Raw genomic sequence first — 115,343 nt, forward strand, 5'->3', positions numbered from 1 at the left:
AACGGAAACGTCGTGAAGATCGCGAATGCAATGGCAAAAATCGGCACCAGCGCCAGCACCGTGGTAAAGGTAAGGCTGCCTGCGACTTGCGGCAGGCGCTCCTCGTTAAGACGGCGACGCGCGAACTGGAATAATCCCCGCACATCATCCAGCGGAAAATTCCGGAAGATCTGCAGATTGAAGGGAAACACGCGACGGACTTGGGGAGGCTGTGGCATTCGTGTCTGGGCGTTTATAAACCATCCTATAATACCAAGCATGAATTCGCCCGACCTCTCTATCCTCGTTTTATATTATTCCCGGCATGGTTCGACCCGCAAACTGGCGGAGTTGATCGCCCGCGGCGTTGAAAGCGTGCGCGGCTGCGAAGCGCGATTGCGCACCGTGCCGGCGGTATCCACCGTGGCCGAGGCCACGGAACCCGACATCCCAGACCGGGGTTCGCCCTATGCCGAACTGCGCGACCTGGAAGAATGCGCGGGACTGGCATTGGGATCGCCCACCCGCTTCGGCAACATGGCAGCGCCCATGAAGTATTTTCTCGATGGTACGTCCACGCAATGGCTTGCCGGCTCACTCGCCGGCAAGCCTGCCTGCGTATTCACTTCGACCGGCAGCCTGCATGGCGGCCAGGAATCAACGCTGCTATCGATGATGATTCCCTTGCTGCACCATGGCATGCTGGTCATGGGCATCCCCTATACCCATCCGCAATTGATGACCACCAGCAGCGGCGGCACGCCTTACGGCGCCAGCCACTGGTCGGGTGCCGGAGGAGCTCACGAGATATCGGAAGATACGCGGGTGCTGTCCATTGCGTTGGGCAAGCGCCTCGCCGACACCGCCGTGCGTTTGAGGAGTGCATGATGCAAAGCCGCCTTCAACAAAGCTGCTATATCGGCGCAGCAGTCAGCTTGATTGCCCTGATTCTATTGTGTGTTGCGTGGGAGCTCGCGCTTGCACCCTTGCGGCCCGGCGGCTCCTGGCTGGTCTTGAAGGTGCTGCCGCTGCTGCTCCCCTTGCGCGGCATTCTCAAGCGCGACATCTACACGATGCAATGGTCGTCAATGCTGATCCTGCTGTATTTCACAGAGGGCATCGTGCGCGCCACCAGCGACCAGGGCATGTCGGCCACGCTGGGCTGGGTCGAAGTCGCGCTGGTGTGTATCTTTTTCTTTTGCGTGATCCTTTTCTTGCGCCCGTATAAGCAGGCGGCAAAAAAGCTCGCGCAGCAAGCCATTCAAAAAGCATCCAAATGAGCGAATTCCTGAACGGTTGCCGTGCTATCGTCGGCGCGGCCAACGTGCTTACCGACGCTGCCGACCTTGAGCGCTATCTGACCGACTGGCGCCGTCGATACACCGGCAAGGCGCTTGCCGTGGTCCGCCCAGCCGATACGAACGAAGTAGCCACTATCGTCCGGCTTTGCAACCAGCACCGCGTTCCGCTGGTTCCACAGGGTGGCAATACCGGTCTGGTGCTGGGCAGCGTGCCGGATGAAAGCGGCAATGCGATCGTGCTCTCGCTATCCCGCATGAACCGCATCCGTGACACCGACACCATCAACAATACGATGACGGTCGAGGCCGGATGCATACTGGAACAAGTGCAAAACGCGGCAGCCGAGGCCGGCCGTTTGTTTCCGTTATCGCTTGCGGCCGAAGGCAGTTGCACGATAGGCGGCAACCTCGCGACCAATGCCGGCGGCACGGCCGTCCTCCGATACGGAAACGCGCGCGATCTCTGCCTGGGACTGGAAGTCGTCACTGCCCAGGGCGAAGTCTGGAGCGGATTGCGCGGTCTGCGCAAGGACAATACCGGCTATGACCTGCGCAACCTGTTCATCGGCGCGGAAGGAACGCTTGGCGTCATTACTGCCGCAGTGCTGAAACTGTATCCCCAGCCAAAAGCGCAGCTTACCGCGCTGGCTGCAATGCAATCGCCGCAGGACGCATTGCGCCTGCTGTCCATCGCGCAGGAGCGCTGCGGTGCGACGCTGACCGGGTTTGAATTGATGTCCGACTTTTGCCTGCGCCTGGTCACCAAGCATTTTTCGCAAATGCGCCTGCCCTTCCCGCAAAGTTATCCGCAATACGTACTGATGGAATTGTCGGACAGCGAGTCGGAAAACCATGCGAACGACATGCTGGAAGGTTTGGTCACCGAAGCGCTGGAACAAGGCATCATCGAAGACGCCGCGATTGCTTCTTCCATCGCCCAGTCCAAGGCATTATGGAATCTGCGCGAGCACATCCCGCTTGCACAGGCCGAAGAAGGCAAAAACATCAAGCACGACGTGTCGGTGCCGATCTCGCGCATCGGCGAATTCATCGCCGTGACGGACGTACAGCTTGCGCAAGCGTTCCCTGGCTGCCGCATGGTAACGTTCGGCCATCTCGGCGATGGCAATCTGCACTACAACGTCTCGCCGCCGGAAAATGCTTCGCCTGATGCCTTCATCGCGTCGCAACGCGACATCAATCGCGTGGTGCATGACAGCGTGCATAGCTTCGGTGGCTCGATTTCGGCCGAGCATGGACTGGGCGCACTGAAACGCGAAGAAGTACGCGCCTACAAGTCCGAGGTCGAACTAGGCCTGATGCGCACACTCAAGCAGGCGCTCGATCCGCTCAATATCATGAACCCCGGAAAGGTCCTTTGAGATGAGCCCTTTCGTTTTACGCAGCACCTTCATCGGCGCTCTCTTCCTTTGCCTGTCGAACCCGGCATTAGCGGTCTACCGCTGCGAAGCCGACGGCAAAGTCAGCTATAGCGATATTGCCTGCCCTAGCGCAAGACAGCTCGATATCAAGGCATCGTCTGCGGGGCCGACGCCTACCGATAAAAAGCGGCTGGCCGAAGAAAAGAAATTTGTGGAACGCGCAGAAAAAGCCCGGCACAAGGAAGAAGCTGCCGAAGAGAAAGCAAGACAACGCGCGGCCCGGCAACGTCTCGCTCAAGACAAGAAGTGCGACGCGCTCGCGCGCCGCCAACGCTGGGCCAGTGAAGACGTCAGTGCCGCGACGCAGAAATCAGCAGAGAAGGCAAGGCGCAAGGCAAGCCGCGTCAACGAGCAATACGAAGCAGAATGCGGAGCACGGCGGACGGAACTATTGCATGGATGAGCGCAAAGCGCATTCATGACGAATGGCTTGATGGGCGGAATGGATTATGCGGGTGGCCTGCCCAGCAGGAGTCGAACCTGCGACCTACGGCTTAGAAGGCCGTTGCTCTATCCAACTGAGCTATGGGCAGTGTGCATATAGAAATCCGGCGGATGAAATGACCGGTTCCATGAGCTGGCGTCGCCGGCCGCGAACATGGCGATAAGCATCACCATGTATTGTTGCCGGGCCTGCGGATATTACCTCTAATGGAGAAGGCTTTCAATCACCGGAAGCAGGCTTGATCGATTTTTGGCTGGTCGCGTTCAAAAGTTTTTCCAGTTCCGGCGCCGGAACCGGGCGACTCAAGTAATACCCCTGCATCTGATCGCATTGCTGCTCGCGCAGGAACGACAGTTGCTCGGCGCTTTCAACACCTTCTGCGATGACTGTCATCTTCAGGCTGTGGGCAAGCGCAATGACCGCCCTGGCAATTGCTGCATCGTCCACATCGGTAGTGATGTCGCGCACGAAGGAACGGTCGATTTTCAGCGAGTTGATCGGAAAGCGCTTCAGGTAATTGAGACTTGAATAGCCGGTGCCGAAATCATCGATCGACAGGTGTACGCCCATATCGCTGAGCTTTTGCAAGGTCCGGGCCGCAGCCTCCGGATTATCCATGACAACGCTTTCGGTAATCTCCAGTTCCAGCCATTCCGGCCGGCAGCCGGTCTGTTCGAGCACACGCGATACGACCTTGACGATGTCCTGATGCTTGAATTGCCGCGCCGAGAGATTGACGGCGATCTTCATCGGTGCGCGCATGCCGGCGTCGTGCCAGGCTTTTTTCTGGGTACAGGCGGTTCGCAATACCCACTCTCCCATCGGAACAATGAGCCCGGCCTCTTCGGCAATGGAAATGAAATCGCCCGGAAATATCATGCCCTGCCCCGGCGCCTGCCAGCGCAACAGTGCTTCCGCGCCGATGATTTCACCCGATGCAATCTCCATCTGCGGCTGATAATGCACGACGAATTCATCGCGCTCCAACGCGCGGCGCAAGCCACTTTCAAGCTTTAGACGATCGAGCGCACGGGAATTCATATCGTGCGCATAAAACTGGAAGTTGTTGCGTCCCGCATCCTTGGCACGGTACATCGCCGTATCGGCATTCTTGAGCAGAGTCTGGCTATCTTCGCCATCCTTGGGATACATGCTGATACCGATACTGCCGCTCGGGAAGAATTCATGTCCCTGGATGGTCAATGGACGTCCCAGCGCTTCCTGTATCTGTTGCGCCAGGATCACGACGGCGTCGCCCTGCGCCACGTCGGGGCGGATTAGCACGAATTCGTCGCCGCCGAGCCGTGCAACGGTATCGCCGGCGCGTACGCTGGCCGCAAGCCTGCGCCCGATCTCCATGATGAACTTGTCGCCGGCCTCATGCCCGAAGCTGTCATTGATATTCTTGAAGCGGTCGAGATCGATCAGCATGACTGCAACCTGGCTCGCGGAACGGCCCGCAAACACCAGTGCCTGCGACAGGCGGTCCAGGAGCAATGAGCGATTGGGCAGGCTGGTGAGCGCATCGTGGTTTGCCAGATGCAGCAACTCTTCCTCGATCTGCTTGCGGCGCGAAATATCCTCGACGACCGTGCTGTAGTACTTGGGGGTACCGTCCTCGCTTCGCACCATCGAGCTTGTCAGATTGACCCAGATGTAATACCCGTTCTTGTGACGATAACGCTTTTCACGGGTTTTCTCGTCGATCTCGCATGCCGTCATGCGCCGCGCAATTGCCCAGTCGGTTACAACGTCGTCAGGATGAGTAATGTCCTGAAAAGCCATGTTCAGCAATTCGTTGCGTGAATAGCCAACGATCTCGCAGAGCTTGTTGTTCACCATCAGCCAGCGACCATCCGGAGCGACATGCGCGAGTCCGACCGCTGCCTGATTGAACGCGACACGAAAGCGCTCCTCGCTTTCGCGCAGCACTGTCTCGGCTTTTACGCGTTCGGTGATATCGCGAACAACAGCAACGAGAAATTGGCGCCGTTCCGACCGAATGGCGCGCAGATAAACCTCTACCGGCAGACGTGCGCCATCCTTGCGCTGATGCACGGTTTCAAACATGCCGGTTTTGTGCTTGCTTCGAATGACCTCGGCAAAGCGGTGCTGAATCTTTTCCAGTTCGCCCGGATCCGGTTTCAAGTCCTGCGGCCCAAGCTGCAGTAATTCCCGATAACTGTATCCGAGAGTGGCGATCGCAGTCTCGTTGACGTCAACGAAGCGCAGCTGCTCGGCATCGATCAGGTACACCGCGTCGATCGAACTGTCCAGCGCAAGGCGGAAGCGCTTTAATTCTTCCTGTGAACGAATATGATCGGTGATGTCATGCGCCATCACCAGCAGCACGGTTTCTGCAGGAGCAGCAGGCACGGTGCAAATCTTGAATTCAAGATGCCGATAATTGCCTGACACACGCTGCGTAACCGTAAAGTCATCCGGCGACTGCATGGACTGCAGGGTCTGCTTCAATCGCAAGCCAAGCACATCGCTATCGAGCAGAGAGTGCAGCGGCATGCCGACGACCGCGGCGGCATCGCCGATGGAGAGCAACTCGCACATGGCGAGATTGATGGAAAGTACGCGCAAGCCGGAATCAACGAGCATCAGCCCGGACGGCATCGACGCAATAATTTGCTCGGCATGTCGCTGCAAATGCAAATCGCCTGCTTGAGCGATTTCAGCCGCGATGGCATCGACACGTTTCATGCAGACGCTCCGCTGACAAACCGGCATATGGCGGCTGCGCCTTGAACAAACACCAACATCTCCCAATCGATAATTCTCGTTATTGCCTGATTATCTCAGCGGCATCGCGGCAAAGCAATCCGGAGAAGCATTTCACCGAATGAGGTGTGGTTGATCTGTACCAATCGATCGCGACACGTTTTGTGTGGCGAGGAAGTTTTGCAAAACCGGTCTCGGCAACCGCACAATTGCATTGGCAAGCGTGGCATGACAGAAATGAAAAAGGGTTAGCTAAAAAGCTAACCCTTTCAAATTGGTCGGAGTACAAGGATTCGAACCTTGGACCCCCTGGTCCCAAACCAGGTGCGCTACCGGGCTGCGCCACACTCCGAAGAAAGCAATCATACCCCAGCAACATGTTCTGGTCAATTCGGAGCGGTGTTTTTTATCTGGCTTACTGGAGTAACCGCTCTTTTATTTTAGGTTAGCCCTCAGTCAGTACAAGTTTTTTTCCACTTTCAAAATAACGTGTTTGTCCATTCAAGGGGTCCCGGAACGAAATCGATCGAGCCAGCAGTTGCAGCGGGAGAGACATATCATCCCCTTTACAGGCTTGTGCAACCGGATAAAACGGGTCATTGATAATGGGAATGCCGAGAGCCGCAAGATGCACCCTTAACTGATGCTTTTTCCCGGTCAGCGGACGCAAGCGATAAAGCGTTGCATCCGAGCCTTGTTCCAATATATCAATGCAGGTTTCCGAGTTGGACTCACCATCCGTTTCCTGCATCCGAAAAAATGGTGTGCCCTCGACCATTCGGCTTCGATACACAAAGGGAAATTTCACGCCCGTAAGGTATTTTGCATACGCTTCATAGACTTTTTCGATTTCGCGTTTTTGAAAGAGCGACTGATAGTCATTGCGTGTGCGCATGTTGTGGGAAAAGACGACGATGCCAGCCGTTTCCCTATCGATGCGGTGTATCGGTGTCAGGTGCTTGAGCCCGGTTTTTTTCTTCAACCTGACGAGCAGGGTTTCGTGAAGAAACCTGCCGGACGGTATGACTGGTAGAAAATGCGGTTTGTCGGCAACAAGGAGGTGTTCGTCCTGATACAGGATGCTTTCCGTAAACGGGATCGATGTCTCAAGTTCCAGTTCGCGGTAATAAAAGATGCAATCGCCGGGGTGATAGAGACTGCCGGCCACCATTCGCACCCCTTGGGCATTGACCACTTCCCCCCTGTCCATTCTCGAACGCCAGGTCGTATCCTCCACATTCGGAAAGCGTTCATTCAGAAACGACAACAGCGTGCCCCAGGGGCCGTGAGGAAGCCAGATATAGCTCGGGCTTACGCCATCGCGCACGGGAAGCGGCGGCTTGAAATTGAACTTGTCGAAATTGCGCGATTTCCCTGGCTTGCCAGGGAAATCATCATGCTTGGAGAGGATAGTCATTGCGGTGGAACTTGCCGGCGTCGGCACTGCGCCTTGGCCATCATTAAGTCAACGGCCTGATCAGGCAATGACTTTATCTGCGATGCGTCGCGCCATTTTTTCGGCAAGCTCCGCATCCTTTGCTTCCACCATCACGCGTATCAACGGCTCGGTCCCGGACGATCGGATCAATACGCGGCCGCTATCGCCGAGTGCCGATTCAACGATTTCTTTTTCAGTCATCAATGCCTGATTCTTTTGCCATTCAAAACCGGGACTGACTCTGACGTTGATGAGACTCTGTGGATACAGCGTAAGGTCAGCCGCGCATTGCGCAAGTGTCTTGCCGCTGCGCTTGAGAGCGGATAGAACCTGCAGGGCGGATACGATACCATCGCCTGTGGTGTGCTTGTCCAGAAACAGCAAATGCCCGGAGCCCTCGCCGCCTATACACCAACCACGCTCCTGAAGCACTTCCAGCACATAGCGATCGCCGACCTTGGCACGCGCGAAACCAATGCCCATTTCGCGGAACGCGACTTCGAGCGCCATATTGGTCATCAAGGTTCCCACCACCCCCTCGACAGGCACCGTGGCCATACGATCCTTGACCATGATATACAACAGCTCGTCGCCGTTGTACGCCCTGCCGCTTGCATCCACCATCAGCAGCCGATCCGCATCGCCATCGAGGGCGATGCCAAGATCGGCCTGATGTTCCTTGACCGCCGCACACAAGGCTGCCGGCGCCGTGGCGCCGACCTGGTCATTGATATTCATACCATTGGGCTTGTTCCCGATGGCGACGACTTCCGCGCCGAGCTCATGAAAGACATCCGGTGCAATATGGTAGGCAGCGCCATGCGCGCAATCGACGACGATCTTCAAGCCGCGCAAATCGAGTTCATTGGGGAAAGTGCTTTTGCAGAATTCGATATACCGGCCTTGCGCATCGAACAGACGCTTGGCCTTGCCAAGCTTTTCCGACGCCACGCATTCCATCGGCTCTTCAAGCGCAGCTTCGATGGCGGATTCCACTTCGTCCGGCAGTTTGTTTCCCGATGCCGAAAAAAACTTGATGCCATTGTCGTCGTAAGGATTATGCGACGCCGATATGACGACACCGGCCGACAGCCGCAGTGCGCGGGTCAGATAAGCGATGGCTGGGGTCGGCATCGGCCCTGCAAGAGTCACATCCACGCCGGCCGCCGCAAATCCTGCTTCTAGCGCCGCTTCCAGCATGTAGCCCGATATTCGGGTGTCCTTGCCGATCAGGACCACCGGCTTGCCGCTACTGCTTTCTCCCTGTGCCAGTACCTTACCTGCTGCATAGCCCAGTCGCATTACGAAATCCGGCGTGATCGGCGATGTCCCGACCCGCCCGCGTACGCCATCGGTGCCGAAATATTTGCGTGTCATGTCTAGTCCTTCTTGATAGATTCAACCGCCTGCCATACCTTCAGGGCATCGACCGTCTCTGCAACGTCGTGCACCCTTACTATGCTGGCGCCATGTGCCACGGCACTGAGCGCCGCCGCAATACTTCCTGCCAGACGCTGCTCAACCGGCTTGCCGGTGATTGCGCCGATGGCGGACTTCCTTGACAAACCTGCTAGCACGGGGAGCCCGAGTTCATCACAAATACGCCCTATGCTCTTCAGCAGCGTCAGATTGTGCTCGAGGGTTTTGCCAAATCCGAAGCCGGGGTCGATACATAGCCGCGTCGACTCGATCCCGGCAGCCTCACATGCGGATACTCTCTCCGCAAGAAAGCGCGACACATCGGCCACCACATCATGGTACTCAGGGTCGACCTGCATGGTGGAGGGGTCGCGTTGCATGTGCATGATACACAACGCGCATTCGCTTTCATTGACTACACGCAACGCCCCCTCGAACCTGAAGCCATTGATATCGTTGATCATGTCGGCGCCTGCTGCAATCGCTTCGCGCATGACTTCGGGTTTGTAGGTATCGATGGATAGCGGTTTTCCGCAATCGCGCAGCGCATAGATCAAGGGCATGACCCGGCGCAATTCCTCGTCCAGTGGCAAGGATTGGGCGCCGGGACGGCTGGATTCGCCACCGATATCGATGATGTCTACGCCGTCGGCAATCATTTGCTCCGCATGCGACATGGCCAGATCAAGGGAATGAAATTGCCCGCCGTCGGAAAAGGAATCCGGTGTGACATTAAGAATGCCCATGACCAGTGGACGGCTGGAGATTTCATGCAGGTCAAATCGATAGCGGCCGCACTGCAGGTAACTGGTGTTCATCATGATGTGATTTAAGTCAATGCGTTCACGTCAGGCCATGCCAATCGATGCGATCAGCTGCACAGACGGACGTTATTCTAGAGCGCTTTCGTCCTGACTGTACCGTCAATCCCGGGCGATTTGCATGGTCCACTCAGGACGAAAGCGCTCTAGTGCAGGGAAGGCAAGCGGCGAGATTGAAAGATCAGAGTATCGCGGAAAAGATTCAGCGCCAAGCAGACAAAACAAAAGGGTGAGGATTTCCCCTCACCCTTTTTCGCTTTGGTGGTCGACAGTCAGTGACTTATGCCGGCGCAGTCGCATTGGGCGACATGCCACCTGATGCATTGTCGGAGGGAGAGCGTTTTACCGGGATGCCGGCCTTGGGCGGACGTGGCTCCAGACCTTCCATGATGTCGTTGATCTGGTCGGCATCAAGGGTTTCCCAGTCGAGCAAGGCCTTTGCCATTATCTCAACCTTGTCCCTGTTGTCTTCAAGCAGACGACGTGACAGTGCATACTGTGCATCGAGGATCAAACGAATTTCAGTATCAACCTTTTGCTGGGTTGCCTCGGATACAGTCTTCGCACTCATACGGCCGAAGTAGGCATCCTGCTCGCTATCTTCATACACCATGGTACCCAGGGATTCGGACATGCCGTAACGGGTCACCATTGCACGAGCCAGTTTGGTTGCCCGTTCGAAATCGTTGGATGCGCCGGTCGACATCTGATGCATGAAGATTTCCTCGGAAATGCGGCCACCGAACAAAATCGCGATTTCTTCCAGCATCTTGTCCTTGTACATGTTGACCCGGTCATGCTCGGGCAACTGCCAAGTCAAGCCAAGTGCATAGCCACGCGGCATGATGGTGACCTTGTGTACCGGGTCGGCCTTCGGCAACAACTTGGCAACGACCGCATGACCAGATTCATGGTACGCAGTATTGCGGCGCTCTTCTTCGCGCATGACTGCGGACTTGCGCTCCGGACCCATCACGATCTTGTCCTTGGCATCTTCGAAGTCCTGCATTTCTACCAGGCGCTTATTGCGACGCGCAGCAAAAAGCGCGGCTTCATTGACGAGATTGGCCAAGTCGGCGCCGGAAAAGCCCGGTGTGCCGCGCGCAAGAATATCAGCCTTGACGTCTGGTGCAATAGGTACCTTGCGCATATGCACGTAAAGAATTTGCTCACGCCCCCTAATGTCGGGCAGGCCGACCATGACTTGACGGTCAAAACGGCCGGGACGCAACAGCGCCTTGTCGAGCACGTCGGCACGGTTGGTCGCGGCGATAACGATCACGCCGGAATTTGGTTCGAAGCCGTCCATCTCAACGAGCAACTGATTGAGCGTCTGTTCGCGCTCATCATTGCCGCCGCCCATGCCAGCACCACGATGACGGCCAACCGCATCGATTTCATCGATAAAGATAATGCAGGGAGAATGTTTCTTGGCGTTTTCAAACATGTCGCGGACGCGTGAAGCGCCGACACCGACAAACATTTCGACAAAGTCTGAACCGGATATCGTAAAGAACGGCACCTTGGCTTCGCCTGCAATTGCACGTGCCAGCAGGGTCTTACCAGTACCTGGAGGGCCTACCATCAGGACACCACGCGGAATACGACCGCCGAGCTTCTGGAACTTCGTCGGGTCGCGCAAGAAATCCACCAATTCCTGGACTTCTTCCTTCGCTTCGTCGCAGCCGGCGACGTCCGCAAAAGTCACGGTATTGCTTGCCTCATCCAGCATGCGCGCCTTGGAACGACCGAAAGAAAATGCGCCGCCCTTGCCGCCGCCCTGCATTTGACGCATGAAGAATACCCATACGCCGATCAGCAACAGCATTGGGAACCAGGAAATGAAAACTTGAGAAAGGAAGGATTGTTCTTCAGGCTGCTTGACGTCGAATTTGACGCCATTATTGATCAGATCGCCAATCAAGCCGCGGTCAAGATAAGTTACTGAAGTCTTGATGCGCTTACCGTCATTGGTTATAGCGACGATGGTCCTGTCTTCGATAGTTGCTTCACGGATTTGCTTCGCCTTGACTTCATCGATGAAGTCCGAATACGGAATCGGCGTCGCGCCGCCAGCCATTGTGCGACCGTCGAACTGCTTGAAGACGGTAAACAGCACCAGGGCAATCACCACCCAGATGGCGGCTTTGGAAAACATGTTGTTCACTAGAACTCCTTAGACGCAGGCGCGCCCATATTTACATTGCTTGTAAAATTGATTCTACTCGCATTGACCAGCGCTTGCTAGGCTGCATGTGCGGGCCTGGTAAGGGAAATCAAGAGTTGTCGAAAAAATAATCAATGGCGGGATTATTATCGATGTGTCATTGAGAAGGATGTTTCAACACTTTACCGAGCAAAAAGATTTCAGATGATTTATCCCTGCTGGCCTTGGGCTTCTTTTGGATCACAGTTTTAAACTCGAGCCTGAACTTTTCGACTAATTGTGTGTACCCAGTCCCGTTGAAGCATTTGACGAGCAAGGCACCGGAAGGTTTCATATGAGCTCGCGCAAAGTCGATGGCCAGATCAATGATATCCTCGATTCGCGCAGCGTCCGTCACTGCGATCCCGGACAGATTGGGCGCCATATCTGACAATACGAGATCGACCTGTCGACCCGCGAGCACTGCTTCGAGTTGGCGCAAGGCTTCTTCTTCACGGAAGTCACCCAGAATGAAATGCACGTCGGCAATCGGATCCATGGGCAACATATCAAGGCCGATAATGGTGCCATTGATGCCGCCGCCTTCCTTACCGGACAGTTTGTTGCGTATGTATTGCGCCCAGCTGCCAGGCGTGCAGCCAAGGTCAACAACGACCTGGCCGGGTTTTATCAGTCTTTCCTCTTCATCGATTTCCTTGAGCTTGTACGCTGCGCGCGCGCGGTATCCCTCCTTTTGCGCCAGCTTCACGTAAGGGTCGTTGATATGGTCGTGCAACCAGTTTTTGTTGAATTTGTTCTTGGCCATTCGCGTAGAATACCGTTTTTAAGGAATAAATAGATTATGTTGAAACTGACACCCGCCGAACGCAGTGCCTTGCGTTCGGAAGCCCATGCACTTAACCCGGTGGTCATTATCGGCGAAGCCGGATTGACACCGTCGGTGCTGAAAGAAATCGATACCAGCCTCAATGCTCACGGCCTCATCAAGGTCCGCGTGTTCGGCGACGAGCGCGAAGCTCGCGTCGAGATGTACGAAACCATTTGCGAAAAGCTCGATGCCGCGCCGATCCAGCATATCGGCAAGCTGCTGGTCTTGTACCGCCCCAAGAAGGAAGCCACCAAGGAACGCAGCGACAAACGCGGAAAAGGCCTGCGTGAAGTCACGATCGTCAAGCCCAGCCCGAGCGGCACCAAGCGCCCAAGCGTGACGAAAGTCATTTTGAAGGGCAATGAACGGGTTACCGCAGGCGGCAATATCAAACGTGCCAAGCCACGGCAAAGCAGTTCCAAAAAATCGGCATTGGGACGCGGCTGATTTGCTCGCTTGAGAAAATTCGGTCCCGCATATTTGGCGCGGGACACGATCCGCACGATTACCTCGCCTTTACTACCAGCGCGACGCCCAGCAAGCTTTGCACCAGATAAATCGCGCTCGAAGCGCCGTGCAACAAGCCAAACTGTAGTTTTGCATCGGAATCCATGACGCCGGCAGGACCGGCTGCCTCGCGCAGCGCCGCCATGAAAGGCTGCAGGCCGAAGTATCCAATCAATGTGCAAGCAAGCATGCCTGCGATCAGCCAGGCAATGCTACGGATCTGTTTGCGCTCAAGATCAGGTGAAAAATAGCGTACCAGGATACCAAGCACAATGGCACAAGCTACACAAAGCCAGGCTTCCACACGAAACAATCGGCCGGCGATCGTGCCCGCCAGTACGCGGTCATCGAGCGTAATGAATAGCGTCGGAGCAACCAGATAACCGACAGTCCAAAGGCTTCCGGCCCAGATTGTCGCGACCAGCAAGCGTAGGCGCGCCGGCATGGCGGTCAGCATGGTAATCAGATGTAGCGAACTTCGAGCACTTCGTATTCACGAATGCCGGATGGCGCATTCACTTCGACGACATCGCCAGCGTATTTGCCGATCAATGCGCGCGCGATGGGCGAGGTAATCGAGACCTTGAGTTTCTTCAGGTCCGCTTCGTCTTCACCAACGATCTGATAGGTCACCTTTTGTCCGGACTCCAGATCTTCCAGGTTAACCGTCGATGCAAAAACGATACGACCTTCCGCATCGAGCAGAGTCGGGTCAATGATTTGCGCCGCACTCAATTTGCCTTCGAGTTCTGCGATACGGCCTTCGATGAAACTCTGACGCTCCTTGGCTGCATCGTACTCGGCATTTTCGGAAAGATCGCCTTGGGCGCGCGCTTCGGAAATGGCATTGATGACAGCGGGGCGATCCTTGGTTTTCAGGCGCTGCAGTTCTTCCTTCAGAAGTTCTGCACCAAGTTTGGTAATGGGAACTGTGCTCATAATTTATTTTGGACAAAATGAAAACCACAGAGGTCACAAATAGTGCCGGAAATCATCCGGTACCGTTGTGACCTCTGTGGCTGAAGTAAGACTGTAGAGGCCTAGTTTAAAGACTTATGCAAGCCTTGTAAATCGTAGACGTGCAGCTCGTCTAGATGACGCAAGCCTTCGACGGCGGCTTCGGCGCCGGCGATGGTGGTATAGGTAGTGGCACGCGCGAGCAAGGCGGAAGTGCGGATGGCGCGCGAATCGGCAATCGCGGTACGCTTTTCTTCCACCGTATTGATCACCAGCACAATCTCGTTGTTCTTGATCATGTCGACCACGTGCGGCCGCCCTTCGACCACCTTGTTGACGGCCGCCACCGGAATCCCGGCCGCACTGATGGCCGCGGCCGTGCCCTTGGTCGCCACCAGCGTAAAGCCCAGCTCCACCAAGTCTTTGGCCACCTGCACCGCGCGCGGCTTGTCGCTGTTCTTGACGCTCAGGAACACCTTGCCCGAGGTCGGCAATTTGACGCCCGCCCCCAGCTGCGACTTCACGAACGCTTCGCCAAAGGTCTTGCCCACCCCCATGACTTCGCCGGTGGATTTCATTTCCGGACCCAGAATGGTGTCGACTCCGGGGAACTTGTTGAACGGGAACACCGCTTCCTTGACGCTGTAGTACGGCGGCACCACTTCCTTCGTGATGCCCTGGCTGTCGAGTGACTGCCCCACCATGCAGCGCGCGGCAATCTTGGCCAGCTGCAAGCCGGTCGCCTTCGATACATACGGCACCGTGCGCGAGGCGCGCGGGTTGACTTCCAGCACGTACACCACATCCTGCAGCTGGCCATCGACTTCATGCTGCTGAATGGCAAACTGCACATTCATCAAACCCACCACCTTCAAGCCCTTGGCCATCAGCGCGGTCTGGCGCTTCAATTCGTCGATGGTGTCCTGGGACAGCGAATACGGCGGCAGCGAGCAAGCCGAGTCGCCCGAATGCACGCCGGCCTGTTCGATGTGTTCCATCACGCCGCCGATGAAGGTGCGCTGGCCATCGGACAGGCAATCCACATCGACTTCGATCGCATCGTTGAGGAAGCGGTCGAGCAGCACCGGCGAATCGTTCGAAACCTTGACCGCTTCGCGCATGTAGCGTTCCAGATCGCGCTGTTCATGCACGATTTCCATCGCGCGCCCGCCCAGCACATAGGACGGACGCACCACCAGCGGATAGCCGATTTCCTGCGCCAGGCGCAACGCGTCTTCTTCGGTGCGCGCGGTGCGGTTGGGCGGCTGGCGCAAGCCCAGGTCTTGCAACAGTTTCTGGAAGCGTTCGCGGTCTTCGGCCGCATCGATCATGTCGGGCGAGGTGCCGACGATGGGCACGCCATTGGCTTCCAGGTCGAGCGCCAGTTTCAGCGGGGTCTGGCCGCCGTACTGCACGATCACGCCATACGGCTTTTCCTTGTCGACGATTTCCAGCACGTCTTCCAGCGTCAGCGGTTCGAAATACAGCCGGTCCGAGGTATCGTAATCGGTCGACACGGTTTCCGGATTGCAGTTGACCATGATGGTTTCATAGCCGTCTTCGCGCATCGCCAGCGCCGCATGCACGCAGCAATAATCGAATTCGATGCCTTGCCCGATGCGGTTGGGACCGCCGCCCAAGACCATGATCTTTTTCTTGTCGGTCGGCTGCGATTCGCACTCTTCCTCGTAGGTCGAGTACATGTACGCGGTGCGCGTGGCGAATTCGGCCGCGCAGGTGTCGACCCGCTTGTAGACCGGACGCACATTGAGCGCGCGCCGCTGCTCGCGCACCGCCTTGTCGCTGGTCTTGAGCAGCTTGGCCAGACGCCGGTCGGCAAAGCCCTTTTGCTTGAGCTTGAACAGGGTGTCCTTGTCCAGCGCCTCCAGCGTCTGGGTTTCCAGCCACAGTTCGATATCGACGATTTCCTTGATCTGCACCAGGAACCAGGGATCGATATGGGTCAGCTGATGCACTTCTTCCAGCGAGAAGCCTTGCGCAAAGGCGTCGCCGACATACCAGATGCGTTCCGGACCGGGTTCGCCCAGCTGCTCTTCGATGGTTTCGCGGTCGGTGGTCTTTTCATTCATGCCGTCGACCCCGACTTCCAGACCGCGCAAGGCTTTCTGGAACGATTCCTGGAAGGTGCGCCCGATCGCCATCACTTCGCCCACCGATTTCATTTGCGTGGTCAGATGGCTGTCGGCGGTCGGAAACTTCTCGAACGCGAAACGCGGCACCTTGGTCACCACATAATCGATGCTGGGCTCGAACGAGGCGGGCGTGGCGCCGCCGGTGATTTCGTTGCGCAACTCGTCCAGCGTGAAACCGACCGCCAGCTTGGCGGCGATCTTCGCAATCGGAAAGCCGGTCGCCTTGGACGCCAGCGCGGAGGAACGCGAGACGCGCGGATTCATTTCAATGACGATCATGCGACCATCGGCCGGATTGACCGCGAACTGCACATTGGAGCCGCCGGTGTCGACCCCGATCTCGCGCAGCACCGCCAGCGAGGCGTTGCGCATGATCTGGTATTCCTTGTCGGTCAGCGTCTGCGCCGGCGCCACCGTGATCGAGTCGCCGGTATGCACGCCCATCGGGTCGAGGTTTTCGATCGAGCAGACGATGATGCAATTGTCCTTCTTGTCGCGCACGACTTCCATCTCGTACTCTTTCCAGCCGATCAGCGATTCTTCGATCAGCAGTTCGGAGGTGGGCGAGGCTTCCAGGCCACGCTTGCAGATGGTCTCGAATTCTTCCGGATTGTAGGCAATGCCGCCGCCGGTGCCGCCCATCGTGAACGAGGGCCGGATGATGACCGGGAAACCGATTTCCTTTTGCACCGCCCACGATTCTTCCAGCGTGTGCGCCACGCCCGAACGCGCCGACCCCAGTCCGATCCTGGTCATCGCCTGCTTGAACTTGGAACGGTCTTCGGCCTTGTCGATGGCTTCCGGTGTGGCGCCGATCAATTCGCAGCCGTATTTGGTCAGCACGCCGTGATGGTGCAGGTCGAGCGCGCAATTGAGCGCGGTCTGGCCGCCCATGGTCGGCAGGATCGCATCCGGACGCTCCTTGGCGATGATGCGCTCGACCGCCTGCCAGGTGATCGGTTCGATATAGGTGACATCGGCCATGTCCGGATCGGTCATGATGGTGGCCGGATTGCTGTTGACCAGCACCACGCGGTAACCTTCTTCGCGCAAGGCCTTGCAGGCCTGGGCGCCGGAATAGTCGAATTCGCACGCCTGGCCGATGATGATCGGGCCGGCGCCAATAATCAGGATGCTGTGTAACTCTGTGCGCTTAGGCATTTTTGTGTTTCTCCATCATCGCCACGAAGCGATCAAACAAGGGGGCGACGTCGGTCGGGCCGGGCGAGGCTTCCGGATGGCCCTGGAAGCAGAATGCCGGTTTGTCGGTGCGGGCAAAGCCTTGCAGCGAGCCATCGAACAGCGACACGTGGGTGACGCGGCAATTGTCCGGCAAGGTGGCCTGGTCCACCGCGAAACCATGGTTTTGCGAAGTGATCATCACTTGCCTGGTGTCGAGGTCTTGCACCGGGTGGTTCGCACCGTGGTGACCGAATTTCATTTTGAGGGTCTTGGCGCCGGAGGCCAGCGCCATGATCTGGTGCCCCAGGCAAATGCCGAAGGTGGGAATGCCGCGCTCGATCAATTCCCGGGTCGCGGCAATCGCGTAGTCGCACGGCTCGGGGTCGCCCGGGCCATTGGCCAGGAAGATGCCGTCCGGCTTGAGCGCCAGCGCCTCGGCGGCACTGGCCTGCGCCGGCAACACCGTGATCTTGCAACCGCGCTCGGCCAGCATGCGCAAGATGTTGCGCTTGACGCCGTAATCGAAGGCCACCACGTGATACGCCGGCGCCGTCTGTGCGCCGTAGCCCTGGCCCAGCTTCCATTCGGTTTCATTCCAGACATAGGACTGGGTGGTCGAGACCACCTTGGCCAGATCCATGCCGGCCAGGCCGGGGAAGGATTTGGCCAGCGCCAGCGCTTTGTCGACATCGGCTTCACCGGCCAGGATGGCGCCGTTCTGGGCCCCTTTTTCGCGCAGGATGCGGGTCAGCTTGCGGGTGTCGAGGCCGGCAATGCCGACCACGTTTTGCGCTTTCAAATACTCCGACAAACTCAGCGTGGAACGGAAATTCGACGCCAGCAAGGGCAAGTCCTTGATGATCAAGCCAGCAGCATGGATCTGGGTGGCTTCGATGTCTTCGGCATTGATGCCGACATTGCCGATATGCGGATAAGTCAGCGTGACGAGCTGGCGGCTGTAACTGGGGTCGGTCAGGATTTCCTGGTAGCCTGTCATGGCCGTGTTGAACACGACCTCGCCGATCGTGTGACCGGGCGCTCCTATCGAAAATCCCTGAAAGATCGACCCATCTGCAAGCGCTAGGATGGCCGGGACTGAGTGGCCAGAAAAAAATGGCAGCAAGGGTAACTCCTGAGATGATTACCGCCGCTGCGCCGCGCCAGAACGACCGTCAACCAAACGGCTTGCGCTGGATGTCGTGGGTCTTTTTGGGACGTGATGGAAGGGGTATGCGCTACGGCGGGCTGAATTAGTTAAACCCCAAGAGTATAGCCGAGAACGCACCGCACTGCAAACCGGAAGCTGGTCAAACCAAGGGTTGGACTAGCCAACATGGGTCGCGAGAATTGACAGGAAGGCAAGCATGCGCCTTCCCGCTTCGACCCTTCGAATCAGCCGCAAACGGCGGCGATGCCAGCCTTTGCAATCTGAGCATCCTCCGACGATTTCACGCCGGACACGCCGACCGCACCGATGCACTGGCCATCGACCAGAACCGGTACGCCACCCTCGAGCATGCCTTCCAAAACCGGTGCTGTCATGAAGGAATAGCGGCCGTTGTTGATCATGTCTTCGTAGACCTTGGTTTCACGGCGGCCAAGCGCCGCTGTTTTTGCCTTTGCCGGCGCAATGCTGGCCGAGATCGGTGCTGCACCATCCAAACGCTGCAGCCACAGCAGATGACCGCCGTCATCAACGATCGAGATGCTGACTGCCCAGTTGTTTGCCTTGGCTTCAGCTTCTGCAGCAGCGGCGATTTTCTTGACGTCGTCGAGGGTAAGAACAGGTTTGGATTGCATTACGGCTCCTTCAAAAGAAGGCAGGATTGTACGACATGTCCCGCCCGCATATCCACCGCCCAAGTGATCAGAGTGCGGTTCGGCTTCGCTTCAATACCAGATCCACCAAGGGCTGCAACTCTGCCGACAATCTGCCAAGATGCGGCAGCACTTCATCCTGCCGGCCTTCCCTGATCCATTGCAAGAGCGTTGCAAGGTCGGGCGAGTCCTGCTCCATTGTGTGATCCTTCGCTGTTGCCAGCGAAGGGATCTGTTCACCGCACAGCACGGCCGCCTCTTCTTCCGGCCCCACGACACCGGTAACGCTGCCACCGATACCAAGTAGGGCGCGGTGGCGCGCCCGTTCCAGCAACTCATCAAACGTTATTTCGTCCGCCTTGATTCCGGGGTCCGACAGCGAAGCAACGCCGCAGCTGGCAATGAAAGACATGCGTTCGTCGCTCGCCAGATGTGCACTGGCAATCGCACGGCAAACCCGCTGAGCAAAAAGACGTGCGGAATCGAAATTGATGCTGCCGGTTGCCACGACGAATTCCGCATCGCCAAACTGGCCCAGATGATCAGTATCTCTTATCGTGCGCCGGAGTAACCGCCCGATCGCCTTCGCCACGCTGGACGGCGGAGCGACGGCCGCGCCTTCGAGGCCGGCATGTTTTAATCCGATGGAGACATCCAGAAGAACGAAGTTCTTGCGATTGCGCGCGGCGTTGTCGAGAAGCTGGGCGGCATCGGCCCGAAACGCCTCAACCGTAGGTAATTGCAGAGGTGCATCCGGCTCGATTTCCTGTATCAGGGCTTCCAGGCTGCGCTCGAATTCACGTTGCGTCGCCACCAGCTTGGAGAGGATATCCAGACGCGACAGCAACTGCGGCGTACCGATTCCCTTGGTGATCAGGTCGGTGGCACCGGCCGCCTTGGCCCGTTCACGCTCTGCCCGCTCGTCGCTGCCGGATACCACCACAACAGGAATTTCGCGGATACGGGTAATCTTTGAATTGCGAATTCGTTGCAGCAAGCCGTAACCGTCCAGCTTCGGCATGGACAGATCCGTAATGACAACGCGGATATTGGGATCAATGAGCAGGGTTTCCCAAGCTTCTTCGCCATTGAGCGCTTCACGAAAATCAAACATACCTTCGATATGCTTGATCAAGGTGGCACGCACGATCCGGGAGTCGTCTGCAATCAGGACGCGCGGTTTGAGCGAAATGTCGACTGCAGGAGGCGTTGGCATTCGGTATATGATTGATCGTTATTTCACTAGCATACCTGCAGGCAAGAATTTTTGACAGCAGCAGGCTGCTTCCTTTACATTCAAGCCGTTGCTCAAATCAAACTTTGCCTAAATGACAATTACCGGCTTTTCCCTGATGCGGATGTTGTGCAAGGCGCTCATCGTCGCTACGCTGTCGGCCGCGACTTGCGGAACCGCGCTTGCGATCGAACCTGCTCCGGGCGAAGCCCAAGGTCCAATGGCAAAATTGCAGGGCTTGACCAGTCGCGCATCGGAGCTGGCCTTGCAAGCCATGTCCATGATTGGAATCCGTTATAAGTATGGTGGGACTGCGCCGGAAAACGGTCTTGATTGCAGTGGCCTGGTTCGTTATGTGTTCCGCCAGGCATTGGGCACCGAATTGCCACGCACTTCGGAAGAGATCAGCCGGGTTGGCCAGACCATCGATACCGCCGATTTGCAGCCAGGCGACCTGGTGTTTTATAACACTTTGCGTCGCGGCTTCTCGCATGTCGGCATCTACCTTGGCGACAACAAGTTTATCCATGCCCCTTCAGCTGGCGGGCAGGTTCGGATTGAAAGCATGAATATCAACTACTGGAAAAGCCGTTTCAATGGCGCACGCCGGATTACTCAGCCACAATCCGAGTAATTCAGCGCCCTGCCCTTTCACTGCTCTTTTCGGGCGGCGAGCTTGCGGCGCAGTTCCGGCATGATGGCTGCTGCCGCCTGCTCACCGGCAAGAATAGCTGTATTCCGCCCCGGAAAATCACTTCCCTTCATCGTACCCAGCCTTGGCTGGATCACGACATCGGCTTCCTTGAGTTCGTATTGATTGATGCTTTGCCCCATGATGGCAAAGGTCTGGAGCACGACGTCGACCGAACTGGTCGAAGGCTGGGCGTCCGGTTGCGCCGAGATATTGACCGCGATAACAAAATCCGCCCCCATTTCGCGTACGAACCGTACCGGGACTGGAGAGACCAGTCCGCCATCCACATAGGAATGATCGCCGATGCGAACCGGCTGGAAGACGCCCGGCACCGCCGATGACGCGCGTACCGCCGCGCCCGTGTTGCCGCGCCTGAACAGGATGGGTGTACCGGTGTTGAGATCGGTTGCAACTGCGCCGAACGGGATCTTCAGCTTTTCGATCGGGGCGTTGCCCAGCGTACGATTGACATACTGTTGCAAGGCCTCCCCTTTCAGCACGCCAGTCGATTTGGCAAACAAGGGTACCGACCAATCCGAAATTGCAGCCTCATCCATCTCCAATGCCAGCTTGTGCAAGGCAAAGCCATTGTTGCCGGCCGCATACATGGCACCGACCAGGCTGCCAGCGCTGGTGCCGGCAACATAGTCCGGCACGATCCCCTGCGCTTCCAACGCCTTGATCACACCGATATGGGCAAAACCACGTGCTGCACCACCTCCCAGCGCCAAGCCGATCCGTACCGGCTTCACTGCCTTCGGTTGCACAGTCTGCGGGGCCGTCGGTTGCGTAACGACTGGCGCACGCGGTGCAGTCGAACAGGCGCTCAGCAAAGATCCGAGCGACAACACTAAAGCGATCTGAAAACGATTCATGAAAGACGGTATGGAGAGTGGGGAAGTACGAGATTACGAGATGGTCGACGTACGCGAATGTAAGAAAGGAAAGGCATAACGGTAGGTTGCGTCGCATTGTAGCCGATAGGCGATACAAAACACCGAGGCAAGAAATGAGAATGATTCCCATTAAAATAAAGAGACGCTATACTTGACTCATTGAAAAATATTTTTAACAAGGAGTATCAATGAAAGGCGTTTTCAACAAGAAAATCATCGTCGCGGCAGTTGCCATGGCCGCCGCTTTCTCCGTCAATGCTCAGGAAAAAGTACTGAATCTGTACTCTTCCCGCCACTACCAAACCGATGAACAGCTGTATTCAAATTTCACCAAGCAAACCGGCATCAAGATCAACCGCATCGAAGCAGAAGACAATCCGCTGCTCGAAAGGCTCAGAAACGAAGGCAAGAACAGCCCGGCCGACGTGATCCTGATGGTCGACGCGGCCCGCCTGTGGCGCGCCCAGATCGAAGGATTGTTCCAGCCGGTCAAGTCCAAGGTACTGGAATCGCGCATTCCAGCAAATCTGCGCGGCAAGGATGATGGCCAGGGCGCGGAGTGGTTCGGCTTTTCCACCCGCGGGCGCATCATCGTCTACAACAAGGCGAACGTGAAACCGGAAGACGTCGCCACCTACGAATCGCTGGCCGACCCGAAAAACAAGGGCAAGGTATGCACCCGTTCGGGTTCGCATCCTTACATGCTTTCCATGACCGGCTCGATGATCGAGCGTAACGGTGACGCCGCAACCGAAAAGTGGGCGCAAGGTATGGTCTCAAATTTCGCGCGCCCCCCGCGCGGCGGCGACACCGACCAGATCAAGGGCGTGGGCAGCGGAGAATGCGGCGTGGCGGTTGCCAATACCTATTACTACGCTCGCCTGCTGCGTTCGACCAAGCCGGAAGACAAGGAATTGATGAGCAAGGTTGCTTTCGTCTGGCCTAACCAGGCTACTTCGGGAACGCATCTGAACATTTCCGGCGCCGGCGTCGCCAAGAACGCGCCGAACCGTGAAGCGGCTGTCAAATTCCTCGAGTATCTGGCAAGCGATGAGGCGCAGGGCTATTTCGCGAATGGCAACAACGAATGGCCGGTGGTGAAAAGTGCTGTCGCAGCCAATCCTACCCTCGAGGCGATGGGCAAATTCAAGCCGGAAAACGTGTCGATCGCGACCATCGGCAAGAATCAGATCGCCGCGCAAAAGATCCTGGACCGCGTAGGCTACAAGTAAGCGTTGCAAGCAAGCGTTGCTAGCCGCAACAGCGCATCGCCAACAGCGACGATGCGTAGACGGGACCTCACCGCAAACAAGCGGTCAGGTCCCGGTTCCCTTTTCCAGCGTATCCTCGCACACCGCCTTGCGCGGAAACTTCACGCGGAAGGTACTTCCCTGCTCCGGTACCGACTCGATGGCAAGCGTAGCATCGTGCCGCAGCAACACATGCTTGACGATAGCAAGCCCAAGCCCGGTTCCCTGGGTTTCGCGCGACCTGCTCTTGTCGACCCGGTAGAAGCGTTCGGTAAGGCGGGAGATATGTTCAGGGCGGATACCGATACCGCTATCCTCGACAGTGAATTCGGGACCGCTTTCCTTTAATTTCCAGCGCAGGCGTATCGTCCCGTGCTCTGGCGTATAGCGCACGGCATTGGTTGCGAGGTTGCCGAAAGCGCTACGCAACTCTTCGGTACCACCCTTGATGTCGGGTCCATCGACTTCCAATGAAATATCGTGCCGGCCGCCCGACAGCGCCTGTGTGTCCTGCAAAATCTGATCGAGCAATATATGGATATTGACGCGCTCGGGGCGTAGCGGGTAATCGACCGACTCCAGTCGTGTCAGCGTGAGCATGTCTTCGACCAGGTTTTGCATGCGTTGGCCCTGCTCAGCCATGAGCTTTAAATGGGACAGCCGGGTTTTCACATCCAGATTCGGTTGCGCGCAGGCGATCTCGAGGAAACCATTGATGACCGTGAGCGGCGTGCGCAACTCATGCGACGCGTTCGCCACGAAGTCGCGGCGCATCATCTCGATACGGTCCGACTCGGTCGCATCGTGCGTGACCAGGATCTGGCGCCGGTTTTCAAACGGAATGATCAGCACGATCAGCTTGCGGTCGCGCACGTTGAGCGTCAACGGCTGTTCATAGCGTCCGAGGATGATGTAATCGATGAATTCCGGACTGCGCACCAGGTTGGTTACCCGCATTCCCTTGTCGCGTCCCAATTGCAGGCCGAGATGTTTTTCGGCAGCGGGGTTGCACCATTCAAGAAAGAGCACGTCATCCATGATGGCAACGCCATCCGGCAACAGGCTCATCGCCTGGCGAAAGCGGGCCAGCCATTCGGCCAGTTCGGCCTGATTGCGTTCATCGTCGCGACGCAGTTTGTACAGCCGGGAAAAGATATCGGTCCAGGCACCCCACCCGTCAGGTAGTCTGGCACTGCTGGGATGATCCAGCCATTCCGCAAGTTGATACAGGTAATGCAATTGCACCACCAACAATACGCATAATCCCGCCATGCCCGCCACGAGGCCGGCTATGAGTCCGAAGAAATACCAGACGCAACCGGCGCCGGCGAGGATGAGCACCAGCCGCATTACCGCCGGGATCCAGAAAATCAAGCGAGGATTCATGTCAGGCCGGGTTTATTTTTCGGAGAGCATATAGCCTACACTACGCACCGTCTTGATCAGCGACTCCGCTTCTTTCAAGGCCTTGCGCAGGCGCAGTACATGCACGTCGACCGTTCTTTCCTCGATGGCGACATGATCGCCCCATACCTTGTCGAGCAGCTGGCTGCGCGAAAATACCCGTTCCGGGTGCGCGAGGAAAAATTTCAGCAACCGGAATTCTGCATGTCCGATATCGATCTTTTGTTCGTTCAGCATGACCGAGCAGCTGACCGGGTCCAGTATCACCGCGCCGGCGCTCATCAGGCTTTGAGCATGTTCCGGGCTCTTGCGGCGCAGCAGCGCCTTCACACGCGAGGTAAGCTCACGCGGTGAGAACGGCTTGGTGATGTAATCGTCCGCGCCGTTGTCGAGGCCGGCAATCTTGTCTTCTTCCATACTCTTGGCAGTGAGCATGATCACGGGCAACCCTTGCAACTGCCGGTCCGAGCGTATGCGCGACAGTAACCTCAGGCCGGATTGATCAGGCAGCATCCAGTCGAGCAATACAAGCTGCGGCGTCCGCTGCTGCATGAAATTCCAGGCCTCCGCCGAGGTATGCACGGCCTCCGTGTTCCAGCCCGCTTCCTTGAGCGTGAACGTTACCAGTTCGATGATCGGCGGTTCGTCTTCGACAATCAGTATGGTGGTCTTGTCAACGGCCATGTTCAGACTGCGCTATTGATTTTGGTATAGACATAATCGGTATGTCGGATGTCCTTTCCTTCCACCACATAAATGACATACTCGGCGATGTTCTTTGCATGATCCCCGATGCGTTCGATTGCCTTTGCCACCCACAGGGTATCGAGCGCGACGGAAATCGTACGGGGATCTTCCATCATGAACGTAATCATTGTACGCATGATCGCGCGGAATTCATGATCGATCGCCTCGTCGCTGGAAATGATGCGTGTCGCCTGCTTGTCGTCCAGCCGTGCGAAAGCGTCGAGCGCATCGTGCAGCGACTCGGACGCCCTCGAGGCCAACACCCGTATGGATTCATAGTGGTTGAGCACACCGACGGTCCCGCGCTCATGCAGGTTCTTGGCGATGCGCGCGATCTTGGTCGCTTCGTCGCCGATGCGCTCCAGATCGGTGATCACCTTGAGCGTCGCCATCACTGTGCGCAAGTCGTTTGCGGCGGGTTGGCGCTTGACGATCAAATGGCTGCAGGTGTCGTCCAGCGACACCTCCAACCGGTTCACGTTTTCGTCCGCCTTGATAACCTGCTCGGCCTGTGCAATATCTCCATTGCGGAAGCAGGCAATCGCATCGCTGAACTGGCTTTCCACCAGGCCGCCCATCAACAGGACTTTCGAGCGGATCGCTTCGAGGTCCATGTCGTATTGTTTTGAAGAGTGATCGCCTGGCATCAGGTTCTCCTATTGATACATCGTTGCCGAAACAGGATCAGCCGAAACGGCCGGTAATGTAATCCTGCGTTTCCTTTTTCCCCGGGTTCATGAAGATCTGGTCGGTTTCGCCAAACTCGACCAGTTCGCCCAAATACATGTACGCCGTATAGTCCGAGCAGCGGGCGGCCTGCTGCATGTTATGTGTGACGATCGCGATGGTGTAATCCTGCTTGAGCTCATGAATAAGCTCCTCGATCTTTACCGTCGAAATCGGGTCCAGCGCCGAAGTCGGTTCGTCGAGCAGTAGCACGTCGGGCTTGACCGCAACGCCGCGGGCGATGCACAGGCGCTGTTGCTGGCCGCCGGAAAGGCTGAGACCGCTCTTATTGAGCTTGTCCTTGACCTCACCCCAGATTGCCGCCTTCTTCAGCGCCCATTCGACGCGCTCGTCCATCTCGCCCTTGGACAGGTTTTCGTAGAGGCGTACGCCGAAGGCAATGTTTTCATAGACCGACATCGGGAACGGCGTCGGTTTCTGGAACACCATGCCGACCTTGGCGCGCAGCATGTTCACATCCTGTCCCGGATCGAGGATGTTGCGGCCGTTATAGACGATGCTGCCCTCCGCGCGCTGGCCCGGATACAGGTCGTACATGCGGTTGAGCGTACGCAGCAGCGTCGACTTGCCGCAGCCGGATGGGCCGATGAACGCCGTCACCTTTTTTTCGTGAATGTTCAGGTTGATGTTTTTCAGGCCCTGAAAACTGCCGTAATAAAAATTCAGTCCGGAGATTTGCAGCGTCGTCTTTTCCGGGATTTGCGTAGGTGAAGTCATCATGTCAGTTCGGAATTTTTTGGCTGAACAGGGTGCGCGACAGGATGTTCAATCCCAGCACGCTGAAAGTGATCAACAAGGCACCGCCCCAAGCCAGCTCGCGCCAATTGTCATAGGGGCTCATCGCGAACTGATAGATCACGACGGGCAGGTTAGCCATCGGTGCATTCATGTTAGCGCTGAAAAACTGGTTGTTCAACGCAGTGAACAGCAAGGGCGCGGTCTCGCCGGAGATGCGCGCAATCGCAAGCAGCACGCCGGTGACCACGCCGGCCTTGACCGCGCGCAGGCGCACCATCAGCGCCACCTTCCAGCGCGGGGCGCCAAGCGAGAAGGCGGCTTCGCGCAGGCTGTTGGGCACCAGCTTGAGCATGTTATCGGTGGTGCGCACCACCACCGGCACTGCGATCAGCGAAATGGCAAAGCTACCTGCCCAGCCGGAAAAGTGTTTTACATTGGCGACATAGATCGCATACACGAACAGGCCGATCACGATCGAAGGCGCCGACAGCATGATGTCGGTCACGAAGCGCGTGACTTGCGCCAGCCAGCTCTCCTCACCGTATTCCGCGAGATAGATACCGGCAAGGATGCCGACCGGCGTACTGACCAGTGTCGCCGCACCGACCATCATCAAACTGCCGACGATGGCATTGATCAGGCCGCCGCCATCGCTGCCGGGCGCCGGCGTGGTCGCGGTGAACATCGTCAGACTCAGGGCGCTGAAGCCCTTGAGCAGCAAGGTGAACAATATCCACCCAAGAAATAGGAGCCCGATTGCCATTGCACCGATCGACAGGGCAATACCGATGCGGTGGGACCAGAGGCGTCTGCGATAGACGGGGTTCATGACTTCACTCCTTCCTTGCGCGTCAAGCCCATCAACATGAGTTTTGCTGCGGACAGTACGATAAAGGTGATGACAAACAGGATCAATCCGAGCGCAAACAGCGACGACACATGCAGCGTCGATTCGGCTTCGGCGAATTCATTGGCAAGTGTCGATGCAATGCTGTTGCCCGCAGCGAAAAGTGACCACGATAACTTGTGCGCGTTGCCGATGACGAAAGTCACAGCCATGGTCTCGCCGAGCGCCCGGCCCAGGCCAAGCATGACCCCGCCGACCACGCCGGTCTTGGTATAGGGCAGCACAACCTTGCGCACCACTTCCCATCGGGTGCAGCCTAGTCCGTACGCCGATTCCTTGAGTACAGCCGGAACGATTTCAAAAACATCGCGCATTACCGATGCGATGAACGGAATGATCATGACAGCCAGTATCATGCCTGCGGTCAGGATCCCGATACCCATCATCGGCCCCTTGAACAGGTAACCGATCAGCGGCAATTGTCCCAGCGTCTTGCTCAGCAAAGGCTGGATGTAATCGCCAAACATCGGCGCGAAGACAAACAACCCCCACATGCCGTAAATGATGCTCGGTACGCCGGCCAGCAGTTCCACTGCTGTACCGAGAGGCCGGCGCAGTTGGACCGGACAGATTTCGGTCAGGAACAGGGCAATGCCAAAGCTGATCGGGAACGCAATCAACAACGCAATCAGCGAGGTTGCCAATGTGCCGACGATCGCAATCAAGCCACCATATTGATCATTGACCGGATCCCACTCGACGGTGGTGATGAATTCCGGTCCGAATTCCTTGAATGCGGGCCAGGCACCGAAGATAAGCGACACGATGATGCCGACCAGGACGATCAGCACGCTCAATGCAAATGCAAGTGTCAGTTTGTGAAACAGGAAATCCTGTATCCGCTGCTTGCGCATGGTCGATCCCATTGCCCGCTCGGCAGCATCTTGCTCAAGTGCAAGTCGCGTCTTTTCGGGCGAGGATGCCATGATCGTTGAAAGATTTGCATTCATATGCCGGAAGCCTTTGCAGACGATAGGAAACGCGCCGACACGCACAAATTGCACGTCCCGGCGCCGCTTTTGACTTTATTACCAGCTAGCTGTTACCAGAGCGCCTTGCCGGACGCATCCTTGAGTTGCGCCTTCCAGGCGTCCTGCACCTGCTTGACTACTGGAGCCGGCATGGCCACATAATCGAGCTCGGTAGCCATTGCACCGCCATTCTTGTAAGCCCAATCGAAGAATTTGACAACTTCCTTACCCTTCGCGGAGTCGACCTGATTCTTGTGCATCAGGATGAACGATACGCCAGTGATCGGCCAGCTCGATTTGCCCGCCGGATCAGTCAGAATGACCGCAAAACCCGGTGTCTTGGTCCAGTCGGCGCCCGCAGCGGCCGCCTTGAAGGTTTCGTCATCCGGCTGCACGAACTGGCCGTCGCGGTTCTTCAATTGGGCATGCGACATCTTGTTTTTCTTGGCGTACGCATATTCCACGTAGCCAATCGAATTCTTGATACGCTGCACGTTCGCTGCGACACCTTCGTTGCCTTTGCCACCCACGCCTGTCGGCCATTTGACCGCAGTGCCTGCACCGACCTTGGCCTTGAAGTCCGGGCTGACCTTCGACAGATAATCGGTAAACAGGAAGGAGGTACCGGAGCCGTCCGCGCGGTGAACTACGGTAATGTCTTCGGCCGGCAATTTAACGCCCGCGTTCAGCGACGCGATTTCCGGCGCATTCCATTTGGTGATTTTACCGAGATAAATATCCGCAACAATCTGGCCGGTCAGCTTCAGTTGGCCTGGCGTAACGCCTTCCAGATTAACGATTGGCACGACGCCACCCATGATTGCGGGGAATTGCATCAGGCCTTCGGTTTCCAGATCTTCGGCTTTCAACGGCATGTCGGAAGCACCGAAGTCGACGGTCTTGGCCTTGATCTGCTTGATGCCGCCACCGGAGCCGATGGACTGATAGTTCAAGCCGTTGCCAGTGGCTTTTTTGTACTCTTCAGCCCATTTTGCATAGATCGGATACGGGAAGGTTGCGCCGGCGCCTGTGATGTCTGCGGCAAACGCGGAAGAAAACAGGATGGCACTACCGGCCGCGATTGCCGCCGATGTCAGGAATTTATTCAGTCGCATAACTGCTCCATGAGATTTGTCAAAGGAAGACAGGGCGAACTCTAGCCAACAATTGTGACAGGCCGATGACAGTGGCAAAAAGCCATGTCATAAATTGCTCTATCAATAAATTTTTGTCATTAACTTGTCATATTGAACCTCTAGACTCCGGAAAAAATGATCCGAAGAATGGTTTACCGGCATGAATAAGAAAACACAGCGCCATGCGGACCACCCGACCTTACCCGCACCCGAAGAACCAACCGGTATTTATCTCAACAGGGAATTGTCCCAACTTGCCTTCAATCGACGCGTGCTTGCGCAAGCGGAGGACCCATCCATCCCCTTGCTGGAGCGCCTGCGCTATCTCTGCATCGTCAGCAGCAACCTCGATGAATTTTTCGAGGTCAGGATCGCCAGCCTGCTTGCACACCATCGAATGGGCGGGACGCAACCGATTCCACCTGCATTGGCTGCCGTGCTGGATCGCACGGGCATAGAGTGTCATTCCATCATCGAGCGCCAATACGCATTGCTGCACCAGGAAATCCTGCCGCAACTGTCAGAACAAGGCATTCATCTACTACGCCATGACGATCGCAATGAAGCGCAGCGTGCATGGGTAAAGGAATACTTTGAACGGCAAGTCAGGCCTTTGCTGACACCTATCGGGCTCGACCCGGCCCATCCTTTTCCTCAGGTAATTAACAAGAGTCTTAACTTCATCGTCGAGCTGACGGGAAAGGATGCTTTCGGCCGTGGCACCGGGATCGCTATTCTCAAGGCGCCGCGTGTGTTGCCTCGCGTAATCCGCTTGCCGGACGAATTATCCAAGAAAGGCGTCGCCTTCTGTCTGCTGTCCTCCGTGATCCATGCGCATATCGCCGACTTGTTTACCGGACGCGATGTCGTTGCGTATTCTCAATTTCGCGTGACGCGCAATAGCGACCTGTGGGTCGATGAAGAAGAAGTCAAGAATCTGCGACAAGCCTTGCGCATGGAGTTGCAGACCAGGCAGTTCGGCTTTGCCGTCCGTCTTGAAGTAGCGCGCAACTGCCCTCCTCATCTTGCACAATTTCTGCTGGATCAGTTTTCGATCGACAAGAGCCGGTTGTATGCAGTCGATGGACCGGTCAATATGGTGAGGCTGCTTGAGCTCATCAATAACGTCCGCCAACCGGCGCTGCATTTCCCGTCGTTTCAGGCCGGATTGCCCATGGCGTCAGGCGATGGCGATATATTCAGCATGCTGACGCGGCGCGATATCTTGCTGCATCATCCTTTCCAGTCCTTCCAGCCGGTCGTGGATTTCATCCGTGCCGCCGCGCTCGACCCGAATGTCGTGGCCATCAAGCAGACCATCTACCGCACCGGCATGAATTCAGATCTGATGGAATCGCTGATTGCCGCAGCCCAGCGGGGGAAGGAAGTCACCGTCATTGTCGAACTGATGGCGCGCTTCGACGAAGAAGCTAATATCAATTGGGCAGAAAAGCTTGAACGCACCGGCGCGCAGGTCGTGTATGGCGTGGTCGGTCTCAAGACCCATGCCAAGCTGGCACTGGTGTTGCGGCGCGAGGGCGGCGAGCTGCGCCGCTATGCGCATCTGGGAACCGGCAACTATCACCCGACCACGACCAAGCACTATACCGATTTCGGATTGCTGACCGCCCATCCAGCGCTGACTGCGGAAGCCAATGAAATCTTCATCCATCTCACCAGTCTGACCAAACCGAACAAGCTGCATCATTTATGGCTGGCCCCGTTTGCCCTACAAAAGGAAATCATTCGGGCGATCAAGAATGAAGCCGAAATCGCCCGTCAGGGAAAGCCAGCGCGCATCATCGCCAAGATGAACGCCCTGCTCGATGAATCCGTGATCCGCGCGCTGTATGCGGCGTCGTCCGATGGCGTCAAGATCGATCTGATCGTCCGTGGGGCATGCGCATTACGGCCCGGCGTACCTGGCTTGTCGGAAAACATTCGCGTTCGTTCCATCATCGGACGTTTTCTTGAACACAGCCGGATTTATTATTTCCGCAATGGCTTGGCTCATGATGTCTACCTGGCCAGTGCAGACTGGATGAATCGCAATCTGTTCCGGCGTGTCGAAGTGGCCTTTCCGGTGCTCGACAAGGCGCTGAAAAAACAAGTTATTACCCAAGGCCTGAATCCCTACCTGAAAGACAATGTGAATGCATGGGAACTTGGAGCAGATGGCAAATACCATCGACGCAGGCCGCGCGGAAAACAGCAGGCATTCTGCGCGCAGCAATATCTGGCACAGCTGCTGGGAACACCCGGCGGCTAATTTCGGAAAGGTAAAACATGGATCTCATCCTGTGGCGCCATGCGGAAGCCGAACCGCAAGACGTGGATAAACCGGACGCGGCGCGCATCCTGACCTCAAAGGGCCGCAAGCAGGCCGCAAAGATGGGGGAATGGCTTGAGCGTCATTTACCGTCGGAATGCCGCATCCTTGCCAGTCCGGCCGCTCGGACCGTACAAACGGTGGAAGCGCTGGGACGCAAATACAAGACGCATGTATCGCTGGCAACCGACACTACCGCTGAGGCGATCCTTGAAGCAGCACGCTGGCCGCTCAGCCGTGAACCGGTGCTGATCGTCGGCCATCAGCCCACGCTCGGCCGCGTCGCCTCGCTGCTGATCGCGGGCATTGAACAAGACTGGATCATGCGCAAGGGAAGCATTATCTGGATTGCGCAAAAGGCAGCGGATGAAGCTGAAGCGAATTACCTGAAGGTAGTGCTCGGCGCCGATCTGGCCGGCAAGTAGCAGGCGCAGCGCTTATGCGCCGCTGCTCCACAGCAGCAAGGTGATCGCATGGAGCACCAGGCCAACCAGGCCGCCAACCAAAGTGCCATTGATACGTATGTATTGCAGGTCTTTGCCGACGTGCAGTTCAAGCTTGCGCGACATGGTATCGGCATCCCATTTGCGGATAACACGCGACACCAGGTCGGCGATGTCCTGTCGTCTTCCCACTATGGTTTCGGTGGCAAAGATGCGGATCCATTGATTGAGTTTCCTTTGTACCTTTTTATCGCGCAATAGCTCGTTGCCGAACGAGCTGATCGCCTGGTTGAGCTTGACCTGCATTTGCGAAGTTGGTGACAGCGCATCGGCCACCAGGCGCGACTTGATGTCGTGCCAGACTTCTACCGTATAGTCGCGAACCAAAGGATGCTTGAGGATGTCCCCCAGCACGGCATGGATTTTTGCTTCATATTCCGGCGACGTGCGCAATTGATCGACGAGTTCGTCAGCGAATCCCTGAAAGCGCGTTTGCCATTCGCTGTCTTCGTCACGCATTTCATCGAGTGTGCTCTGTATCGCTTCCAGCAGGCGGACATACAGTTTTTCATCGAACGCCCTCGGCATCCAGCGCGGACTATGCTCGTGGATTTTCCAGCGGATATACGGCTTGTTGTGTTCAAGCGCACGCGCGGCCAAACTGATCATATGTTGAAACAGCGCCCGGTGATGTCCGCTGGCCACCAGTACCGACAGGATTTCCGCAAGGACCGGCGCAAACTTCGTATGCTCCAGCGCCGAACTTAGCCTGTTTTGCATGAACTGTCGGACATCTTCGTCCTCCACCACCTTCAGCAAGGCAGGCACGCTGCGGACCACCTGACGCGAGACCGCATAACTGTTCTCGGGTTTCGCCAGCCAGCCGGCGGCGGCGCCCGCAAAATCGATCATCCTTAACTCGTCGCGGATGATCTCCTGCGTCATGAAATTGTGCTCCAGAAAGTTAGACAGACTGTCGCCTATCCTGTCCTTGTTGCGAGGAATGATGGCCGTGTGCGGAATCGGCAAGCCTAAGGGGGAGCGGAACAAGGCAGTCACGGCGAACCAGTCGGCCAGTGCACCGACCATGGCCGCTTCCGCGAACGCGGAAACGAATGACAGATAGTGGTAGCGCGGCTGAAGCAGCCGCGAGACGACAAAAAGGATGGCCATCGCCAGCAGCAGGCCTGTCGCCAACCTTCTTGTCTTGTTTAATTGAATCGCCTGTTCTTGTTCTTGCATTGACGAGTGCGCTCTCAATCCGTTTTCATCCGGTTCGAGCACCGCATGATGCGATTGGTTCACATTTGACAACAGACATGACTTGCCTGGTAACGGCAAGATGACGGGACAGGCAGTGGCGGCAGCCTGTTCCGGATATGCCTATGGCGCTACCGAAAGCCGCAGAGATCAGCTGCTCTTGGTCTTTTTTGGCCGGCCGGCTTTCAATACGGGCAAGCCATCGAGGATTTCCTTGAGCTTGGCGGTATCGAGCTTCTGAATCAGCGCAACGCCTACACGCAGCAGTTCACTTTTCTTTACCTCGATGCCTGCCTTCAGGCATGCCTTCTTCACTTCACCAAGGATGGCGTACTCGGCTTCAGGCATCGTGAAGCTGTCGCGCACCAGTTTCGCCTTCTTCACCTTTTCCTTGGTGTCCTTTCCATTCTTCACTGCCGCGGACTTGGTCGCCTGTTGGCTGCTTTGCTTGCCTACATTTTTTTTCCCCGCCTTATCGTCTTTTGGTGTCGCAGTGACTGGTGCCTTGGGGAGTGGGGCAGCACTTGCCATCGGGATCGTCGCCGTAACAGACGGTGCTGTAGCGGCCGCCTTTTTTAGTGCCGCCGCCTTTGCTTTTACCGGTGCAGCGGCAAGTGGGTTGACAGTAGATGCAGCCGGGGAAGCCGGTTTTTTTGCCATGTATTTCTCCTTTTGCGAAAATAGTATAAACAATTTATATTAAATATTTAATTAATGCAATTTTGACTTCATCACGCGGTCATATTCGGCGCGCAGAATTGCTGAAAATCAACAACCCATCACAAAGATGAAGATAAATATATTGCTCACTCCAGCAGTGCTCATGATGAGCCGCTTTCGTCTTGTTCCTAAATTTGGCCTTGTCGCCGTATTGTTCCTGACGCCGATGTTGCTGGTCTCGGGCCTGCTGTATCTGGAACTTCAACACTCTATCGACGATGCGCATCGTGAGCGCCAAGGTCTGGCTTCGATAACTACACTGCATCAATCGATGCATGACGTACAGAAACTGCGCGCGCTCAGGCATGTCGCCACGTCTGCAAATAGCGGCTTGGCGGAAAAGACCGCAGCACTCCAGACATCCCTTCATAACCGGATCGTTGCCGGCAAAACCATCGAACGAACCGGCGTGGAAGCACGACAGGCATGGTCAGCCATACAGCAGGACTGGAGTCAGCTTGAGGCCGGCCTGCCCGGCCTCAAAAAGAAAGATAGCTATGCCGCCCACACCAGTGTGCTGGAACGGATGGAAAAACTTGTAAAGCTGGAAGCAGACAAGTCAGGCCTGGCGCTTGATCCAGAGATTTCCGGCTCGCGTCTTGCGAATACGTTGATCAATACCGTTCCGGCCGTCACCGAAGCGATATCGCAGCTTGCCGGCCGCGGCGCTGCCTATATCGACACGGGCCTGCTGGAGCCTAACGAAGATATGCTGCTCAATTCCACGGTCATGGTGGCGCGCCGCGATCTTGCCCGGCTACCGGCTCAGATGGATGCCATCATTGGCGACAGAGCTGCAATGCGCAGCCGGCTTGGCGATTACCAGAAAGCCGCAACAATGGCGCTGGCTTATCTGGATCGGGCCCAGGCCGAAGTGCTCAACTCCTACAATCAAACTTCAGGCGCGGCATTCCTTGAAGCCGGGAACGAAAGCGCCAACAATCTGTTCGCGGTCGCAGCGAACCTTGCCGCTGAGCTTGATCGCGTGCTTGTGCAACGGATCGACCGCCAAACCGCAAAGCGCCGCATGATCATCGCGGCGGTCACCGCGATACTGGCCGTGGCCGGCTATCTGCTGGCCGGCTTCTACCTCTCCTTTACCAGGGAAATGAAGCTGCTGGAAGACGCCGTTGCCGGCACAACCAACGGCAAACTCGACGGTCATCTCACCTCTTCCACCAATGATGAAATCGGCGGCTTGATCAATTCCTTCGGCCGAATGAACGGCAGCTTGTCGCAACTGGTAGCAGGCGTGCGCACCGCGAGCGAATCCATCACCGAAGTGTCGCGTCATATCGTTGCCGGCAATACCGAAATGTCCGCGCGCACTGAAACCCAGGCCAGTTCTCTGGAACAGACCGCCAGCTCGATGGAACAGTTGACTGCCGTCGTGCGTCAGAACGAAGACAATTCCGCACATGCGCATGGCTTGGCGATCAATGCCGCGGACATCGCTCGCAAGGGCGGGCAGGCGGTCGAGCATGTGGTGCACACCATGGCGTCGATCAAATCCAGTTCCTGCCGCATCATCGACATCATCCGTGTGATCGATGGAATCGCGTTTCAGACCAACCTGCTGGCATTGAATGCGGCGGTCGAAGCCGCCCGCGCTGGTGAGCATGGACGGGGTTTTGCGGTCGTTGCCGGAGAAGTGCGCGCGCTGGCACAACGATCAAGTGCCGCCGCGAAGGAGATCAAGGGATTGATCGAGACTTCGGTACAGGACATTGACGCAGGCAACGCACTTGTAGGCATCGCCGGCGCCACCATGACGGATATCGTGAAATCGGTAGAACAGGTGGCGATGATCATGCACGATATCTCAGCAGGCAGCCGTGAACAAAGCCTGGGCATCGAAGAGGTCAATCGCGCCATGGGCGAAATGGACGAGGTGACCCAAAGGAATGCCGCGATGGTGGAACATGCAGCGACCTCCGCCGCAGAACTGGAGCGGCAGGCACTGAATCTGTGGCAGGCGGTTTCTGTCTTTCAGCTAGATGAGGCGGCGAACGAGATGAACGTCCTTGAGCAGGTATTGCCGGTAACGTCGGCGACCGTGCTCCCGTTAACAACGAGACGGCTCGCATTGAAGACCACGCGGCGACTCAGCAGTACTTATGCGGACCAGGCTCGGCGTGCCTGAAGTGTCATACCAATACCGACCGAATCTACTGGAGCAAGCTTCAACCATGCGCTTTTCTATCCTGCCTCCGCTTCGCCTTGTCGTCGGCACCGCCCTCCTTGCATTGTCGTTCAATGCGTTTTCCGGCGCTGCCGGCAACCCTCCCATCATTATCGGACAAGCGATTGATTTGTCCGGTCCCGATGCCAGCATCGGGCGCGACTATGTTGCCGGTATCAAAACCTGTTTCGATATGGTGAATGCCACCGGCGGCGTCAATGGCCGGAAAATCCACTACCTCGTGCGCGACGACCGCGGGCAGGCAGACCGCGCTGCGGAAGTCGCCTCCGACCTGATCGAACGCAACCAGGCCGATGTATTGCTGGGCGGCGTAGGTGACGTTGCCACGGAAGGTGTATTGAACGCACCCGCGTTTCGCCGCAGCGGCCACATTCTGTTTGCGCCTCTGGCGGCAGCCGAGCATGTCGGGAACGCTCGCGTGCTGTACTGGCGGCCGAGCTATCGGCAAGAGCTGAACCATATCTTCCGCCACTTCAGCAAGCTAGGCATGCAAGAAGTTGCGCTGGTCTATCAGGAATCGGGGGCGCAGCAGGACAGCTACCGCAATCTGTCGGCCATCGCACGCGAACACGGCATGAAGCTGACCCATACGGTGCGTCTCGATACGCATGCCGGAAAAATTGCCTCTGAAGCCGAACGGCTCGCAAGCACCCGTCCCGGATTCGTGCTCGTCGTCGCGGACAGCATAGGCACGGCGCTCTTTCTGAAGCAATATCGCAAACATGACCAGAAAACCTTTGTCGCGGGAACTTCATTGACCAATCTGTCGACGCTGCGCGAACTGGCCGGCGCACAGGCCGTGGAATGGACGGTTTTTTCACAGGTCGTGCCAAACCCGAATGCCGGAACGACCCTGCTGCAGCTGGAGCACATGGACATGATGCGCAAGTACCGCGATGAATCCTTGTCCTCGCTCACGCTGGAAGGCTTTGCAGCAGCCAAGGCGCTCGTCAAGGTTCTGCAACAGGCTAAACGTCCACGCACCGCGCTGCAGGAATTTATCGCTCAGCAGGCAAGCATCGATCTGGGTGGTCTAGCGGTCACTCCCGGCACGGGCAGCAATCGCCTGTCGAGTTACCTCGATATCGCCTTGCTGAAGAAAGGCAGCGGGCTGATATTCTGACGCACTGCCGGCATGGACAACACTTCAGGATGAAGTCCTGATATTGAAATCAAGGCCGACCTCTTTCCAGGCGGCCTTTTCTTTTTCCATTCCGTATGAAACGGTGGGATGCCGGGCCAGCCAGTCGCGCCCTACTTCAATGTCGATCCGGTTCTTCATCCGGATCCTGAAATCGCCCATATCGGTATCGACGCGCGCGTGCATCAGCATCGCTGCCATGCGCAGCGCAAGAACGGCCTTGGCAAAATCCGCTTCGTCAAGCGTATTGCCTGCCTTGCGCAGGTTGCCTTTTTGCGCAAGGATGAGCGTGCTCAACAATCTCTGCTCGCGCGTCGTGAAACCGGGCAGATCGGCATTGTCGACCATGTACGCCGCATGCTTGTGGTAGCCGGTGTGAGATACCGCGAGACCGACTTCATGCAGCAAGGCGCTCCAGTTCAGGTAACGCGCATACATTTCGGATGACGGCTTGAGTTGCGCGTACAGGCTCGCGGCGGTGCCGGCTACACGGTTTGCACGGCTTTCATCGACATGGAAGCGTCGCATGAATTCAATGACGGATTGCTCGCGGCGGTCGCGGCGAGTTGCACGCAGCTGCAAATCCCACAGTAAGCCCATGCGCAAGCCAGCATCGACCGCCGTCATGGCTGCAATACCGATCTCTTGCATGATGCCGATCAGGATGGCGAGGCCGCCGACCATCACGATCACGCGCTCCGGCTTGACGCCGGGCAGATCGACCGCGCTGACATGACCATAGGCGATAAGCCGATCGCGCAAGGTTTCAAGACTCTGCAGCGACATGGTGCCGTCGCCGATCTTGTTCTTGGCAATGACGTCCGAGATGACGCGTATCGTGCCGGATGAGCCGTATGCGGCATCCCAGTGTTGCGGGTCGTAAGGCGTGACAGCGTCTTCGAAATACGAACGTGCCGACAGAATAGCTGCGTCAAAAGAAGCGGTATCGATGGCCCCGCTGCGAAAAAAGGTATCGCTTTGAGGTGAGGTGCCAACGCTGAACGACTCGACATGCAAAATCTCCGGCCCATGCCCGAGGATGATCTCGGTTGACCCGCCGCCGATGTCGAGCACCAGGCGCCTTTCATCCGCGTCGGCGAGCGCGCTGGAGACACCCATATAAATCAGGCGCCCTTCTTCTTCTCCGGAAATGATTTCTATCGTATGGCCTATGGCTTCTTCCGCCGCTGGCAGGAACGCGGCAGCGTTTTTTGCCACCCGCATGGTATTGGTCGCGACCACGCGTACCGCATCGAGGGAATAGGCATTCAATATTACGCGGAAATTGCGCAGGCAATTCAGCGCCGATTGCATCGCCTGCTCTGTCAAATTGCCGTCGGCATCCAGCCCTGATCCGAGCCGGATCGGATCGCGCGCCGTTTTGACTATGCGGATCGTATTGCCGTCATGCCGGCCGATATGCATGCGAAAACTGTTGGAGCCGAGGTCTACCGCAGCAAACATGTGCAATCCCTATTCAATATTCCAGCCGTTATGGCCGCTGATGAACGCCATCACGCGGCCTTCCCCGGTCACACTTTGCAAATCATCGCTTTGTAACTCATCTCCATCAGTCGGACCGCACTGCGTCCGATGATGTTCCTGCATGTCAAACGACATCATGATTTTAACGAACTTAATGTCTCGGCAATGACTCGAAGCGCAACCAAACGGCGAAAAAATCTCTTGCAGGCGTGCCTACGCACGTACTACGCAGCCATTTCCTTCGCCTCAACGTCTCTCTCTGTACAGGAATCGACATGTCATCACCCCGACTACGCTATCCGAACTCAAACCCGTTTCTGGTGTGGATGCAATTGGGATTCAAGACCACCGAAATGCTGTTTGCCGCAGCCCAGGTGATCAATCATCGCACCACGCGCATGGCGCTGGCCGGCCCTGTGCCGAATGCTCGCGACCGCAAGGAATTTACCTTGATGGGCCAGGAAAAGGTCGATGCCGCAGCGGAATCCGTACAAGCGATGACAATGCGCATGTTTGCCGTACAGACCGAACTGGCTGGCGCAATATTCAGACAGTTTACTGGCGGCACAGTCGGCATGCTCGGATTGGCAGCGACTCCCTTTAGCTTGATAACGCCCTCCGGGCAGGCGCGACTATTGCGCGGGTTCCTTGGTAGCCCGATGACAAGCGCCGCCCGATTCTCCGGCAATCTCGGGCAAGTTGCCCATCATGGACTAAAGCCTATCCATAGCCGTGCTACCGGCAATGCAAAGCGTCTGGCCAAGCTTTGAACAATGCTCTTGCGGTATTGACGTTTACTGATGCAGGCCTACTGTATGGAACGCAAGAATGCCGCCTCCGCGCCATGTCTGAAATACTCTTCTTTGCACTCAGGAAAGCATCAGCCAATTTTTTAAACAAGCGAGGGCGTTTCCAAAAAGAACGCTATCAATTTGTGACGTTACGGGTAAGGATTAGTATTAGTCGCCCTGAATGGCCGCGGCCTTCCACATACAGCGCGCCGAACTCGGCTTCGAACTGCGACCAAGCGATCACATCGCCCAGCCTCAGCGTTGCTCGAACCGGGCCAGTTGCTGCAGGATTTCCTTGTCGAGTGCGCTCAGAGCCACGGTCTTTTCCACCGCGCCGCGCTTGACCGCCTCCTTCGGCATGCCGTACACCACGCAACTCTGCTCATCCTGCGCCACCGTGCGCGCGCCGGCCTTGCGCATTTCCAGCAGGCCGGCAGCGCCGTCATCCCCCATGCCCGTCATGATCACACCCAGCGCGTTGGCGCCGGCGCATTTTGCGACGGAACGGAACAGGACATCGACCGAGGGGCGGTGGCGGTTGACGAGCGGGCCGTCGATCACTTCGACGAAATATTGCGCGCCGTTGCGCCTTAACAGCATGTGTTTTCCGCCCGGCGCGATCAGGGCTCGCCCGGGCAGGACACGGTCATTGCTTCGCGCTTCCTTGACGGCGATTTGACAAACGCTATCGAGCCGGGCGGCAAACGCGGCGGTAAACTTTTCCGGCATGTGCTGCACGATGACGATCCCGGGCGATACCTTCGGCAGCGCGGTCAGCACTTCTTCGAGCGCTTGCGTGCCTCCGGTGGAGGTGCCGATGGCAACCACGCGCTCGGTCGTCTGTGCCATCGCATGCGTGTCGGCGGGCGGCAGGATGACATCGGCGGTATGTTTGACGGAGGGCACCGGCGCTGCAGCCTGGCGCGGGATCAGTCGCTTGACATTGGCGCGTGCCGCGCTCTTGACCGCCGTGACCAGGTCATCGGAGGCATCGCTGAGAAATTGCTTGAGCCCGAGCTTCGGCTTGGTGATGATCGCGACCGCGCCGGCAGCCAGTGCTTCCACCGTGGTTTGCGCGCCTTTTTCCGTCAGCGTCGAACAGATGACGACCGGCGTCGGCCGCTCCTTCATGATTTTCTTGAGGAAGGTGATGCCATCCATGCGCGGCATTTCGACGTCCAGCACGATCACGTCGGGCCACTGCATCCGCATCCTTTCCATGGCCAGCAGCGGATCGGCAACCGCATGCAGGACTTCGATGCCGGGCGCCTCTTCGAGCAGGCCGGTCACTACCTTGCGCACGACCGCCGAGTCGTCCACTACCAATACCTTGATGCTGTTCATGCGGAGTCTTTCCTTTGCGGCGGGTTGCGAGTAGGCGTCCCGTTATGTCTTGCGGTACACCGAGGGCACCAATGGCTGCACCGCATCGGTAATGCCATGCAGGCTTTCCGAATGCCCGATGATGAAATAGCCATGCGGCCGCAGCAGCGACAACACGCGGGCGACCACCTGTTGCTTGGTGTCGCCGTTAAAGTAAATCATCACATTGCGCAAGAAAATGAGGTCGAAGGCGCCAAGCTGTGGCAACCCGGCATTCAGGTTCGCCTGCAGAAACTGTACGCGGGCACGCAGACTGCGCTCGATCAGCAGCGTGTCTTGCTGCGGGCCGGTGCCCTTCAGGCAGAAGCGCTTGAGGTAGGCCTCGGGAATGTGCCGGGCGCGTTCCATCGAATAATGCCCGATGCGTGCGCGCGCCAGCACTCGCGTGCTGATATCCGATCCGATCACTTCCCACGGTTCATCCCCCAGGCAGTCGGCGAGCACCATGGCGATGCTGTACGCTTCTTCGCCGGTCGAACTGGCCGCGCTCCATACGCGGAAGGCTTGTCCGCGCTTGCGCAGCGCCAGGGCCTGTTCGCGCAAAAAATCGAAATGCTTCGGCTCGCGAAAAAAATACGTCTCGTTGGTCGTCAGCAGGTCGATCGCCATCTGCACCTCGGCGGCGGCATGGCCGCTCGCCAGAAGGCGGAAATACTCTCCATAACTGTTCAACCGGCATTGCTGAAGTCGCTTTGCCAGGCGTCCGCTCACCAGCGCTTTCTTGGCGGACGACATGGTGATGCCGGCAGCCTCGTAGATAAAGCGCTGGAACTGGGTGAATTCCTTGTCTGTCAGAACGGTCATGGCTGTGGCGGCGGCTGTTCCATTTGTTTCTTCATCCGCTTCTCCATCCATTTAGCGCCATGAGCCCGGTGTGGAAGAGCTGCACTCATATTGCCCCTTCAAAACCGTGTGAAGTGCTTTTCATCCGGCCCGTCCGCCATGGCAACCGCAGGATGATCCGCCTTCCTCCCTCCCGGTGCCCTGCCCGGGGCCGGCCTCGTCACCGGCTGCCTGCGCGGCACCGCGTCGAGCTTGAAGAAGGCCATTACCTGCTGCAATTGCTCGGCCTGGCTGCTCATTTCTTCCGCCGTTGCCGCCAGCTCTTCCGAGCTCGAGGCATTCTGCTGCGTCGTCTGGCTCAATTGGCTGACAGCCGCATTGATCTGCCCAACGCCCGACGACTGCTCTTCCGATGCCGCCGCGATCTCTTGCACCAGGTCCGAGGTCTTGCGGATGCTCGGCACCATCTCGTCGAGTAGCTTGCCTGCCTTCTGCGCGAGTTCCACGCTGTTGGTCGCCACTTCGCCGATCTCTTGCGCCGCCACCTGGCTGCGCTCGGCCAGCTTGCGCACTTCCGCCGCCACCACCGCAAAACCCTTGCCATGCTCGCCGGCGCGCGCCGCCTCGATCGCCGCATTCAAGGCCAGCAGGTTGGTCTGGTAAGCGATGTCATCGATGATGCCGATCTTCTTGGCGATCTGCGTCATCGCTTCCGTCGTCGCCTTCACCGCTTCGCCGCCTTCGCTCGCTTCCTGCGCCGCCTTGGTCGCCATGCCATCGGTGACCTTGGCGTTTTCGGTATTCTGCGCAATCGATGCGGTCATCTGTTCGATCGAGGCGCTGGTTTCTTCCACGCCTGCCGCCTGTTCGCTCGATGCCTGCGACAAGGATTGCGCGGTCGCGCTCACTTCTTCCGAAGCGCTCGCCAACGCATCGGCGGAGCTATTGACTTCCGCCACCACTTGCGCGAGTTTGCCCACCGTGTTGTTCGCATATTCCTTGAGCTGGCCGAAGGCGCCTTCATAGGATTTGTCGATCCTGCTGGTCAGGTCGCCTGCGGACAGGGCACCCATCACGCGCACCACATCCTCGATGCTGGCGCCGGTGGTCGTCACCAGCTGGTTCAGGCCTTCCCCCATGTCTTTCTGAAAACCACGCAGCCCGGCCAGGTCGATGCGCGCATCGAAATTGCCTCGGTTCGCCGCGTCCACCACCCGCCGTTGTCCTTCGATCACTTGCGTGAGACGAGCCACCATGCTTTGCATCGCCCGCAATAGCTGTCCGGTTTCATCCCTGGCGTCCGATTCGATGCGCACGGCGAGATCGCCGGCTTCCAGCTTGCCCGCCACCTGCACCGCCTCGTTCAACGGCCGCGTAATGCTGCGTGTGATCAGTACGCCGGCGCCGATCGAGAGCAGCACGATCGCGATCAAGGTGCCGGTAATCAATTGCTGCGTCTCACTGCCAGCTTCGACGATATCCTTGTCCGCCTGATTGATCGCGGCTTCGGTGAGTTCGCGCAGGCTGGCGAGCACCGAGGTAATCGGCTTGTCGGCGCCCTTCACCGCCTTGTCCAGCTCGGCGGTATCCTGGGTTTTTGTGCGCAGGGAAACCACCGTTTCCATATCGCGCCGATACGCCGCGGTCGCCTCGCGCAGTTTGACCATCAGCTTTTCTTCTTCCGCACTCAGGCTGCCGGTGGCCTTGTAATCTGCGGCGATCCGTTCGACCGCATCCATGTCGGCGGCGAATTTCTTGTCGTATTCCCCGCCGCGCAAGATGAAATTCTTGAAATGATGAACGCCGTCCCCCAGCGCCGCGATGCCCTTGGTAAGTGCGCCTTGCTTGGCCAGGGCATCCTGCCGGATGAGTTGCCATTGCGCATTCATGGCACGGGTTTCCTCGATGGCGATCACGCCCAGCGTGACCGACAGCAGGGTCAGCAGGGCAAATGCAAAGCCGAGTCGCGTACCGATTTTTATGTTTTTCATCATCACTGTTCCTTGAGCACGAAAATTTTTCCGATGCGCCCATGCGCCATCGGCAGATCAGCCGGCCAGCGGTGCCTGCAGCTCGCCTCCGGGCTGCGCAAGCGATCCGATTTCATCGACCGACAACACATTGTCGACATTGAGCAGAATGACGAACTTGCCATTGACCTTGCCCATGCCTTCGATGAAATCGCTGCGGATCTTCGCGCCGAAATGCGGCGCCGGTTCGATTTCCGATGCCGGAATCTCCAGCACCGCATTGACCGCATCGACCATCACCCCCACCACCTGCTGTTCTCCCTCGGCCTCGATTTCGACGATCACGGTGCAGGTGCGCTTGGTGACTGCAGTCGGCGGCTTGCCGAAACGCGCCGACATGTCCATCACCGGCACCACCGCGCCGCGCAGGTTGATCACGCCGCGTATGCAGTCCGGCATCATCGGCACTTCCGTCAATCCGCCGTATTCGATAATTTCCTTGATCGCGAGTATGCCGATGGCGAATGTTTCGCCGCTCAGCATGAAAGTCAGGTACTGGGCATGGTCGGCGGCTCGCACTGCCGTTGCCGCTTTGGTCTGCCTGCCCTGTGCTTGTACCAGTGCATTCATTCTTATCCCCCTTAATACCTGCTGAAATGCGTTTCGTCCGGCGCGGCTTCCGCACTGTAATGAATCGCGTTGCCGAGAGATTCATTCCCAGCCAGCACCGCGTCCTTCGTCGCCAGTGTGACCGATTCGAATTCATGCCAATGCGAGTTCATCGCCGACAGATTGAGAAACGCCACCAGGCCAAGCAGGATCGACAGCAAGATCATGCCGCTGAAACCCGCTTGCAGCCGTGTTTCCATTCTCTTGTTCTTGAACATGATCCTCCCTCTTTAAAACTTGACGAAATGCGCTTCATCGGGCGACGCCTCCGAGGCAAAATTCCCATTGCTCCCGGTCTTGATAGGAGCCGGCTTTTTGCCTATCTTCATCGTCGGTTTACCCTGCGAATTTTTCATGAACGCATGCCCCGACGCCTCCAGCTTGAAGAAGGCCATTACCTGCTGCAATTGCTCGGCCTGGCTGCTCATTTCTTCCGCCGTTGCCGCCAGTTCTTCCGAACTCGAGGCATTCTGCTGCGTCGTCTGGCTCAACTGGCTGACCGCTGCATTGATCTGCCCTACGCCCGACGACTGCTCTTCGGATGCCGCCGCAATCTCTTGCACCAGGTCCGAGGTCTTGCGGATGCTCGGCACCATCTCGTCGAGCAGCTTGCCCGCCTTCTCCGCCAGTTCCACGCTGTTGGTCGCCACTTCGCCGATCTCTTGCGCCGCCACCTGGCTGCGCTCGGCCAGCTTGCGCACTTCCGCCGCCACCACCGCAAAGCCCTTGCCATGCTCGCCGGCACGCGCCGCCTCGATCGCCGCGTTCAAGGCCAGCAGGTTGGTCTGGTAAGCAATGTCATCGATGATGCCGATCTTCTTGGCGATCTGCGTCATCGCTTCCACCGTCGCCTTCACCGATTCGCCGCCTTCGGCCGCTTCCTGCGCCGCCTTGTTGGCCATGCCATCGGTGACCTTGGCGTTTTCGGTATTCTGCGCAATCGATGCGGTCATCTGTTCGACCGAAGCACTGGTTTCTTCCACGCCTGCCGCCTGTTCGCTCGATGCCTGCGACAAGGATTGCGCGGTCGCGCTCACTTCTTCCGAGGCACTGGCCAGCGAATTGGCCGTGCCGTTGACTTCCGCCACCACCTGCGACAGTTTGGCGACCATGGTTTTCATTCCATACAGTACGCTGGAGGTATCGCGCGCGCTGGTATGGACGGTGACCGTCAAATCCCCTTCCGCCACCTTGGCGGCTATTTCGGCGACATAGGTGGGTTCGCCGCCAAGCTGCCGCATCAGGCCACGTACGATGAGGAAAGCAATCAGGATCGCCGCCAGGAAGCACGCGGCGATGGTGGCAAATATCCATTGCCGCGTTTCGCGATATTGCACGGTCGCGTTGTCGCTGGCAGTTTGGCCGCCGCGTACGTTCAATTCCACCAGTTTCAGCAATTGCGCCGAAAATTCATCGAACAGCTTTTGCGAGTCGCCATGCATCAAGGCGATCGCTTCGTTGGTTTTCTGCTGCCGAGACAACGCAACCATTTGTTCATGGATCGCCAGGTAGGCGTCGAATTTTTTCGAGAATTCCTCATACATGGCTTTTTCTTCAGGTGAAGAAATCAGCTTGGCATACGTGTCACGATTCTGTTTCAGCGTTGCCATGACATCAGCCATGTTCTTCTCGAACTGCCGCATTCTTTCCGGGCTGTCGGCCCGCACATGCTCCAGCTCGTAGATGCGGTAGTCCGAGGTGTTGGTGTTGATTTCTTGCGCATACCGGATGCTCGGCATCCAGTTGAGCGCGATTTCATCGGAGGCATCATTGATCTTCGACATTTGCACTATCGAGAAAACCCCCATCCCGAGCATCATCAGTATCACGATGGCGAACCCCAGTCCGAGTTGGGTTCTTACTTTCAATCCGTTAGACGTTTTCATAAATGGTCTCGATAAATTGATTCTTCAAAATGCGAGTGCGCCGGCCTGGACAACGGAGCGTTCCGCGTTCCCTGCCTTGTGCACCAGCGCCGGCACATCGAGAATGAGGGCGACATCGCCGCTGCCGAGGATGCTCGAACCGCTGATGCATTGGATACGGTTGAACATCTTGCCCAGCGGCTTGATAACGGTCTGGAACTCGCCCAGCAAGGTGTCCACCACCAGGCCGGCCTTTTGTCCCGCGTGCCTGACGACCACGATGCTTTCGCGCCGCGCGGCGGCCCCTTCGACCTCGAACAGGTCGCGCAAGCGGATGAACGGCAGCACTTCGCCGCGCAAGTTGGTGTAGTCGTGCCCGGGCTCGCAGGAAAATTCGATGCATTCCTCGATCACGTCCAGCGGGATGACGAATACCGTTTTCCCCAGCCCGACCAGAAAGCCGTCGATGATCGCCAGCGTCAGCGGCAGGCGCACCGTCACCGTCGTGCCGACGCCTTCTTCGCTGCTGATATCGACGCTGCCGCGCAGTGCAACGATGTTGCTCTTGACCACGTCCATACCGACGCCGCGGCCCGACAGGTTAGTAATTTGCTCGGCGGTGGAAAACCCCGGCTCGAAAATCAGCCCGTAGATTTCGCTGTCGCTCAAGATGCGGCCCGGTTCGACCAGGCCGCGTTCGACCGCCTTGGCCAGGATCCTGTCGCGCTTCAAGCCGCCGCCGTCGTCGCTGACTTCGATGACGATGCTGCCCGAGTCGTGATAAGCGTTGAGCTTGACCGTGCCCTTGGCCGGCTTGCCGCGCTCGGCCCGCACGTCCGCCGGCTCGATGCCGTGGTCGATCGCGTTGCGCACCAGGTGGGTCAGCGGGTCTGCGATCTTTTCCACCACGGTCTTGTCGAGCTCTGTATCCTCGCCGCTGACCATGAGCTCGATATCCTTGCCGATCTCTCTGGAGACATCGTGCACGACGCGCTGGAAGCGGTTGAACGTCGCGCCGATCTTGACCATGCGCAGTTGCAGCGCGCTGTCGCGCACTTCCTCCACCAGCCCGCTCAGAATAGAGGTGCACTCCTGCAGTTCGGCGATCTGCGCGCGGCGCGCGATCAGGTTGGCGCTGGCGCCGGCGATGATCAGTTCGCCGACCAGATTGATGAGGTGGTCGAGCTTGTCGGCATCGACCCGGATCGAGCGGTTTTCCTGGCTTTTTTGTTCGCCGGCCTGCCTTTGCTTGGCCAGCGCGGCTTCGACCACCACCGGCTGCACCGTGCGCTGCTCGATCAGCACTTCGCCGATCAAGGGCGTGGCGGGTTGCGCCTGCGCTTGTGCGTTCAGCGCGGTGTCGAGTTCATGCGCGGTCACGCTGCCGCAGCGCACGAGAATCTCGCCGAGGTGCGCGCTTTGCTCCGGCAATTCCTCGATCAGGCGCAAGTAATCGGCAATGCGGCTGTGCGGCGGCAGGATGCTGATGCGGCAATCGTCCCGTACGAACTCGAAGACGTTTTCGATCTCCGTCTTGTCGGCGGCGCTCTCGAACGCGATCTCGAAGCCGAGATAGGACGACTCGGCATCCATGTCTTCCAGCAGGGGAAGCGCGTCGGGCAGCGTCACCATGCCGACAATCGTACCGAGCCGGCCGAGATAGCGGATGAACGACAGCGGATCCATGCCGTTTCGCAAGACGTCCGGCCCGAAGCGCAGCGAGATATGCCAGTGGTCGTTGTTGCCGCGCCGGCTGTCGATGCGTTCGACGCTCTCGGCCTCCACCACCACCGCCGGCAATCCGGCCTGCGCTTGCTCCTCGGCGAGGTAGCCGCGCAGTTGCTCGATGAGCGGTGCGGCACGCTGCGCCATCGCCGTGTCGGGGCCTTCCTGGCCGGATTCCACGCCGTCGATCAGGACAGCAATATAGTCGCAGCAGGACAGCAACAAGGCCAGCAATTCATCGCCGATGGCGATCTTGCCGTCGCGCACATGGTCGAGCACGCTTTCGACCACGTGCGTGAACGCGACGATGTGATCGAGACTGAACAGCCCTGCCGACCCCTTGATGGTATGCGCGGCGCGAAAGATGGCATTGACCATGCCATCCTGCGTGCCCGCCTGGGCCCCGTTCAGCAGCGCGTTTTCCATGTCCTCCAGCAGTTCACGGCTTTCGAGAATGAAGGTTTGCAATGCGTCGTCAAGATTCATCGGAGCGCCTCACGAGACAACAAGGGGGTCGCCAAAGCAGGCGGCAAGATCGAGTGTCTCGAACGCTTCCAGCACCGCCGCGCTGTGGGCGACCAGGTGCAGTTCCTGCTGCCTGGCCTGCGCTGTCTTCTTTGCCGCGATCAAAAGCTGCACGCCTGCGGTATCGAGTTCAGTAACCGATGACAGGTCGATGTCGAGCCGCGCGACGCCATCCAACGAGGCCAGCAGCGTTTCCCTGAGTTCGGCGGCGCGGTAGATGGTCATCTCGCCTTCCATGCGCAACGCGCGTGCGCCGTCCTTACGCGTTTTTTCAGCGTTCATCGTGTACTCCCGAAGATTGTGGGTTGGAGAAGCGGTGGGATTAAGGCAGTATCAGTTTCTGCACCGCGCCAAGCAGCACTTCCGGCTTGAACGGCTTGAGGACCCAGGCCTTGACACCCGCAGCCTGGCCTTGCCGTTTCTTGGATTCGTCCGATTCGGTGGTCAGCATGATGATAGGCGTGAACTTATAGTTCGGCATTTGCTTGGCCGCCGCAGCGAAGCTGATGCCATCCATGTTGGGCATGTTGACATCGCTAATGATGAGATGGATTTTTTGTCCGGTGAGCTTGGCGAGCGCGTCCTTGCCGTCGCGACCCTCGATCACGTCGTAACCGGCCCCCTTCAGCGTGATTCCCACGACTTGTCTGAGCGACACGGAGTCGTCGACGATCATAATAGTTTTTGCCATGGCCTTATCTTCTAAAAAAACGTGATTTCGCTATCTTGTCTGTTTGCTGTATTGCCGCCTGCATGGATGGCGCGCTCCTCGGCCATTGCGTAGGTCTTTTCCAGTTCGGCCAGCAGCGCCGCCGCATCGAGCGGTTGCAGAGCGCCGGCCTGGTCGAACCCGGCACGGTTCTGCTTCAGGAAATCCGGGAGGCGCTCGATATTGTGTTTGACGTGAGACATGATCTGGCTGACGCGGTCCTGGAACTGCAACTGCACCAGCGCTTCGCCGACTTCATGCTTGATGCCGACGCTTTCGTGCTTGAGCAGGCTGGCGGACTGCACCAGGGCATCGGTGACGCTCCGGAAATCGTTGAGCACGGAACCGATGACGGCTTCCGAGGCGGACATCGAGCTTTGCTCCTGCTGCATCGATTCTTCGGCGGCCTGGCAGGTGGCGACGATGGCATCGCTGATGAGAGCAACCTTGGCGGTGATGCGCCGCCCTGTTTCGCCGGACATCTGGGAGAGCATGCGCACTTCCTTGGCGACCACGGCAAAGCCGCGCCCTCTTTCGCCGGCGCGCGCCGCTTCGATCGCGGCGTTGAGGGCAAGCAGGTTGGTTTGCGCGGCGATGGTGGCGACTTCGGACGCCATCCCTTCGAGTTCGGCAATGAACTTTTCCAGGCCCTGGACCTTCTCAAGCATCGCTGCCTTGCTGGCGGTGGCCGTCTTGAGCGAGGCGATCACCGAACCGAGCTCCTTCTCGCTGGCGGCGAACACGGCGACCAGGCCGGCGTCGCCATCTTCAATCGATTCGGAGGAAACGCCGGAGGCGTGCACCGCGTGGTCGAGCTTGTCGACAATGCCGGAAAAACGTTCGGCCAGCGAAGAAACCGCGGTGTCCATCTGGGACATCGATGACTCGATGTGACCTACCCAGACCGGCGTGAGCTGTTCGCCGAATTGCTGCCGGCCGGCGATGTAAGCTTCAATCGACTGCTGCAGTGCGTCGTGTGCGGCCTTCATGCGCCATCCCGCACCCATTCCGGCCGCGCCCAGCGCGGCGGCGGCCAGTGTGGCACCCCAGCTCAAGCCGCCAAAGGCCAGCACTGCGGCTGCGCCGGCCATGCCCAGGGTGATTGGATACAGTAAATAGGAAAAGCGGTGATTAGCGCGATTCATGGCCCGCTCCCGCCGATAAACATGGGCAACATTTTCATGGTCTACTACGTTCCAGCCTTTACAACTTCATGTTGCTGTTTCCGAGTTCCAGCGATTCGCTGCTCTTGTGGCCTCACAAAAACTTTCCCTCAGGAATGTTTCTATGCAGAAAGATAATAGCAGGCTTGGGCACGAAACGACAAAGAAGAATCGTGTGACTTTCCATCCACTGTTGAGTAATTTCCACATGTGAAAATATCAACCCTAGCTATCGAGGCAATGCAATGACTGCCGTGCGCGGCGAACGAGATGATCAACAACGGCGTCGATCTCTATACCGTCAGCGGAGTTTGGAGCACAAGAACTTCGCGACACAAAACGCTACAGCCACCTTGCGGTAGACAGGCTGGCGGACGCGGTGAGGAAGATCGGAATGGCTGGTAAAAAATCACCAGCAGCAAAAGAAAAAGCCGCTGATTAGCGGCTCTGAAGTAGACTGCGTAAGTCTTTGAATTACTGGCGGAAAGGGAGGGATTCGAACCCTCGATACGCATAAACGTATACTGGATTTCGAGTCCAGCGCATTCGACCACTCTGCCACCTTTCCGTCTTTGGTCGTCTTGCGGCGAGTCAGCCGCAAAGCACGAAATTATAACAGACTTCCTCCGGGGCGGAAGGGGGGATTGCAGTTCATAAACTAATCGATGATGTATTCCCTTCGCGCCTCGGCTGGCGCCTTCGCGCTCCTGAAAAGTTTCTTCTTATCATCATGCTGTCATAAACGGTCTTTAAGATTGGCACTGCACTAACCGATTCCCCCTATCAAGAAGAACAAGAAAGCCTGCCTTGAGTCCGTCTTTATCTCTGCTCGCGCCCAACCACGAACTGCACCATAAAAACGCGATCATGACATCCGTTCCGGCGACGATGCTGTGCCCCGACACAAATGAGGCTGTCGCCACAGCCGCGCATATTGCCAGGACCGCCGCCAATGACAGAGTGGAAGAACCTTGCAGGCAGACGGAAAGCAAGGATGCCATGCTGCTATCGCGTTTACAAGAAGTCTTGAGCCAGCGGCAGTTGACCGCCTTATTTCAACCTATCATCAATATGCAGCGCGGCGGCATCGTCGGCTATGAAGGCCTGATCCGCGGGCCATCCGATAGTCCGCTGCATTCGCCGATGAATTTGTTCAAGGTCGCACGCGCACATGATCTCAGCGTGGAAGTCGAGCACATGTGCCGTCGCATCGTGCTCGAACGCTTTACCGAATTACAGCTGCCGGGCAAGCTCTTCCTGAACGTGAGTCCGGAAATGCTGTTGCAACCGCATGCGCGGTATGGCGAAACGCTGGCATACATCGACGATGTGGGAATTCATCCGGATCGCGTCATCATCGAATTGACGGAAAACCAGCCTACCTACGATTACAAGCTGTTGAAGGAAGCCGTGAAGCATTATCGCGGCATGGGTTTTCAAATCGCGATTGACGACCTGGGTGAAGGCTTTTCGAGCTTGCGCCTGTGGTCGGAGTTGCGGCCGGAATATGTCAAGATCGATATGCATTTCGTACAGGGCATCAATCAGGACCCAGTCAAGCTCCAGTTCGTCCGCTCGATCCAGGAAATCGCGCAGGAATCCGGCACGATTGCGATCGCTGAAGGCATCGAAACACAAAACGAGATGCTGCTAGTGCGCGACCTCGGAATCGCCTATGGTCAGGGCTACCATATCGCACGCCCGCTGGCGCATCCCGCGATCGATGTGGCAACCGACATCGCCGCCTCCCTTAACCGCAGCGGCGTATCCGTCTATCCCTACAAGGCGGCACTGGAACACAATGTGATTACCGCAGCCAAGCTGTTGCGTGCAGTGCCGCCTGCTTCGCCAGTGATGACGAACACCGACGTGTATGAAATGTTCATCGGCACACCGGATCTGCAGAACGTTCCGGTGGTGGAAAACGGCAGGCCCGTAGGACTGATCACTCGCCATAATCTGATCGACCGCTTTGCGCGTCTGTTCTCGCGCGACGTCTACGGCAAGAAATCCTGCGTGACATTCATGGATCCGTATCCCCTGATCATCGACAAGAACACCAGCCTGCAGGAATTGAGCCGGATGATCGTCGAGGCTGACCATCATCATCTGTCCAACGGTTTCATCATCACGGCGGAAGATCGCTATATCGGGATGGGAACCGGCCAGGACCTGATGCGTGAAATCACGCAGATGCAGATCAATGCGGCGCGCTACGCCAATCCCCTGACCATGCTGCCGGGGAATGTACCGATCAATGAGCATATCGACCGGTTGCTACAGGGCGGCGTGCCCTTCTTCGCCTGCTACGCGGACCTCGATCATTTCAAGCCGTTCAATGACGCCTACGGTTACCGCAGGGGCGACGATGTGATCCAGTTGACCGGAAGGACGCTGGCTGCGCATTGCGATCCGACGCGCGACTTCATCGGCCATATCGGCGGCGACGATTTCATCATCCTGTTTCAGAGCGAGGATTGGGAGGCCCGGTGCCGCAGTGTCATGAATGACTTCGGCGCGGCGATCCCGGGGTATTACAACGCCGACGACCGCGAGCGCGGCACTTACGTCAGCGAAGACCGGCGCGGACGCAGGGTGTTCCATCCGCTCATCAGCATTTCGCTTGGCGTCGTGCGCGTGGAGCCCGGCAACTTCCACTCGCACCATCAGATCGCAACGGCTGCAGCGGAAGCCAAGAAGCAGGCAAAAAAAATCCCTGGCAACAGCCTGTTCATTGAACGGCGCCAGGGATCTGCTACGCCAGCGTGGCCCTTTCTTTCGCAAAGCCACGCTTGAGCGTTGAGCGTTGACGGTTACCTTCTATACCGCTGGCGCCAACCGTGTCAGACCGCCCATGTACGGCTGCAATGCCGCCGGGATTTCTACACTGCCATCAGCCTGCTGGTAATTTTCGAGGATGGCGACCAATGTACGGCCGACCGCAAGGCCGGAGCCGTTTAGGGTATGGACCAGTTCCGGCTTGCCCTGCACATTGCGGAAGCGAGCCTGCATGCGACGCGCCTGGAAGGCTTCGCAATTCGATACCGAGGAAATTTCGCGATAGGTGTTTTGCGCCGGCAGCCAAACTTCGAGGTCATAGGTCTTCGCTGCGCCAAAGCCCATGTCGCCGGTACACAAAGTGATCACACGGTACGGCAGGCCGAGCTTCTTGAGAATGTTTTCGGCGTGGCCTACCATTTCTTCAATTGCTTCATATGATTTTTCGGGATGGACGATCTGCACCATTTCCACCTTGTCGAACTGGTGCTGGCGAATCATCCCGCGCGTATCGCGGCCATAGCTGCCAGCCTCGGAACGGAAGCATGGCGTATGCGCAGTCATCCTGATCGGCAGCGCATCAGCGGCAACGATTTCGTCGCGCACCATATTGGTCAACGGGACTTCCGATGTGGGGATGAGGTACAGGGCTTCGCCCTCGCCTTCCTGCCCGCCCTTCTTGGCCGCGAATAGATCCGCTTCGAATTTCGGCAACTGCCCTGTCCCGCGCAGGGAGTCGGCATTGACCATGTAAGGCGTATAGCATTCGGTATAGCCGTGTTCAGCGGTATGCGTGTCCAGCATGAATTGCGCGAGCGCGCGATGCAGTCGGGCGATGCCGCCCTTCATGACGGCAAAGCGGGAACCGGTCAGCTTGGCCGCCACATCGAAATCGAGGCCGATTGCGGCGCCGACATCGACATGGTCCTTGACTTCAAAATCGAAGCTGCGCGGCGTCCCTACCTTGCGCACTTCGACGTTAGCGCTCTCGTCCGCGCCGGCCGGCACCGATTCATGCGGCAGGTTGGGAACGGCCAGCAGGAAATCGCTCATTTTTGCCTGGATGACATCGAGCCGCTCGGCGGATGCTTTCAATTCGTCGCCGATGCCGGCCACTTCGGTCATCACGGCAGTGGTGTCTTCGCCCTTGCCTTTGAGCATGCCGATCTGCTTGGACAGTGCGTTGCGCTTGCCCTGCAATTCTTCGGTACGGGTCTGGATCTGCTTGCGTTCCGCCTCCATGGCGTTGAAGGCGGCAACATCCAGCTGGAATTTGCGCGCGGCCAGACGGGCCGCGACGCTGTCGATGTCCTTGCGGAGAAGTTGGATATCAATCATGAAAATGCCGGTTTAGATTGCGAAACCGCCATTGTACCAAGCGAGACCGCATTCTCCGCCGCGCGTGCTATGCGATCTGATTTCCTCGGTTAGCCACCGCCTCCGCCATTGCCAGCGCTTCGCTGCCGCCTCGTGTCCTCAACCCGTCCTCCACACCGATGCGATTGAGGCGCGGCTGGTTCTGGCTGACCTTCCACTTCCCGAGCAATCTTGTGATCGGAATCTCGATGCCTACCAGCGACGGCAACAGCTTCTCGATGAAGTCGGCCGGCGCATCACTCAACTTCCAGGCTTCAGACTGTCCTGCTTCATGCGCACCGGTCAGGCGCTCAAGCTGGGCACGTACCCACTGCGGATCATCGATCACGCGCAGCGGTCCATAGGCATGCACGACCATATAGTTGTAGGTCGGGACGACCTTGCCGTGCTCTTTCTTGGTCGCGTAGAACGAAGGGCTGATATAGGCGCGTGCGCCCTGAAACACCGTCAGCGACTCCACACTGCCGGACGCGTCGCGCCATACCGGATTGGCGCGCGCAACGTGCGCGCGCAAGGTGCCGAACGGTGGGTCGCCGGAATCGATTTCAAACGGCAGCTGATTGGCATTGAGCCCATCCGGCCCAAGCGTGACGAATGTGCCGAGAGAATGTTCGCGCATCAACTGGTGCATAACGTCGAGGCGCGTTTCCTCGAACATTGACGGTATATACATGAATGATCCTTTAGTGCCGTGATACGAGTTATTGTGCTTCAACCACGATTTCCGACTTGACGGAGTTGGCGATAAAACAATCCTCATGCGCCTTGTGGTGCATATGGTCCAATTCGTCGGCACTGGGTTGGCGAGTGCCACTGAACACGATGCGCGGACGCAGCGTCACACGGGTGACCGCAACGCGTCCTTCCGTATTCTTTTCCATGATTCCCAACGCCTTGTCGCGATAGCTATCGACCACAAAGCCTTGCCGGCCCGCGACCCAAAGAAAGGTCAGCATATGGCAGCTGGATACTGCGGCGACAAAGGCCTCTTCCGGATCGACCGCCGCAGCGATCGACATCGGCTCCGGCACGACGGAGGGCGACGACGATGCCGGAACTTCGATTCCGCCATCGAAACTCCAGCGGTGGCCGCGGCTGTAGCGATTGTCGGTAAATGCGTGGTCTCCGCGGCTCCAGGAGATAGTGGCTTCGTAAGTGTGCATAGTGTCCCTGCCTGGTTAGGATGAGGTGATGGTGAACCAAGAATGCTGCAGCGGAAAACAGCTTATCAAGCCATTTGGCTTTCTTAAAGAGCCAATAAATGGTAATTTGAGAATACCAATTTTGCGATCCGTCTCCTATGCACTTTGCCGACTCTCTAGCCACCCTGCGACTTGATCCCGGGTCGGCGACACCGATGTTTCGACAGCTTTATCTTGCAATCAAGCAGGCGATCCTGGCAGGAACTCTCGGCCCGGGCGTCCAATTGCCGCCGACGCGAGAATTGTCGACTATGTTCGGCGTTTCGCGGCAAACCATTCTGAATGCCTATTCGCAATTGCTCGCCGAAGGCTATCTATCTGGTGTCGTGGGCAAGGGCACTTTCGTCAGTTCCTCGCTGCCAATCGCGAATGCACTGAACAGTGGCAAGCCGCATCAGCTTATCCGCCCTCTGTCTGCACGCGGCGAACGCTTTACCGGGCCCGAAGCATATCTGCCCTACCATCAGGGAGCATCGCGCGCGTTTCGCATTGGCATGCCGGGACTGGATGCCTTTCCCTTCGATGTGTGGAGCCGGCTGGAAGCCCGTTGCTGGCGCCGCCCGCCCCATGAACTGGGCTACGGCGACCCTGCCGGATACCTGCCGCTGCGCGAAGCCTTGGCCGGCTATCTGCGCGCCTCGCGCGGCGTGCAGTGCACCGCCGATCAAATCATCATCACCTCGGGCTCGCAACAAGCTGTGTATCTGATCGCCACCATGCTGCTGATGCCGGAAGACAAGGTCTGGGTGGAAGAACCCGGCTATCGCGGAATCAATGCCTCGCTGCGGGCGGCGGAAGCCTGTATCTGTCCGGTGCCGGTCGATAATGAGGGATTGAACGTAGCGCACGGCATCAGCCATTATCCTGAAGCGCGGCTGGTATATGTCACGCCGACCCATCAGCTGCCGCTTGGCATGACAATGAGCCTGCCACGGCGGCTGGAACTGTTAGGCTGGGCGTCGGCCAACAAGACATGGGTAGTCGAAGACGACTATGACAGCGAATACCGTTACGGCGGCCCGCCGCTTGCATCGCTGCAAAGTCTGGACAAGTCCGGTTGCGTGATTTACGTGGGAACGCTGTCGAAAGTATTGTTTCCCGGCTTGAGGCTAGGGTATATCGTCGCTCCGCCGGCGCTTGCGCAGGCGTTCACCCAAGGCAAGGCAATCATGGACCGCCACGCGCCGCTGGTGCCCCAGGCAGTATTGGCGGATTTTATCCAGGAAGGACATTTTCAGCGCCATATCCGCCGCACGCGCGACGTGTATGCGGAACGGCGCGACACCCTGCTGCGCGCAATCGACGCACGTCTATCGGATCGATTGACCGTCGGCGCGACGGATACAGGCTTGCATCTGCCGGTGATGTTCAGGCAGCCTTGCGACGACCACGTCATCGCCAAGGCGGGGCTGGATCATGGACTTGAGCTGCGAGGCCTGTCGTATTTCTATAACGAGACGCAAGCCGATACGCGACGCGTTGGCGTATGCGGATTGCTGCTAGGTTTTGCGGCAATCCCGCCCGCTGAAATCAGGCGTGGCGTGGACCGCCTTCATGCATTGCTGAACAAGCAGTTTTAGGTAAAGGCCAGCAAGCCTACGCCAGTAACTGCGACAGCCGCACCGCTTGCCCGCAACAACATGGCGGCGACTGGACGGCGTCCAGCGAGCCCCATCAGTACACCGGCCAGATGCAAGAGCAGCGTCGCAAGCACAAATCCGGCACCGTACGCCAACATGGAACCGCCGACAGGTGCTTCGATACCGTGCGCGTAGCCATGCATCAGGCCGAACACCGAGACCATCGCAATTCCCGCACCCACCGGCATGCGCACCGCAAAGGCAACCAGCAAGCCCAGCAAGGCAAGCGAACTCGCGATACCGGTCTCGACGCCACCAAAGCTACTGCCATACATGGCCACTGCGGCCCCGACAGCCATCATCAGCGGGAAGGCCAGCGCCATCAGCAGAGCCGGGAGGCGCTTTTGCTGGACAGCCCAGATGCCGACCACCAGCATGGCGAGCAGATGATCCCAGCCGACAAAAGGATGTCCGAAACCGGCCGCGAAGCTTGCGTCCGCATGATGCAGGCCAGGATGCGCGATGGCGGTACCGGACAGTAGCGTGGCAGCGATAATAAAAAGACTGCGGATAAGCATGGTGGGCTGAGGTAGTGTCATTGAGGTCCTCCTTGGAGTGTTTTATTTATGCCAGGCGCGGCGACGCACTGTTTTCGGGCAGTACGCCTCAAAACGGGCCGTCACACGACATGGGCATCTGGCAAGCACAAATGTGGTGCGCACGTTCACACTTTTCTACCTGCGCAAACTGATGCGCAGGGCTGGTGCGGAATCGGTCGCGTTAGCCGATTCCGTTCTAGCAAGACCTGCGCCCGCCCGGGATTACATCTTCTCGGTTTCGCCGCTTTTCGGCTGCCACTTCATCAGGCGCCGCTCTATCATGCCGACCACGGTGTCGAGCACCAGTGCAAAAGCCGTCAGCACAAGAATGCCGGCAAACACGGTATTGATGTCGAAAGTGCCTTCCGCCTGCAGGATCAGATAACCGACGCCGCGCGCCGAACCCAGGTATTCGCCGACGATGGCGCCGACGAAGGCAAGGCCGACCGAGGTATGCAGACTTGAAAATACCCATGAGGTCGCCGACGGCAGATAGACCTGACGCAACAGCTGGCGCTGGCTGGCGCCCAGCATGCGGGCATTGGCCAGAACGACCGGACTAACTTCCTTGACACCCTGGTAGACGTTGAAAAACACGATAAAGAAAACCAGTGTGACCGCCAGCGCCACTTTCGACCAGATGCCAAGGCCGAACCACATCGCGAAAATAGGCGCAAGGATGACGCGCGGCATGGAGTTGGCCGCCTTGATATAGGGATCAAGGATGGCCGATGTCAGTGGCGAGAGCGCCAGCCACAGGCCGCAAGCCAATCCCAGCAGCGTGCCGATACCGAAAGCCAGCAACGTCTCGGTGAGCGTCACTAGCAGATGCGGATAGATTTCGGCTGGAAAGTTCAGCGTGAACCAGGTCGAATCCATGAACCCGACTTCCAGCGTTCCGCTGCCGACCGTGAACCATTGCCAGATGCGCGCCATCACCTTGATCGGCTCGCCGAAGAAAAATGCAGCTTGGGGATCACGGGTCGCGAAATGCCAGACCGCGAAAAAGGCAACCAGTACGAGTACCTGCCAGATGCGCAGGTTTTTTTGGTTTGGTCGGATGAGATTGAGCATCGCTTATGCGTTGTTATCGATTGATGTGCGTTCCTGTCGGCAGCCGCGCGGCACTCTCTTTCTGCCGGCGACCAAACCTATGCCTTGGTCTTTTGCTGCTGATACCCCTTCAGCACTTCTTCCCGTAATACATTCCAGATTTGCGCATGCAGTTCCACAAAGCGCGGATGCATGCGAATTTCCGCCACATCCCTCGGCCTCGGAAGGTCGATATGGAATTCGCCGATCGGATGGGTTTGCGGTCCCGCCGACAGCACAACGACACGATCGGACATCGCGATCGCTTCATCGAGGTCATGAGTAATGAACAGCACTGCCTTTTTCTTGGCGCTCCACAAATCGAGCACTTCGTTTTCCATCAATTGCCGGGTCTGCACATCCAGCGCGGAAAACGGTTCGTCCATCAGCATGATGTCGGGGTCCAGAATCAGGGTCTGCGCGAGCGCGACCCGTTTGCGCATGCCGCCGGACAATTGATGCGGATAACGATCGCCAAAACCTTGCAGGCCGACGCGTGCCAGCCACTCTTCGCCCTGCCGGCGCGCACTCGCCGCATCAATGCCGCGAAACTGCAGGCCGGCAATGACGTTTTGCAGCGCGCTGCGCCAGGGCATCAAGGCTTCGGCCTGGAACATGTAGCCGGCGCGGCGGTTAATGCCTTCCAGCGGTTCGCCAAAAACCTTGATCGATCCGGAAGACGGCGCAAGCAAACCTGCGCCGACATTCAGCAGGGTCGACTTGCCGCATCCTGTAGGACCGACCACCGATACGAATTCGCCCGGTGCGATATGCAGAGTGGTATCGGCAACCGCGGTATAGCGTTGCGTGCGGTCTTCCTTGGAGACGAAGGTGCAGGTAATGCTGTCGAGGGCAAGCGCAGGTGTCATCGTTGCTGGTGTCGTGAAGTGGCATGCCTGCCTGCTGCAGGCATCGGCATGATTCTGCGCCCTACGGCGGGCGGGCCGCCGGCGCGGCCTTGCTTGGTTTACTTGTACTTCGCGTTTGCCTTCTTCACCAGTTCATTGGTGTAGGTCTTGGCCAAGTCGATGTTCTTGCTGGCGAGTTCCGGGTCGAACGCCTGCAGCGTCTTCAATGCGGTCTTCGGTCCGGCATCGGGGATCATGCCATCCGGCGAAATCGCTTCACGCACCTTCATGAAGGCATCGATATACAGCGCGCGGTCGCCCAGCAGGTAGCTTTCCGGAACCACCTTGATGATGTCGGATGGACCGGCCTTTTGCAGCCATTTCAATGCACGGACCATCGCATTGGTCAGCGCCTGTGCGGTATTCGGATTCTTTTTGAGGAAGGCATCGGTGGTGTACAGCGTGGCGGCCGGCATTGGGCCGCCGAAGACGTCGTTGGTGTCCTTCAGCGTACGCGTATCGGCGATGACCCTGACGTCATTCTTTTGCTGCAGCATGGTGACAACCGGGTCCAGGTTGGCGATCGCATCGATCTGCCCGGAGCGCATCGCCGCCAGCGCGCCGGCCGATGTGCCAACGCCGATGAAGGAGACATCGGTCGGCTTGAGCCCGCCCTTGGCGAGCACGAAATTGGCCATCATGTTGGTCGATGAACCCGGCGCGGTGACGCCGATTTTCTTGCCCTTGAGGTCGGCGATGCTTTTGTAATTGGGCATGGTCTTGTTCGAGACCGCCAGCACGATCTGCGGCGCCCTGCCCTGCAACACGAAAGCGGTGATGGATTGGCCCTTGGCCTGCATGTTGATCGTGTGTTCGTATGCGCCCGACACCACGTCGGCGCTGCCGCCGACCAGTGCCTGCAAAGCCTTGGCGCCGCCGGCGAAATCGCTGATTTCAACCTGCAGGCCTTCATCCTTGAAATAGCCGAGTTGCTCGGCAACTGTCAACGGAAGGTAGTAGAACAGGTTCTTGCCGCCCACCGCGATCGAGACTTTCGGCTTTTCCAGTGTCTGGGCAAACAGCTTGCCGTTGAAGGTGAAATAACCGGCGAGAAAAAGTGCAAGCGCAATCGCGAACTGCTTCCAGAAAGTCTTGTTCATGCTGTCTCCGACTTGTTATTCGTTGGGCTCTGCAGGCGCTCAACGCGTCCTTGCAGGGGGTTCTGACTAGATAACGCGGTCACGCGCCAACTGCGCGATCTGCTCGTCATCATAACCCAGTGCGCGCAAGACTTCAGTATTGTGCTCGCCGAGTTGCGGACCCAGCCATTTTGTCTCACCGGGCGTTACCGACAGCTTGGGTGTGATGGCTGGAAGCTTGATCGGCGTGCCGTCCGCGAACGCATGCTGTTCGAACATGCGGCGTGCAAGGAATTGCGGGTCGCTCATCATGTCGCGCACCGAATAGATCTTGCCGACAGGGACGTCGGCGGCCTTCAGCACCGCGAGGGCCTGATCAATGGTTTGCGTCGCACACCATTGCTGGATCGCGCCATCGATTTCGGCAGTGCGCGGCACGCGGCCGTCGTTGCGAGCAAGCTGAGGATCGTCGGCCATGTCCTGTCGCCCGATTGCCAGCATTAGGCGTTTGAAGATCGCGTCTCCATTACCGGCGATTACGATGTTTTCACCATCGCCGGTGGTATAGGTATTGGACGGCACGATGCCGGGCAAGGCGCCGCCGGTGCGTTCGCGCACGACGCCGGCATGATCGTATTCCGGCACCAGCGATTCCATCATGTTGAACACCGCCTCATACAGCGCGACATCGACCATCTGGCCCTGGCCGGCGATACAGTCAGTTCCGGTCTTGCCATTCCAGCGTCCACCGGTGGTGTCGCGATGGCGCAGCGCCATCATCGCGCCGATCACGCCATGCAAGGCTGCAACGGAATCGCCGATAGAGATGCCGATGCGCACCGGCGGCCGGTCGGGATGGCCTGACACATAGCGCATGCCGCCCATGGATTCGCCGATCGCTCCGAATCCCGGCAAGTCTTTCATCGGTCCGGTCTGGCCGTATCCGGACAACCGCACCATGATCGTGGCCGGATTGTGCTGCTTCAGATCCTCGTAGCCGAGATTCCATTTTTCCAGCACGCCAGGCCGGTAGTTTTCAATGATGATGTCGGCTTCGAGCGCGAGCTGCCTGGCGATGTCCTGGCCACGCGGATCTTTCATGTTCAGTGTCACGCTTTTCTTGTTGCGTGACTGTACCGACCACCACAGGGAAGTGCCATCTTTCAGCACCCGCCATTGCCGTATCGGGTCGCCGCCGTCGGGCGATTCGATCTTGATGACATCGGCGCCGAATTCGGCAAGCATGCGTGAACAAAAGGGCCCGGCGATCAGCGTGCCGAGTTCGAGTACCTTGATGCCGGCAAGCGGGCCGACGGATGTTTTTGTTGTCATGTCCCTGAAGGCTAAGGTGCGCGTTCGCGCGATTGGAGTTTGAATCCGACCAGCGTCTAGTGTAGTGTTTCACGTAGATTGAGACTGATAAAAGTGATGGATTTCGCGGCGAATCGAGGCGCACACCGCAGCAATAGCGAGCTATTGCGAGGATGTGCAACGAAGAGTCGGCGTGAAAGACGCACTTTTATGTCTCAAGAAGAGTGAAACACTACACTAGGTCGTGCGACGATCCAGCATGGCGCGCGCTATCGTTCCCGCATCCACATATTCCAGTTCGCCGCCGACCGGAACGCCTCGCGCGAGGCGGCTGACTTTCAGGCCGCGCGCCTTCAGCGTTTCACTGATGTAGTGCGCGGTCGCTTCGCCTTCGTTGGTGAAGTTGGTAGCCAGCACGACTTCGTTCACCGCACCGTCGGTGGCGCGCGTGATCAGCTTTTCCAGATGAATGTCCTTGGGGCCGATGCCGTCGAGTGGGGAGAGTCGTCCCATCAGCACGAAATACAATCCCTTGTAAGTCAGCGTCTGCTCGATCATCAATTGATCGGCCGGCGTTTCACACACGCATAGCAGCGCGGCATCGCGTTCCGGGTCCATGCACATTTCGCACAATTCGTTCTCGGTGAACGTATTGCAGCGGGCACAATGATGGACGCGTTCGACCGCTTGCGAGAGGGCGCGGCCGAGCATGGCGGCACCATCGCGGTCGTGCTGCATCAGGTGGTAAGCCATGCGCTGGGCGGACTTCGGACCGATGCCGGGCAGCCTGCGCAAGGCTTCGGTCAAAAATTCAAGGCTGGAAGGCGATTTCACTCGGACTCTCTGTCATCGCGACTGGATAGGGTCAATGCGCCTGCGGCGCTGCAGGCGCAGCGCGTCGATACGTGCTCGCCTGCATGCATGCGCCGTCAGAACGGCATCTTGAAGCCCGGGGGCAGCGGCAAGCCCGCGGTCATGCCGGACATTTTTTCCTGGGATGTCGCTTCGGCCTTGCGGACCGCATCATTGAAAGCGGCTGCGACCAGGTCTTCCAGCATGTCCTTGTCATCCCCCAGCAGGGATGGATCGATCGTGACGCGCCTGACATCGTTCTTGCAGGTCATGATCACCTTGACCAGGCCGGCGCCTGACTGGCCCTCGACCTCGATCAATGCAAGCTGGTCCTGCATCTTCTTCATGTTGTCCTGCATTTGCTGGGCTTGCTTCATCAGCCCTGCCAGTTGGCCCTTCATCATGATATTGCTCCTGCTCGTTGGTTGTTCATTGGTTATGGGTAACGGTATGCGTTACACAGGCTTGATCGAGCCTGGCACGATCGTCGCGCCGAATTCCCGCATCAGCGTCTGCACGAAAGGATCGCGCTGCATGCTCTCTTCCGCCTGGCGCTGCCGGGCTTCGCGTTCGGCCACTGCTTGCGCATTGGCGGTCTGCTGAACGGCGCCAATTTCGGTAGTGACACGTACGGCTTTTCCAAAATGTTCGGACAAGGCCGCTGTCAGTTTATCGACGGCTCCGGCCGATCGCAGTGTTTCCAGCGGGATGCGCACATGCATCATTACCGCATCGCCGTTGTCTTCGCATTGCAAAAGCTCGCTCTGCTGCGCCAATTGCTGGACCACGCCGCGCAAGGGAAGTGCCGCAGCTAGGGCCGGCCAGTTGCCATCCCAATTGAGCGACGGCATCGGTGCCGAAACAGGTGGCGACATCTTTGCCGTCGGCAGTTCCGGCACGACAATGATCGGCGGCTCTTCCAACACTGCGGTATCCGACTGTATCAATGGCTGCCGCTGCGGCTCGCTGCGTACTTCAGTTTTTTTTTGAGTCGCGACCGGAAGTGAATCGAACGACGGCATATCGCGCGCGGGCGGAGCCTCATCGTCCCATGGCGGTGGCGCGGCGCTTGCAGGACGCGCAGCCGGCGGCGTAGCAGCCTGCGATCTGCCGCCATTGCGCGCCGCTTCCAGTGCCGCGCGGGCCGGACTCATGCCGGCCGGTCTTGCCGGCTGTGATTGTGCGGCCGCTGCACTGGCATGCGCCGGCGCTTGCGCGCGGCTTGCTGTTGCGGGGGAAGAATTCAGGGTACGGGCTGGTTCCGGCGCTGCCGGCGACTGCGCGGCACGCTCGGCACCACCCATGCCGGGACGAAATGCCAGCATGCGTAATAGCGTCATCGAAAATCCGGCGTATTCGTCGGGCGCGAGACTCAGTTCATTGCGGCCATGCACAGCGATTTGATAGAACAGTTGTATTTCTTCCGCGTCGAACAAGCCGGACAGACGCAGCACGTCGTCACGCTCCGGCACATCGTCGGGCAATGCCGCCGGGACGGTTTGCGCCAACGCGAGCCGGTGCAGCAGCGTGCCGAGATCCTGCAAGGCAACGTTGTACGACAGGCTGCGAGCCGCCATTTCATCGGCGACCGCAAGCAGGCCAGTTCCGTCCTGCGCCGCCAGCGCATCGAGTATGCGGATCAGATAGGACTGGTCGAGCGCGCCGAGCATGCCCTGCACCGCTCCCAACGTCACCTTGCCGGCTGCATAGGCAATCGCCTGATCGGTGAGCGAGAGCGCATCGCGCATCGAACCATGCGCGCCTTGTGCAAGCAGACGCAGGGCGGGAGCATCAAACTCTATACTCTCTTGTCCCAATATGTTTTCGAGATGGCCGACAATATGGCCTGGCGGCATCTGCTTGAGATTGAACTGCAGGCAGCGCGAGAGCACGGTAACGGGAATTTTTTGTGGATCGGTTGTTGCCAGAATGAACTTGACGTGCGCCGGCGGTTCTTCCAGCGTCTTGAGCATCGAATTGAATGCGTGATTGGTCAACATGTGAACTTCGTCGATCATGTAAACCTTGAAGCGTGCATTCGATGGCGCGTAGACGGCCTGCTCCAGCAATTGCGCCATTTCATCAACGCCACGGTTCGAGGCCGCATCCATTTCGATGTAGTCGACAAAGCGGCCGGCATCGATGGCTGTACAGGCTTCGCATTTGCCGCAAGGCGTAGCGGTGATGCCGGCCTCGCAGTTCAGGGATTTGGCGAGAATGCGGGACAGGGTGGTCTTGCCGACGCCGCGCGTCCCTGTAAACAGGTAGGCATGATGCAGGCGTTGCTGCTCCAGCGCGTGCGTAAGTGCCCGCACGACATGCTCCTGCCCGACAAGCGTCTCGAAGCTCTTTGGGCGATACTTGCGGGCAAGGACTTGATAAGACATGGCGGCGCTGGCTGTTGAATGTAGCTCGCATTTTACCTGACCTGATGCAAGTTATAGTCCGAGAACTCATCGTGAAAAGGATATCCAGAATGCAATGGCCCACACATGAAGTAACGAACCAGGTACCGGAACTGGAGGACTACAACCTTTTTACCAGTGATGTTGCGTTGGCTGACGGATTGCGGCGCAGCGGCGCAGCCTGGAATGAAGATAATCTTCGGCGTTTCGGCGCAACACTTGGCACGGCGGAGGTTTTGCGCCTGGGCGAACTCGCCAATCATCATCTGCCCGAACTCGCCACGCATGACCGAATAGGCCAGCGCATAGACCGGGTGGAGTTCCATCCAAGCTGGCATGCCTTGCTCGGCTTGTTGCGTACAGAAGGCTTGCATGCCCTGCCCTGGTCCGATCCGCGGCCGGGTGCCCATGCGGCCCGCGCGGCCGGCTACTTTCTTCAGTCGCAGGTGGAATCAGGCTCGCTCTGCCCGACCACGATGACGTTTGCGGCGATTCCGGTGTTGCGAAACGAACCCAAACTGTTCGAAGTTTTGCGCGACAAGTTGTACTCGCGCGAACATGATCCGCGCGACCTGCCGCTGGAACAAAAAAAATCCATCCTGATCGGCATGGGCATGACCGAAAAGCAAGGGGGCTCCGATGTGCGCACCAACACCACGACCGCTCGTCCGCTCAGCGGCGAAGGACGCGGCGCGGAATATCTGCTGACCGGCCACAAGTGGTTCTTTTCGGCGCCGATGTGCGACGCGCATCTTGTACTGGCGCGCACCGAAGGCGGCCTGTCCTGCTTCTTCGTACCGCGCTGGCGACCCGACGGCACCAAGAACGCAGTACTGGTGCAACGTCTCAAGGACAAGCTCGGCAACCGCTCCAATTCCAGCAGCGAAGTGGAATTTCAAGATGCGTATGGCGTGATGGTGGGCGACGAAGGCCGCGGCATCCCCACCATTATCGAAATGGCGAACCATACCCGTCTCGATTGCGTGATCGGCAGCGCCGGCCTGATGCGCCAGGCATTTGTACAGGCGGCCCACCATGCGCGTCACCGCAAGGTGTTCGGCCGGATGCTGAGCGAGCAGCCGCTGATGCGCAATGTGCTGTCCGATCTCGCGCTCGAAAGCGAAGCGGCGACCGTGCTGATGCTGCGCCTGGCACAGGCTTTCGAATCTCCGGCCGATCCGCTGGAGCGCGCATGGCGGCGCATTGTCACACCGGCCGCCAAGTTCTTGATCTGCAAGCGCGCTCTGGAGTTCACCGGTGAATGCATGGAAGTCTGGGGCGGCAACGGCTACGTGGAAACGGGGCCGATGGCGCGCCTGTACCGCGAAGCGCCAGTCAATTCGATCTGGGAAGGTTCAGGCAATGTCATGTGCCTGGACGTATTGCGGGCAATCGAGCGGGAAACGGAAGGCTTTCTGCTGTTGCTTGAACAATTCGAGGCAGCCGCTGCGGGACACGCCGGCTTGAAGGAGTTGGTGCTGGCGCTGCGCAAGGATCTTGCGACACCACCCGAGCAACGTGAAATGCTGGCACGCCGCTTTGCCCAGCGGCTGGTACTGGCGGCGCAAGGCTGCCTGATGCTGGGGTCCGCACCTCCGGCGATTGCCGATGCATTCATCACAAGCCGGATCGACGCGCAATCCGGCCGGGTGTACGGGACGCTGTCATCGGCAGCGATGCAACAGGAAATTCTGGAACGTGCGTGGCCTGAGTAGAGTCGAGAGTCTAGAGCCTGCTTGGCATGCTTGCCTGGCCGCCGGCCAGGCAACGTAACTTGATAGGAAATTAAGCGGAAGCTTATAAAAAAAGAGGGGCGAGCCTTGTCTACGGCACTTGCGGGAAATGGCTGTGGCTGCTTCGTTCCCGACCTGACCAGGTTGGCCATGCCACAATGCGTAGGGGCCCGCCGACCCGTATTCTATCAGCAAAAGCCTTGCCGTCGGCTTCCAATTTCCGGCTTTGTCGCTCGACAATAGTTTGTCGTCGGCGCATTTGCGCCGACGCGGCATCACAATTTGCCTTAAATTCCGAGCTCTCCCCAAATACGGTCGACTTTCTGCTTTACCTCGTCACTCATGCGAATAGTCGTGCCCCACTCGCGGCTGGTTTCTCCCGGCCATTTGTTGGTGGCGTCGATTCCCATCTTGCTGCCGAGTCCGCTGACGGGCGAGGCGAAATCCAGGTAATCGATCGGCGTGTTATCGACCAGAGTGGTATCGCGGGTCGGATCGACGCGTGTGGTGATGGCCCAGATCACTTCTTTCCAGTCGCGGATGTTGACGTCTTCATCGACCACCACGATGAACTTGGTATACATGAACTGGCGCAGAAAACTCCAGACCCCGAACATGACCCGCTTCGCATGGCCGGCATACGACTTCTTGATTTGCACGATTGCCATCCGATAGCTGCAGCCTTCCGGCGGCAGGTAAAAGTCGGTGATTTCGGCAAATTGCTTCTGCAGCAGCGGAACAAATACTTCGTTCAAGGCCACACCCAGGACCGCAGGTTCGTCAGGCGGCTTGCCTGTATAGGTCGAGTGGTAAATCGGATCGCGCCGCATGGTGATCCGGTCTATCGTGAAAACGGGAAACCAGTCCTGCTCGTTGTAATAGCCGGTGTGGTCGCCGTAGGGTCCTTCCAGTGCATGCTCGTATCCGGAGGAATGTGCTTCGTCCGGATAGATATGCCCTTCCAGCACGATCTCGGCTGATGCCGGAACGCGCAGCTCGCTGCCGATCGCCTTCACCAGTTCGGTCCTGCTGCCGCGCAGGAGGCCGGCGAACTGGTATTCGGACAAGCTGTCGGGCACCGGTGTCACGGCGCCGAGTATGGTTGCCGGATCCGCCCCTAAGGCCACTGCGATGGGATATGGTTTGCCGGGATTGACGATCGCATGTTCACGAAAATCCAGGGCGCCGCCACGGTGAGCCAGCCAGCGCATGATCACCTTGTTGCGCCCGATAACCTGCTGGCGATAGATACCAAGATTCTGGCGTTTCTTGTGCGGTCCTTTGGTAATCACCAGACCCCAGGTAATCAAAGGTGCGATGTCGCCGGGCCAGCAGTGCTGAATCGGAAGCCTGGCCAGGTCAACGTCATTGCCTTCCCATACGATGTCCTGGCAGGCCGCTGAGCGATGCTCTTTTGGCGCCATATCCCACAGGGATTTCACCATCGAGCCCAGACCGAGAACATCCTTCAAACCCTTTGGCGGCTCGGGTTCCTTGAGCGTCGACAGTAAGTGGCCGATCTTGCGCAGTTCGCTAACGTCTTCCGCGCCCATTCCCAACGCAACCCGGCGCGGCGTGCCAAACAGATTTCCGAGCACGGGGATGGAATGTCCGGCCGGACGGTTAAAAAGCAACGCCGGGCCACCAGCGCGTAGCGTACGGTCACATATTTCCGTCATCTCAAGATACGGTGAAACCGGGCTGGAAACCGCCTTAAGTTCGCCCATTTGTTGCAACTGGGCAATAAAATCTCGCAAATCAGAATATTTCATGATTTTTCACAAAGTTTAACACTTGGCCATCTTTGTAAAATGCAAGCCCAAGTAATTGATTTTATTAAAGTATTGTTGCTGCACAGCGAGATTCTTATACACAAAAGTAATAAAAACCTTATTTGTTAGTATTGACGTGATATAAACAGCCCCCTAAAATTCGCCCAACTTGACGAGCACACTTCCCTGCATCAGGGAACTACCAGTGAAAAGCTCGCCACTCACGGGAACGGGGTCCCACGACATTTTAAGGAGTGTTTTCCAAAGGCTTCTGCCTTCTCCCCGAAAAAGTTGCTTGCTACTGCCAGGCGCATGGCCGCCGACAGTCAATGACAAGCAATTCCGACGTTTGCAGCAAAGCGCCGCGCGCGGCTGCAAACGATGTCCGATTCATGGCAAACATAAGTGTCTACAGGCTTTGTAGTGGGCTCTTTGCTTGCCGCGACATTTCAGGAGCATGAATGTTACAGCTATTTTCCAGGGCGATTCCCGATTTCGCCAGAAATGAGCAAACCCCGTCAAGCACGCCAGTCGTGGCGCGCGACGGCATCCGCGGTGTTATCACGACCGCACACCATGCCGTGATGGCACTTGGCCTTTTCGCGATCGCCGCCCTCGTCATCATGTTCGTCAGGCCGGAAATTGCCGATCAACTCAAGGAGTTGTCTCCGTTTGCCGCAGCGGTCAATGAAGAGGAAGGAACCGAGACGCTTGCACCGGCCGCCCTGCTCGCTGCGCCGGCACCGGCTGTAGTCGAGGCCTCAAGCGCACCGCAAAAAGCCGTATCCCAACCGGATACGGGCAGCACGGCCGGCAATTCCAAACAGCAGCAGTGGGTAACGAACTGGCTGTCGAAACGCTATCGCGTCGCCAGTGACGCCACCAACATGGTCGTATCTGCGGCCTATCTGACCGCAAAGGAAATCAAGCTTGATCCCTTGCTTATCCTGTCGGTGATGGCGATCGAATCCGGCTTCAACCCCTTTGCCGAGAGCCCTGTCGGGGCGCAAGGTTTGATGCAGGTAATGTCCAAGGTGCACCATGATAAGTTCGCCGAAGTTGGCGGCGTCAAGGCAGCCCTGAATCCGGTTACGAATATTCGTGTTGGCTCTCAGATTCTGAAAGACTATGTGCAACGCGGCGGATCGGTCGAAGCAGGATTGAAACTGTATGTCGGCGCAGGGGCTTTCGATTCCGATTCCGGCTACGGTTCCAAGGTATTGGCCGAGTATCGCCGACTGAAGGAAGTCGCGATGGGCAAGCAGGTACCAACCTTTACAACGTCGGCACGCGCCGCATCGCCAAAGCCGAAACAGGCTGAACCCAAGGTGGAGGAAGCGGCTGTACAGGTTCCGGAACCACCAACCGCGGAGGAAAGCCGGCCGTCGCTCCAGAGCGATCAGGTGGCTGCGCTGTAATCACGTCAACGTCCGAACATGGAGGAGCCGAATGGCTCCTTTTTTATTTGGCGCGATGCGTCGTTTGCATCGAAGGAGTGTGCCAGACCGCATCGGATCCGGCCGGCTGAGCAAAGCTGGATCTTTTCTAGCGCCGGGCCGCGAAGAACTTTTCAAGCCGCGTCACCGCTTCCTGCAGATTTTCCATCGAGGTTGCATACGACAGGCGAATGTAACTTTTCGCAGTGTAAGGACCGAAATCAAGGCCGGGCACCAGCACTACGCCGGCTTCATGCAACATTTCGATCGTGAGCCGGTCTGCATCGTCCGACAGCGCCGAGCAATCAGCATAGACGTAGAATGCGCCGTCCGGCGTGACCGGGACACGAAAACCGAGCTGCCGCAGGGCTGGAACGATGAAATCGCGACGGCGTTTGAATTCCGCTTTGCGCTGTTCGTAAATAGAGATGGCTTCCGGCGAAAAACAGGCGACACCCGCGTGCTGTGCAATGCTGGAAGCACAAATGAACAAGTTCTGCGCCAGTTTCTCAACCGCAGGCACCATCGATTCCGGAACGACTAGCCAGCCCAGGCGCCAGCCGGTCATATTGAAATATTTCGAGAAACTGTTGATGACAATGACGTCTTCACCCAGCGACAACGCCGAAAACGGCGCCTCGTCATAGGTGAGGCCCTGATATATCTCGTCGACGATCGTGAACCCCTGCCGCTCGCGCACGGTGGCGACAATTTTCCGTAATTCATCGTGAGGAATCGAGGTGCCGGTCGGATTGGACGGGGATGCCAGCAACACGCCGCGGGTTGCAGCGCCCCAATGTTCGCGCACCACTGTGTCGGACAACTGGAAGCGTTGCTCCGGTCCGCTTGCAATCATCTTTGCCTGACCTTCGAAGGCCGCGACAAAGTGTCGATTGCATGGATACGACGGGTCTGGCATCAGCACTTCCGTTCCCTTGTCGACCAGGGCTGCACAGGCCAGCAGCAAGGCAGCCGAGGCGCCTGCGGTGATGATGATGCGCGACGGCGCAATATCAAGTCCATAGACGTGCCGGTAATGATTGGCAATCACTTCCCGCAACGCAGGAATGCCGGTTGCCGAGGTGTATTGCATCTTCCCATCCGCCATTGCACGCGCGGCAGCGTCGATTACCGGCTGCGCCGCGGTAAAGTCGGGCTCGCCGATGCCCATGTGAATGATGGATCGGCCTTGCCGTTCGAGCTCGGTGGCTCGCTTCGCCAGTTCCATCACATGGAAAGGCGCGATATTGGCAAGACGGGAAGCCAGATGTGGATTCATTGCAGTGGATGATATGGATTATGCGCATGGCGACGGCAGGCGATGCCGGCGCCATGGAACGGAGAAAACGGGAAAGACGAAAGGCCGGGTTCAGCGCTTCTTGGCGTCGTCGACTTCGACGTTGCGCACCTTCGCTGCAAACTTGTCGAGCACGCCATTGACATACTTGTGGCCGTCGATGCCGCCGAAGGATTTGGTTAGTTCGACTGCTTCATTGATCACGACCTTGTAAGGGATTTCAATATGGTTGCCAAGCTCGTAGGCGCCTATCAGCAAGGCCGCATGTTCAACCGGCGAAAGCTGTTCGATCGGCCGATCAATCAAGGGCGCAAGGCTTTCGCGCAATGCCGGAGCCTGTTTGATCGTACCGTGCAACAAGGCGTTGAAGTGTTCGGCATCCGCCTTGTCGAACCCGTGTGCTTCACGGATATTCGCATCGATCGCGCCGGCGTCTTCATTGGCAAGCAGCCACTGATACAAGCCCTGCAGCGCGAATTCGCGCGCACGATGGCGTGGCGTACGGCTTTTACTCGGATTGGCATGCACTGTCTTCTGGTTCATTTCTTACTCTTCCTCTGTTGCTTCGCCAAGCTCTTCCAGCGCAATCGACAGGTTTGCCATCTCGACCGCCACGCGCGCCGCGTCAGCGCCTTTAACCGCCATGCGAACTTCGGCCTGTTCGTCGGTTTCGGTTGTCAGCACCGCATTGGCGATCGGAATACCGAAATCCAGGCCGACTCTGGTGATCCCGGCACCGGACTCGTTGGATACCAATTCAAAGTGGTAGGTTTCACCGCGAATCACCGCACCAAGTGCAATCAGTGCATCGAACTGTTGGGTTTCAGCCATTTTTTGCAAGGCAAGGGGAATTTCCAGGGCGCCGGGTACGCTTACATGCAAGACATCCTCGTCGGCAACGCCGAGATGCTTCAACTCCGCCAGGCATGCAGAGAGCAGGCCGTGGCAGACATCTTCATTGAAACGGGCTTGGACGATACCGACACGCACGCCTTCTCCGCTCAAATTCGATTCGTAAGTTCCTACGGTCATGGTTATTCCTTCATGCGCATGTGCGCTCAATGAACTGCAGCCCCGCAACGTACGCCTCGATGTCTCGAAGCATGCGTGACAGGGTGGTTGTCAACTATTATTACGGTCCGGCTTTGCCGGACCGTCCTGTTTATTGGTTCTTAATTATCGGGTTTGGATTGATAGCCAACCACTTCCAGGTCAAAACCGGTCATCGAAGGCATCTTGCGCGGGCTGGCCAGCAATTTCATCTTACCGACCCCCAGGTCTTTCAGGATTTGCGCGCCGATGCCATAAGTGCGCAGATCGAGGCGCGAGCCGCGCGGCTGTGGTACCGAGCCGGGGTTATTGAGCGCATCGAACTGGGCAAACATTTGCTCAGCGGACTCTTCGCAATTCAGCAGCACCATTGTGCCGCGCTCGGAAGCCTTGATGGCCGCCATGGCAGACGCTGTGTTCCAGGAATGTGTGGTCATCTGGGTTTCAAGCAAGTCCAGGATCGATATCGGCTGATGCACCCTGACCAGTGTTTCCGATTCCGGCGTTATATCCCCGTGCACCAGCGCCAGATGCGCGCCGCCGCTTGGCTTGTCGCGATAAGCAATGGTGCGGAATGGACCGTGCGCCGTGTGCATGACACGTTCGGCGACGCGTTCAACAATGCTTTCATTCTGGCTGCGGTAATGGATCAGATCGGCAATCGTACCGATTTTGAGTCCATGCTCTTGTGCGAATTCGATCAGGTCCGGCAACCTGGCCATGGTGCCATCGTCCTTCATGATTTCACAGATTACTGCGGCCGGGGTCAGGCCGGCGAGCTCGGCAAAGTCGCAACCCGCCTCGGTATGGCCGGCGCGCATGAGCACGCCGCCCTTTTGCGCCTTGAGCGGAAAAATGTGGCCAGGCTGGACGATATCGGCGGGCTTGGCATTCTTTGCCACTGCCACCTGTACCGTACGCGCACGATCGGCCGCGGAAATACCGGTGGTGACGCCTTCAGCTGCCTCGATGGAAACAGTGAAATTGGTGCCATAGGATGTGCCATTGCGTGTGGTCATCATCGCCAGGTTCAACAGATTGCAGCGCTCTTCCGTGAGTGTCAGACAAATCAGCCCGCGGCCGTATTTCGCCATGAAATTGATGGCTTCAGGCGTCACGAATTCAGCAGCAAGCACCAAATCGCCTTCGTTTTCGCGGTCTTCCTCGTCGACAAGAATAACCATGCGGCCGGCGCGCAGCTCGGCAATAATTTCCAGAGTTGTTGAAATAGCCATGACTAAAGTCCTATGTAGCCTGCTATTTTAAAGGATTTGGAAGCGTTCCAACTTTCGGTTTCGAAACAAATCACGCTGCGGCGCAGGGCAAGCCAGCCTGCTACGCGTCGCCTGTTCAAGCCTTGAGGCTTAGCATGCGCTCGACATACCGCGCGATCAGGTCGATTTCCAGATTGACTCGACTTCCTGACCGCAAATGCTTGAGCGTCGTGACTTCCACCGTGTGGGGAATCAAATTGATGGAAAACGTGCATTCGCTGTCACCATCGATAACGCGGTTGACGGTCAATGAAACGCCGTTGACGACGATCGATCCCTTATAGGCCAGATACTTCGCAAGCTCGCGCGAAGCTTCGATCACCAGTTCCATCGATTCGCCCACCGGCTCGAAACTGCGAACCACGCCCAGGCCGTCGACATGCCCGGAAACCAGATGACCACCCAGGCGGTCGGCGAGCGTCAATGCCTTCTCAAGATTGACTTCGCCGATGGCGTCGAGGCCTGCGGTGCGATTAAGGCTTTCGCGCGAAACATCCACGGTGAATCCGGTGTCGGTCTTGCTGATCACGGTCATGCAGGCGCCATTGAGCGCGATCGAATCACCGAGACCAACATCCGCCATCGGCAAGCCGCCTGCTTCAACAATAAGGCGCACACCCGCATCAGGGTCATTGCCAAGCGGTGTAATCGAGGAGATTTTGCCTATCGCGGCGACGATGCCGGTGAACATGATCGGGCTCCTTTAGATGAAACGAGCAAGGATACGCAAATCCGGACCAAGCTGCTTGATTTCGTGGAAAGAAAGACGCTTGCGGTCATCCAGACTGTCCAGCGCCCTGAGGTCGAACATCCCGTGCGCGTCGCCCAGCAGGCTGGGGGCGAGATATACCAGGAGTTCATCGACACAAGCTTCGCGTATCAGCGAGCCGTTCAGCTTGAAGCCGGCTTCGACGTGCAGTTCATTGATCTGTCGCCGTCCGAGCTCTTCCATCAGTAGCGGCAGATCGACCTTGCCATGGGTGTTGGGAAGAATAATGATTTCCGCACCGCGCTCGCGCAACCTGGCTTCCTTATCCGGGTCCGACTGCGCAGCAACGATCCAGGTGCCGCCTCCCGTCAGCACGCGCGCATCCGGGCTGATCTGCAGCCGACTGTCGATCACGATCCGCCGCGGCTGGCGCGGCGTGTCGATCGCGCGGACGGTCAATTGCGGGTTGTCCTCGATGACCGTGCCTATGCCGGTCAGAATCGCGCATGCCCGCGCCCGCCACCGGTGCCCGTCGTCCCTCGCCTCTGCAGAGGTGATCCATTGGCTGTGTCCGTTATATAGCGCCGTTCGTCCATCGAGGCTGGCCGCCGTCTTCATGCGTACCCATGGCCGCCCTCTCTGCATACGCGAAAGGAAGCCAATGTTCATTTCTCGCGCTTCCGAGGCAAGGACGTCAGTCACGACTTCGATACCCGCGGCGCGCAACTTGGCGAAACCTTGCCCCCCCACGAGTGGGTTCGGGTCGCCGAGTGCGGCGACGACCTTGCCAATTCCGGCGCGGATCAGCGTATCGGCGCAAGGAGGGGTGCGGCCGAAGTGACTGCAAGGTTCGAGCGACACATAGGCGGTCGCGCCCCGCACGTCATTGCCGCGGCGCATGGCGTCATTCAAGGCCTGCACCTCGGCATGCGCCTGACCGGGAGGTTGGGTATGTCCTTCACCTATGACCACTCCATCCTTGACAAGGACGCAACCCACTCTGGGGTTGGGACTGGTGATCAACATACCCTTCGCAGCCCATTCAAGGGCAAGCGCCATTCCCTGCACGTCGTTTTCTATGTTCACGTTAATACCGTTCCTGCTCGGATATACCACGCATGCGTGGTCAAATCGCCATTTTATCCCGCCGTGGCAGGTTTTCGGAACGGACGGGAATTCAGTCGCGATGCGCGTTATGTTCGGTATCGATCCATAGCTGGATCCTGCACCCGAGCTCGGACTTGTATCCGCGGCGATTCGCGGGAGGGAAATGTGCGAAACGCAGCCCCAATTGCTTCAGCAATTGTCTTCACCGGCTTTCGGCGTGCAGACGCGTGGGCGCCCGAGGGCATTCAGGACAATCTTACGCTTTTGTTTGCCGAGTTCGAATGTGAACGAGCCGAACTGAGGTTGTTGTCCACCGGCGTGATTGGTACGGGTCCGGCCAGTGGCGGCATATGCCAGATAGAGAGGTGACTGATCGGTCAGCACCGAAGTGATCACCATATCCGGCGGTGCCGAAGGATGCGTGAAAATCACTTGCTCTCCCGGGCCGGGTTTTTGATCGTTGTCCTCGTCGACGAAAACCGTCCATCCGGCCGACCAGTTTTCGCCGCTGGGCACCAGATCGACCCGAACGCCCCTGCGAATCGCCTCCGAGCGGGCCAACTGGATCGAAGACAGAAAATCATTGACTGTGCTGCTCGCTTTCTGACTCTGGATCAATTCACCGAACGATGGCGCTGCAATGCCGAGCAATATCGCCATCACTGCAAGAACGGTCAGCAACTCGACCAAAGAAAATCCGTTACGCAACGATCCATTTTTCAACGATGGCAATAACTGCGATGAAAACGCGCTGCAATTCGAATGCCAGGCTTGGTTCATGGATGTACCTTTATTTCCAGCATTCCGCTTTGATGGGCGTCCGCTTTCCGTTGCTCGACATGCCGAGTTCTCCGCATGCCGGATCGGAAAACTGACTATCCACCAGAGCGGTTCCGGGTTTTGCCGTCACGACAACGCAATTGGCTACCGTGTCATCGCTGCAGGCAGTCGCGGAAAGTTCATAAGCGCTGTTTGACGGACTGCCGCCCGAATACCATTTGAATAGCTTGTCGGGCGAAGACGACGAAAACGCGGCATAGGTATTGTGCTGGGAGTAGTAACGCTCCTGTTGCTGCAATGTTTCCATCAGGGCACTCTTCCCTTCCGTCCGTTTGGTCCGGCGTATGGATTCCTGATACGAAGGAAACGCAATGCCCGCCAGTATGCCGACAATGACGACAACCACCATCAGTTCCAGCAACGTAAATCCTCTTATTCGCAATGCCGGGTCCGCAATGCTATTTGCTTGTTTTTGCATTTCGCAGCTCCTGCCAATTAGGAATTTCTCTCCAGCTGAACCGTCCTGCCGGCGGTTTGATTTCAATCTTTTCGCCAACTGCCGCGCCTCCAGCCGCTACACCGGTGCCAGACGCCGTTTTGGCACCGGTCCCGAAATTGACGACGGAGTACTTTTTCTTGACCGCACGCCTTCCAATTGCATTGCGTTCGCCGACTTCAGTCCCAGTTTCAAAAGGCACTGGCGCACTCAGCATGCCGACGGCCGACAAGTGGCCTGTGACACCGCCATTCGCCGGCATGCCGCTTAATGTGTCGACCACATAGCTTCGTCCGCCACCGGCGTCGCAAGGGTCGGAACCCGGGATCAGGGTATTGAAGAACAACAGGCCGTTGATCAGCATCGGGTTTGTGACGCTGCGTTCCCCTGTCGCCGAATCGGGAAAATCGAAATACCATCCTTTTGCACCGGTGATATTTGCGTCGTAGCTAAGCTCGGCACCTGTTATTTTGAATGCACCGTTTACTTTTTCGAGCGAACGCGAGGCAAGATCGGCGCGGCCGCTGGCTGCATAATCGCTTTTCATGGCATCGAGCACGCCATAGAAAGACTGGGTTGAAAACTTCCCTTTGGCGGCATCATCCTCTTCAATAAACTTGCCGGTACCAATGAGCACGACATAGCCCCCACCCGGCGCGAAGGCAACACGCGGTTGCGTGGTCAAGGGCTGGCGCTTGCCCTTGTCATCCGTCGCCATAAAGAGCGGTGTGGTGCCGGCAAGCGCATCGTTCCAGGGAGCGGCCCCAGTGAAATCGAAGCGCCAAAGGTTGCCCTGCATGTCGCCTGCATACGCGTAGCGCACCGCGCCATCGGCGCCCGTGACAAGCGCGGGTGCACTCAGTCCGTTTTGCACGCCCGCGTCCTTGGAGGGAGTACGGTATTTATAGTAATTGACGCCGAGTTGCCATTTGGCCGATGGCGGCTTGTCCAATGAAAGGAGGAATAATGCGCCCGACGCATCCTGATTGAAACGGCCTGCGCCATCATTCTTGTAATTGTTCATGCCGCTGGAGACAACGGCGAAGTACCTGTAATCGGGAGCGCCTTCTTTCGCGTAGGCACGAAATTTCGCAATAGCCGGCGTACCAATGACGTAACCCATATCGGGATCGTCGGCATCGCCAAACTCGAACAGTGCCCGACCGCCTCCGGCAAATGATGCGGGGTCGCTCACGTCCAGCGCGAACACACCCTGTGCCCCGCCGCCCATGCTCGCAAGAAGGACTGTTTTCCATCCACCTACAGCATGGGCTTCGGCCACGGTTACCGTGCCATCCATATATGGCTGATGCCGGTATTCGGGGAGGTAAGGCGATTCAAGCCAGGAATCAACGCATTGGGAACATAGGCAAACATTTCCAGGCCGCTCGTCGCATCAAACGCATGCAGCATGCCGTCATTGGCGCCGACATACACTGCCTTGGCACGACCGGCATGCTTGCTGTAGAAGGTTTCGTATCCACTGCCTTGCACGCTGGTCGACGGTGCGCCAACAAAGACAGGATTGCCATTGATGATGTCGCCCAATACACGCTTTCGCACGCGAAAAATCCCTCGGGCTGATCGGCTTCGAGTGCTCGTTCCCCGCGCAGGTAACCGACGCGATCGACTCCCCGCCCATCGGCCTGCGTGCTTACCGGCGAAACGTCAAGCCAGGCTTTTTGCGCTTCGGTCAACTGATCCCACTTGAACTCGATGTTTTCAATACCGCCGGACGAAACGGATGAGGTATATATTCGTCGCTTGGCCGGGATCGGCTCCGCGCCCTTGGCCACAATACCGGTCAGAATTTCTCCGGCATCCCATTCCGCCGACTTGCCGATGTTGATTTCATCGTTGGCGCCCAGCGTCAGTTTCAGCTTTCTGAGGCTGCCACTCCATGTCGATGAATCGAAGCCGGGCTGATACACGTGAGCACCGTCGGTCGATATCCTGGAGGTGGATACCGAAACGCCGGAAATCGTTCCTCCTCCTTCGGACAATGTGGAAAACACCTTGCCGATGGCACTGATCATTTCCTTCGGCTGGCCGGCCAGGAAATAGTTGCGGGGAACGGCGGTCGCATCCTTGCCATTGCTCCATGGCGCATAGCTTCCGCTAAGCGTTTCCCCGTCCGCCGTCAGGCTCACAAATGGATTATTGTCCTTGGTCTGGGGGTCGAAGCCGCCATATTTCGCCGCAAGGTAAAGCTGGCTATCGCGCGGTTTCAAGGCACGTTTACTGCCATCGACAAGGCCATTGCCGCCTTCATCCACGTCGATGGCGAAGGTTTTCACGCGGGTCGGTTTATCGACGCGAATATCGTTCGTATTTGCCCAATAGGCCAAGCCGGCCATATAGTAAGTGCCATGCCCGGAAGCGCCAGTATCCTTCGCTTCAAGGCTGGAGAGATTGTCATTCTTTGCAGGGTTTCCATACTTGCCAGAAGTGTCGCTCTCCATCTCGCCGACTTTGCGCGTCCAGTCGACAACATTCAGTGCCGGCGCGGCTTCATCGGCAGACTCGATGGTGCGCGCAGCGTCATGCGCGTCGTTTTCGGTCTGTGAGGATCCATACTTGGTACGTGTATTCCCGGGTATGTAGCGGTCCCAATGCGTGTTCACGTCAGCGATGCTGAGGATGTAGTTTCGCTGACATGATGCTATTACGGGATCCTGCCATTTATCGATGACCGGAAAGTCATCTTTCATGGTGCCGGTGATATTGCTGACGGCGTTCGATGTCGGCCCCTTACCTTGAAAATAGCGGATTCCTTCGTAATACAGTTCGCTTAGCGGATCGTATCGCTTGTAGTTTCCTGAACGGCCGAATTTGTTGAGATAGTTGAGAACGCCGCTATTGGTCTTGCCGTCGCGATCAGACGGCATGTCGGGATTGTTGTAGAACCGGCCCGAATTCGCATCCCACTCGCGCCAGTCATTTTCTTTCACCAGGAAGTCCGGCGCTTCTCGACGGGTCGTGCCGACGTATTTGATCGGCGCACGCAGGACGCCGCCATAACGCTGCACGTCGTCATCGAGCAGATAACCCATGGCACCAACGCGCAGCTTGTCAGCATTTCGCTGAATCTGGCCGACCGGCTTGTATACGTTTCCGTATTGTTGGCATAGCTCTTTTCTCTGTGGTCCTTCGACCTCATCGCAAACCTTGACCCGGACAAGGTAGTCGCCCAATTTCTTGTCTGTCGCATTCTTCGGTGCCTTGCCAATTCCATCCCACGTCGATGTGCAATACTGGCTCGCATCGTTGCCAACAACCGTGCCGGCGCTGGTATCACTGAAAAGAATGCGATTGCGGCAGGAAACGACATAGAGTGTAGTCACATCGAAGGGGGTCACCATTTTCGGTGCACTGACGTTGCCACCGACAGTGACCGTCCTGCGCGGAAAGTAAGTGTTATGCGCATAAAAATTAGGCTCGGCGCCATCCCGCAATACCGCACGTTGCAATATGGTTTCCGTATCGGTGTCACGAATGCGGTCGCCGCCCGTCAGCGCATAGCGCACCATGTCGATTGCCGAGGATGACGCCCAGTTCATGAAATTGCCACTGAATGTGCCATTCCCGCATTCGTGAATTGAATCGGCATTGGTGTCGATGACGAAGTAAAGGTCGTCGTAAAAGAGATTCGTGTCATTGCCGGGATTGCGGTTGCTGCCTTTGTAGCGATAACATTTTTTCGGATTGAAGTATCCGAGGTATTCATAAGTGCGGTTATAGGTGCCACCATCGCCTCGATAAGCAACGCCCACGGTAGGAAACTCAACCGAGAGGCTCAACAGCAAATTGGGGTGCAGATTTGCACGACCGCTGAATAGCGGTCCGGCGGCGATGTTCACTAAGGGATTGGGTGCATTTGCCGCAACCGCCGTAGCAGAGATGAACAAACCGAATGACGACAGAAATGCGGCGAGGTATATCGGTACAACAATTGCGTTCCTCATCTATTTGTCAGCTTTCTTGTAAAACGTTTGCAATACCACTTGCGTCGAATCCCGCATGCCGAACCCGATCGCCGTAATTCGGTAAAACACTTCGGGCTTCTCGGCGGCGTAGCCTTTGTAGGCAAACATCATTGGTTCTATGACATAGCGTGGCTGACGTGCCGGAAGCGTCCCCATGCCGGCCGGGAAGCTGTAGCCGGTAAAGCGGCCATAGGGAACCGAGCTGGCATTTTCCGACGCATCCAGAAAGTCGACGGTTTGCCATACCGGAGCACTACCCTCCGCCGCGGCGCTGCACAGACCGACATCGATATTGGCGACCCCTGCCTTGCAACCGGTTGCCGGAAACGCGAGCATGTTGTCCGATGCAAACAAGGCACTGCGCGATTTGGCCGCATCGGGCGAGCCTTCTATGTCGAGCTCGGCATCCATCAACGCAGCTTCGGCTGCCTGCAAAGCGATCTGGCGGTCACGATCATTGCGCGATACTTTCTCGCCCTGCAGTGCTATCCGCGCAGCCGAAATACCCAGCAACGAAACCACAATCAGCATGAGCAGCGACACGATCAGGGAGACGCCTGTCTCTTTTGTGCGGTTTGCGACGGCAATACGAGTATTCATGCGTGAACCGACGTGCAGGGACGACATATTCAATCGCCGCTCCCTGATGCCTGATTGCGAAGATGCACTGTGGTTGCGTACATCCTGCGCTGCCGATTGCGGGTAGCTTTCGAAAAATTCGTTTCCGTCAGACGCACGCCTTTGTCTGCGGATGCATGCATGTCGGAGTACTCCTTGCCGAACATGTCAAAAATCAGGTCATCGGTACTCGCAGGGATGCGGGTATTATTCGTGCCGCGCACAAGCACCGCGATCTGTACGGTGGCTATTTTTTTCCAGTGGGTCTTTGCATTTCCCACCGCTATGCTGACGCCCTGCGGTATGGTTGTCGCATCAAGTGCGTTAACCCCGGTGGCGCTGACCATTTGATTGGGGAGGCCGTCGTCATCCGTATCGACCCCATACAGAACTTGAAAACCTTCGACCCCGCGCACAATGGCGTCTGCCTTCCAGCTTGAATTTCCCAAATACTTGCAATACAGCTGGGGTTCGCCAAGCGAATCCTCCGCCACGTAGAAAAGACTGCCGCTACGCTGTTGGTCGGCGACCGGAAAGCCGGCGCAGTTAACTACAGTACCTTCAGGCGCTCCGAAAAACTGGACCGACAACACATCGCTTCCATTGACCGGCGCAGCGACCGGCGATGCCATCCATGGAGCATCGCTTTTCAAACGGTGCGCATCCAGCCCCTCGATGCTTGGGTTCATTTCCGGCTTCACTATGGCAGGCGCCTCTTGTCTGTCCCAATTCACGTAAGCTGCCTGCCGTATGGCGCGGGTAAGAATTTCCATGGCATAGCGTCCGGTATCGTCCATTCGCGCTTCATCGTCCTGGGCCAGATAACCGGACTTGGTAGACAACAGCAACGCCGTCGCCGCCATCACGACCAACAACCCCAGGGCGATTGAAATCATCAGCTCAATCAGGGTAAGGCCGTTTTCGCGCACCAATGACCGGGATATCGACGCGCTTTCCCTCAACATGTCGATATTCATTGCACGTAGGGCTCGACAGTAAAGGCGACGCTGGGCGGAAATTGTTTGGCGGCGTCCTTCACAAGGCTACCGTCGGAATTTTTTGCCTGCCATCCCAGCTTGATGACCAATGAGGTGCCCGTCTCCGCACCCGGCTGGCAATTCCATGACAGGGCGCGTGCAGCATCATCCCAAGGCTGGGAGTCGCGGCACACCAGCGCGCGTACATCCGGCAGCGTTGAAGCAATACGCCTCTTCCATTCGTAGACATCAAAGTCGGCCAGCTCGCGGCTATTGCAGCTCACGGAGTAGCAAAGCTTGGACGGAGACTGCGGCATGCCATCGATGGAACGCTGATAGCTGAGACCAACGAAAGGATTGTCGGTATCGCTCTTCTTCATCTGGCCGTCGTTCGCACGCATCTTGTCGGCAAGCTCGGCCGCCAGTTGGACCGCCATGGTTTGCAGCCCGGACTGGTGGTTAGTCCGCATCGCGGTCAGCTGCATTCCTGCTGCGCCAATAACGCCGATGGCAAGGATAAATACCGCAACCAGCACCTCGACAAGTGAAAAACCCGAAGTGTGTTGCTTAACCACGTCGCAAGCCATTTCTTTGCCCACAAAAGATACAATAAAACAATATTATATATTTGTTAATTATTTTTTATGCAACTTTTTTGACGCGTGAAATGAAATAGCGATGTGCGTTTTAAACGAGATTATTTGGAAGGAGTTTTGCGTTCGCGCCCGACTTCAGCGATTGCGTCCTGGAACTCGGCCACGTCTTCAAAGCTCTTGTAGACAGAGGCAAAGCGTATATAGGCAATCTTGTCGAGTCGTTTGAGTTCGCGCATGACGAGTTCGCCGATATGGCCGGACAAGACTTCGCGCACGCCGCTGGAAAGCAGTTTTTCTTCGATACGATGTATCGCGGCATCCACTGCTTCCGCGGACACCGGCCGCTTGCGTAAGGCCAGCATGAGACTGGCGCGCAGTTTGGCCGCGTCGAAATCGGTGCGACTGCCATTTTTCTTGACGATGACCGGCATCAGCAACTCGATGCGTTCATAAGTCGTGAAGCGTTTATCGCAATGGGCGCAGCGACGCCTGCGCCGAATGGTATCCCCTTCTTCGGACACGCGCGTGTCGATTACCTGAGTATCTTCATGATGGCAGAAGGGGCATTTCATGGCGGCTGTGGATAGGCGTGCGAGTTAGGAGAGGTCCTTAGTATCGCACACAAGCATTATCAACTCAGCAATTATCAATGCGGAAACAGGTATTTGCACGAACCTGCTTCCGCATTGTCATTTGATCCGAGAGCTGGGTTACGCCGCCAGGTATGGTCATCACCTTGAAGCGCTGACCATGCCGGCGGCAAACCGGTCCTCGTTCGTATTACTTTGCTTAGCCGTAGACCGGGAAAGCTTCGGTCAGCTTGCGCACTTCCGCTTTCACCCGCTCGATCGTTGCCGCATCGTGCGGATTGTCGAGCACGTCGGCGATCAGGTTGCCGACCTTGATCGCTTCCGCTTCCTTGAAACCGCGGGTCGTCATCGCCGGGCTGCCGAGACGGATGCCCGAGGTAACGAATGGTTTTTCGGGATCGTTCGGAATGGCGTTCTTGTTGCAAGTGATGTGCGCCGAACCAAGGATTGCTTCCGCTTCCTTGCCGGTGATTTTCTTCGCGCGCAGATCGACCAGCATCACGTGCGATTCGGTACGGCCGGATACGATGCGCAAGCCACGCGCGATCAGGGCCTTGGCCAGTGCGTCCGCGTTCTTGACTACCTGCTGCTGATAAGACTTGAACTCGGGCGACAATGCTTCCTTGAATGCGACGGCCTTGCCGGCGATGACATGCATTAGCGGACCGCCTTGAATGCCGGGGAAGATTGCCGAATTGATGGCTTTCTCGTGCTCGGCTTTCATCAGGATCACGCCACCGCGCGGACCGCGCAGCGATTTGTGTGTAGTCGAAGTGACAAAGTCGGCATGCGGAACCGGATTCGGATACACGCCGGCAGCGATCAGGCCCGCATAGTGGGCCATGTCGACCATGAAATAGGCGCCGACTTCCTTGGCGATCTTTGCAAAACGTTCGAAGTCGATGCGAAGCGCATACGCGGAAGCGCCCGCGATAATCATCTTCGGCTTCTTTTCACGTGCCAGACGCTCCATTGCGTCATAGTCGATTTCTTCCTTGTCATTGAGACCATAGGAAACGACGTTGAACCATTTACCCGACATGTTGAGCGCCATGCCATGTGTCAGGTGACCGCCTTCGGCGAGCGACATGCCCATGATGGTATCGCCGGGCTTGAGCATCGCGAAGAAAACGCCCTGATTGGCTTGCGAACCGGAATTCGGCTGCACGTTCGCGGCTTCGGCGCCGAACAATTCTTTCAGGCGATTGATCGCCAGGGTTTCGGCGACGTCAACGAATTCGCAACCGCCGTAGTAGCGCTTGCCTGGGTAGCCTTCCGCATACTTGTTGGTCAGCTGGGAACCCTGCGCTTCCATGACGGCAGGCGAGGTGTAGTTTTCGGACGCGATCAGTTCGATATGATCCTGCTGACGCGTGTTTTCCTGCTGAATGGCGGACCAAAGTTCGGGGTCGACTTTGGCAATGGTATGGTCTTTTGTGAACATGAAAACTCCAATCGATTAAGGAAGCAAAGTGGTTTTGCCGAAATCGAATGAGGGGCCAATAGGAAAAGGACAGGCAGCCTCAGTCGTGCATTCCATTTGGGCTGCCCAGGCGAACGGCTATTGAACGGCTATTGATATCTCACGTTCCCCGGTGGATTTCCACCTTTTAGCCGGGCCGCGATGAATCGCTGCTGCCGGCATTCGCCAGTTACGTGAGACGAAATGGAGCTAAATTGTAAGTCAGCCCCTAGAATTCGGCAAGGATGAGCGGCAAACGATTTTTGACGAATTGAAATGGTTACCCTGCCTTTCGGCTACAATTTTGCGAACGCATCGTTTATGCATGAAAGGAAACGACCATGATCGTATTGATTACTGGCGCAACATCCGGCTTTGGCGAAGAAATGGCGCGCAAGTTTGCACAAAATGGCCACAAAGTCATCGCGACCGGTCGCCGCAAGGAACGCCTCGACAAGCTTGCGGCCGAACTCGGCGCCTCGCTGCTGCCGGTCGAAATGGATGTGAGCAACAAGGCATCGATCATGGCGGCAATCGATGCACTACCGTCCGAATGGGCCGACATCGATGTCCTGATCAACAATGCCGGCCTTGCATTGGGCGTTGAACCCGCGCACAAGGCTTCGCTGGAAGAGTGGGAAACCATGATCGATACCAATTGCAAGGGATTGGTCACGATGACCCATGTAGTCTTGCCCGGCATGGTGGCGCGCGGTTGCGGAACCATCATCAATATCGGCTCGCTGGCAGGCGCCATTCCTTACCCCGGGGGCAATGTCTATGGCGCGACCAAGGCATTTGTCGATCATTTCACGCTCAACCTGCGGGCCGACCTGATCGGTACCGGCGTACGCGCCACCAATATCGCCCCCGGCCTGTGCGGCGGCACGGAATTCTCGAATGTACGCCTGAAAAACGATGACGCCGCAGCCAAGGTCTATGAAGGCACCGTTCCGCTAACCCCAAGTGATATCGCCGAATCCGCTTACTGGATCGCCACACTGCCGGCGCATGTCAACGTCAACTATCTCGAGATGATGCCAACCTGCCAAGGCTTTGGCACCTTGAATATCAAGCGAAATCTGTAATGCTCCGTATTGCAGCAAAATCATTGCGGCGCGTTGAGGGATGGCGGTGTCATGGATAAAAGCCAGCCGGAGTTCGTCTGGCCGATTCGGGTTTACTATGAAGATACCGATACAGGCGGGGTTGTCTTCTATGCAAATTATCTGAAATTTTTTGAGCGCGCACGTACCGAATGGCTTCGTCACTGTGGAATCGGGCAACAACTCTTATCGGAAACGCATCAGGCGATGTTTGTCGTCAAGAGCACTTCTGTCGATTATCATGCTCCGGCGAAATTAGATGATGAACTGAAACTCACGGTCGTTGTCGAACGGCTAGGCCGCGCCTCGGTAGAGTTTGTACAAGAGGCTTGGCGAACAAAGGGAAAGGAAAGCATGCTGTTGACGAGCGGAAGAATCCGGGTCGGCTGCGTGCATACCGCAAGCTTCAGGCCCATGGCTATCCCGAACGAAGTGCTGGACCGTATCCACAAAAGCAAGAGCGGCACGGCATAAAATCCCACGAGACGACATCGTTTCCGCCCTGGCGGGAGAGATACGGTTGCGTGAATAGAATTTGCAATTACGTTAAAACATCCAATGAGCGTCACACAAGACCTTTCGTTTATCTCGCTGATCAGTAACGCATCCCTGCTTGTCCAGTTGGTCATGGCCCTGCTCCTGCTTGTGTCAATCATGAGCTGGACATATATCTTTCGCAAAATGTTTGCCATCAAAAGTGCGCAGACGCAGACCGAGGAATTCGAGCGCGCCTTCTGGTCGGGCGGCAATCTCAATGCCTTGTTCGAAGAAGCAACGTCGAACCGCCGCCGGAACGGCAATAGCGGCGCGCTTGAACGCATTTTTGAATCCGGCATGGGTGAATTCATCAAAGGCAAAGCGATCTTCGCCGGCAAGGGTCAGGTCGATCCGGGCAGCATGATCGATGGCGCACGCCGCGCGATGCGCGCTGCCTATCAACGCGAAATGGATGCCCTCGAATCACATCTTGCGTTTCTGGCATCAGTCGGTTCAGTCTCGCCCTACGTCGGCTTGTTCGGTACCGTATGGGGCATCATGAATGCATTCCGCGGCTTGGCAAACGTACAGCAAGCCACTCTTGCATCGGTCGCACCGGGCATTGCCGAAGCGTTGATCGCCACAGCGATCGGCCTGTTCGCAGCGATCCCTGCAGTGGTTGCGTACAATCGCTACTCGCACGACATCGATCGCCTTGCGATTCGCTTCGAAAGCTTCATTGAAGAGTTTTCCAACATCTTGCAGCGTCAGGTTCGCTAATGGCAGGCAATAGCACGATGCGCGGCGGACGCAGCCGCAAATTCAAATCCGAAATCAACGTCGTACCGTATATCGACGTAATGCTGGTGCTGCTCATCATTTTCATGGTGGCAGCGCCGCTGACCAATCCGGGTGTGATCAATCTGCCGACAGCGGCCAAGTCGGCATTACCGCCGACCGAGTACATCCAGATTTCGCTGAAACCGGACACCAGTGCAACCATCGGCATCAATGGTCAAAAGAGCGGCAACCAGGCTGACAAGGTGGGCGGCCGCAGCGCGCTGCTGCAAAAACTGCGCTCCATGCATGAAGCCAATCCCGAGTTGCCGGTGATGATTTCGGCGGACAAGGACATCAAGTACGACGAAGTAATTCAAGTCATTTCCGAAGCCAAGAAATTGGGCATCAACCGCGTGGGGCTCGCGACAAAGCAATGAACGCGATGACAGATTCCACTCCGTATTCGGTACCGAAGGAACCGGGCCGCTGGCGCGCGCTAACGTTTGCAGCGCTGGTGCATGCCGCATTGCTCGCCTTTCTCTGGATTGGAGTACGTTGGCAAAGCGATACGCCGACCACCATCGAGGCAGAAGTCTGGAGTCCGCAGCCGCGCGAAGCAGCTCCCGTGCCAGAGCCGGTAACGACACCGGAACCCAAACCGGAGCCCAAGCCAGAACCGAAGCCGGTCGTTCAAGAACCGCCCAAACCCAAGGTGGTCGAGCCGCCTGTCGCCAAGCCGGATATCGCGCTTGAACAGGAGAAGAAGCGCAAGGCGGAAGAAAAGAAACGCCGGGAAGAGGAAGAAGAAAAAGAAAATCTTGCCAAGGAAAAGAAGCGGCTTGAGGAAGAAAAACTCGCGAAGGACAAGAAACGTCGCGAGGAAGAAGAGAAAGTCGCCAAGCTGAAGCAGGAAGATGCCAAGCGCCTCGAAAAGGAAAAAGCAGAGAAGGCAGAGGCAATCAAGAAAGCTGCGGCTGAGAAAAAACGTCAGCAGGACGAAGCGGACAACAAACTCGCACAGAAGATGCGCGACGAGGACATGCGTCGCATTACCGGCGCTGGCGGGAGCAGCGATGCTGCGAAGGCCCAGGGCGGACGCGCCGATGGCGCTTACAGTCAGCGTATCGCGGCGAAGATCCGATCGAACATCACCTTCATCGTGCCGGAAGGCTTGCAAGGCAACCCGCCGGTAGAATACGAAGTGCGCCTGCTGCCTGATGGATCCGTCGCGGGCATGCGCAAATTGCGCTCCTCCGGCCTTCCCGGCTTCGACGATGCCGTTGCGCGTGCGATCGAGCGTGCGCAACCGTTCCCGAAAGATTCATCCGGCAGCGTGCCATCCACGTTCATAGGTAACCATAAACCGAAAGACCAGTAAGCGATCATGATAAAAAATCTTTTCTCGCGTACGTTTGTGATCCTCGCGATCGGCTTTACCGCGACGTTTGCACAAGCACAATTACGCGTCGAGACCACAGGTGTCGGTGCCACGCAGATCCCTGTTGCGATCGCCGGCTTTGCCGACGAAACCATCGCGCCCCAACAGATCACCGCCATTATCAAGGCGGATCTCGCGCGCAGCGGCTATTTCAAGATCATTGACACGGGCAACACCATGTCCGAGACCACTTCGGTGAACTATGGCGAATGGAAATCCAGAGGCGCGGATGCACTGGTCGTCGGCAGCGTACAACGCCTTGCCGACGGCCGTTACGATATCCGTTACCGCCTGATGGATACCGTCAAGGCATCCAACCTCTCAGGCTTCGGCCAGGTTGCCGCACCCGACCGACTGCGTGTTGCAGGTCACAAGATCGCCGATGACATTTATGAAAAACTTCTCGGTGTCCGCGGTGCCTTCTCGACCCGCGTTGCCTATGTCACCAAAGCCGGCAACGAATACCGTCTTGAAGTGGCTGACGCCGACGGCGAGGGCACGCAGGTCGCGCTACGTTCCAACGAACCCATCATTTCGCCTTCATGGTCGCCTGACGGCACAAAGGTCGCCTACGTCTCTTTCGAGGCGAAAAAACCTGTTGTCTATGTGCAGGATCTGACAAGCAGGCAGCGCACCGTGGTCGCCAACCATCGCGGCAACAACTCCGCGCCGTCATGGTCACCTGACGGATCCCGTCTTGCCCTTGCGCTGTCCCGCAGCGGCTATACGCAAGTCTATGTCGTGAATGCCGATGGCTCGGGCCTGCGCCAGCTGACCAATTCCAACGGCATCGAAACCGAGCCGCAGTTTTCGGCAGATGGTCAATACATTTACTTCACCAGCGACCGCAGCGGCGGGCCGCAAGTCTATCGGATGAGCGCCAATGGCGGTGAAGCACAGCGCGTGACTTTCAATGGCAGCTACAACATCAGCCCGCGCGTCGCGCAAGACGGCAAAACGCTGGCGTATATTTCGCGTCGTGACGGAAGATTCCAGCTGTATGCACTTGATCTGACAAATGGACAGGAGTTGCGCTTGTCTGATTCGACCAAGGACGAGTCGCCCAGCTTTTCCCCGAATGGCAAATACATCATGTATGCAACCGGCCGCGGCTCGCTTGCGGTCGTGTCGGTTGACGGACGCGTCCGGCACCGCCTCACCACGCAAGCCGGGGACATCAGGGAGCCCACCTGGGGCCCATTCATGAAATAATATAGGTTTGAAGCAATATTCACTCAGGAGAAATTTGAATGCGCACTACCACGACTTTTGCCCTTATTCTTTCCAGCGCCTTGGCACTGACGGCTTGCGGTTCCTCCGTCAAGCTGGATGACAACGCCAAAGTCGAAGAACGTTCTGGCACGGCACCCAATACCGCCGATGCACGTTCCATCAGCCCCGTGACGACCGGCTCGACCGATCCGCTGAACGACCCGAAAGGCGTTCTCGCCAAGCGCAGTGTTTATTTCGACTATGACAGCTACATCGTCAAGGACGAATTCAAGCCGGTCGTCGAAGCACATGCAAAATACCTCGTGTCCAACAAGGCTCGTAAGATCGTTATCCAAGGCAACACCGATGACCGCGGCGGCCGCGAATACAACCTGGCACTCGGCCAGAAACGTGCTGAAGCCGTTCGCAAATCCCTGGTGCTGCTCGGCGTATCGGACGCGCAAATGGAAGCTGTCTCGTTCGGCAAGGAAAAGCCGAAAGCTACAGGCAGCGACGAAGCCGCGTGGACAGAAAACCGCCGCGCTGATCTGGCCTATCAATAATCCATGAACAACTCCATCCGATCTACACTTGCTGCGGCCGTCATGGCCGCATTTTCGCTCGCACCGCTGCAATCGCAGGCGGCATTGTTCGAAGACGAGGATGCGCGCAAGGCAATCCTCGAAATCCGCAATCGCCTGACCAATATGCAGAGCGAGATCAATGCCAAGGCGGACAAGACGAACAGTCTCGATCTGAATAACCAGAACGAACAGCTCAGGCAGGAAATATCACGCTTGCGCGGTCAGATCGAGGTATTGACCAATGAATTGTCCAATGCGCAGAAACGGCAAAAAGACTTTTACGTCGACCTTGATACAAGGATTCGCAAGCTTGAACCGCAGCAGGTCACGGTCGATGGCAAGGAAGTCACCGTAGAACAAACAGAACAACGCGCATATGATGCTGCCCTCGCCGCTTTCAAAGCGGGGGACTATCGCAGTGCTGGCGCTGCATTCTTCGAGTTTACGCGTCGCTATCCGCAATCGGGACTGGCGCCATCCGCGCAATACTGGCTCGGCAATACCTACTACGCACAACGTGACTATCGCAACGCGATTAGTGCACAGCAGGTCGTCGTAAAGAACTATGCGGACAGCCCCAAGGCGGCCGATGCCTTGCTGAATATCGCAAGCTGCCAAATGGAGCTTAAGGACAAGCCTGCGGCGAGAAAGACGCTGGAAACACTGGTTGCACAGTATCCGGAGTCACCATCGGCACAGACCGCCAAGGAACGCCTGACGGCATTGAAGTAATCCATTGCCTGTAGCTTGCAGCGTCACTAATGTGCAGCCGCAAGCTACAGGCAAAGCAAGGCAATGAGCAAGTCAATGAAGTTGTTGGAAGCAGTACGAAAGAATTTCCTGAAGGTTTGTCGCAAGGCATTTGACAGACCTGTCAAAACTTCTTTATAATCTTGGTCTTCGGGTCGTTAGCTCAGCTGGTAGAGCAGCGGACTTTTAATCCGTTGGTCGCAGGTTCGAATCCCGCACGGCCTACCAAAAAATAAAAAGCCCACGAGGAATTTCTTCGTGGGCTTTTTTCATTGACGGCTGTGCTTTCGAGTCTTCACGGAAACGATCGATCCAGCATCCTCAGCGTGCCCGAGAATCCCCCATCGCAACTAATCCTTGCGCATCGCGGCTGCAACCAGATCACAGACAATGGGGGCAGGCGCGGATCCGCATACCAGCCACCCGGTCGGCAAGTGAATGTCCGTCACGTTACAGGTCAGGATTGGTATAAGAAATAAACGCCCGGAATCAGAAGTACCAAGCGTAGGCAATCAAGGCGGCAGTGCTCGCAGCAGCATGCAGCACATACATCAAAACTTGCCGAGTACGATTCGGAACAACTGGCGTAGGAGCGTCGTTCGACTGAGAGGGTTCGACGGCGTCCTGAACAACTACTGGCGTGTCGATCGCAGGACACTGCAACACGCTTTCCTTTGGCTTCACCGATGGTACAGCCGCCTCAGCCCATGGAGGCACAGGAGCTTCCTTGCGGACGATATCGACAGGTGCGCGCGCCGCCTTGCCGGTACTAACGGGAATTGAACGCCGGTTCGCAGTTACTTTCCCGGTCGTCAGCATCTGATGAAGCTCCTGCACTGTCGGTTTGCGCCCATGGCGGCGCTCCCATGCGCGGATCAGGTTGATGTGACCGTCGCCCATCAAGGCGTCATGAAGTGCATTGCCCATCTCCAGTCCTCGCCCCACCGCTTGAGCAAGCTGCTTTTCATGCACACTCTGGGCTACCTTGATAAGACTGCGCGCGCGAACATGGTCGCGGCAATCACGCAACTCTTCTTCAAGATCATGGAATTCGATTTGCGCATCGATCTGCACTGGCGGATCGAGAATGACCCGGGCACCGACCTGCTTCAAATCCAGCAGTGCGCGGACCGCAAAATCAAGTTTTGCCTCCGCGAGCCCATCTTCTTCATCGATATGACTTTCCGCCAGGCCTGGCATGAACAAGCGGGATTGTTTGTAGCCGGAAAAAAAAGAGGCTAGCGGCTCGATATCCGCTTTTCGAAGGGCAAACGGCTTGCTCCATTCCGCGCCCTCCTTCGCATCATCAAGGGGGATCAGCGCAGAGCGCATTCGTGGGATACGGAATACTTTGTCCACCCATTCGCCGCGCAACGAGGCTGCATCGGTCGAAGCGAGATGCGCCGTCTGGACAGCACGCATTGCATTGGCATGAGGATCCGGCAGTTGCTGGTGCTCCGCCGGCATCTCCCTGTGTGTAACATCGATGCGCGCCTGCTTTCTGCGCAACTCGATCGCATCTTGATGAATCCGGTTCTGCCTTTCGGTCTCCCACTGGAGCGGGCTATCCAGAATATCGAGGGCCTGCATCTCAGGCCGTTCCATATTCAGTGATCATGCGTGTCGCAGCGCGCGACAGATCGGCATGAGCCATGCGAACGCAAACGCTCCCCGCCGACGCTCGAAGGGAGCAGACAGGTGCAATTGCGGCAGCTTCGCATTGATCGTAGGTCACGCCGACAGTCTTTCCAATGATTAGACCATGGCTTCCGGCGCCTGCGACGCCATGATGATCGACGCATGAACCGGCGCACCGGTGGCGCCCGCCTTATCGCGCAGCAGCGTCGACAGGATGGCAGTGTCATTGAACCTGAAGCGCGACAGCATTACGTTGCAGCCTGCCATTTTCAGAACCTGCGCATTGCTCATGCCGGCGATCAGGTCTGCAATTTCGCCGCTTATACCGAGCCGGAAAATAGCTTCGGCGCGATCGTCACGAATCATTTGCTGCGCGATCATCAGGTAGCTGAGGTTGACGTCGCGGATCTCGGACAGGTAGTCGTTGGCCATGTGAGTTCGGTCCTTATCTTTAATAAGCGAAAACTTCTTGTAATACTTCGAGAGCCTTGGCCATGGTATCGTCGCCGATCACGCCCAGCTTCCTGATTAAACGCGCCTTCTCCAGCGTGCATATCTGATCCAGCAGGATCAATCCCTGTTTTCCCATGAACGAGACAGGTATCCGGAACGGCGCCGGAAGATCGTGCGTGCTCATTGGTGCCACGATCAGCGTGCTCAGGTACTCATCCATCTCTTCGGGAGAGACCACCACGCACGGCCATCGCTGCTGTGTGACGCTTCCGACCGGCTTCTCGAAATCAATCAGCCACACCTCTGCCCGTTTCACCATGAAAAGCCAGCGTCCGCTTCATTGGTAATCAAAGGCCATGCGATTGCCTGCTCTGCATTGCTGGCCGCAATTTTTTGACATGCCTGCGCCCATCCTTCGCGGGATTTTTTCTTTGGTTTGCGAATGATGATGGCGTCGTTTTCGACGTCGATTTCCACTTCTCCGATATCAAGACCGGTCTGCAACAAGAACGGCTTGGGGATCAATACCCCTTGCGAATTTCCCATCTTGCGAATTGCAGTTTTCATAGAAATCCCTTTAACAGTGCGTTCTAACATAGTACAACGGAATTCCCGTACGGCAAATTTTTATTTCAACAATGTTTGAACAAAGCTGCGGAGATTGCTACTTAGTATTTACGTATGTAAATACATTGTTGTACCTATGAGAAAAATATTAAATGGATAATCTAAAATCGCCATGGAAGTGGAAGATCCGGCAGTCCTTTTGAATATCAAAGGCTTTTAAGCACAGGCGCAATAAGAGGCACCGGGCACGATACAGACACAGCCGATTTGACAGAAATGCAGCGGAATTGGAATCGCCCGCGGACCATGTGAAACAACCTCGGCATTGCAGGCGCCCAGGGGGGCTCGAAGGAATCAGTAGGCGCTATTGCCAACCGGCCTGTTATAAGAGGGGCATCCATTCTTACCCCACATTCCATTGCAGAGCTTCCATTTGCATTGCTCGCGCAAAAAGAAGTTTGACGCTTGCTCACATTGGGCAAGCATCATCTGGGTGCTGCGTGTCTTGAGGATACCGCCGGAAGTAGATACCTGAGACGAAGCACGCTGGGTGGGTGCGCTCTTGCGTTCCCTTACCTCGGCTAATCGTCGCTTAGCTTCGGTCTTTTTTTTTAGTTCTTCGTCGGCCTGGCGGCGAATCCGTTCGATTTCCAAGTCCTTTGCCATCTTTGAATCCGGCTGGCGTTTCGGCACGACGGCATGCGCTCTCGTCTCTACTCTTGCCGACGGCCTTGAGTGCTGCTCTGCCATGTTTGCGGTACTCGGCATCTCGGCGAGCGAAGGAGCACGTCTTGCCGATGGCGACATGGGGAGTTCGGGCTTTGTGTCCTGACTGCGCTGGCGTTCAGCTTGAGTAATCGCATTTTGCACTACCCTGTCTTCGGCGGTTTTACTCGACGACCTTGCTCCAGGCGATGAAGCGGCTGCCGTCTCCGGCTCAGCGACGGCGTCCGGGGGGGCGCCATCGTAAGGCAGTTCACTTCTGCTGATTCCGCGTACACCGCTACTTTGAGACGCCACGGACGACTCGGCTGTGGCCGCAAGCGCGGAGTACGAAGGCTTGCCGGCGGAAATTCCCGGCACCCCATCTGCTCTATCAGTCTGTGCATGAGGATTCAACCACCATGCACTGCCGACGCCGACAGCAGCGCCAACCACAAACACTGCGGCCATATATGCAAATTTCGGCATGCGACGGCGCCGCGGCAGCGGATGCTCATATTGCGCGTAACGTTCTGCGTATTCACGCTGGAACTGTTCGTATGCCGGGTTAACCCCCGAAGTTTCCGTAGTTCGTTGAGACAAATTTGCACCTGTCTCGTGAATATCCCTCTGATCAGCGCCCGATGCGTCTGTCTTATCCGGTGCAGGCGTATCACCAAGCGCGAGCCTGCCATCCGTTTGCGTTTCGCTACGGGATTGCGGCGGTTCCGGTTGTTTCAGTGAAAGTGGCGTCGTCCGGCCGGTCAAGTGCAGTACCCTCCAAAGCAGGTTGGCATTAGGGATGCTTACCAAACAAACTTTTACATGATTGCCAACGAACAGATTCGTATATAAAGCAAGTGTCATTCAACTTTTGCGCAATATGCACTGAAATTGACTTGCTGCGAGGCACATTCGCCGGAAATTCAAGCGTCGGACCCGGTGTGGCAGTTTACGACAAGCACTTTCGCAGTGACCCGCCGTATCCAGAAAGACAACTAGAGGCAATAGTGGTTCAATGGCACCGGTATGCCTATTGATGATTTGCCATGGCAGCAGCAAATAGACTCTGAGAAAGGTCGGGTAGATTACAGATTCACTTCTTCAACCGAGCGTTTGGCAATAGTGCGACGTTGTTCCATTTCGCCTTGTTGACGAAATCGAGCTTGCGCTGATGACCTTAGGCGCTTTCCCAATCTCGATCGTGTTTGTCAACACAACGTAGCTTATCCCGGAACCGCTTCTGGCGATAACGCGATCCCATTCATTCGGATGATGGAGCGTCTGTTTGCATGGCTCAATATCCTTTAACCGCTCCGCCTGCTGCATCAATCACCCCCTGCTCCAGTCATGGAACAAAGGTGAAAAATCCCGGAAAGTCAACAGCTCCTTCGCCGCTTCCAAACGTTGGAATTCAGCATCTCCTTATGGCGTCTGGCCTTGATGCCGTCCCGTAAAAGTTAACAGCTATCTTTACTTGACGGCATGCTGAAAACTGGAAATACGTTCGGCATTTCGGTTCGCCTCAGTGGAGGATTGCGACCGCGATGTCTGCTTTTCCCTTCAACCTAAAAATTTCCGATTAGTGCAAATGATGCTCGCGCCGTCCGTGATCGGCGACGCTGGTTTTGATTCTTAAAAATTCGCAGGAGATCCACATGCTCAGAAATGTGCAGATCAAGACACAAGTAGTTCTAGGCTTAGGTTTTTTGATTGCGCTACTGACGATGATCGGCGGTTTGGCCTTCTACGGTGTTCGCAATACCGCTGCTCAACTCCAGAGCATTACGCTTAAGGATGTTAAAGCGGCCGGACAGGTGGAGAACATCCGCTTCAGGATGGAAATCAACCGCAGCCAGATATTGCAGTCGCTGCAACACAATCCAACGATGGAGTGGTCGAAGTTGCATGATCATCCACTGGATATTCATTCCAAAATAGTGTCGGACACCACCGGCGAGATAAACGCCGCATGGACGCGGTATATGGCCAATATCACCTCGCCTGATGAAAAAAAGCTCGCCGAAGAATGGTTCACGGCGAGCGGACGACTAGGCACCGAGGCGATTGGGAAATCCATGCTGGCGATTCGGGAAAACCGATGGGACGACGCGCAAGCAGTGCTCATCCGTTCGATCAATCCAACATACAGGATCGGAGACGGCGTCTTGGCAAAGCTAACGGACTTGCTTGAGAAGCGCGCCGCACGCAACGGCGTAAAAGTAGAAGCAGATATTTCGCAAACCGAAAATACTTTGGCGATCGTCATTGTACTGGCGGCGCTCCTTGCGATCGCGGTCGGCATTCTCCTGGTGCGCAGTATCACCGTCCCGCTCAACCAATCCATAGAAATTGCGCGCCGCGTCGCCCAGGGAGATCTTACGGGCGAAATTGATGTTACTTCCAACAACGAGATTGGGCAGCTTCTCCTGGCTCTGAAGAACATGAATACCAGTCTGGCTACCATCATTCACAACGTCAGATCGGCGACCGGGATGATCGGCTCTGCTTCCTCGGAAATAGCCACAGGTAACCTGGACCTTTCCTCACGGACGGAGCAACAAGCGAGTTCGCTGGAAGAAACTGCTTCGTCGATGGAAGAACTGACCAGCACGGTGAAGCAGAATAGTGACAACGCGAACGAAGCAAATCAGTTGGCGCTATCTGCTTCTACGGTGGCAACCAAGGGCGGAACGGTGGTTTCAGAAGTCATCGCCACGATGGCATCGATCAATGAATCAGCCTTGAAGATTGTCGACATCATCGAGGTGATCGACGGCATTGCGTTCCAGACCAATATTCTCGCGTTAAACGCAGCGGTTGAAGCGGCTAGAGCGGGAGAGCAAGGCCGAGGCTTTGCGGTGGTGGCCTCGGAAGTAAGAAGTCTGGCCCAGCGTTCCGCCAATGCAGCAAAAGAGATCAAGGCCTTGATCGATGACTCCGTTGAAAAGGTCGGCGTTGGTACTCGCCTGGTCGATCAGGCTGGGGTAACGATGGAAGAGATCGTTTCCAGCGTCAGGCGAGTAACCGACATCATGGGTGAAATTGCCGCGGCGAGCGAGGAACAGACCATAGGAATCGGGCAGGTAAATCAGGCGATCACCCAGATGGATGAAATGACGCAGCAGAATGCAGCATTGGTCGAGCAAGCAGCCGCAGCGGCGGCCGCACTTGATGACCAGGCCAAAAACCTCACGGGCGTCATCAGTGTATTCAAGGTAGACAACAACCAGGGGGATTCTCTGCCACTTGTACCGCAGCAGAAAGAACCACGTCCCGCTCTCCGGATTGTTCCCAAAAAAATTCCGAACACCAGGATCGGAAAAATTGCGGCCAGCCGAAAAAGTGTTGTTTGAGATGACAATTTGATCGGGGAAAAAGTCTCGATCATCGCCGCTACAGGAAAACCATTTTTCTAAAAATTGCTGCGCCAGCATATCGTGCAAAACGAAACGTCTGCGCCGATGCGCCTCGTTGCGGGCCACACATATGCGTTTTCATCATTATCTTTAATGTTATTCAAGAAAATCTTTAATGTGCCTCTTACCTAATAATCCATTTATCGCAGAAGAACGGATTGCCATCCTAGCGCTTGCAGATGGGTCGATTTTTCAGGGATTTTCGATAGGAGCGCCCGGTCACACGATCGGCGAGGTCGTGTTCAACACGGCCATGACAGGCTACCAGGAAATCCTGACCGATCCCAGTTACAGCCGCCAGCTCGTCACGCTGACTTATCCGCATATCGGCAATGTCGGCATCAATGCCGAAGACATCGAAGCCACCCGGATCCATGCTGCTGGCTTGATCATCAAGGACTTGCCCTTGCTGGCGTCGAATTTCCGTTCCACGCTGAGTCTGTCGGAGTATTTGAAAGCGCAAAACGTGGTCGGCATTGCCGGCCTCGATACCCGCAAGCTGACCCGCATCCTGCGCGAAAAAGGGGCCCAGAACGGCGCCATCCTGGCCGGTGAAGCCGATGTCGACAAAGCGCTGGCGCTGGCCAAATCCTTCCCCGGCCTGGCCGGCATGGATCTGGCCAAGGTGGTCTCGACCACCCAGTCCTATGTCTGGAATGAAACCGAATGGAAGCTGGGCCAGGGCTACGGCGCACAGACGGCGCCGGCGTATCACGTGGTGGCCTTCGATTACGGCGTCAAGCGCAACATCTTGCGCATGCTGGCCGAGCGCGGTTGCAAGATCACGGTGTTGCCGGCGCAGGCCAGTGCCGCCGAGGCGCTGGCGCTCAAGCCGGACGGCATCTTCCTGGCCAATGGCCCGGGCGACCCCGAGCCGTGCGACTACGCGATTGCCGCGACCCGGGAATTGATCGAGCGCGGCATTCCCACCTTCGGCATTTGCCTGGGGCACCAGATCATGGCGCTGGCCTCCGGCGCCAAGACCCTCAAAATGAAATTCGGTCACCACGGTGCGAACCACCCGGTGCAAGACCTCGACACCAGGCAAGTGATGATCACTTCGCAAAACCATGGTTTCGCGGTGGACCAGGCCACCTTGCCGGACAATTGCCGCGTCACCCACGTGTCGCTGTTCGATGGCTCGCTGCAAGGCTTTGCCCGCACCGACAAACCGGCATTCTGCTTCCAGGGCCATCCGGAAGCCTCGCCCGGCCCGACCGACGTCGCCCCCTTGTTTGATCGCTTCGTGGCGATGATGGAGAAACACAAAAATGCCTAAGCGCACAGAGTTACACAGCATCCTGATTATTGGCGCCGGCCCGATCATCATCGGCCAGGCGTGCGAATTCGACTATTCCGGCGCCCAGGCCTGCAAGGCCTTGCGCGAAGAAGGTTACCGCGTGGTGCTGGTCAACAGCAATCCGGCCACCATCATGACCGATCCGGACATGGCCGATGTCACCTATATCGAACCGATCACCTGGCAGGCGGTCGAGCGCATCATCGCCAAGGAGCGTCCGGATGCGATCCTGCCGACCATGGGCGGCCAGACCGCGCTCAATTGCGCGCTCGACCTGCACCATCACGGCGTGCTGACCAAATACGGCTGCGAACTGATCGGCGCCACGCCGGAAGCCATCGACAAGGCCGAAGACCGTTCCAAGTTCAAGCAGGCGATGACCAGGATCGGACTGGGGTCGGCGCGTTCGGGCGTGGCGCACACGCTGGAAGAATCGTGGGCGGTGCAAAAGGAAATCGGTTTCCCGGTCATCATCCGGCCCTCGTTCACGATGGGCGGCACCGGCGGCGGCATTGCCTACAATCCGGAAGAATTCGAGACCATCTGCAAGCGTGGCCTGGAAGCCTCGCCCACCTCCGAACTGCTGATCGAAGAATCGCTGATCGGCTGGAAAGAGTACGAGATGGAAGTCGTGCGCGACAAGAAGGACAATTGCATCATCGTCTGCTCGATCGAAAACCTCGACCCGATGGGCGTGCATACCGGCGACTCGATCACGGTGGCGCCGGCGCAGACGCTGACCGACAAGGAATACCAGATCATGCGCAACGCCTCGCTGGCGGTGCTGCGCGAGATCGGGGTCGACACCGGCGGCTCCAATGTGCAGTTCGCGGTCAATCCGGCCGATGGTCGCATGATCGTCATTGAAATGAATCCGCGCGTCTCGCGTTCCTCCGCGCTGGCGTCCAAGGCGACCGGCTTTCCGATTGCGAAGATCGCCGCCAAGCTGGCGGTCGGTTTCACGCTGGACGAGTTGCGCAACGAAATCACCGGCGGCGCCACGCCCGCCTCGTTCGAGCCCAGCATCGATTATGTGGTGACCAAGGTGCCGCGTTTCGCGTTCGAGAAGTTTCCGACCGCCGACAGCCATCTGACCACGCAAATGAAATCGGTGGGCGAAGTGATGGCGATCGGGCGCACCTTCCAGGAATCGTTCCAGAAAGCCTTGCGCGGTCTGGAAGTCGGGGTCGACGGCATGAATGAAAAGACCACCGACCGCGAAACCATCGAAGAGCAGCTGGGCGAACCCGGTCCGGAACGCATCTGGTATGTCGGCGACGCCTTTGCGCAAGGCTTCTCGCTGGAAGAAGTGCATCAGCTGACCCATATCGATCCCTGGTTCCTGGTGCAGATCAAGGAAATCGTCGATATCGAACTGTGGCTGGAAACCCAGACGCTGGAGGCGCTGGACAAGGACACCCTGTTCAAGCTCAAGCAAAAGGGCTTTGCCGACCGGCGTCTGGCCAAGCTGCTCAAGACCAGCGACAAGGCGGTGCGCGAGCAGCGGCGCGCGCTCAATGTGCGGCCGGTCTACAAGCGGGTCGACACCTGCGCGGCCGAATTCGCCACGCGCACCGCGTACATGTACTCGACCTACGAGGAAGAGTGCGAATCGCAGCCGACCGACAAGAAAAAGATCATGGTCTTGGGCGGCGGTCCCAACCGCATCGGGCAAGGCATCGAATTCGACTATTGCTGCGTGCATGCGGCGCTGGCGATGCGCGAAGACGGCTATGAAACCATCATGGTCAACTGCAATCCGGAAACCGTCTCGACCGATTACGATACTTCCGACCGGCTGTATTTCGAACCGCTGACGCTGGAAGACGTGCTGGAAATCGTCGACAAGGAAAAGCCGTATGGCGTGATCGTGCAGTACGGCGGCCAGACCCCGCTGAAACTGGCGCTCGACCTGGAAGCCAATGGCGTGCCCATCGTCGGCACCTCGCCCGACATGATCGATGCGGCCGAAGACCGCGAACGCTTCCAGAAACTGTTGCAAGACCTGGGCTTGCGCCAGCCGCCCAACCGCACCGCGCGCACCGAAGAAGACGCGTTGCGCCTGGCGCAGGAAATCGGCTATCCGCTGGTGGTGCGTCCGTCCTATGTGCTGGGCGGGCGGGCGATGGAAATCGTGCATGAACAGCGCGATCTGGAACGCTACATGCGCGAAGCGGTCAAGGTTTCGAACGATTCGCCGGTGCTGCTCGACCGCTTCCTCAACGATGCGATCGAAGTCGATGTGGATTGCCTGTCCGATGGCCAGCGCACCTTCATCGGCGGCGTGATGGAACACATCGAACAGGCCGGCGTGCATTCGGGCGACTCGGCTTGCTCGCTGCCGCCGTATTCGCTGTCCCAGGACACCATCGACGAACTCAAGCGCCAGACCGCGCTGATGGCCAAGGGCTTGAAGGTGGTGGGCTTGATGAATGTGCAGTTTGCCATTCAGCAGCATGAAGTCGATGGCCAGTTGCAGGATGTGGTGTACGTGCTGGAAGTCAACCCGCGCGCCTCGCGCACGGTGCCGTATGTATCGAAGGCGACCGGCTTGCAGCTGGCCAAGATTGCCGCGCGCTGCATGGTGGGGCAGTCACTCGACAGCCAGGGCATCACGAAGGAAGTGGTGCCGCCGTACTACAGCGTCAAGGAAGCGGTGTTCCCGTTCAACAAGTTCCCCGGAGTCGACACCATTCTGGGTCCGGAAATGAAATCCACCGGCGAAGTCATGGGGGTGGGCAAGACCTTTGGCGAAGCGTTCGTGAAGTCGCAGCTGGGGGCGGGCGTCAAATTGCCGACCTCGGGCAAGGTGTTCCTGAGCGTCAAGAACAGCGACAAGCCGCGCGCGGTGCAGGTGGCCAAAGACTTGGTGGAGCTGGGCTTTACGCTGGTGGCGACCAAGGGCACGGCCGCGGCCATCAGTGCGGCCGGGATTCCGGTGGCGGCCGTCAACAAGGTGGTCGAAGGGCGGCCGCACGTGGTCGACATGATCAAGAACAACGAGATTGTGCTGGTGATCAATACGGTGGAAGAAAAGCGTACCGCGATTGCCGATTCGCGCGCCATCCGCACTTCCGCCTTGCTCGCGCGCGCCACTACCTATACCACCATCGCCGGCGCCGAAGCCGCCGTCGAAGGCTTGCGTCATCTAGCCACTTACGACCTGTATTCACTGCAGAACTTGCACGAGTGGATAAACAGAAGCGCCAGCATGCACAAAAAGATTCCGGCAATTGTGCCTTTACACAACGCAAATATGTCGCGCAAGCGAGTTTCCGAGCCCGTCATGCATTCACTATTTCAATCAGCAAAACAAAGAACTGCCTTTGAACGTAATCGCAAGCGAATCAATCTTTTTATCCGGCAGCCGTTTACCGAATCCAGCGAACAAGAACAGTCTCTCGTTGCAGAAGCACTGAACCTGATTGAGACTGCGAACGGGACGCCGTATGAGTTTAATTATTTGACCGGGCTGGAAGCTGAAAGCGCGACCACGTTCCGAACCTCGTTTGAAGAAAAAACCGGACTGCCTTTCAATCCGCAAAATTTTCGGCAATATCGATTAGGCTTACTAAACCAGGCCGATGCCTTCATCAATATCCGCGTTGGATTAAGCGAAAGCAGTGCATTTGAACTGGCATATCATATTTTTCAAGGCCTCGGAACACCTGTTCTATTCCTCGTCTGGAAGAAAGCGCCGATCAAAACCACTCTATTGAAAGACCTTCAGAGTATGTGTGACGTCACTTACCTGGAATTCGAACAGGTGGACGACTTGCGGCAGGGCATCCATGAATTCTTTCGAAAAACAGAACTTGGACTACGACCTGTCATCAGTTGAATCAGTTAAATCTGTACATATACCGGCCCTTCTTCATCTTGCGAACCGCTAAAAAGATGTTTGAAGCGCCGTGTAGAGCAGCAATCACATTCGAACATTTACATTCGAACGGTCGCAGCAACTGCAGATTTGAGGAGCGGAATACTAGTCTTCAGACTTGGGCGATGTATCCGTCTGCGTGAGCTGATAAGACAATTGCGAGGATGCCGGCACTGGCGCGGACAAAGTCGCTGCATCGCGGACAATCGCGCCTGTTACCGGTGTACGCGTGAGATTGCCGCCATCAATACCATAGATATTCCAGGCCAGCGTCACCACAATGCCAGCGGCGAACGCTACACCTCCGAGCAAGGCGACCATCGGCCGTGTAATACCAGGACGCACAGCAGCTACCGGTGAGTCTGCAAGGATGGCTCTTGCGCGAACGTTCCAGGCAGCCGTCTTTTCGCTGTCACTGCTTATGCACCCGACCAGATCGGCGGCAAGGGCCTGCGCCTCGGCGCACTGACGCTCGCAGGTTTGGCGTAGCGCCTCTGCCTGATCGGCACTTGTGTCGGCATATTCTTTTTGACGGCGGGCTGATTCCGTCGCGCGGCGTTCTGCGACCACCCGCAGTTCTTCGGCAGTGCGCGCTTCTATCTGGGCGTCCTTGCGCAATATGGCTCGCTCTATCGCCGCCCTTTCAGCCACTGCGCTCTGTTGCACTTCCTCGCGCGCGATGGCGTCGGCAGCCTTGCGCCGCAACTCTGCCTGTTCGGCTGCTTTTTCGAGTTGGTGCTGCTCCGCCAGTAGTCTTGCCTGGCTGGCCTGTCGTGTTGCACGTTCGGCAGCATGGCGCTCCGCCTGTACCCGTGCATGCTCCTGTTCGGCATGCGCGCGCGCCTCTGCTTCCTGTTGCCATTGCTTTTCCGACGCCAGCTTGCGCTGGATGGCTTCCAATGCAAGCTGTTCCGCCGCAGCACGTTCTTTCTCGACACGTGCCAGTTCGATTGCTTCGCGCGCGTTCTTCAGCGCTGCATACGCGGCTTTGCGTTCGTGTTCGGCGCGCTCGGCCGCCTGCTGCATCAAATGCTTTTCGGCGGTCAGCTGGGCCTCGATTGCCTGGCGCGCCGACCGTTCGGCCTGCTCCCGCGCTCGCATTGCGTCGGCGTGTTCCTGTTCGGCCCGGGCGCGTGCTTCCGCATCGGCTTGCGCCACCTGTTCGGCCGTCAAGGTTTGCCGGACCGCTTCAAGCGCCTGCTGTTCCGCGACCGTACGCGCCTGCTCGGCACGCGCCAATTCGCTTGCTTCGGCGGCTTTCGCTTCTGCTGCGTCGGCCGCATTGCGAGCGTGCAGCGCCTGCTGTTGCGCCGACTGAAGCGCTTGCTGCTCGGCCGCGAGCTTGTGTTGGGCGGCTTCCAGCGCTTGCCGGGCAACAGCGGCACGCTGCTGCTCAAGCGTGAGCTTTTGCCGCATGGCTGCGAGCGCTTCCTGTTCGTCGTTCGCACGCTGGCGTTCGAGACGTGCCAGTTCGACGGCTGCGCGCGCTTTTTGCAGCGCGGCTTCCGCCGCTTCGCGCTGAATGTCAGCGCGCTCCAGCGCCTTGGTCAACGCCAGATTGGCCGCCGCTGCTTCCTCTTCCTTTGCGATGCGTGCGGCGCAGTCAGTCTGTTCCCGCATGCGCAGCAGGCTGGCGTGCTGTGTATCCGCATCGGCACGCGCCTGCGCCTGCGTAATGGCCGCCTCCTCGGCACGCGCTTTTTCCTGCAGCGCGGCGACCGCCCGTTGCTCCACATCGACACGTTCGCGCTCAAGACGGGCAAGCTCCATTGCTTCGCGGGCCTTGGCCGCGGCGAGTGCAGCTGTCTGGCGCTGCAGTTCCGCATGCTCGGCTGCACGGGCCAGCGCCTGCTGTTCGGATTCGGCGTGCTCGGTTGCCATGGTGTACGCGGCACGCTCCAGCTCAACCCGTCCTTCCGCGAGCTGGCGTGCGCGCAACTCTATTTCACTACGTGCCTTGGCGGCATCGGAAATAGTTTGCTCCGCTTCGGCACGTTCGCGTGCCTCCTGAATGCCGCGGGCTTCGGCGTCGATCCGGGTACGCGACTGCATGTCCGCATGATGTTCGGCTTCGACGCGAGTCAGCGCCATCTGCTGCAGTTCACGCTCGGTGCAAATGCGGGCTTCAGTTGCGGCGCGGATGCGGTCTTCGGCTTCGCGGCGCGCTTGTGCTGCGGCCGCTGCCGTTGTCTCCGCGTGTTCGCGGCGTGCGGCAGCTTCCCGCATTTCGACTTCGGCCTGCAGCCTGAGGCGCAATGCTTCCGCGACCTTGCGTTCGAGATCAATGCGCGCTTGGGCGGCGGCTTCGTTTTCCTGCTCGGCGAGCACGCGTGCGCGTGCTTCTTCGCGCGCACGTATTTCGATCGGTGCCCTGCTGAGCGCGGCGTGCAATGCCGTCGCTTCTTCGCGTTCGCGTTCGCGGGTGGCGGCAAGCGCTTCGATGCGCGCCTGGGCCAACCTTTCCGATGCCTGACGAGCTTCCTTTTCGCGCCTTTCCTGTTCGCGCGCCATGTCGGCGATACGGGCATCGGCACGGGCGCGCGCCTCGATTTCCTGACGCGCGGCTTCAGTGGCGGTTGCGCGCTGAGCTGCTTGCCAGCGAGCGAGTTCGGTTTCCTGTGCCAGCTCTTCCGCGGCTGCGGCAGCGCGTGCCGCCAGTTCGGATTGGATGGCCAGATGCTCGGCTGCGCGCTCGCGGGCTGCGCGCTCGGCACGGGCACGTTCTTCGGCGACGCGGCGGGCCTGCGCATCCACCTCGGCGCGCGCGCGCAATTCGTCGGTTTCGCGCTTGACGGCGGCAGCGCGCGCTTCGCTGGTTTCACGCGCCTGGCGCTCGGCGTCGTACCGGGCGTGAGCCGCTTCAATCGCTTCCTCGGAAGCCCTGGCGTTCTGGTACGCCTCGGCGGCGGCGGCGGCTTCGATCCGCGCGCGATCTTCTGCCAGGGAACGGGCACGGGCTTCGGCATGGGCGCGGTTTTCGGCGGCTACTGTCGCCTTGGCTTCGGCCTCGACGCGGGCAATCGCTTCGCGTATGGCTTTCAGGTCGACACCGCCATTGCCGGATTCGGAAATATCGGCCGCACGCAGGATGCGATCCGGATTGCCGCGTGCCTTATTTTTTCCTGCCGATGCGATTCCGGTCGCCCCATCCTCAGGACCGTCGTCCTGAAGTTTAAGGTTGTTGCGCAATGCCTGATTGGTATCCATGTGTCCGCTCTCGCTGGATGGGATTCCGGCGAATTATTGTTTATGCCATGGGCCGGAATTTCATACCATGCATTATCGAGCCGCGAAAAACAAATAAGCCTTTGAAAAGAAATGAATTTGGGAGTCATTTCGACGATATGGCCGATGCGATGCCCCGCGACAGAATTACCGGAAACGTATTACAGTAGCCGGATGCCGCAATCGCGCACGTTTAGTGTCCTGAGTTAGAAGTTCGCCGAATAAAACTGATGAAATGGACCTCATCCTTCGCCTCGCCTGACGCCCATTGCATCAGTTTTATTTTTCAACGAACCTCTAACTCGGAACACTAGGCGAAACACGCTGTCTGCGGTTGCCAAACAGGACATCGACATGCAACCAGAAAACGAACAAGCTTATTCCGCCGCCGCAAGCCAGACGCCTGTGGATTCCAGTGCACTTGCCATGGGCAATCTGCTGGCAGACATGAATCACGATATCCGTACGTCCATGAACGGTATCGTCGGCATGCTAGAACTGCTGCTGGAAACCGGCCTGACCGCCGCCCAGCACGAATACGCCCGCATCGCCCAGGACAGTGTCGATACACTGCTGCAGGTCATTGAGCGCATTGTCGATTTGTCACTTCTCGAATCCAATCAGTTCAGCCTGACCCGGCTTCCCTTCGATCTGTTGACCGAAATGCGCGAAGCCTGCGCCGGCAAGGCTGCCATAGCCGAGTCCAGCGGTCTGCGTCTACATATCGGCTATCCGCAGACCGCACTCCTCACCGGCGACCCGGCCAGGTTGCGCCAAGTGGTTGGCATCCTGATCGATACCGCAATCCGCATTGCCGAACGCGGAGAGATCCGCGTCGCGACGGAACTGCACATAGACCAGGCAGTCGGAAAGCTGCGCATGGCGGTCCATGCAAACGGCCCGTCCGAGGCAGGCGAGCAGCTGACCACGGCAATGAATCAACCCCTGCGTACCGGTATCGCTGCGCTCAAGGTGCATGGCAAAAATGCGGTTGAACTTGCCCTGTGCGTGCGCCTGGCGCGGCTGATGGGCGGCAGCGTCAGTGTGGACAGCGTGCCAAGCCATGGAGCCAACCTCCGGCTCCTGCTCGATCTTCCGCTTGCCGCTGCATGCGTCGCCGGCACTCGTGTGCTGCTGCTCGCAGACACCCCGAAAAAATGGACCGCTGCACTTTCTACGCTGACTGATGCAGGCGTGCAGATCGATGCCGCCGCCCTGGTAACCGATGGCCTTGACCTGTTGCGTCAAGCGGCTGGCACCGACGCACCCTACCGTATCGTCCTGCTCGAGCCTTCGGTAGGCGGCATGCCGGCCGATATGCTGGCTTCCGCGATCCGGAATGAGCCGGCTTACGCGAAAAGCGGATTGGGCATTCTTTCAAACGACACCCATGTGCGCCCGGACGCCTTTCTGCGGCAGGGCTTCGACGCGGTCATCCTGCCGGCGATGACACCGGCGGCACTGATGCAATCCATGTTCCGGCTCGCCGGCGTGGCGGGCCCCGATACGCTCGGAGCAGCCGGGATCAGCGCTCCTCCACAGCAGTATGTTTCGGGCGTGTCGTTCGACGGCAAGCGCGTGCTCGTCGCCGACGACAACATGGTCAACCAGCAGGTCGCGATGCGCATGCTGGAAAAAATCGGCTGCCGCGTCGACATCGCCAGCCATGGAAATGAAGCAATCGAAAAACACGGCGCGACGCCTTACGACCTGGTGCTGATGGATTGCGACATGCCTCACCTCGACGGTTATGAAGCAACCGCACGCATTCGCCAGTTACCTGGCTCGGCAAAACATGTTCCTGTCATTGCGCTGACCGCCTGTACGACACAGGAAGAACGCGATCGATGTGCGGCTGCGGGCATGAACGATTTTCTGTCGAAGCCGATCCGGCCGCAAACGCTCAAGGATATGCTGGCCCGCTGGATGCCGCGCGCCATCCCGAACGACACCGCGATGTCGGGCCCGGCCGGCGATGACGAACTCGAAGCCATACGCGACATGTTCGGCGCCGATTTCGCCGAACTCGCGACGCTGTATCGAAACGACAGCCCACCACGCGTGGCCGCACTGCGTGGTGCGCATGCTGCCGGCGATGCCGCAATGATAGCCAAGGTCGCGCATGCCTTTGCCGGCAGCAGCGCTTCGATAGGTGCTACCCGTTTATCTGTGTTGTGCAGCGAACTGGAGGCGAGCGCCAAGCTGGTAATGCCGACAGACATCGACGCCCGGCTTCACGAGATTGCAACGGAATACGCGCGGATCAGCGCCAAGTTGCAGTCCCTGCTTGAAACAGAAAGGACATAAGAAACGCAATGCTGATTCCGTCCAAGCAACTGAAAGTCGTCATTGCTGACGATGACAGCACCACCTGCAGCGTACTGCGTCTGCTGTTACGCGAACATGGGCACCAGGTAGTGGCCGAAGCCCGCGACGGCGAAAAAGCCGTGGAGCTGTGCGAACTGCACAAGCCGGATATCGCCTTTCTCGACATCGACATGCCGAAACTGAACGGACATCAGGCGGCGCAACGGATTCGCGACAACACGCCGGGTGTGGGCATAATCATGATCAGCGCACTACCGACCTTGGAAAACGTACAGAACGCATTGCAGGCGGGTGCTTCGAGCTTTGTCGTCAAGCCGTTCAATGCGGTGAAGGTGGAGGATGCGATTGCACAATACATGCGGCAGAAACAGCTTTAACTTTTTTCCCTGACCACCATCAAGCCCGCCCTTAGACCGGGGCGCACGTCCGGATTGGGAAACACGACATACTCGGTCTCCGGTCCCACGCGGTATTCGATTTGCCGATCCTGTGCAATCAATGATCCCGGCGGCAGTGCAGTAAAATTTTTTGTGCTCCGGTCAAACGACAGACAGAAAGCTTCGCTGTGCTTGATCAGTTCCTGCGTTACCCGAAATACGGCAGGCGCCGATCCCGCAGGCGGGACGCCTGTGTAAATGAAATCCGACAACGCGGCTGAAGTATCAGCAAAGCGCGTCAGGTCATTCTTTCCCAGTGTTCCGACCTGCCCGAGTTCCACCGTTGCACTGACAGCGCCGTATCTCTCGGCGGTATAGGCGCTGTAAGTGCCGGCCGATGAAGGATTCAGGATTGCCGCTTCGATACCGGCCTTCCCCAGCCATGCCAGCAAGGCTTGCCTTCCATTCTTGTCGATAACCTCGGGCACCACCGCGAATGTCGGGTAGTACGACTCCCGGATTGCGGTATGCAGGTCCAGGTGCCATTTTTCGGCCTTAGGAATGTCGAAGAAAGCTGTCGTGGCACTCATGATGTCGTCTGCCCGTTCGGCCTCGCGCGTCGTCTGAAGATCACCCCGCTCGCTGCGGAACATTCGGTTCAGGTCGGCATCGATGTATCGCTCTTCTGCTGCAATGGCAGCGGGGTTGCCGACTACGATCATGAGGTCGAGTACGAGTCGATGCGGTGCGGTTATCAGTTCGTCGAGGAGGTGGGCGAGCATTTCCAGCGGTGCGGTTTCGTCGCCATGGATGGCGACTGATAGCAAGAGCCGTGGTCGAGAGGATTGTGCCGGTGAGTGGATGAGTTGCAGGATGCCAGGGGCTGGGGTACTGGCTGTCATGCCGGCTTTGACGAAGGGTTCTGTGAGAGTGGTCAGGTTGCCGGTTGCGAGTGCGGTGATTGTGGGATGCATGAGGCATTCCTTTTTTTGCGTGTATTACCTGCTCGTTCGTTTGGTGCTTTATTCGTCACGTTACTGGGCAAAGTTGGCATAAAGCCTCGGCAAACCGAGAATACCCTCCAGTTCTTCCAGGGCAATCTGCACCTCCACCGCCAACACAGGATCGACCAGATCCTCCGGCGCCAGCCGATCGCGATAATGTTTCTCGACCCAGGCAACCAGACTCGCATACAGCGCTTCATTCATCACCACCCCTTGATGCATGGCAGCCGCCTCATCTTCTGTCAAGGCTACCCGCAACCGCAGGCAGGCAGGTCCGCCACCATTGCGCATGCTCTGGCGAAGGTTAAAACTGATCAGTTCATCAATCGGTCCACCGCTGCCGGTCAAATGCCGCAGAAAGCGCGCCACCGCCGGGTTTTCTTCGCATTCCTGCGGTACGACCAAGGCCATGCGGCCGTCTGTTTTTGACAGCAACTGGCTGTTGAACAGATAGCTTGAGACCGCATCCGCGACCGATACCTCGGCAGCACTGACACGTATCGCCTGCAACTCCGTTTGCACATCTGCCAGCGCTTTTCGCAGCGCGGCCATGGCCCCGCGTTCATCGCGAAAAGCGTGCTGGTGATAGAACAGTACGTTGCCATTACCGACTGCGATCACATCATTGTGAAAAACGCCCTGATCTATCGTATCCGGTTCCTGCTGGATGAAGATGGCGCGCTTGTCGGGAAGGCCATGCAGACGCGCCACCGCCTGGCTTGCCTCCAGCGTCTGTCGCGCGGGGAAACGTCTTGGTGACGGCGCGTCGGGATCGAATTCGATCCTGCCGTACGCGAACATTTCTATCCCGGGTGCACCATGGCTGGCACACAAACGCGTGTGATTGGCTGCACCTTCGTCGCCGAAGGCCGGGGTCGCGGGCAAGGAATCGTGCACGAGAAAATGCCGGTCGTTACCGAATAGCGCACGCAATGTTCGCGCAGTCTGTTCATGTTCATACGAGCGATGCAGTTTATTGTTCAGATTGGCCACCGTGAAATGCACACGGCCGTCCGCAGTGTCGGCCGATGGGCTGACTGTCGCGGCGTTTGCGGTCCACATCGGCGATGCCGAATAGGCGGACGCCAGAATGAAAGGCGCTTCCCTGTAAGCACGTGCCAGCACATCGGCATCGCTGCCGGTAAAGCCAATGCTGCGCAGCAGGCGAAAGTTCGGGCGGACCTGCGGCGGCAACACCCCCTGCGCGAATCCGCGCGCTGCAAGCGAGCGCATCTTTGCAAGCCCCTGCAAAGCGGCTTCCTTCGGATTGGAGACGCTCTTGAGATTGCGATGCGATGCGACATTGCCGAACGAAAGGCCGGCATAGTTGTGCGATGGACCGACAAGTCCGTCGAAATTGAATTCGCGTGCATTCAGCATGAGATACCTTGCATGGCGTTTGGTATTAGAACAGCAGACCGGGCGAAAGCTGCCTGGGCAATTCCAGTTCCGGCGTTTCTATCGACGCTACCGGATAGGCGCAGTAGTCGGCAGCATAATACGCGCTGGGACGATGATTGCCTGACTTGCCGACACCGCCGAACGGGGCGGTGCTGGCCGCACCCGTGGTAGGCCGGTTCCAGTTCACGATGCCGGCCCGCGCCTGCACGGAGAATTGTCGCCACAGGGTTTCATCTTCGCTCAGCAGGCCGGCAGCAAGGCCATACCCGGTTGCATTTGCCACACGTACCGCCTGCGTAAAATCCTCTACGCGGATTACCTGCAGCAGCGGGCCGAACCATTCTTCATCGGGCAGCTCCCCGGCTTCGGTCACATCGACGATGCCGGCCGATAGGAATCCGGTTCCCGGCTGTAGCAAACGCATCAGCAACAGGCTTTTCGCGCCGCGCGCCAGCAGGTCATCCTGCGCATCGAGAAGCCTGGACGCGACTTGAGCAGACACGACCGGCCCCATGAAAGGCGGCGGTACCGCATCGAAACGTCCGACCGTAATTCGCGACGCTACGGCCACCAAACGGTCGAGCAATACCTGTCCATGCGGCGAATCTTCAACAATCAGGCGGCGCGCGCAGGTACAACGCTGACCAGCGCTGACAAAGGCTGAAAACACGACATGATGAACGGCGGCATCCAGCTTGTCCGGATTGCCGATGTTCCACGCAACCAGCGCATTGTTGCCGCCCATTTCCAGGGCCAGCATTTTTCCCGGCTGCCCTGCGAACTGTCTGTGCAACATGACGCCGGTCTGGTAGCTGCCGGTAAAAAGAACGCCATCCAGTTCTGCATGGCGCGCCAGCGCTGCCCCGGTGTCGCGTCCACCGTTGAGCAGGTTAATCACACCAGCTGGCAAGCCGGCCGCGATCCAGAGTTCCATTGTCTTGATTGCAGTTTGCGGTGCATATTCACTGGGCTTGAAAACGATGGTGTTGCCGGCGATCAGTGCCGGCACAATATGGCCATTCGGCAGATGGCCGGGAAAATTGTACGGCCCGAATACACCGAACACGCCATGCGGCCGATGTCGCAGCACCGCCTTGCCATCGGGGACGGTGGCAAACGATTCGCCAGTGCGCGCTCCATAGGCCTGAATGGAAATATCGATCTTGTTTGCCATCGTCGTGACTTCGGTACGCGCTTCCCACAAGGGCTTGCCGACTTCGTGCGCAATCAGCAGGGCAAGTTCCTCGCTCTGTTCCTTCAGCAGATCGCGAAAGCGCTTGCACACCGCAATGCGCTCATCGACCGGGCCAAATGCCCAGCGGTCGAAGGCCGCGCGCGCAGCCTGGCAGGCAAGCTCCACTTCGTTTTCGGTCGCCTGCGTGCCTCGCCAGATGACTATGCCGGTCGAGGGGTCGATCACTTCAAGCGGCGCACCGTCGCCGGCTATCCATTGGCCATTCAGGTAGTGACTATGCATGGAGTATCTTCTTCGGGTTAAGCGCCATCGTGCGCACCGGGTCCCCGGCGTGAATGCCGAGCAAGGCTTGGTGCGAATCATCAAGGCCAATACGGCCTTGTTCCGGAAAGGCATCCGTCGCGATGATACGGAACTGTTGCATCGAATTTGTGGCGACAAGACAGGGCACGCCTGCGACATCGCCGGACAAGTCGTCGACTGTCGCCATTTCGCTTTCGCGCACCGCACGCAGTTCAATCACCCTCGCCTGCAGTACCGGGCCGGCATCGAAAATGTCGACATAGCCTTCGTAATGCATGCCTTCCTGCTCCAGCAGATGCCGCGCCGGTGCCGTGTCGACATGCACGCGGCCAATGACGTCCTGCGCTTCTTGCGGCAGATAGGCGACATACAAGGGGTGGCGCGGCATCAGTTCGGCGATGAAGGATTTTTGTCCAAGGCTGGTGAGATCATCCGCGCGGCTGAAATCCATCTTGAAGAAGTGCCTGCCCAGACTATCCCAGAATGGCGATGTGCCGTCGCTACGCTGGAAGCCGCGCATTTCGGCGATCAGTTTTTCGGGAAACAGATGCGGGAATTGCGCGATGAACAGGAAACGGCATTTCGACAGCAGTTTGCCATTGCTGCCAGTGCGGTAATCGGGGTGCAAAAACAGCGAACACAGTTCCGCGCAACCGGTCAGGTCGTTCGACAGATACAAGGTATCCATGCGCGAAAAAATCTTCAGTTCGTTGCTGGAATGTACCAGTGTGCCGAGTCGATAGTTATAGAACGGTTCGTCGAGTCCCACCGCGCTCTTGATGGCAGACACGCCTGCCAGTCGGTTACGCGCCGTATCCTCCATCACGAAAACATAGTCGCGCTGCGCAGGCGCAATGGTTTCCGCGAACGAGGCACAGGCGATTTCGATGCGCCGGCCCAGCGCCGCGCGATCGGGCTTGAGTGTGGTCATTCCCGGCCCGACCTGGGTGGCCAATTCAAGCAAGCCTTCCAGGTCTCCTTCTCTGATAGCGCGTACCACTAGCATCGGCGGCCTCATGATTT

At 57.5% G+C, this 115,343-nt stretch carries 101 protein-coding genes, 4 tRNA genes, 1 other RNA gene and 1 riboswitch (2 of these 107 cut by a window edge); of the genes, 30 read left to right on the plus strand and 76 right to left on the minus strand.

The genetic code is table 11. The features are described from left to right. Window positions 1-218, minus strand: partial view of a YihY family inner membrane protein gene (locus D3871_RS10385; RefSeq protein ID WP_119768820.1) — the start only. It extends 1,090 nt beyond the left edge of the window; 218 of the gene's 1,308 nt are visible here — the first part of the coding sequence; its start codon is at window positions 216-218; its stop codon lies beyond the left edge, outside the window. Between the two features lie 40 nt (window positions 219-258). Here D3871_RS10385 and wrbA point away from each other — a divergent pair, with 40 nt between their 5' ends. Genes wrbA through D3871_RS10405 form a run of 4 tightly spaced genes read left to right on the plus strand, consistent with a single transcriptional unit; the run spans window position 259 to window position 3,125 of the window. After that, complete coding sequence (gene wrbA / locus D3871_RS10390) at window positions 259-867, plus strand: NAD(P)H:quinone oxidoreductase (protein WP_119768821.1); 609 nt, start codon at window positions 259-261, stop codon at window positions 865-867. Next, window positions 867-1,259 carry a DUF2069 domain-containing protein gene (locus D3871_RS10395; protein ID WP_119768822.1) on the plus strand — a complete coding sequence of 131 codons (393 nt, stop codon included), beginning with the start codon at window positions 867-869 and terminating at the stop codon, window positions 1,257-1,259. The genes wrbA and D3871_RS10395 overlap by 1 nt, the downstream gene beginning before the upstream one ends. Continuing rightward, window positions 1,256-2,662 carry an FAD-binding oxidoreductase gene (locus tag D3871_RS10400; RefSeq protein WP_119768823.1) on the plus strand — a complete coding sequence of 469 codons (1,407 nt, stop codon included), beginning with the start codon at window positions 1,256-1,258 and terminating at the stop codon, window positions 2,660-2,662. Before D3871_RS10395 ends, D3871_RS10400 begins: the two co-directional genes overlap by 4 nt. 1 nt (window position 2,663) lies before the next feature. Beyond that, on the plus strand, window positions 2,664-3,125 hold the full coding sequence (locus D3871_RS10405; protein ID WP_119768824.1) for a DUF4124 domain-containing protein: 462 nt from the start codon (window positions 2,664-2,666) through the stop codon (window positions 3,123-3,125). 53 nt (window positions 3,126-3,178) lie between these two features. Here the strand turns inward: D3871_RS10405 and D3871_RS10410 are convergent. The 8 genes from D3871_RS10410 to D3871_RS10445 all read right to left on the minus strand — a co-directional run bounded on the left by D3871_RS10410 (window position 3,179) and on the right by D3871_RS10445 (window position 12,547). Beyond that, window positions 3,179-3,255: transfer RNA gene (locus D3871_RS10410), tRNA-Arg, on the minus strand. Between the two features lie 131 nt (window positions 3,256-3,386). Then, window positions 3,387-5,879 (minus strand): sensor domain-containing protein, encoded by a 2,493-nt coding sequence (locus tag D3871_RS10415; protein ID WP_158597905.1) that lies wholly within the window; start codon window positions 5,877-5,879, stop codon window positions 3,387-3,389. A 293-nt stretch (window positions 5,880-6,172) separates the two neighbouring features. Beyond that, a tRNA-Pro gene (locus D3871_RS10420) sits at window positions 6,173-6,249 on the minus strand. A 93-nt stretch (window positions 6,250-6,342) separates the two neighbouring features. After that, the gene (locus D3871_RS10425) at window positions 6,343-7,314 is read right to left on the minus strand and encodes a pseudouridine synthase (RefSeq protein WP_119768826.1); all 972 of its coding nucleotides are present in this window, start codon (window positions 7,312-7,314) and stop codon (window positions 6,343-6,345) included. 60 nt (window positions 7,315-7,374) lie between these two features. Beyond that, window positions 7,375-8,712: a phosphoglucosamine mutase gene (gene glmM / locus D3871_RS10430; protein WP_119768827.1), complete on the minus strand. Its 1,338-nt coding sequence runs from the start codon at window positions 8,710-8,712 to the stop codon at window positions 7,375-7,377. A 2-nt stretch (window positions 8,713-8,714) separates the two neighbouring features. Continuing rightward, window positions 8,715-9,572 carry a dihydropteroate synthase gene (gene folP, locus D3871_RS10435; RefSeq protein ID WP_119770015.1) on the minus strand — a complete coding sequence of 286 codons (858 nt, stop codon included), beginning with the start codon at window positions 9,570-9,572 and terminating at the stop codon, window positions 8,715-8,717. Window positions 9,573-9,855: 283 nt separating this feature from the next. Further along, window positions 9,856-11,742, minus strand: a complete 1,887-nt coding sequence (gene ftsH, locus D3871_RS10440) for an ATP-dependent zinc metalloprotease FtsH (RefSeq protein ID WP_119768828.1) — start codon at window positions 11,740-11,742, stop codon at window positions 9,856-9,858. Window positions 11,743-11,899: 157 nt separating this feature from the next. Further along, a complete protein-coding gene (locus D3871_RS10445) occupies window positions 11,900-12,547 on the minus strand; it encodes an RlmE family RNA methyltransferase (RefSeq protein WP_119768829.1) in 648 nt (215 codons plus the stop codon). A gap of 36 nt (window positions 12,548-12,583) precedes the next feature. On the opposite strand from D3871_RS10445, the gene yhbY reads away from it, so the two are divergent. Next, window positions 12,584-13,057: a ribosome assembly RNA-binding protein YhbY gene (yhbY, locus tag D3871_RS10450; RefSeq protein ID WP_119768830.1), complete on the plus strand. Its 474-nt coding sequence runs from the start codon at window positions 12,584-12,586 to the stop codon at window positions 13,055-13,057. A gap of 58 nt (window positions 13,058-13,115) precedes the next feature. Here yhbY and D3871_RS10455 read toward each other — a convergent pair whose 3' ends face one another. From D3871_RS10455 to D3871_RS10480, 6 genes are all read right to left on the minus strand, one after another. Beyond that, entirely contained in the window at window positions 13,116-13,562 is a 447-nt protein-coding gene (locus D3871_RS10455) for a DUF4149 domain-containing protein (RefSeq protein WP_119770016.1), read from the minus strand. 17 nt (window positions 13,563-13,579) lie between these two features. Continuing rightward, window positions 13,580-14,056: a transcription elongation factor GreA gene (gene greA / locus D3871_RS10460; protein WP_119768831.1), complete on the minus strand. Its 477-nt coding sequence runs from the start codon at window positions 14,054-14,056 to the stop codon at window positions 13,580-13,582. A 101-nt stretch (window positions 14,057-14,157) separates the two neighbouring features. Further along, entirely contained in the window at window positions 14,158-17,388 is a 3,231-nt protein-coding gene (carB, locus tag D3871_RS10465; RefSeq protein WP_119768832.1) for a carbamoyl-phosphate synthase large subunit, read from the minus strand. Then, window positions 17,381-18,532 carry a glutamine-hydrolyzing carbamoyl-phosphate synthase small subunit gene (carA, locus tag D3871_RS10470; protein WP_119768833.1) on the minus strand — a complete coding sequence of 384 codons (1,152 nt, stop codon included), beginning with the start codon at window positions 18,530-18,532 and terminating at the stop codon, window positions 17,381-17,383. The genes carB (D3871_RS10465) and carA (D3871_RS10470) overlap by 8 nt, the downstream gene beginning before the upstream one ends. A gap of 269 nt (window positions 18,533-18,801) precedes the next feature. Beyond that, complete coding sequence (locus D3871_RS10475; RefSeq protein WP_119768834.1) at window positions 18,802-19,209, minus strand: GlcG/HbpS family heme-binding protein; 408 nt, start codon at window positions 19,207-19,209, stop codon at window positions 18,802-18,804. A 67-nt stretch (window positions 19,210-19,276) separates the two neighbouring features. Then, window positions 19,277-20,443: a GGDEF domain-containing response regulator gene (locus D3871_RS10480; RefSeq protein ID WP_119768835.1), complete on the minus strand. Its 1,167-nt coding sequence runs from the start codon at window positions 20,441-20,443 to the stop codon at window positions 19,277-19,279. Between the two features lie 112 nt (window positions 20,444-20,555). On the opposite strand from D3871_RS10480, the gene D3871_RS10485 reads away from it, so the two are divergent. Beyond that, entirely contained in the window at window positions 20,556-21,095 is a 540-nt protein-coding gene (locus D3871_RS10485) for a C40 family peptidase (protein ID WP_119768836.1), read from the plus strand. A gap of 17 nt (window positions 21,096-21,112) precedes the next feature. Here D3871_RS10485 and D3871_RS10490 read toward each other — a convergent pair whose 3' ends face one another. After that, window positions 21,113-22,030: a patatin-like phospholipase family protein gene (locus D3871_RS10490; RefSeq protein WP_119768837.1), complete on the minus strand. Its 918-nt coding sequence runs from the start codon at window positions 22,028-22,030 to the stop codon at window positions 21,113-21,115. Window positions 22,031-22,239: 209 nt separating this feature from the next. On the opposite strand from D3871_RS10490, the gene D3871_RS10495 reads away from it, so the two are divergent. Next, window positions 22,240-23,283, plus strand: a complete 1,044-nt coding sequence (locus D3871_RS10495) for a Fe(3+) ABC transporter substrate-binding protein (RefSeq protein WP_119768838.1) — start codon at window positions 22,240-22,242, stop codon at window positions 23,281-23,283. A gap of 84 nt (window positions 23,284-23,367) precedes the next feature. On the opposite strand, the gene phoR is transcribed toward D3871_RS10495, so the two are convergent. The 7 genes from phoR to pstS all read right to left on the minus strand — a co-directional run bounded on the left by phoR (window position 23,368) and on the right by pstS (window position 29,930). Then, a complete protein-coding gene (phoR, locus tag D3871_RS10500; RefSeq protein ID WP_119768839.1) occupies window positions 23,368-24,687 on the minus strand; it encodes a phosphate regulon sensor histidine kinase PhoR in 1,320 nt (439 codons plus the stop codon). A gap of 12 nt (window positions 24,688-24,699) precedes the next feature. Then, window positions 24,700-25,389 (minus strand): response regulator, encoded by a 690-nt coding sequence (locus D3871_RS10505; RefSeq protein ID WP_119768840.1) that lies wholly within the window; start codon window positions 25,387-25,389, stop codon window positions 24,700-24,702. 2 nt (window positions 25,390-25,391) lie between these two features. Next, window positions 25,392-26,099, minus strand: coding sequence for a phosphate signaling complex protein PhoU (phoU, locus tag D3871_RS10510; RefSeq protein WP_119768841.1), 708 nt, complete (start codon window positions 26,097-26,099; stop codon window positions 25,392-25,394). A 37-nt stretch (window positions 26,100-26,136) separates the two neighbouring features. Further along, window positions 26,137-26,919, minus strand: coding sequence for a phosphate ABC transporter ATP-binding protein PstB (gene pstB, locus D3871_RS10515; protein WP_420799638.1), 783 nt, complete (start codon window positions 26,917-26,919; stop codon window positions 26,137-26,139). Between the two features lies 1 nt (window position 26,920). Then, window positions 26,921-27,766: a phosphate ABC transporter permease PstA gene (pstA, locus tag D3871_RS10520; protein WP_119768842.1), complete on the minus strand. Its 846-nt coding sequence runs from the start codon at window positions 27,764-27,766 to the stop codon at window positions 26,921-26,923. Continuing rightward, entirely contained in the window at window positions 27,763-28,794 is a 1,032-nt protein-coding gene (gene pstC / locus D3871_RS10525) for a phosphate ABC transporter permease subunit PstC (protein WP_119770018.1), read from the minus strand. The genes pstA and pstC overlap by 4 nt, the downstream gene beginning before the upstream one ends. Before the next feature lie 92 nt (window positions 28,795-28,886). Further along, window positions 28,887-29,930, minus strand: coding sequence for a phosphate ABC transporter substrate-binding protein PstS (gene pstS / locus D3871_RS10530; RefSeq protein WP_119768843.1), 1,044 nt, complete (start codon window positions 29,928-29,930; stop codon window positions 28,887-28,889). Window positions 29,931-30,111: 181 nt separating this feature from the next. Between pstS and ppk1 the strand changes: the two genes are divergently transcribed. Further along, window positions 30,112-32,220 (plus strand): polyphosphate kinase 1, encoded by a 2,109-nt coding sequence (ppk1, locus tag D3871_RS10535; protein ID WP_119768844.1) that lies wholly within the window; start codon window positions 30,112-30,114, stop codon window positions 32,218-32,220. Window positions 32,221-32,237: 17 nt separating this feature from the next. Continuing rightward, window positions 32,238-32,705 carry a SixA phosphatase family protein gene (locus D3871_RS10540; protein ID WP_119768845.1) on the plus strand — a complete coding sequence of 156 codons (468 nt, stop codon included), beginning with the start codon at window positions 32,238-32,240 and terminating at the stop codon, window positions 32,703-32,705. A gap of 12 nt (window positions 32,706-32,717) precedes the next feature. Here the strand turns inward: D3871_RS10540 and D3871_RS10545 are convergent, their stop codons facing one another. Together D3871_RS10545 and D3871_RS10550 are read right to left on the minus strand one after the other, a co-directional pair. Continuing rightward, window positions 32,718-33,965: a DUF445 domain-containing protein gene (locus D3871_RS10545; RefSeq protein ID WP_119768846.1), complete on the minus strand. Its 1,248-nt coding sequence runs from the start codon at window positions 33,963-33,965 to the stop codon at window positions 32,718-32,720. Window positions 33,966-34,133: 168 nt separating this feature from the next. Beyond that, on the minus strand, window positions 34,134-34,643 hold the full coding sequence (locus tag D3871_RS10550; protein WP_119768847.1) for a hypothetical protein: 510 nt from the start codon (window positions 34,641-34,643) through the stop codon (window positions 34,134-34,136). 163 nt (window positions 34,644-34,806) lie between these two features. On the opposite strand from D3871_RS10550, the gene D3871_RS10555 reads away from it, so the two are divergent. Both D3871_RS10555 and D3871_RS10560 read left to right on the plus strand, forming a co-directional pair. Then, a complete protein-coding gene (locus D3871_RS10555) occupies window positions 34,807-36,846 on the plus strand; it encodes a methyl-accepting chemotaxis protein (protein WP_233575572.1) in 2,040 nt (679 codons plus the stop codon). 46 nt (window positions 36,847-36,892) lie between these two features. Further along, the gene (locus D3871_RS10560; RefSeq protein WP_158597906.1) at window positions 36,893-38,029 is read left to right on the plus strand and encodes an ABC transporter substrate-binding protein; all 1,137 of its coding nucleotides are present in this window, start codon (window positions 36,893-36,895) and stop codon (window positions 38,027-38,029) included. Between the two features lie 24 nt (window positions 38,030-38,053). Here the strand turns inward: D3871_RS10560 and D3871_RS10565 are convergent, their stop codons facing one another. Further along, window positions 38,054-39,511: a Ppx/GppA phosphatase family protein gene (locus D3871_RS10565; protein ID WP_119768849.1), complete on the minus strand. Its 1,458-nt coding sequence runs from the start codon at window positions 39,509-39,511 to the stop codon at window positions 38,054-38,056. A gap of 296 nt (window positions 39,512-39,807) precedes the next feature. On the opposite strand from D3871_RS10565, the gene D3871_RS10570 reads away from it, so the two are divergent. Then, the gene (locus tag D3871_RS10570) at window positions 39,808-40,302 is read left to right on the plus strand and encodes a polyhydroxyalkanoate granule-associated phasin (protein WP_147376772.1); all 495 of its coding nucleotides are present in this window, start codon (window positions 39,808-39,810) and stop codon (window positions 40,300-40,302) included. 276 nt (window positions 40,303-40,578) lie between these two features. Here D3871_RS10570 and D3871_RS10575 read toward each other — a convergent pair whose 3' ends face one another. The 11 genes from D3871_RS10575 to D3871_RS10625 all read right to left on the minus strand — a co-directional run bounded on the left by D3871_RS10575 (window position 40,579) and on the right by D3871_RS10625 (window position 51,683). Beyond that, the gene (locus tag D3871_RS10575) at window positions 40,579-41,667 is read right to left on the minus strand and encodes a protein-glutamate methylesterase/protein-glutamine glutaminase (RefSeq protein WP_119768851.1); all 1,089 of its coding nucleotides are present in this window, start codon (window positions 41,665-41,667) and stop codon (window positions 40,579-40,581) included. Window positions 41,668-41,709: 42 nt separating this feature from the next. Next, window positions 41,710-42,510 (minus strand): CheR family methyltransferase, encoded by an 801-nt coding sequence (locus tag D3871_RS10580; RefSeq protein ID WP_119770020.1) that lies wholly within the window; start codon window positions 42,508-42,510, stop codon window positions 41,710-41,712. Between the two features lie 98 nt (window positions 42,511-42,608). Further along, complete coding sequence (locus tag D3871_RS10585) at window positions 42,609-44,483, minus strand: HAMP domain-containing methyl-accepting chemotaxis protein (protein WP_233575573.1); 1,875 nt, start codon at window positions 44,481-44,483, stop codon at window positions 42,609-42,611. A gap of 54 nt (window positions 44,484-44,537) precedes the next feature. Further along, window positions 44,538-45,089 carry a chemotaxis protein CheW gene (locus tag D3871_RS10590; protein ID WP_119768852.1) on the minus strand — a complete coding sequence of 184 codons (552 nt, stop codon included), beginning with the start codon at window positions 45,087-45,089 and terminating at the stop codon, window positions 44,538-44,540. Between the two features lie 11 nt (window positions 45,090-45,100). After that, window positions 45,101-45,346 carry a hypothetical protein gene (locus tag D3871_RS10595; RefSeq protein WP_119768853.1) on the minus strand — a complete coding sequence of 82 codons (246 nt, stop codon included), beginning with the start codon at window positions 45,344-45,346 and terminating at the stop codon, window positions 45,101-45,103. 12 nt (window positions 45,347-45,358) lie between these two features. Then, window positions 45,359-47,014: a methyl-accepting chemotaxis protein gene (locus D3871_RS10600; RefSeq protein ID WP_119768854.1), complete on the minus strand. Its 1,656-nt coding sequence runs from the start codon at window positions 47,012-47,014 to the stop codon at window positions 45,359-45,361. Window positions 47,015-47,038: 24 nt separating this feature from the next. Then, window positions 47,039-49,204, minus strand: a complete 2,166-nt coding sequence (locus D3871_RS10605; RefSeq protein WP_119768855.1) for a chemotaxis protein CheA — start codon at window positions 49,202-49,204, stop codon at window positions 47,039-47,041. Window positions 49,205-49,213: 9 nt separating this feature from the next. Further along, on the minus strand, window positions 49,214-49,525 hold the full coding sequence (locus D3871_RS10610; protein ID WP_119768856.1) for an STAS domain-containing protein: 312 nt from the start codon (window positions 49,523-49,525) through the stop codon (window positions 49,214-49,216). A gap of 40 nt (window positions 49,526-49,565) precedes the next feature. Further along, window positions 49,566-49,934: a response regulator gene (locus D3871_RS10615; RefSeq protein WP_119768857.1), complete on the minus strand. Its 369-nt coding sequence runs from the start codon at window positions 49,932-49,934 to the stop codon at window positions 49,566-49,568. 11 nt (window positions 49,935-49,945) lie between these two features. After that, entirely contained in the window at window positions 49,946-51,097 is a 1,152-nt protein-coding gene (locus tag D3871_RS10620; RefSeq protein WP_119768858.1) for a methyl-accepting chemotaxis protein, read from the minus strand. Window positions 51,098-51,593: 496 nt separating this feature from the next. Then, window positions 51,594-51,683, minus strand: a tRNA-Ser gene (locus D3871_RS10625). Between the two features lie 431 nt (window positions 51,684-52,114). Between D3871_RS10625 and D3871_RS10630 the strand changes: the two genes are divergently transcribed. Further along, window positions 52,115-53,911, plus strand: coding sequence for a GGDEF domain-containing protein (locus tag D3871_RS10630; RefSeq protein WP_233575663.1), 1,797 nt, complete (start codon window positions 52,115-52,117; stop codon window positions 53,909-53,911). A 24-nt stretch (window positions 53,912-53,935) separates the two neighbouring features. On the opposite strand, the gene serS is transcribed toward D3871_RS10630, so the two are convergent. The 3 genes from serS to D3871_RS10645 all read right to left on the minus strand — a co-directional run bounded on the left by serS (window position 53,936) and on the right by D3871_RS10645 (window position 56,433). Next, on the minus strand, window positions 53,936-55,231 hold the full coding sequence (gene serS / locus D3871_RS10635) for a serine--tRNA ligase (RefSeq protein WP_119768860.1): 1,296 nt from the start codon (window positions 55,229-55,231) through the stop codon (window positions 53,936-53,938). Window positions 55,232-55,298: 67 nt separating this feature from the next. Next, complete coding sequence (locus D3871_RS10640) at window positions 55,299-55,943, minus strand: FMN-binding negative transcriptional regulator (RefSeq protein ID WP_119768861.1); 645 nt, start codon at window positions 55,941-55,943, stop codon at window positions 55,299-55,301. 28 nt (window positions 55,944-55,971) lie between these two features. After that, window positions 55,972-56,433: an OsmC family protein gene (locus D3871_RS10645; protein WP_119768862.1), complete on the minus strand. Its 462-nt coding sequence runs from the start codon at window positions 56,431-56,433 to the stop codon at window positions 55,972-55,974. 194 nt (window positions 56,434-56,627) lie between these two features. Between D3871_RS10645 and pdxR the strand changes: the two genes are divergently transcribed. Next, on the plus strand, window positions 56,628-58,052 hold the full coding sequence (pdxR, locus tag D3871_RS10650; protein WP_233575574.1) for a MocR-like pyridoxine biosynthesis transcription factor PdxR: 1,425 nt from the start codon (window positions 56,628-56,630) through the stop codon (window positions 58,050-58,052). Here the strand turns inward: pdxR and D3871_RS10655 are convergent. From D3871_RS10655 to dnaX, 8 genes are all read right to left on the minus strand, one after another. Further along, window positions 58,049-58,651, minus strand: coding sequence for a HupE/UreJ family protein (locus tag D3871_RS10655; protein ID WP_233575575.1), 603 nt, complete (start codon window positions 58,649-58,651; stop codon window positions 58,049-58,051). The two genes, pdxR and D3871_RS10655, sit on opposite strands and share 4 nt — an antisense overlap. 222 nt (window positions 58,652-58,873) lie before the next feature. Further along, window positions 58,874-59,725, minus strand: coding sequence for an ABC transporter permease (locus tag D3871_RS10660; RefSeq protein WP_119768865.1), 852 nt, complete (start codon window positions 59,723-59,725; stop codon window positions 58,874-58,876). A 77-nt stretch (window positions 59,726-59,802) separates the two neighbouring features. Further along, complete coding sequence (locus D3871_RS10665) at window positions 59,803-60,612, minus strand: ABC transporter ATP-binding protein (RefSeq protein ID WP_119768866.1); 810 nt, start codon at window positions 60,610-60,612, stop codon at window positions 59,803-59,805. A gap of 98 nt (window positions 60,613-60,710) precedes the next feature. Then, window positions 60,711-61,751 carry an ABC transporter substrate-binding protein gene (locus D3871_RS10670; protein WP_119768867.1) on the minus strand — a complete coding sequence of 347 codons (1,041 nt, stop codon included), beginning with the start codon at window positions 61,749-61,751 and terminating at the stop codon, window positions 60,711-60,713. 66 nt (window positions 61,752-61,817) lie between these two features. After that, complete coding sequence (locus D3871_RS10675; RefSeq protein WP_119768868.1) at window positions 61,818-63,062, minus strand: CaiB/BaiF CoA transferase family protein; 1,245 nt, start codon at window positions 63,060-63,062, stop codon at window positions 61,818-61,820. 216 nt (window positions 63,063-63,278) lie between these two features. Continuing rightward, on the minus strand, window positions 63,279-63,875 hold the full coding sequence (gene recR / locus D3871_RS10680; RefSeq protein WP_119768869.1) for a recombination mediator RecR: 597 nt from the start codon (window positions 63,873-63,875) through the stop codon (window positions 63,279-63,281). 95 nt (window positions 63,876-63,970) lie between these two features. Continuing rightward, complete coding sequence (locus D3871_RS10685; RefSeq protein ID WP_119768870.1) at window positions 63,971-64,297, minus strand: YbaB/EbfC family nucleoid-associated protein; 327 nt, start codon at window positions 64,295-64,297, stop codon at window positions 63,971-63,973. Window positions 64,298-64,348: 51 nt separating this feature from the next. Then, the gene (gene dnaX, locus D3871_RS10690; protein ID WP_119768871.1) at window positions 64,349-66,280 is read right to left on the minus strand and encodes a DNA polymerase III subunit gamma/tau; all 1,932 of its coding nucleotides are present in this window, start codon (window positions 66,278-66,280) and stop codon (window positions 64,349-64,351) included. Between the two features lie 89 nt (window positions 66,281-66,369). Between dnaX and D3871_RS10695 the strand changes: the two genes are divergently transcribed. Further along, entirely contained in the window at window positions 66,370-68,013 is a 1,644-nt protein-coding gene (locus D3871_RS10695; protein ID WP_119768872.1) for an isovaleryl-CoA dehydrogenase, read from the plus strand. Window positions 68,014-68,107: 94 nt separating this feature from the next. Here D3871_RS10695 and ffs read toward each other — a convergent pair. After that, window positions 68,108-68,206, minus strand: an RNA gene (gene ffs, locus D3871_RS10700) — signal recognition particle sRNA small type. A gap of 112 nt (window positions 68,207-68,318) precedes the next feature. Then, the gene (gene ubiD, locus D3871_RS10705; protein ID WP_119768873.1) at window positions 68,319-69,803 is read right to left on the minus strand and encodes a 4-hydroxy-3-polyprenylbenzoate decarboxylase; all 1,485 of its coding nucleotides are present in this window, start codon (window positions 69,801-69,803) and stop codon (window positions 68,319-68,321) included. 461 nt (window positions 69,804-70,264) lie between these two features. On the opposite strand from ubiD, the gene D3871_RS10710 reads away from it, so the two are divergent. Continuing rightward, a complete protein-coding gene (locus D3871_RS10710; RefSeq protein ID WP_119768874.1) occupies window positions 70,265-71,221 on the plus strand; it encodes a transglycosylase SLT domain-containing protein in 957 nt (318 codons plus the stop codon). Window positions 71,222-71,348: 127 nt separating this feature from the next. On the opposite strand, the gene D3871_RS10715 is transcribed toward D3871_RS10710, so the two are convergent. The 15 genes from D3871_RS10715 to glyA all read right to left on the minus strand — a co-directional run bounded on the left by D3871_RS10715 (window position 71,349) and on the right by glyA (window position 86,163). Further along, on the minus strand, window positions 71,349-72,518 hold the full coding sequence (locus D3871_RS10715) for a pyridoxal phosphate-dependent aminotransferase (RefSeq protein WP_119768875.1): 1,170 nt from the start codon (window positions 72,516-72,518) through the stop codon (window positions 71,349-71,351). Window positions 72,519-72,608: 90 nt separating this feature from the next. After that, on the minus strand, window positions 72,609-73,079 hold the full coding sequence (gene nusB, locus D3871_RS10720) for a transcription antitermination factor NusB (RefSeq protein ID WP_119768876.1): 471 nt from the start codon (window positions 73,077-73,079) through the stop codon (window positions 72,609-72,611). 3 nt (window positions 73,080-73,082) lie between these two features. Next, window positions 73,083-73,568 carry a 6,7-dimethyl-8-ribityllumazine synthase gene (gene ribH, locus D3871_RS10725; RefSeq protein WP_119768877.1) on the minus strand — a complete coding sequence of 162 codons (486 nt, stop codon included), beginning with the start codon at window positions 73,566-73,568 and terminating at the stop codon, window positions 73,083-73,085. A gap of 140 nt (window positions 73,569-73,708) precedes the next feature. Then, entirely contained in the window at window positions 73,709-74,821 is a 1,113-nt protein-coding gene (ribBA, locus tag D3871_RS10730) for a bifunctional 3,4-dihydroxy-2-butanone-4-phosphate synthase/GTP cyclohydrolase II (protein ID WP_119768878.1), read from the minus strand. A gap of 115 nt (window positions 74,822-74,936) precedes the next feature. Beyond that, complete coding sequence (locus tag D3871_RS10735) at window positions 74,937-75,551, minus strand: riboflavin synthase (protein ID WP_119768879.1); 615 nt, start codon at window positions 75,549-75,551, stop codon at window positions 74,937-74,939. 12 nt (window positions 75,552-75,563) lie between these two features. Then, the gene (gene ribD / locus D3871_RS10740; protein WP_119768880.1) at window positions 75,564-76,655 is read right to left on the minus strand and encodes a bifunctional diaminohydroxyphosphoribosylaminopyrimidine deaminase/5-amino-6-(5-phosphoribosylamino)uracil reductase RibD; all 1,092 of its coding nucleotides are present in this window, start codon (window positions 76,653-76,655) and stop codon (window positions 75,564-75,566) included. A 210-nt stretch (window positions 76,656-76,865) separates the two neighbouring features. Further along, window positions 76,866-77,456: a GspH/FimT family pseudopilin gene (locus tag D3871_RS10745; protein ID WP_233575576.1), complete on the minus strand. Its 591-nt coding sequence runs from the start codon at window positions 77,454-77,456 to the stop codon at window positions 76,866-76,868. A gap of 10 nt (window positions 77,457-77,466) precedes the next feature. Then, window positions 77,467-77,934 carry a type IV pilin protein gene (locus D3871_RS31310; RefSeq protein ID WP_119768881.1) on the minus strand — a complete coding sequence of 156 codons (468 nt, stop codon included), beginning with the start codon at window positions 77,932-77,934 and terminating at the stop codon, window positions 77,467-77,469. After that, complete coding sequence (locus D3871_RS10755; protein ID WP_119768882.1) at window positions 77,915-79,252, minus strand: pilus assembly protein; 1,338 nt, start codon at window positions 79,250-79,252, stop codon at window positions 77,915-77,917. The genes D3871_RS31310 and D3871_RS10755 overlap by 20 nt, the downstream gene beginning before the upstream one ends. Next, entirely contained in the window at window positions 79,237-79,515 is a 279-nt protein-coding gene (locus D3871_RS31640; RefSeq protein WP_420799639.1) for a PilC/PilY family type IV pilus protein, read from the minus strand. Before D3871_RS31640 ends, D3871_RS10755 begins: the two co-directional genes overlap by 16 nt. Before the next feature lie 2,402 nt (window positions 79,516-81,917). Further along, a complete protein-coding gene (locus D3871_RS10765; RefSeq protein WP_119770023.1) occupies window positions 81,918-82,538 on the minus strand; it encodes a pilus assembly PilX family protein in 621 nt (206 codons plus the stop codon). Window positions 82,539-82,567: 29 nt separating this feature from the next. Next, window positions 82,568-83,533, minus strand: a complete 966-nt coding sequence (locus D3871_RS10770) for a PilW family protein (RefSeq protein WP_233575577.1) — start codon at window positions 83,531-83,533, stop codon at window positions 82,568-82,570. Beyond that, window positions 83,530-84,108, minus strand: coding sequence for a type IV pilus modification protein PilV (gene pilV / locus D3871_RS10775; RefSeq protein ID WP_158597908.1), 579 nt, complete (start codon window positions 84,106-84,108; stop codon window positions 83,530-83,532). Before pilV ends, D3871_RS10770 begins: the two co-directional genes overlap by 4 nt. A 122-nt stretch (window positions 84,109-84,230) precedes the next feature. Further along, a complete protein-coding gene (nrdR, locus tag D3871_RS10780; protein WP_119768886.1) occupies window positions 84,231-84,701 on the minus strand; it encodes a transcriptional regulator NrdR in 471 nt (156 codons plus the stop codon). Between the two features lie 217 nt (window positions 84,702-84,918). Further along, window positions 84,919-86,163 (minus strand): serine hydroxymethyltransferase, encoded by a 1,245-nt coding sequence (glyA, locus tag D3871_RS10785; RefSeq protein WP_119768887.1) that lies wholly within the window; start codon window positions 86,161-86,163, stop codon window positions 84,919-84,921. Between the two features lie 96 nt (window positions 86,164-86,259). After that, window positions 86,260-86,385: riboswitch (ZMP/ZTP riboswitch) on the minus strand. Window positions 86,386-86,522: 137 nt separating this feature from the next. Between glyA and D3871_RS10790 the strand changes: the two genes are divergently transcribed. From D3871_RS10790 to D3871_RS10830, 9 genes are all read left to right on the plus strand, one after another. Beyond that, window positions 86,523-87,269 carry an SDR family NAD(P)-dependent oxidoreductase gene (locus D3871_RS10790; protein WP_119768888.1) on the plus strand — a complete coding sequence of 249 codons (747 nt, stop codon included), beginning with the start codon at window positions 86,523-86,525 and terminating at the stop codon, window positions 87,267-87,269. A gap of 51 nt (window positions 87,270-87,320) precedes the next feature. Continuing rightward, window positions 87,321-87,761, plus strand: coding sequence for a tol-pal system-associated acyl-CoA thioesterase (gene ybgC, locus D3871_RS10795; RefSeq protein ID WP_119768889.1), 441 nt, complete (start codon window positions 87,321-87,323; stop codon window positions 87,759-87,761). 84 nt (window positions 87,762-87,845) lie between these two features. Then, a complete protein-coding gene (gene tolQ / locus D3871_RS10800; protein WP_119768890.1) occupies window positions 87,846-88,544 on the plus strand; it encodes a protein TolQ in 699 nt (232 codons plus the stop codon). Beyond that, a complete protein-coding gene (locus tag D3871_RS10805) occupies window positions 88,544-88,981 on the plus strand; it encodes an ExbD/TolR family protein (protein ID WP_119768891.1) in 438 nt (145 codons plus the stop codon). Before tolQ ends, D3871_RS10805 begins: the two co-directional genes overlap by 1 nt. Window positions 88,982-88,986: 5 nt before the next feature. After that, window positions 88,987-89,922 carry a cell envelope integrity protein TolA gene (gene tolA, locus D3871_RS10810; RefSeq protein ID WP_119770024.1) on the plus strand — a complete coding sequence of 312 codons (936 nt, stop codon included), beginning with the start codon at window positions 88,987-88,989 and terminating at the stop codon, window positions 89,920-89,922. Window positions 89,923-89,928: 6 nt separating this feature from the next. Further along, window positions 89,929-91,194: a Tol-Pal system beta propeller repeat protein TolB gene (tolB, locus tag D3871_RS10815; protein WP_119768892.1), complete on the plus strand. Its 1,266-nt coding sequence runs from the start codon at window positions 89,929-89,931 to the stop codon at window positions 91,192-91,194. Window positions 91,195-91,232: 38 nt separating this feature from the next. Further along, the gene (pal, locus tag D3871_RS10820) at window positions 91,233-91,757 is read left to right on the plus strand and encodes a peptidoglycan-associated lipoprotein Pal (RefSeq protein WP_119768893.1); all 525 of its coding nucleotides are present in this window, start codon (window positions 91,233-91,235) and stop codon (window positions 91,755-91,757) included. Window positions 91,758-91,760: 3 nt separating this feature from the next. Continuing rightward, a complete protein-coding gene (gene ybgF / locus D3871_RS10825; RefSeq protein ID WP_119768894.1) occupies window positions 91,761-92,510 on the plus strand; it encodes a tol-pal system protein YbgF in 750 nt (249 codons plus the stop codon). Window positions 92,511-92,680: 170 nt separating this feature from the next. Then, window positions 92,681-92,756, plus strand: a tRNA-Lys gene (locus tag D3871_RS10830). Window positions 92,757-93,017: 261 nt separating this feature from the next. Here the strand turns inward: D3871_RS10830 and D3871_RS10835 are convergent. The 5 genes from D3871_RS10835 to D3871_RS10855 all read right to left on the minus strand — a co-directional run bounded on the left by D3871_RS10835 (window position 93,018) and on the right by D3871_RS10855 (window position 96,755). Next, window positions 93,018-94,133 (minus strand): hypothetical protein, encoded by a 1,116-nt coding sequence (locus D3871_RS10835; RefSeq protein WP_147376773.1) that lies wholly within the window; start codon window positions 94,131-94,133, stop codon window positions 93,018-93,020. Between the two features lie 150 nt (window positions 94,134-94,283). Next, the gene (flhD, locus tag D3871_RS10840) at window positions 94,284-94,598 is read right to left on the minus strand and encodes a flagellar transcriptional regulator FlhD (protein ID WP_119768896.1); all 315 of its coding nucleotides are present in this window, start codon (window positions 94,596-94,598) and stop codon (window positions 94,284-94,286) included. Between the two features lie 19 nt (window positions 94,599-94,617). Continuing rightward, window positions 94,618-94,938, minus strand: a complete 321-nt coding sequence (locus D3871_RS10845; RefSeq protein WP_119768897.1) for a type II toxin-antitoxin system PemK/MazF family toxin — start codon at window positions 94,936-94,938, stop codon at window positions 94,618-94,620. Beyond that, entirely contained in the window at window positions 94,932-95,186 is a 255-nt protein-coding gene (locus D3871_RS10850; protein WP_119768898.1) for an AbrB/MazE/SpoVT family DNA-binding domain-containing protein, read from the minus strand. The genes D3871_RS10845 and D3871_RS10850 overlap by 7 nt, the downstream gene beginning before the upstream one ends. 354 nt (window positions 95,187-95,540) lie before the next feature. Then, the gene (locus tag D3871_RS10855; protein ID WP_147376774.1) at window positions 95,541-96,755 is read right to left on the minus strand and encodes a flagellar biosynthesis protein FlhF; all 1,215 of its coding nucleotides are present in this window, start codon (window positions 96,753-96,755) and stop codon (window positions 95,541-95,543) included. Between the two features lie 791 nt (window positions 96,756-97,546). Between D3871_RS10855 and D3871_RS31320 the strand changes: the two genes are divergently transcribed. The 3 genes from D3871_RS31320 to carB (D3871_RS10870) all read left to right on the plus strand — a co-directional run bounded on the left by D3871_RS31320 (window position 97,547) and on the right by carB (D3871_RS10870) (window position 104,448). Beyond that, window positions 97,547-99,244, plus strand: coding sequence for a methyl-accepting chemotaxis protein (locus D3871_RS31320; protein WP_119768900.1), 1,698 nt, complete (start codon window positions 97,547-97,549; stop codon window positions 99,242-99,244). Window positions 99,245-99,422: 178 nt separating this feature from the next. After that, complete coding sequence (carA, locus tag D3871_RS10865; protein WP_119768901.1) at window positions 99,423-100,586, plus strand: glutamine-hydrolyzing carbamoyl-phosphate synthase small subunit; 1,164 nt, start codon at window positions 99,423-99,425, stop codon at window positions 100,584-100,586. Continuing rightward, entirely contained in the window at window positions 100,579-104,448 is a 3,870-nt protein-coding gene (gene carB / locus D3871_RS10870; RefSeq protein WP_119768902.1) for a carbamoyl-phosphate synthase large subunit, read from the plus strand. Before carA (D3871_RS10865) ends, carB (D3871_RS10870) begins: the two co-directional genes overlap by 8 nt. 144 nt (window positions 104,449-104,592) lie before the next feature. Here carB (D3871_RS10870) and D3871_RS10875 read toward each other — a convergent pair whose 3' ends face one another. Next, window positions 104,593-107,694: a hypothetical protein gene (locus D3871_RS10875; RefSeq protein ID WP_119768903.1), complete on the minus strand. Its 3,102-nt coding sequence runs from the start codon at window positions 107,692-107,694 to the stop codon at window positions 104,593-104,595. 372 nt (window positions 107,695-108,066) lie between these two features. Between D3871_RS10875 and D3871_RS10880 the strand changes: the two genes are divergently transcribed. After that, entirely contained in the window at window positions 108,067-110,019 is a 1,953-nt protein-coding gene (locus D3871_RS10880) for a response regulator (RefSeq protein ID WP_119768904.1), read from the plus strand. An 8-nt stretch (window positions 110,020-110,027) separates the two neighbouring features. Continuing rightward, the gene (locus D3871_RS10885) at window positions 110,028-110,417 is read left to right on the plus strand and encodes a response regulator transcription factor (protein WP_119768905.1); all 390 of its coding nucleotides are present in this window, start codon (window positions 110,028-110,030) and stop codon (window positions 110,415-110,417) included. On the opposite strand, the gene D3871_RS10890 is transcribed toward D3871_RS10885, so the two are convergent. The 5 genes in view from D3871_RS10890 to D3871_RS10910 are tightly spaced (at most 60 nt apart) and all read right to left on the minus strand, a layout consistent with a single transcriptional unit that may run on beyond the window. Further along, window positions 110,414-111,391, minus strand: coding sequence for a succinylglutamate desuccinylase (locus D3871_RS10890; protein ID WP_119768906.1), 978 nt, complete (start codon window positions 111,389-111,391; stop codon window positions 110,414-110,416). The genes D3871_RS10885 and D3871_RS10890 overlap by 4 nt on opposite strands. Before the next feature lie 60 nt (window positions 111,392-111,451). Further along, a complete protein-coding gene (gene astB, locus D3871_RS10895; RefSeq protein ID WP_119768907.1) occupies window positions 111,452-112,801 on the minus strand; it encodes an N-succinylarginine dihydrolase in 1,350 nt (449 codons plus the stop codon). A gap of 25 nt (window positions 112,802-112,826) precedes the next feature. Further along, window positions 112,827-114,299 carry a succinylglutamate-semialdehyde dehydrogenase gene (astD, locus tag D3871_RS10900; RefSeq protein ID WP_119768908.1) on the minus strand — a complete coding sequence of 491 codons (1,473 nt, stop codon included), beginning with the start codon at window positions 114,297-114,299 and terminating at the stop codon, window positions 112,827-112,829. Further along, complete coding sequence (gene astA / locus D3871_RS10905; RefSeq protein WP_119770025.1) at window positions 114,292-115,326, minus strand: arginine N-succinyltransferase; 1,035 nt, start codon at window positions 115,324-115,326, stop codon at window positions 114,292-114,294. Before astA ends, astD begins: the two co-directional genes overlap by 8 nt. Before the next feature lie 8 nt (window positions 115,327-115,334). After that, window positions 115,335-115,343: the end of an arginine N-succinyltransferase gene (locus D3871_RS10910; protein WP_119768909.1), read on the minus strand. The gene runs 1,011 nt beyond the window's last position; the window shows 9 of its 1,020 coding nt (coding positions 1,012-1,020); its start codon lies beyond the right edge, outside the window; its stop codon occupies window positions 115,335-115,337.

Source organism: Noviherbaspirillum saxi, assembly GCF_003591035.1.
In the GTDB taxonomy this organism is placed as follows: Bacteria; Pseudomonadota; Gammaproteobacteria; order Burkholderiales; family Burkholderiaceae_D; genus Noviherbaspirillum; species Noviherbaspirillum saxi.

Excerpts from the sequence above, each read along its gene's own strand:
- wrbA (WP_119768821.1), top strand. The coding sequence starts at position 259 with ATGAATTCGCCCGACCTCTCTATCCTCGTTTTATATTATTCCCGGCAT.
- D3871_RS10395 (WP_119768822.1), top strand. The coding sequence starts at position 867 with ATGCAAAGCCGCCTTCAACAAAGCTGCTATATCGGCGCAGCAGTCAGC.
- D3871_RS10400 (WP_119768823.1), top strand. The coding sequence starts at position 1,256 with ATGAGCGAATTCCTGAACGGTTGCCGTGCTATCGTCGGCGCGGCCAAC.
- D3871_RS10405 (WP_119768824.1), top strand. The coding sequence starts at position 2,664 with ATGAGCCCTTTCGTTTTACGCAGCACCTTCATCGGCGCTCTCTTCCTT.
- D3871_RS10415 (WP_158597905.1), bottom strand. The coding sequence starts at position 5,879 with ATGAAACGTGTCGATGCCATCGCGGCTGAAATCGCTCAAGCAGGCGAT.
- D3871_RS10425 (WP_119768826.1), bottom strand. The coding sequence starts at position 7,314 with ATGACTATCCTCTCCAAGCATGATGATTTCCCTGGCAAGCCAGGGAAA.
- glmM (WP_119768827.1), bottom strand. The coding sequence starts at position 8,712 with ATGACACGCAAATATTTCGGCACCGATGGCGTACGCGGGCGGGTCGGG.
- folP (WP_119770015.1), bottom strand. The coding sequence starts at position 9,572 with ATGAACACCAGTTACCTGCAGTGCGGCCGCTATCGATTTGACCTGCAT.
- D3871_RS10445 (WP_119768829.1), bottom strand. The coding sequence starts at position 12,547 with ATGGCCAAGAACAAATTCAACAAAAACTGGTTGCACGACCATATCAAC.
- yhbY (WP_119768830.1), top strand. The coding sequence starts at position 12,584 with ATGTTGAAACTGACACCCGCCGAACGCAGTGCCTTGCGTTCGGAAGCC.
- D3871_RS10455 (WP_119770016.1), bottom strand. The coding sequence starts at position 13,562 with ATGCCGGCGCGCCTACGCTTGCTGGTCGCGACAATCTGGGCCGGAAGC.
- greA (WP_119768831.1), bottom strand. The coding sequence starts at position 14,056 with ATGAGCACAGTTCCCATTACCAAACTTGGTGCAGAACTTCTGAAGGAA.
- carB (WP_119768832.1), bottom strand. The coding sequence starts at position 17,388 with ATGCCTAAGCGCACAGAGTTACACAGCATCCTGATTATTGGCGCCGGC.
- D3871_RS10475 (WP_119768834.1), bottom strand. The coding sequence starts at position 19,209 with ATGCAATCCAAACCTGTTCTTACCCTCGACGACGTCAAGAAAATCGCC.
- D3871_RS10480 (WP_119768835.1), bottom strand. The coding sequence starts at position 20,443 with ATGCCAACGCCTCCTGCAGTCGACATTTCGCTCAAACCGCGCGTCCTG.
- D3871_RS10485 (WP_119768836.1), top strand. The coding sequence starts at position 20,556 with ATGACAATTACCGGCTTTTCCCTGATGCGGATGTTGTGCAAGGCGCTC.
- D3871_RS10490 (WP_119768837.1), bottom strand. The coding sequence starts at position 22,030 with ATGAATCGTTTTCAGATCGCTTTAGTGTTGTCGCTCGGATCTTTGCTG.
- D3871_RS10495 (WP_119768838.1), top strand. The coding sequence starts at position 22,240 with ATGAAAGGCGTTTTCAACAAGAAAATCATCGTCGCGGCAGTTGCCATG.
- phoR (WP_119768839.1), bottom strand. The coding sequence starts at position 24,687 with ATGAATCCTCGCTTGATTTTCTGGATCCCGGCGGTAATGCGGCTGGTG.
- D3871_RS10505 (WP_119768840.1), bottom strand. The coding sequence starts at position 25,389 with ATGGCCGTTGACAAGACCACCATACTGATTGTCGAAGACGAACCGCCG.
- phoU (WP_119768841.1), bottom strand. The coding sequence starts at position 26,099 with ATGCCAGGCGATCACTCTTCAAAACAATACGACATGGACCTCGAAGCG.
- pstB (WP_420799638.1), bottom strand. The coding sequence starts at position 26,919 with ATGATGACTTCACCTACGCAAATCCCGGAAAAGACGACGCTGCAAATC.
- pstA (WP_119768842.1), bottom strand. The coding sequence starts at position 27,766 with ATGAACCCCGTCTATCGCAGACGCCTCTGGTCCCACCGCATCGGTATT.
- pstC (WP_119770018.1), bottom strand. The coding sequence starts at position 28,794 with ATGAATGCAAATCTTTCAACGATCATGGCATCCTCGCCCGAAAAGACG.
- pstS (WP_119768843.1), bottom strand. The coding sequence starts at position 29,930 with ATGCGACTGAATAAATTCCTGACATCGGCGGCAATCGCGGCCGGTAGT.
- ppk1 (WP_119768844.1), top strand. The coding sequence starts at position 30,112 with ATGAATAAGAAAACACAGCGCCATGCGGACCACCCGACCTTACCCGCA.
- D3871_RS10540 (WP_119768845.1), top strand. The coding sequence starts at position 32,238 with ATGGATCTCATCCTGTGGCGCCATGCGGAAGCCGAACCGCAAGACGTG.
- D3871_RS10545 (WP_119768846.1), bottom strand. The coding sequence starts at position 33,965 with ATGCAAGAACAAGAACAGGCGATTCAATTAAACAAGACAAGAAGGTTG.
- D3871_RS10550 (WP_119768847.1), bottom strand. The coding sequence starts at position 34,643 with ATGGCAAAAAAACCGGCTTCCCCGGCTGCATCTACTGTCAACCCACTT.
- D3871_RS10555 (WP_233575572.1), top strand. The coding sequence starts at position 34,807 with ATGATGAGCCGCTTTCGTCTTGTTCCTAAATTTGGCCTTGTCGCCGTA.
- D3871_RS10560 (WP_158597906.1), top strand. The coding sequence starts at position 36,893 with ATGCGCTTTTCTATCCTGCCTCCGCTTCGCCTTGTCGTCGGCACCGCC.
- D3871_RS10565 (WP_119768849.1), bottom strand. The coding sequence starts at position 39,511 with ATGTTTGCTGCGGTAGACCTCGGCTCCAACAGTTTTCGCATGCATATC.
- D3871_RS10570 (WP_147376772.1), top strand. The coding sequence starts at position 39,808 with ATGTCATCACCCCGACTACGCTATCCGAACTCAAACCCGTTTCTGGTG.
- D3871_RS10575 (WP_119768851.1), bottom strand. The coding sequence starts at position 41,667 with ATGAACAGCATCAAGGTATTGGTAGTGGACGACTCGGCGGTCGTGCGC.
- D3871_RS10580 (WP_119770020.1), bottom strand. The coding sequence starts at position 42,510 with ATGACCGTTCTGACAGACAAGGAATTCACCCAGTTCCAGCGCTTTATC.
- D3871_RS10585 (WP_233575573.1), bottom strand. The coding sequence starts at position 44,483 with ATGATGAAAAACATAAAAATCGGTACGCGACTCGGCTTTGCATTTGCC.
- D3871_RS10590 (WP_119768852.1), bottom strand. The coding sequence starts at position 45,089 with ATGAATGCACTGGTACAAGCACAGGGCAGGCAGACCAAAGCGGCAACG.
- D3871_RS10595 (WP_119768853.1), bottom strand. The coding sequence starts at position 45,346 with ATGTTCAAGAACAAGAGAATGGAAACACGGCTGCAAGCGGGTTTCAGC.
- D3871_RS10600 (WP_119768854.1), bottom strand. The coding sequence starts at position 47,014 with ATGAAAACGTCTAACGGATTGAAAGTAAGAACCCAACTCGGACTGGGG.
- D3871_RS10605 (WP_119768855.1), bottom strand. The coding sequence starts at position 49,204 with ATGAATCTTGACGACGCATTGCAAACCTTCATTCTCGAAAGCCGTGAA.
- D3871_RS10610 (WP_119768856.1), bottom strand. The coding sequence starts at position 49,525 with ATGAACGCTGAAAAAACGCGTAAGGACGGCGCACGCGCGTTGCGCATG.
- D3871_RS10615 (WP_119768857.1), bottom strand. The coding sequence starts at position 49,934 with ATGGCAAAAACTATTATGATCGTCGACGACTCCGTGTCGCTCAGACAA.
- D3871_RS10620 (WP_119768858.1), bottom strand. The coding sequence starts at position 51,097 with ATGAATCGCGCTAATCACCGCTTTTCCTATTTACTGTATCCAATCACC.
- D3871_RS10630 (WP_233575663.1), top strand. The coding sequence starts at position 52,115 with ATGCTGCTATCGCGTTTACAAGAAGTCTTGAGCCAGCGGCAGTTGACC.
- serS (WP_119768860.1), bottom strand. The coding sequence starts at position 55,231 with ATGATTGATATCCAACTTCTCCGCAAGGACATCGACAGCGTCGCGGCC.
- D3871_RS10640 (WP_119768861.1), bottom strand. The coding sequence starts at position 55,943 with ATGTATATACCGTCAATGTTCGAGGAAACGCGCCTCGACGTTATGCAC.
- D3871_RS10645 (WP_119768862.1), bottom strand. The coding sequence starts at position 56,433 with ATGCACACTTACGAAGCCACTATCTCCTGGAGCCGCGGAGACCACGCA.
- pdxR (WP_233575574.1), top strand. The coding sequence starts at position 56,628 with ATGTTTCGACAGCTTTATCTTGCAATCAAGCAGGCGATCCTGGCAGGA.
- D3871_RS10655 (WP_233575575.1), bottom strand. The coding sequence starts at position 58,651 with ATGACACTACCTCAGCCCACCATGCTTATCCGCAGTCTTTTTATTATC.
- D3871_RS10660 (WP_119768865.1), bottom strand. The coding sequence starts at position 59,725 with ATGCTCAATCTCATCCGACCAAACCAAAAAAACCTGCGCATCTGGCAG.
- D3871_RS10665 (WP_119768866.1), bottom strand. The coding sequence starts at position 60,612 with ATGACACCTGCGCTTGCCCTCGACAGCATTACCTGCACCTTCGTCTCC.
- D3871_RS10670 (WP_119768867.1), bottom strand. The coding sequence starts at position 61,751 with ATGAACAAGACTTTCTGGAAGCAGTTCGCGATTGCGCTTGCACTTTTT.
- D3871_RS10675 (WP_119768868.1), bottom strand. The coding sequence starts at position 63,062 with ATGACAACAAAAACATCCGTCGGCCCGCTTGCCGGCATCAAGGTACTC.
- D3871_RS10685 (WP_119768870.1), bottom strand. The coding sequence starts at position 64,297 with ATGATGAAGGGCCAACTGGCAGGGCTGATGAAGCAAGCCCAGCAAATG.
- dnaX (WP_119768871.1), bottom strand. The coding sequence starts at position 66,280 with ATGTCTTATCAAGTCCTTGCCCGCAAGTATCGCCCAAAGAGCTTCGAG.
- D3871_RS10695 (WP_119768872.1), top strand. The coding sequence starts at position 66,370 with ATGCAATGGCCCACACATGAAGTAACGAACCAGGTACCGGAACTGGAG.
- ubiD (WP_119768873.1), bottom strand. The coding sequence starts at position 69,803 with ATGAAATATTCTGATTTGCGAGATTTTATTGCCCAGTTGCAACAAATG.
- D3871_RS10710 (WP_119768874.1), top strand. The coding sequence starts at position 70,265 with ATGTTACAGCTATTTTCCAGGGCGATTCCCGATTTCGCCAGAAATGAG.
- D3871_RS10715 (WP_119768875.1), bottom strand. The coding sequence starts at position 72,518 with ATGAATCCACATCTGGCTTCCCGTCTTGCCAATATCGCGCCTTTCCAT.
- nusB (WP_119768876.1), bottom strand. The coding sequence starts at position 73,079 with ATGAACCAGAAGACAGTGCATGCCAATCCGAGTAAAAGCCGTACGCCA.
- ribH (WP_119768877.1), bottom strand. The coding sequence starts at position 73,568 with ATGACCGTAGGAACTTACGAATCGAATTTGAGCGGAGAAGGCGTGCGT.
- ribBA (WP_119768878.1), bottom strand. The coding sequence starts at position 74,821 with ATGGCTATTTCAACAACTCTGGAAATTATTGCCGAGCTGCGCGCCGGC.
- D3871_RS10735 (WP_119768879.1), bottom strand. The coding sequence starts at position 75,551 with ATGTTCACCGGCATCGTCGCCGCGATAGGCAAAATCTCCTCGATTACA.
- D3871_RS10745 (WP_233575576.1), bottom strand. The coding sequence starts at position 77,456 with ATGAACCAAGCCTGGCATTCGAATTGCAGCGCGTTTTCATCGCAGTTA.
- D3871_RS31310 (WP_119768881.1), bottom strand. The coding sequence starts at position 77,934 with ATGCAAAAACAAGCAAATAGCATTGCGGACCCGGCATTGCGAATAAGA.
- D3871_RS10755 (WP_119768882.1), bottom strand. The coding sequence starts at position 79,252 with ATGGATGGCACGGTAACCGTGGCCGAAGCCCATGCTGTAGGTGGATGG.
- D3871_RS10765 (WP_119770023.1), bottom strand. The coding sequence starts at position 82,538 with ATGAATACTCGTATTGCCGTCGCAAACCGCACAAAAGAGACAGGCGTC.
- D3871_RS10770 (WP_233575577.1), bottom strand. The coding sequence starts at position 83,533 with ATGAATATCGACATGTTGAGGGAAAGCGCGTCGATATCCCGGTCATTG.
- nrdR (WP_119768886.1), bottom strand. The coding sequence starts at position 84,701 with ATGAAATGCCCCTTCTGCCATCATGAAGATACTCAGGTAATCGACACG.
- glyA (WP_119768887.1), bottom strand. The coding sequence starts at position 86,163 with ATGTTCACAAAAGACCATACCATTGCCAAAGTCGACCCCGAACTTTGG.
- D3871_RS10790 (WP_119768888.1), top strand. The coding sequence starts at position 86,523 with ATGATCGTATTGATTACTGGCGCAACATCCGGCTTTGGCGAAGAAATG.
- ybgC (WP_119768889.1), top strand. The coding sequence starts at position 87,321 with ATGGATAAAAGCCAGCCGGAGTTCGTCTGGCCGATTCGGGTTTACTAT.
- tolQ (WP_119768890.1), top strand. The coding sequence starts at position 87,846 with ATGAGCGTCACACAAGACCTTTCGTTTATCTCGCTGATCAGTAACGCA.
- D3871_RS10805 (WP_119768891.1), top strand. The coding sequence starts at position 88,544 with ATGGCAGGCAATAGCACGATGCGCGGCGGACGCAGCCGCAAATTCAAA.
- tolA (WP_119770024.1), top strand. The coding sequence starts at position 88,987 with ATGACAGATTCCACTCCGTATTCGGTACCGAAGGAACCGGGCCGCTGG.
- tolB (WP_119768892.1), top strand. The coding sequence starts at position 89,929 with ATGATAAAAAATCTTTTCTCGCGTACGTTTGTGATCCTCGCGATCGGC.
- pal (WP_119768893.1), top strand. The coding sequence starts at position 91,233 with ATGCGCACTACCACGACTTTTGCCCTTATTCTTTCCAGCGCCTTGGCA.
- ybgF (WP_119768894.1), top strand. The coding sequence starts at position 91,761 with ATGAACAACTCCATCCGATCTACACTTGCTGCGGCCGTCATGGCCGCA.
- D3871_RS10835 (WP_147376773.1), bottom strand. The coding sequence starts at position 94,133 with ATGGAACGGCCTGAGATGCAGGCCCTCGATATTCTGGATAGCCCGCTC.
- flhD (WP_119768896.1), bottom strand. The coding sequence starts at position 94,598 with ATGGCCAACGACTACCTGTCCGAGATCCGCGACGTCAACCTCAGCTAC.
- D3871_RS10845 (WP_119768897.1), bottom strand. The coding sequence starts at position 94,938 with ATGGTGAAACGGGCAGAGGTGTGGCTGATTGATTTCGAGAAGCCGGTC.
- D3871_RS10850 (WP_119768898.1), bottom strand. The coding sequence starts at position 95,186 with ATGAAAACTGCAATTCGCAAGATGGGAAATTCGCAAGGGGTATTGATC.
- D3871_RS10855 (WP_147376774.1), bottom strand. The coding sequence starts at position 96,755 with ATGACACTTGCTTTATATACGAATCTGTTCGTTGGCAATCATGTAAAA.
- D3871_RS31320 (WP_119768900.1), top strand. The coding sequence starts at position 97,547 with ATGCTCAGAAATGTGCAGATCAAGACACAAGTAGTTCTAGGCTTAGGT.
- carA (WP_119768901.1), top strand. The coding sequence starts at position 99,423 with ATGTGCCTCTTACCTAATAATCCATTTATCGCAGAAGAACGGATTGCC.
- carB (WP_119768902.1), top strand. The coding sequence starts at position 100,579 with ATGCCTAAGCGCACAGAGTTACACAGCATCCTGATTATTGGCGCCGGC.
- D3871_RS10875 (WP_119768903.1), bottom strand. The coding sequence starts at position 107,694 with ATGGATACCAATCAGGCATTGCGCAACAACCTTAAACTTCAGGACGAC.
- D3871_RS10880 (WP_119768904.1), top strand. The coding sequence starts at position 108,067 with ATGCAACCAGAAAACGAACAAGCTTATTCCGCCGCCGCAAGCCAGACG.
- D3871_RS10885 (WP_119768905.1), top strand. The coding sequence starts at position 110,028 with ATGCTGATTCCGTCCAAGCAACTGAAAGTCGTCATTGCTGACGATGAC.
- D3871_RS10890 (WP_119768906.1), bottom strand. The coding sequence starts at position 111,391 with ATGCATCCCACAATCACCGCACTCGCAACCGGCAACCTGACCACTCTC.
- astB (WP_119768907.1), bottom strand. The coding sequence starts at position 112,801 with ATGCTGAATGCACGCGAATTCAATTTCGACGGACTTGTCGGTCCATCG.
- astD (WP_119768908.1), bottom strand. The coding sequence starts at position 114,299 with ATGCATAGTCACTACCTGAATGGCCAATGGATAGCCGGCGACGGTGCG.
- astA (WP_119770025.1), bottom strand. The coding sequence starts at position 115,326 with ATGCTAGTGGTACGCGCTATCAGAGAAGGAGACCTGGAAGGCTTGCTT.